Raw genomic sequence first — 95,427 nt, forward strand, 5'->3', positions numbered from 1 at the left:
CCGCGAACCGGCGAAGGCCATACGCGCAGTTCCCCGCGCCCCTGCGTCCGCCTTCGCCTTCGCCCGCAGCGCCATCGTGGTTGCTCGCGCAGTTCCCCGCGCCCCTGGGTGGTCCTCCTCGCCCCCCACCCGAAGGCACCGCCCAAGGGGCGCGAGGAACTGCGCGCCCAGCCACCGCGCACCCGCACGGGAAAAACAGCGAGGGAGCCCCCAGGGGCGCGGGGAACTGCGCGGTCTTTTCAGGGGCGCGGGGAACTGCGCGACCAGCCACGACGGGCCCGCACAGGGAAACGACGAGGAGGAACCCTTAAGGGGCGCGGGGAACTGCGCGAGAAACCCCCACCGGCCCGCAGGCACAAGCGCACCCCCTCCCGCCCAGGGCCCCACGACCTGAGCGCCCGCTTAGAAATGCGTCCTGAGTCACACCCCCCACCCCATGACCCACCCCATTACGTGCAGGTAACTTCCCAGTGAGTCCTGCCCCTTCGCCCCTGGAGCGCCCTGATGCCCGAAGCCGTGATCGTTTCTGCCGCACGCACCCCGATCGGCCGCGCCTTCAAGGGCTCGCTGAAGGATCTGCGTCCGGACGACCTGACCGCCACGGTCATCGAGGCCGCCCTCGCCAAGGTCCCGGAGCTCGACCCGAAGCTCATCGACGACCTGATGCTCGGCTGTGGCCTGCCGGGCGGCGAGCAGGGGCACAACCTCGGCCGCATCGTCGCCGTGCAGATGGGCATGGACCACCTGCCGGGCTGCACCATCACCCGGTACTGCTCATCCTCCCTGCAGACCAGCCGCATGGCCCTGCACGCCATCAAGGCGGGCGAGGGCGACGTCTTCATCTCCGCCGGCGTCGAGATGGTGTCGCGCAGCAAGAACGGGACCAGCGACCACCCCGACACCCACAACCCCCTCTTCGCCGACGCCGAGGCCCGCACCGCGGCCGTCGCCCAGAGCGAGGGCTCCACGTGGCACGACCCGCGCGAGGACGGCCTGGTCCCGGACGCGTACATCGCGATGGGCCAGACCGCCGAGAACCTGGCCCGCGCCAAGGGCGTCACCCGCAAGGACATGGACGAGTTCGGGGTCAGGTCCCAGAACCTCGCCGAGGAAGCGCTCAAGAACGGCTTCTGGGAGCGCGAGATCACCCCCGTCACGACCCCCGACGGCACCGTCGTCAGCAAGGACGACGGGCCCCGCGCCGGTGTCACCCTCGAAGGCGTCCAGGGCCTCAAGCCCGTCTTCCGCCCCGACGGGCTCGTCACCGCGGGCAACTGCTGCCCGCTGAACGACGGCGCCGCCGCCCTCGTGATCATGAGCGACACGAAGGCCCGCGAGCTGGGCCTGACCCCGCTCGCCCGCATCGTCTCCACCGGTGTCACCGGCCTCTCGCCCGAGATCATGGGCCTGGGCCCGGTCGAGGCCAGCAAGCAGGCCCTGAAGCGCGCCGGGCTCACCGTCGACGACATCGACCTCTTCGAGATCAACGAGGCCTTCGCCGCCCAGGTGATCCCCTCTTACCGCGACCTGAACATCCCGCTCGACAAGCTCAACGTCAACGGCGGCGCCATCGCGGTGGGCCACCCCTTCGGCATGACGGGCGCCCGCATCACGGGCACGCTCATCAACTCCCTCCAGTTCCACGACAAGCAGTTCGGCCTGGAGACGATGTGCGTGGGCGGCGGCCAGGGCATGGCGATGGTCATCGAGCGCCTCAGCTAGTCGCCGGGGCACCGCGGCACCGGGCGAGCAGCCCTCTTTTCGATGACGCACAGTTCGCGGGGCTGACGCTCCGTCTCTGCACCACTTCGTGACCCAATCTCCCCCAGGATGTGACCTATCTCCTGGGGGAGAGGCATATGCCCAGCTCAAGCCCCACCCGGGGGTACACCCCGGGTCCAAAGACCTGTCCAATTCGTGACGTAATGCACTGACAGGTGGATCGTGCAGGCTTCAAGCTGATGTAGGAAGTCGGGGGTCGACTTGAAACCGGGAGTACGTCAGTGAGCGCCTTGCCTCTTGCCCTGCTGCTCTCCACGGCCGCTGCCACGGCCGTGGGTGCCGCTGCCCTGCACGCGGTGCACGGTCTGCGGAAACAGCTCGCCGAGATCACAGCCCTGCACACCGAACTGGCCGAAAGCCGCGCCACGGGCGGCCCGCACCCCACGGTGCCGGGTGCCCGCGCCTCGGTCGACACCGACGAGATACGCGCGGCCGTGACCGAGGCCCTCGCCGAGGAACGTGAGCGCGAGCTCGCCGAGGCGCGCGCCTTCTGGGCCGCCCAGGAGGCCCGTGAGGGCGCCGACGGGCCGACGCTGCTCAGCGGCCTCTCCGGCCTGCCCGACGGCATCGCCGACGAGCTGTTCCTGCCGCGCCAGGCCGATTTCATGGGCCTGGAGTCGGACAGCCTGGAGCCGGTCACCGAACCCTTCGCCGACCCGGCGGGCACCGACGAATTCGCCGGGGACTCCCCGGAGTTGGCCGCCGCCCGGCGCCGTCACCCCTCGCACCCGGACTTCGTGCCGGTGCAGACGCCGACGCCCGAGGGGCACGGCGACCACGAGCGCACGGTCGCGTGTCTGGAGGAGCTGGCCGACGCCCGCACCGCCCTCGCCGACGTCCGCCCGGGCCCGCTCGGCACCCTGGATGTGTACGTCTTCGCGGACGGTACGACGCTGTGCATGACCCCCGGGCACCGCGAGACCGCGGAACTCCTGGCCAGGGCCCTGAGCGAGGGCCGGACCCCGGTCCTGCTCGGCGGCTCCGGCATCTCCGGCGCGTACGCCCTGACCTTCGAGTGCGGCGCCGAGAACATCTACATCCTGGCCGACCGGGTCATCGCCTCGGTCTGAGAGTCCGGGGCAGCGGGGCCGGTGTCACACTCCGGCCCTTTTCTGCGCCTGCGCCACCAGTTCCAGCGCCCGCGCCAGTTCCTGGGGGTCCGTCAGGACGAGGGCGAGATCGCGCCCCGCGACGGTGATCTGGTCGGCCGCGGCGAACATCCCCGCGTCCGGCATCTCCCGCGGCTCCGCGTCCGGCTCCTCGATGCGCTGTGCGGACAGCGCCAACTCCCTGGCCAGAGCCAGTGCTTCGGTCGCCGCTCCGCGCTGCAGGCGGCTCTGCGGCGCGGCCCGCAGGCGGTCGGCGAAATGGTCCACTGCGGCCGTCAAAGGCGTCGTATCGAGCACCCCGCGACCTTATGCGCCTTCCCGGGACTGTTGCCAACGCCCGAACGCTCAGGCACGGTGTCGTGAAGGACGGAACACATCGCGACGCGTCCGGAGGCGCCGATGTCCCAAGTCTTCTCCGAGGAGACCCACCGCAATCTGCTCGCCCGAATCCCCCAATGCACCGGTCGTGAAGTGTCCGACTGGCTCCGCGCCGTGGACGACGGCCCCTCTCTCTTCCGCTTCGAGGAGAAGGTGAGCTGGCTCCGCACCGAACACAACCTGGCCTACGGCCACGCGAAGGCGATCATCCACGAGTACGACCTCAGGCGGGCCGCCCGCAAACTCCTCTGACCCGCTCCAGCGCACCCCCGCTCCATCGCACGGCGAAGGGCCCGCGGACCGTCTCCGGTCCGCGGGCCCTTCGGTCGTTCGGGGTACCCCGATCAGTCTCAGTCGTTGCCCGAGAAGATCGCGATCAGACGCAGGAACTCCATGTAGATCCAGACGAGGGTCATCGTCAGACCGAACGCGGCGAGCCAGGCCTCTTCCTTCGGCGCGCCGTACGCGATGCCGTCCTCGACCTGCTTGAAGTCCAGGGCCAGGAAGCAGGCGCCGAGCAGGATGCCCACGATGCCGAAGACGATGCCGAGGCCGCCGCTGCGGAAGCCCAGACCGTCACCGCCGCCGAAGACCATGAACAGCAGGTTCACGGCGGTCAGCAGCAGGAAGCCCATCGCGGCGGCCATCACGAAGCCGTAGAAGCGACGGTTGACGCGGATCCAGCCCGCCTTGTACGCCACGAGGACGCCGATGAAGACGGCCATCGTGCCGAGCACGGCCTGCATGGCCGCGCCGCTCGCGATGCGATTGTCGACGACGCTGGAGACGACGCCGAGGAAGACGCCCTCCAGGGCGGCATACGTCAGGATCAGCGCGGGCGAGGCCTTGCGCTTGAAGGCCTGGACGAGGCCGAGCACCATCGCGACGAGGCCGGCGCCGATCGCGATGCCGTACGACTTGCTGATGTTGGCGTCGTCCACCGGCAGCAGCGCCCAGGCGAGCGCGGCCGTGACCACGAGCGTGCCGAGCGTGGTCGCCGTGCGCATGACGACGTCGTCCATCGTCATGCGGCCGGACGTGGTCACGGGCGCCTGGGGCGCTCCGTACTGCGCGTCCTGCTGGGCGTACGGATTGGTGGCGTACGGGTTGCCCGAGGGGGCCTGCTGGCCACCGGCGTACGGGTTGCCCTGGTGGGTCTGGGTCGCGGCTGCGGGTCCCCCGGCCTGCGGCTGCGCGCCGAAGCCGGCGTAGCCGTTGTCGCGGCTGAACCCCCGTCGCGAGAAGACCGGGTTACTGCTCCTCATTTCACTCCTCCATGGCCACCGGGTGTGGCTTTGCTCCAAGAGTAATGCGTAGGCAAAAGGATGAGCCTAGTGCTTGGGGAGGATCTTTCCCTCACTGTGACCGAGAACGCGTGGGACTGCCCTGACTGTTCCCGGATCGGAACCCTTCCCCCGCACGAGTGGCACCAGCGAGACGGCGACGGCGCCGAGCACCGCGGCCACCGCGAAGGTGGTGAAGCCGAGCGACGCGTTGCCGCCCGCGACCACCGCCCCGCCCAGCCACGGCCCGACGACCGCCCCGGTGCGCCCGACGCCGGTGACCCAGCCGAGCCCGGTGGCGCGCTGCGCGGGCGGATAGACCGTGGGAGTGGCCGCGTAGACCATGACCTGCGCGGAGAAGAGCCAGATGCCGGTGACGAAGACGACGGCGTAGGCGACGCCGAGCGGCAGCTGGGCCCTGAGCAGGAAGGCGCCGCACGCGGTCAGCAGGAACCAGACGGCGGAGACCCGGACCGCGCCGAAGCGGTCCGCGGTGCGCCCCGCGGCCAGCATGCCGACGATGCCGCCCGCGTTGATGACCATGAGGAAGGTGACGGAGGAGGAGAGCGAGTAGCCGGAGGCCCGCATGAGCTCGGGGAGCCAGGTGGAGACGCCGTAGACGAGGAGCAGCCCGGCGAAGGAGGCGAGCCACAGGAGCGGGGTCGCCAGGCGCCGCCCCGGGGCGAAGAGCGCGGCGACGGCGGCGAAGCGGCCCCTCGCCCCGGTCTCGGGGGCCTCGGCGGGGGTCGGGGCCAGCAGCAGGTAGCGGGCGGCGACCGCCTCGGCCTCCCGGGCGCGCCCCTTGGCGAGCAGCACGCCCGGCGACTCCGGCAGCCACTTCCACACCAGCGGCACGGCGACCGCCGCGGGGAGCACGCCCGTCCAGAAGACGAGGCGCCAGCCGGGGCCGGGGCCGAGCGCGAGGCCGAGGCCCGTCGCCGCCATGCCGCCCGCGTGGTACGAGGTCATCATGAGGCCGGTGGCGAGCGCGGCGCGGCGCGGCGGCGCGAACTCGGCGACGATCGCGAGCCCGATCGGCATGAGCCCGCCGAGCCCGAGCCCGGAGACGAACCGCCCCGCTCCGAAGAAGACGGCACCCGGCGCGAGCGCGCAGAGCGCGGAGCCCAGCGAGAAGAGGACGACGCTGCCGGTCACCATCGGCCTGCGTCCGGCCCAGTCGGTGAGGGTGCCGCAGCCGAGGGCGCCGACGAGCATGCCGAAGGTGGTCCAGGAGCCGATGGTGCCCGCGGTGGACGGGGTGAAGCCGAGGTCGGGGTCGTCGACGAGGTGCGGGAGGACGGCGCCGTAGAGGTTGACGTCCATCCCGTCGAAGAAGACGACGAGCCAGCACAGGGCGATGACGGGGGCGACGGATCGGAAGGTGCGCTCGGGGGGCGGCGCTTGAGGGGTCACGGGTTCTTCCTTCTGGCCGGTCCTGCCGGTCCTCGGCGGCCGGGCCCTCAGTGGTCCAGGGGGAATCCGGTGTAGGCCTGTGCGAGGTCGGCATCGGCGGCACGCGCGGTGGTGATCCGGTCGAGCCGGGCCAGCTGGACGCGGTCCTCGAAGGGGGTGGCGCCGGGCGCGCGGTGGAGCAGGGTCGTCATCTCGCACGAGAAGCGCTCGGCCTGCCAGACGCGGCGCAGGCAGGTCCGGGAGTACGCGTCGAGGCGGCTCGGGTCGCCCTTCTCGCGGTACCGGATCAACGCGCGGGCGAAGGTGACGACGTCGCCGACCGCGAGGTTGAGGCCCTTGGCGCCGGTCGGCGGGACGATGTGCGCGGCGTCCCCGGCGAGGAAGAGGCGGCCGTGCCGCATGGGCTCGTGGACGTAGCCGCGCATGGGTGTGACGGACTTGGCGACGACGGGTCCGCGCCGCAGCGCCCAGGCCGGGTCGTCGGTCTCCAGGCGGCGGTCGAGCTCGTCCCAGATCGCCTCGTCGGTCCAGTCGCCGGGGTCGGTGCCGTCGGGGACTTGCAGGTACGCGCGCGTGACGGTCGGCGACCGCATGGAGAGGAGGGCGAAGCCCCGGTCGTGGCGGGCGTAGACCAGCTCGTCGTGGGAGGGCGGGACGTCGGCGAGGATGCCGAGCCAGCCGTAGGGGTACGTGCGCTCGAACGTCCGGGCGAGCCCCCGCGGTACGGCCTTGCGGGCCACGCCCCAGAAGCCGTCGCAGCCCACTACGTAGTCGCACGCCAGGCTCTCCTCGTGCCCCTCGTGCCGGAAGCGGACGCGCGGGTTCTCGGTCTCCGCGCCCGTCACCTCCAGTGCCTCCGCCCCGAAGAGCAGCGGGCCGCCGTCCGCCGACTGGAGGGCGATGAGGTCCTTGCAGACCTCGGTCTGGGCGTAGACCATCACGGATCTGCCGCCGGTCAGCGCGGGGAAGTCGACGCGGTGCCTGCGGCGGTCGAAGCGCAGTTCGATGCCGTCGTGCGGGAGCCCCTCGCGGTCCATGCGGGCCCCCGCCCCCGCCTCGCGCAGCACGTCGACGGTGCCCTGTTCCAGGATTCCGGCGCGCTGGCGCTGTTCCACGTACGCGCGGTCGCGGCTCTCCAGGACGACGGACGCGATGCCCGCGTTGTGCAGGAGGCGGGCGAGGAGCAGCCCGGCCGGTCCCGCTCCGATGATTCCGACGGTGGTGCGCACGCCGATCCCCTCACCTGGACAGCCCACTCTTGTTCGCCTGGTGAACTTTCGTTCATAATGTGCTGACGGGAGTCTCCGGTCGCGGCTGTGCGCTGTCAACGGTCGTGCGGCGCCCGTTTTCGCGAGACGAGGAGCGCCCGAGTGCCGGAAGAGTCCGTACGTCCCCTGGAGCGCGGCCTCGCCGTCCTGCGGGCGCTCACGGTGGCGGACGGGGCCCGCGCGAGCGACCTCGTACGCGCCACGGGGCTGGCCCGCTCCACGGTCGACCGGGTCGTGGCGACCCTGAACCACCTCGGCTACGTCCGCGTACGCGGCCAGGAACTGCGCCTCACCCCTCGCCTCATGGAGTTCGGCAACGCCTACCTCGCGGCCAGCGGCCTGACCGGCGAGGTGGCGGCGCGCGCCGCGCGGCTCGCGGACGAGCTCGACGAGTCGGTCTCGCTCGCCGTGCCCGACGGCGACGGGGTGCGCTTCGTGGCACAGGCCGCGCGGCGCCGCGCGATGTCGGTCGCCTTCCGCATCGGCGACCTGCTGCCGCCCGAACGGTGCGCGCCGGGCGCGCTGTTCGCTGCCGCGTGGGACGAGGAGCGGTGGGCGGCGTGGCGGGCCCGCGTCGCCGCCGGGCCCGCGGCGGCCGCCTTCCCCGCCCTGCCGCCGGGCCCCGCACCGGCGGACCTGCCGGACCTCGCGTCCCGCGTGGCCCGCTCCCGCGAGACGGGCTGGGCCCTGGACGACCAGCTGATCGAGCCGGGCCTGATCGCGGTGGCGGTCCCGGTGCGCGACGGCTCGGGCGACATCCGGTGCGCCCTCTCGGTGGTGAGCCACACCAGCAGACACACGGCGACGGCCCTGGCCGACGCGATGCTCCCGCGCCTGCACACGGAGGCGGAACACTTGGCGTCCCTTTGGACCGCGGGTGCGGGCGCGGGCGCGGGACCGGCTGAGGTAGGGGGGTTGGTTTCACCGGGAGGGTCGGGGGTGGCGGCCGTGGAGGGGGCCCCGGGCGCACCGGATGCGTCGGCCACACCGGATGCGTCGACCGCACGAGAGAGGTCGGCCACACCGGGCGCCTCAGCCGTACCGGACGCACCCTACGCACCGGACGCGGCCGACCCCCTCGCCGCCAAGGCCGACCTCGGCGCCGGGTTCCTGCAGTCGCTGGCCCGCGGCCTCACCGTGTTGCGGGCCCTCGGCGAGGCCCGCGGGGACGGGCTGCCGCTCACCGCGCTCGCCGCGGCCACCGGGCTGCCGAGGGCCACCGCGCGGCGCTGCCTGCGCACCCTGGAGCTCGCCGGGTACGCGGCCCACGACGGCCGGCTGTACCGCCCGCTCCCCCGCATCCTGGAGCTCGGCCACGCCGCCCTGTCCCGGCTCACCTTCGCCGAGCTGGCCGAGCCGCACCTGCGCGACCTGACGGACCGGGTGCACCAGTCGGCGTCCGTGACGGTCCTGGACGGCACGGACATCCTGTACGTCGCGCGGGCGGCGACGGTACGCGTCATGAGCGTGCGTATCACGGTCGGCACCCGCTTCCCCGCGTACGCCACCGCCATGGGACGGGTCCTGCTCGCCGGGCTGCCGGACGCGGAGCGCGCCCGCCTCCTGCGGGCCGCGCCGCCGCGCGCCCTCACCCCGCACACCGTGACCGACCCCGGCGAGCTCGCCCGGCTCGTGGACCGGGTCGCCGCCGACGGCCACGCGGTCGCCGACCAGGAGCTGGAGGAGGGCCTGCGCTCGGTCGCCGTGCCGGTCAGGGACGCGCGGGGCAGGGTCGTCGCGGCGCTGAACGTGGCGCGGCACGCCGGTTCGGGCCCGGCGTCCGCGACCCGCGACGCCCTGCTCCCCGTACTGCGCGAGACCGCGGCGGCGATCGAGACCGACCTGCACACCGCGGCCCGCTTCAACAGGGATGTGGAGAAGGTGATCTGACGGGGGGTCAGGGTAAAGGGGGGCGGCCCTGGGGCGTCGCACCACGCGCGCACGAGCCGCACACGAGGGCGGCGGAGTGCAGCGGAAGTGCCCGGAGCCGGACTCGAACCGGCACGCCCCCGAGGGGCAGCGAGGTTTAAGCTCGCCGTGTCTGCATTCCACCATCCGGGCAGGCCATGGGCTCCGCGTCGAGGCTTCGACCCTATCGGGAGGCATCCCCCGAACAGCGGAGAGAGAGCCCGATGTTGTCTTATTTTATTGACGTCTGAGGGTGCATCAGTCCACGGCTCACTCCATCGGCACATGCCGGAGGCCTTTCCCCGGCCCCGGCCGGTCTCGTGGGCCTCTGCACGGAATGACGGAATTTAGCCGCCCTGACGGCCCCGTCCCCCCTTTCTCCCCCTTTCCGCATCAGGGATACGTGTCATCCCCAGGTATGACAGGGCAGCCTCAAGTCCGACTGGAGAGGGCCCCCGGAACCGGATCAGGGGGTGACTCCAGGGCGCTGATCGGCCAGGACGATGGAATACGTCCCCACACGTCGTCCCGACAGGAGCTCGTCCCGTGACCACCACCCCCTTCGCCACCCGCGCCACCGCCGTGGCGGCGCGCGCCACGGAACTCTCCAAGGTGTACGGACAGGGTGAGACCCAGGTGGTCGCCCTGGACCGCGTCTCCGTCGACTTCGGGCAGGGCGAGTTCACCGCGATCATGGGCCCCTCGGGCTCCGGCAAGTCCACCCTGATGCACTGCGTCGCGGGCCTGGACAGCTTCAGCTCCGGCTCCGTGCGCATCGGCGAGACCGAGCTGTCCACGCTCAAGGACAAGCAGCTCACCAAGCTCCGCCGGGACAAGATCGGCTTCATCTTCCAGGCGTTCAACCTGCTGCCGACCCTGACCGCCCTGGAGAACATCACGCTGCCGATGGACATCGCGGGCCGCAAGCCGAACCGGGAGTGGCTGGAGCAGGTCATCGAGATGGTCGGTCTCTCCGGGCGCCTCAAGCACCGCCCCACCGAGCTCTCCGGCGGCCAGCAGCAGCGCGTCGCCGTGGCCCGTGCGCTCGCCTCCCAGCCGGAGATCATCTTCGGTGACGAGCCGACCGGAAACCTCGACTCGCGCTCGGGCGCCGAGGTCCTGGGCTTCCTGCGCAACTCGGTGCGCGACCTGGGGCAGACCGTCGTGATGGTCACCCACGACCCGGTGGCCGCGTCGTACGCGGACCGCGTGATCTTCCTCGCCGACGGGCGGGTCGTCGACGAGATGCACCGGCCGACGGCGGACGGGGTGCTCGACCGGATGAAGCACTTCGACGCGAAGGGCCGCACGAGCTAGTGGCCGCTCGGCCTCGAGCGGGCGTTCCGTCCGCCGCCCCGGCCGAGCTCCCTCCGGGACTGCGGGCCGTTCGTGGCTGAGCGCGCAGTTCCCCGCGCCCCTGGGAAAGCCCCTGCGGGGCATTTCCCCTCTCACCTCCCCCCTGGACTCACACCCATGTTCCGTACCGCCCTGCGCAACGTGCTCGCGCACAAGGCCAGGCTGCTGATGACCGTGCTCGCCGTCATGCTCGGCGTCGCCTTCGTCTCCGGCACCCTCGTCTTCACCGACACCTTCGGCAACGCCTACAAGAACAAGTCGGCGAAGAGCTTCGACCACGTCTCCGTGGCCGTCCTGTCCGACGGCAGCTCCGACAGCGATTCCTCCGACGGCGGCGAGCGGCGCTCCAAACTCACCGACGCCCTCCTGAAGAAGACCCGGGCCCTGCCCGGCGCGGACTCCGCCATCGGGTCCGTCAGCGGCTTCACCGCGCTCGCCGACAAGAACGGCAAGCTGGTCGGCGGCGAGTGGGGTACCACCGGGACCAACTACTACCCGGGCAAGGGCGGCAAGGACCCGCGCTACGACTTCACCGCGGGCACCGCCCCGAAGTCCGTCGCCGCCATCGCCCTCGACAGCCGTACCGCCGAGCGCACCGGCTACAAGGTGGGCGACACCGTCCGCTACTCCACCGACGGCCCGGTGCGGACCGCGAAGGTCAGCGGCATCTTCGACACCGACGACGGCAGCGTGGTCGCGGGCGGCAGCCTGGTGGTCTTCGACAACAAGACCGCGCTCAAGGAGCTCAACAAGACCGGCTACGACGAGATCGACGTCAAGGCGGCCTCCGGCACGTCCGAGGCGGCCCTGAAGAGCTCGGTCGAGAAGCTCCTGCCCAAGGACGCCTCGCTGATGACGGGCGGCGAGCTCAAGAGCCAGCAGGACGACATGATCGAGCGCGGCACCAGCTCGATGAGCCAGGTCCTGCTGATCTTCGCCGGTATCGCCCTCTTCGTCGGCATCTTCATCATCGCCAACACGTTCACCATGCTGGTCGCCCAGCGCACCAAGGAACTCGCCCTGATGCGGGCGGTCGGTGCCTCGCGCCGCCAGGTGACGCGCTCCGTGCTCATCGAGGCGTTCCTCGTCGGCCTGGTCGCCGCCGTCGCGGGCTTCGCGCTCGGCATCGGCGTGGCCGTGGGCCTGGAGACCCTGATGAACTCCGGCGGTGCCGCGCTGCCCGAAGGCCCCCTCGTCATCGGCCCGACCACCGTGCTCGCCGCGCTCCTGATCGGCGTGGTCGTCACCATGCTGGCCGCCTGGCTGCCGGGCCGCCGCGCCGCCAGGATCCCGCCGGTCGCCGCCATGAACAGCGTCCACGCGACGCCCACGACGCGCGGCCTGATCGTCCGCAACACCATCGGCTCGATCGTCGTCGCCCTCGGCACGCTGCTGCTCTTCAACGACGACAACTACGTGATGGCGGGCGGCGCGGCGGTCATCCTCGTCGGCGTCATCGTCCTCACGCCGCTGCTGTCCCGCCCGTTCATCGCCGCCTCCGCGCCGCTCCTGAAGACGTTCGGCGTCACCGGCAAGCTGTCCCGCCTCAACTCGGTCCGCAACCCGCGCCGCACCGCCTCCACCGCCTCGGCCCTGATGATCGGCCTCACCCTGATCACGGCGATGACGGTCGTCGCGATGTCCATGGGCAGCGCCATCGACAAGATGGCGGCCGGTTCCCTGAAGGCCGACTACAGCGTCTCGATGGCGAACTTCCAGCCGCTGACCCCCGAGGTCCGCGGCAAGCTGGACAAGCTCCCCGAGGTCGAGGCGACCAGCCCGCTGCGCACCGCGTACGGCGAGGCCGACGGCAGCTGGTCCACCATCTCCGGCGTCGACCCGAAGACCTTCGGCAAGCTGATCGGCATGGACTTCACCAGCGGCTCGCTCGACGGCCTCGCGTCCGGCGGCGCGCTCATCGACGAGGACACCGCCAAGGACACGGACCTGAAGGCGGGCGACACCTTCCCGCTGAAGTTCGACGACGACGACAAGACGGTCCGGCTGAAGGTCGCCGGAGTCTACGAGCGCAACGAGATGCTCAGCGGCGTCTTCGCTCCCACCTCCGTCGTCGACCCGCACCTCGACAAGCTCGTCGACAAGCAGGTGCTCGTGAAGATGAAGGACGGCACCTCCGACAAGGCCGAGAACGCCATCATCGACGCCCTGGGCGACAACCCCGCCATCACCGTCCGGGACAAGGCCGCGATCAGCAACCAGGTCGCGGGCGGCATCAACATGATCCTCAACATGCTGTACGGCCTCCTGGGGATGGCCATCCTGATCGCGGTGCTCGGTGTCATCAACACCCTGGCCATGTCGGTCTTCGAGCGGAAGCACGAGATCGGCATGTTGCGGGCCATCGGCCTCGACCGTGCGAAGGTCAAGCAGATGGTGCGCCTCGAAGCGGTCATCATCTCGCTGTTCGGCGCGGTGCTCGGCATCGGTCTCGGGCTCTTCATGGCCTGGGCGATGGGCAGCAGCATCAGCGACGCGATGACGACGTACACGATGGAGATCCCGTTCGGCCGCATCGCGGTCTTCCTGGGGATCGCGGCCCTGGTCGGCGTCCTCGCGGCGATGTGGCCGGCCCGCAGCGCGGCGCGGCTGAATCCGCTGCTCGCCATCAAGAGCGAGTAGCGCTCCCGCGGGGGGGGACCGTTCAAAGGGCCCTGGGTGAGGTTTCCTCGTCCAGGGCCCTTCGGGTGTTCGGTGTATCGCCGCTTCGCGGCTCGTCCTCAAACGCCGGACGGGCTGGAACCACGCCCCGGACAGGCTGGGCCTATCGCCACGCTCTGGCGCGCAGCGGCATCCCTGAAGAGCCCGTCTCCGGGGTCTTCACCGCCAGGACCTGGTTCACGCCGATGCGGTTGCGTTCGAAGGCCAGGGCGGAGGCGGCCATGTAGAGGCGCCAGACGCGGGCCCGGCCCGGCGAGGTGAGGCGCTGGCCTTCGGCCCAGTGCGCCTCCAGGTTCGCGACCCAGCGGCGCAGCGTGAGGGCGTAGTGCTCGCGGATCGCCTCCAGGTCGCGGACCTCGAATCCGGCCCGCTCCAGGAGCGCGACCGTGCTGCCCACAGGCGCCAGCTCCCCGTCGGGGAAGACGTACGCGTCGATGAACTCGTCCACGCTGTACGCCGATTCGTCGGCCTGCGGACGCCGCGCGATCTGGTGGTTGAGCAGCCGTCCGCCGGGGCGCAGCAGGGCGTACAGGTCGTGCGCGTACTCCAGGTAGCGCTCGGCGCCGACGTGTTCGGCCATGCCGATGGAGCTGATGGCGTCGTAGGGCCCGTCGCGTACGTCGCGGTAGTCCTGGACGCGGATCTCGATGCGGTCCGTCAGCCCCTCCTCGGCGATCCGCTTCCTGGCGTAGGCGGCCTGTTCCTGCGAGAGGGTGACGCCCACGACGCTCACGCCGTACTCGCGGGCCGCGTGGATCGCCATGGAACCCCAGCCGCAGCCGACGTCGAGCAGGCGCATGCCGGGCCGCAGGCCGAGCTTGCGCGCGACGATGTCCAGCTTGTCGCGCTGGGCGTCCTCCAGGGTGGAGCCGGGCGACTCCCAGTACGCGCACGAGTAGACCATCGAGGGGCCGAGGACCAGCTCGTAGAAGTCGTTGCCGACGTCGTAGTGGTGGCTGATGGCCTGCCGGTCGCTGCCCTTGGTGTGGCGGTGGAGGCGGCCGCGTCTGCGCATCTCCTCGGGCGGCGGGGAGGGCGGCAGGAAGGGCGCCGAGAGGGCGAGCAGCGAGCGGGCGGCGGCGCGGACCTCGGGGTCGTGCAGGGCTTCCCGCAGGCCCCCGGCGTCCTCGTCGCGCTCCCAGATGTACTCCGCGAGCCGGTCGAGGACCTCGTACAGGTCGCCGTCGACGTCCAGGTCCCCGGCCACCCAGGCGCGGGCGAGGCCCAGCTCGCCCGGCTTCCACAGCAGGTGGCGCAGGGCCCGGCGGTTGCGCACGACGACGACGGGGGCGCCCGGCGGGCCCGCCTCCGACCGGTCCCAGGCGCGGACGCGCACGGGAAGCGGGGCTCCGATGAGCCGCTCGGCGAGATTCTGCAGCCGCAGTGCGGCGTCGTGCATGACGCACCTCCGAATGGGCCTCCCCGCCCGGCTGGAATCGGGGCTCGGGGGAGGCGGGTCCCGGGACGGTCCAACACCACGTAAACACCGGAACCCCCCGGGCGCAGTCCCGTTGCGGCGTCACGGAAGGGCAAAATAGATGGCTATCGCATCTACTTGTTCACGGGGAGGCCGAAGAGGTCATGTACCCGGGACCCGGGTGCGCCGAAGGGGGCCGCCCGCACCACGGATGGCGGGCGGCCCCCTTCGGGGTGGATCAGCGACGCGAGGTCAGGAGGCCTTCGCCCGCTCCTCGGTCTTCGCCGCGGGGGCCGGCTCGGCCGCCACCGCGGGCTTCGGGGCGGGCTTGGCCGCCTCGTAGAACTCCTCGCGCGGCGTCTCCATGGCGCCGAGCGAGACGACCTCGCGCTTGAGGAACATGCCGAGGGTCCAGTCCGCGAAGACGCGGATCTTGCGGTTGAACGTCGGCATCGCCATGCCGTGGTACGCGCGGTGCATGTACCAGGCGAGACGGCCCTTGAGCTTGATCTTCATCTTGCCCATGACGATCATCGCGACGCCCTTGTGCAGGCCGAGACCGGCGACCGCACCCTTGTTGGCGTGGCTGTACTCCTTCTGCGGGAAGCCCCGCATGCCGGAGATCACGTTGTCGCCGAGGACCTTCGCCTGACGCAGCGCGTGCTGGGCGTTCGGCGGGCACCAGGCGTTCTCGTTGCCGGCCTTGCGGCCGACCACGTCCGGCACCTGGGCGTTGTCGCCCGCGGCCCAGATGTAGTCCGTGCCCTGCACCTGGAGCGTCGTCTGGGTGTCCACGTGGCCGCGCGGGCCGAGCGGCAGACCGAAGCGGGACAGCGCCGGGTTCGGCTTGACGCCCGCGGTCCACACGATGGTGTTGGAGTCGACCTCGAGGCCGTTGTTCAGGACCACGTGGCCGTCCACGCAGGAGTCCATGCCGGTCTTCAGGTAGACCTCGACACCGCGGCCTTCCAGGTGCTCCTTGCCGTACTGGCCGAGCTTCGGGCCGACCTCGGGGAGGATCTTGTCCGCGACGTCGACGAGCACGAAGCGCATGTCCTCGCGCTTGACGTTGCTGTAGTACTTGGCCGCGTCGCGGGCCATGTCCTCGACCTCGCCGATGGTCTCCGCGCCCGCGAAGCCACCGCCGACGAAGACGAAGGTCAACGCCTTGCGGCGGACCTCCTCGTCCGTCGTGGAGTCAGCCTTGTCGAGCTGCTCCAGGACGTGGTTGCGCAGGCCGATGGCCTCCTCGATGCCCTTCATGCCGATGCCCTGCTCGGCGAGGCCGGGGATCGGGAAGGTGCGGGAGACCGCGCCCATCGCGATGACGAGGTAGTCGAAGGGCAGCTCGTAGGCCTCGCCGACGAGCGGCGCGATCGTGGCCACCTTGCGGTCCTGGTCGATGGTGGTGACCCGGCCGGTGAGGACCTCGGCCCTCGGCAGTACGCGTCGCAGCGGTACGACGACGTGCCGGGGCGAGATGCTGCCTGCGGCGGCTTCGGGGAGGAAGGGCTGGTAGGTCATGTACGAACGGGGGTCGACGACCGTGACGGTCGCCTCTCCGAAGCGCATCTTCTTGAGAATGCGCCGAGCTGCGTACAGGCCTACGTACCCACCGCCTACTACGAGGATCCTGGGACGCTCCGTGGTGCTCATGCCATCGAGTATCCACCCGCCCGACGGGGGTCGCTCGTGCGCCCCTTCACAAGCATGCGGAGGGCCTCTGCTACACTTCGCCGCCCACGTGACGGAGGTCATGGCGCCGCAGGGGAACCACGGTGCCACACGAGTCGTTGTTCACCCCTTGTGAGCTGCACTCCGAGGCCTCGTACGGAGTGGACCACTGGAGCGCGAGGCGTCCCGTCCGGACCCGTGCACCGCTCCGATCCCACGGCGCGCGCCCGGCGCGGGCCCCGTTCGGACGCCGGGGACCCCCTCACCTCGCCCATCAGGGCCGTTTTCCTTGTGAAGAACTTCACGAAGTTTCCCGACGCGCTGTCGCCGGAGGCCCTCCAGACCCCCCTGGCGACCGCTCAGACGGTACAGGACGCGCTCAGGCGTACCCCTGCCGGACCCGCTCCGCGACCTGTTCGGGCCCGTCCCCCGTTCGGCCCAGCCCTCCGCGCCGCGGCCCGGCGCCGCGCGGAGAGTGGGGGCAAGCCGACAAGGGAGGTTTCCCATGCGGAAAGCAGACCTGTACGCCCTGGATCTGACCGGGGCGAAGTGGCACAAGAGCAGCTACAGCGGGCCCGACGGCAACTGCGTCGAGGTGGCGGTGCTGCCGCACGGCGCCGTGGCCCTGCGCGACTCGCGCAACCCCGGCCGCGGGGACCTGCGCTTCACCCGGGACGAGTGGTCCGCCTTCCGGGACGGCACACGGGACGGCGAGTTCGGCTGACCGGCGGCGGCCGACCGGCACCGACACACCGCCCCGCCCCCGACTTCAGGCTCAGGCTTCAGGAGAGGTCGGGGGCGGCCTGCGCCTGGTCCTCGATCTCCTGCGCCACCTTGTACGCGATGCCGTCGAGGATGTCGTGCTCCGAGACGACGACCTCGCGGGCGCCCACCCTGTCCATGATCGCGAGCAGCACGAGGGCGCCCGACGCAATGACGTCGACACGGCCCGCGTGCATCACCGGGATCGCTGCGCGCTCGTCGTGCGTGGCGCGGATCAGCCGCTCCACGATGGCGCTGACCTGCTCGTAGGGAATCCGGGAGTGGTGGATCGCCCGCCAGTCGTACGTGTCGAGACCCAGGGCGATCGCGGCGACGGTGGTCACCGAGCCCGCCAGGCCCACGAGCGTGCGGGCCTCCTTGAGCGGGACCGTCCGCTCGGCGAGGTCGAGCGCCGCCTCGATGTCGGCGCGGATGGCGTCGAGCTGTCCCGACTCCGGCGGGTCGGTGACGACCCCGTCGCGTACGAGATGGCGCTCGGTCATGCGCACGCAGCCGACGTCGACCGAGCGGGCCGCCTGCACCTCGTCGGTGCCGACCACGAACTCGGTGGAGCCGCCGCCGATGTCCACGACCAGGTAGGGCGTGGCGAGGTCGTCCCGCCCCGTCAGCTCCTTGGTCGCGCCGGTGAAGGAGAACTCCGCCTCCTGGTCGCCGCTGATGACCTCCGGCTCGACGCCGAGGATGTCCAGGACGCCGCTGACGAACGCGTCGCGGTTCTCCGCGTCGCGGGACGCGGAGGTGGCGACGAAGCGGACGCGCTCGGCGCCGTGCTCCTTGATGACGGCGGCGTACTCGCGGCACGCCGCGAAGGTGCGCTCCAGGGCGTCGGGGGCGAGGCGGCCCGTCCGGTCGACGTCCTGGCCCAGCCGGACGATCGTCATCCGCCGGTCCAGGTCAACCAGTTCGCCCGTGACGGGGTCGGCGTCCGCGACGAGCAGGCGGATCGAGTTGGTGCCGCAGTCGATGGCGGCGACGCGGGTCACTCGCTCTCCTCGGCGGCGCACGGCGTGACGCAGGGGCCCTTGGCCCACCACTCGGGAAGCATCGCGATGGCCTCGTCGCCCAGCGGGTTCACGCCGGGGCCCGCGGCCAGCGAGTGGCCGACCAGGACGTGCAGGCACTTCACGCGGTCCGGCATGCCGCCCGCGCTCGGGAAGCCCTCCAGGACCTCGATGGCGTCACGGCGCGCGATGTAGTCCTCGTGCGCCTTGCGGTAGGCGGCGGCCAGTTCGGGGTCCGTCCGCAGCCGCTCCGACATCTCCCTCATCACGCCGTTGGCTTCGAGGGTGCCGATCGCGGACGCGGCCCGCGGGCACGTCAGGTAGTACGTCGTGGGGAACGGCGTACCGTCCGGGAGGCGCGGCGCCGTCTCGACGACGTCCGGCTGGCCGCAGGGGCAGCGGTGCGCGATGGCCCGCAGGCCGCGCGGCGGGCGGCCGAGCTGCTGCTTGAAGGCCTCGACGTCGGCGTCGGTCGGCTCGGTGCGCGAGGTGGTCGGCGGAGGCGTGTGCATGCCTGTCTTTCCATGTCCGTGGGTCAGTCGTCGGGGCGGTCGGCCTTGTCGACGCCGTCCCAGACGTTCGAGTACCAGGGGCGCGAGGCCGCCCCCTGGTCCGTGCGCCGGCTCCTGGCCGCCGCGGGGTCGATCACCGTGAAGCCGGTCTCGCCGGGCATCACGTAGTGCAGGCGGTCCCGGATGCGCTGCTCCGCGTACGCGTCGTCCTGCCAGCGGGCCTTCTCGTCGCGGAGCTTCTCGACGTCCGCCTGGTGCTCGGCCTGCTGCCGGCGCAGGTCGTCGATCTCGGCGCGCTGCGAGACGTACTGCCGCATCGGGTACGCGAGCGCGACGACCAGCGAGCAGAGCACGAGCGCGAGGAGGGCCGCGCGGCCGGTGAGCCGGGAGCGGCGGGCCTGCCTCTTGGTCTGGGAGCGGTAGACGCGCTCGGCGGTCTGCTCGCCGAGCAGCCGCAGGCGGGTCGCGGTGGAGAACCGGTCCTTGGTCCCGGCCTTGGCCATGGTTCCGTCTCCCCAGAGCAGCGCCTCAACGTACCTACGTCCCCGCACACGGTACGGGACCGGGTGCGGGGACGTAGGTAACTACGTGGCGTCGAGCGCTGCTCGGGCCGTGCTTCGGCTGCTGCGCCGGGTCCGCTACTCGGCGGAGCGGAAGCGCGGGAACGCGCTGCGCCCGGCGTAGACCGCGGCGTCGTCGAGGATCTCCTCGATGCGCAGCAGCTGGTTGTACTTGGCGACGCGCTCGGAGCGGGCCGGGGCGCCGGTCTTGATCTGGCCGCAGTTGGTGGCGACGGCGAGGTCGGCGATGGTGACGTCCTCGGTCTCGCCGGAGCGGTGCGACATCATGCACTTGAAGCCGCTGCGCTGGGCCATCTCGACGGCGTCCAGGGTCTCGGTCAGCGAACCGATCTGGTTGACCTTGACGAGCAGGGCGTTGGCCGAGTTCTCCTCGATGCCGCGGGCCAGGCGCTCGGGGTTGGTGACGAACAGGTCGTCGCCGACGAGCTGCACCTTGTCGCCGAGCTTCTCGGTGATGGTGTTCCAGCCGGCCCAGTCGTCCTCGAACAGCGGGTCCTCGATGGAGACCAGCGGGTAGGAGGCGACGAGCTCCGCGTAGTACTCGGTCATCTCGGCGGCCGAGCGGGACTTGCCCTCGAACTCGTAGCTGCCGTCCTTGTAGAACTCGGACGCGGCGACGTCGAGCGCGAGCGCGACCTGCTCGCCGGGGACGTAACCGGCCTGCTTGATGGCCTCAAGGATGAGGTCGAGCGCGGCGCGGTTGGAGTCCAGGTTCGGGGCGAAGCCGCCCTCGTCGCCGAGGCCGGTGGAGAGGCCCTTCTCCTTCAGCACCTTCTTGAGGGTGTGGTAGACCTCGGTGCCCCAGCGCAGGGCCTCGGAGAAGGACTCCGCGCCGATCGGGGCGATCATGAATTCCTGGATGTCGACGTTCGAGTCGGCGTGCGACCCGCCGTTCAGGATGTTCATCATCGGGACGGGCAGCAGATGCGCGTTCGGGCCGCCGAGGTAGCGGAACAGCGGCAGGTCGCTGGCCTCGGAGGCGGCGTGCGCGACGGCGAGCGAGACGCCGAGGATGGCGTTGGCGCCGAGCGAGCCCTTGTTGTCGGTGGCGTCCAGGTCGAACATGGCCTGGTCGATCAGGCGCTGCTCGGTGGCGTCGTAGCCGACGAGCTCCGGGCCGATCTGCTCGATGACGGCGAGGACGGCCTTCTCGACGCCCTTGCCCTGGTAACGGTTGGGGTCACCGTCACGGAGTTCGATGGCCTCGAAGGCACCGGTGGAGGCACCGGACGGAACGGCGGCACGACCGGTGCTGCCGTCGTCGAGGCCGACCTCGACCTCGACCGTGGGGTTGCCTCGGGAGTCCAGGATTTCCCGGGCTACGACGACGTCGATGGACGGCACGAGCATCTCCTTCTGGGAGTGTGACGCGTATACGCAATGACGCGGACCGTTTCGGCCCTGCGTCTCCCGAGCCTAACCGGCTCCGGGGCTTCAGCCAGCCGACCGCCCGTCCCGTGGGACGAACAAGAGGCCAAATCCCCTGGAAACAGGACGATGGACCGCGTTTCTACTCGCTAGTAGCGAACAAGCCGGGCGGCCCGGGCAGGGGCGGACATGGCCCCGCCCCGGTGCGTACGGGGGATACGCGCACCGGGGCGGGGAGCCCGTGGGGACGGGGGTACGGCCGTGCGTCCGCCGAGGCACGGCCGTGACCGGGCGGGTCAGCTCAGGTGCAGCTGCTGGCCCGGGTAGATCATGTCGGCGTTGTCGATGATGTCACCGTTGAGCTTGTACACCTTGTGCCAGCCGCCCTTGACGTGCTCCGCCTGGGCGATCTTGGACAGGGTGTCGCCCGTCTTGACCTTGTACTCGCCGTCGCCCTTCTTGACCGTCTTGCCGGTCGGGGTCTCGACGGTCTTCTTGCTCTCGGTCTGCGGCGCGGGCTGCGGCTTCGGGGCGGCCTGCTGCTGCTTCGGAGCGGCCTGCTGCTGCGTCTGCTGCGGCTGGGGCTTGGACTCCTGCTGCTGCGGGGCCTGCTGCTGCGAGCCGCCGCCGCTGTTGTTCGAGGCGCCCGAGAGGCCGACGCCACAGCTCGGCCAGGCACCCTTGCCCTGACCCGCGAGGACCTTCTCGCCGATCTCGATCTGCTGGGCCTTGGTCGCCTTGTCGGCGGAGGGCGCGTACTTGGTGCCGCCGTACGCGGCCCAGGTGGACGGCGAGAACTGCAGGCCGCCCTGGTAGCCGTTGCCGGTGTTGATCGACCAGTTGCCGCCGGCCTCGCACTGGGCGACGCGGTCCCACTCGGAGTCGGTGGCGGCGGAGGCCGAACCGGCGGCCATCAGCGGGGCAGCGACCGCGACACCGGTGACGCCGGCGAGCGTGGCGACACGGGTGGCCTTGGACGGACGACGGTGCTTGCCCTTGCTGGAAAACAGCATGAGTGATCCCCTCACCGACGCCTGCGAGGTGAGCTGTCGGGTTCGGGCCGATGTGGTTGCCCGGCCGCGCTCACAGAGCGCGGCTTCACCCCTAGCCGTTCCCGTCCGTCTCGCGGCGCCCAGCCCTACGGCTGTGCGTCCCCTCAACGGACGGACCCGGCGCAAACCTTGGGTCCCCCGCTCCTGCCTACGGCGCTCGAAGCGACGACTGTTCCCGTCCGGCCGTTGGCAGGATTCGGCGTACCGACCGGCGGGGCCCACCAATGGCGAGCGGTGACGACGGTAATCACGTCTTCCACACAATTTCAAAGACGATCAGGGCTTCTGAGACCCATGTCTCACTCGCGCCAAAGCGGACATACGACGCGAAGGCCCCGTCCGACTCTTCGTCAACTACCGTTACTTTTCGCCCAGATCGAGGCTCTGACCGGGGAGAATGAGGTCCGGGTCGCCGCCGACGGTCTTCTTGTTCTCGGTGTAGAGCTCGTGCCAGCCGCCCTCGACGTCGAGGTCGTCCGCGATGACCGAGAGGTTGTCCCCGGAGCGCACCGTGTACGTCCCGTCGGCGACCGCTCCGGTGCGCTCCTCGCCGCGCGAGGCGTGCCGTCCGGGACGCCCGCCCGCACCCTCGCTCTCGTCCGCGCGGTCGCCCCGGTGGCGCCCCGCGGAGGAGCCCGAACCCTCGGAGGGGGCCGTCGCGTCCTCGGCGTCCGGCGAAGTGCCGTCCTTCTCCCCGGACTTGCCCGTGCCGGACGCGTCATCGGCGCCGTCCGCCTCGCCCTTGTGACCCTTGTCGCCCTTTTCGCCGGACTCGTCGTGATTCTTGTCTCGCGCGTCGCCCGCGTCACCGGAGGGCTTCTCCGGGTCCGCGGACGGGTCGTCGGAGGGATCGGCGGAGTCGGCCGGGTCGGCGGACGACTCACCCTTCTCCGCGCCCTTGTCCTTGCCCTTGTCCTTGCCGTCGGAGCTGCCGGAGTCATCGGCGGAGCCGGAGTCCTTGGCACCCTCGGGCCCGTCGGCGCCGGTCCGGCCCGACGGGTCGGACGGCTCCCCGGTGACGGGCGCGCCCGGGTCCACGTCGGCCGCGGCGCCGCCGTCGGTGAGCCCGGCGATCGGCGCGCAGCTCGGCCAGGCGGCGGTGCCCCGGTCGCCAAGGACCTTCTCGGCGACGGAGATCTGCTGGGACTTGGAGGCCTGGTCGGCGCTCGGCGCGTAGTCGAGGCCGCCGTGGCTCTCCCAGGTGTCCTGGGAGAGCTGGAGCCCTCCGTAATAACCGTTGCCGGGGTTCGCGCTCCACGCGCCGCCGCTCTCGCACTGGGCGAGCTTGTCCCACGTGTCGGTGGAGGCGGCGCTCGCGCTGGTGGCGGCGAGCAGCGGGATGGCGATGGCTGATCCGGTGACGCCTGCCGCGACGATGAGAGCCGGGGCCTGGCGGGGGCGTCGGTGACGACCTTGACCGGAGAGCATGCGGTTGCCTTTCAGGAGACTGCAGCGACGGCTGGGGCGCCCGGGGGCGCCCAAGTCGTCGTGAACGTAGCCGCAGTCGAACGCTTGTCACAAGTCGGTGCAGCGGAGATCACGTGAACATCACAGTCGTGACGGCCCGTCAGCCCCGGGTCGGCGGCTGTGCGTTTGTGAACTTCACCGGCAGCGTGCGCAGTCCCCGCATGATCAGCCCGCCACGCCACCGCAAATCGGCGGGATCCGACGCGAGTTGCAGGTCGGGGAGGCGTCTGAGCAGCGTCGCGAGGGCGGTCTGCCCCTCCAGCCTGGCGAGCGGAGCACCGAGGCAGTAGTGGATTCCGTGCCCGTATCCGAGGTGCTGGTTGTCGCGGCGGGAAAGGTCCAGGGTGTCGGGCGAGTCGAAGCGGGCCGGGTCGCGGTCGGCGGCGGCGAGCACGACGAGGACGGGGTCTCCCGCGGCGATGTCCTGCCCGCCGACGCGGACCGCCTCGGTCGCGAACCGCCAGGTGGCGAGCTCGACGGGCCCGTCGAAGCGGAGGAGTTCCTCGACGCCGGTCTCCAGGAGCCCGGTGTCGCCCTCGGCCAGCGCCCGCTGCAGCCGCTCGCGCTGTTCGGGGTGGGTGAGCAGCGCGTACAGGCCGTTGCCGATGAGGTTGACGGTGGTCTCGAAGCCGGCGAAGAGAAGGATGAAGGCCATGGCGGCCGCCTCGTTCTCGGTGAGGTGCTCGCCGTGGTCGGAGGCCTTGATGAGGCCGGAGATGAGGTCGTCGCCCGGATCGAGGCGCTTTCGGTGGATGAGCTCGGCGAGGTAGCCGCGCATCTTCTTCACCGACCGGGCCACACCGCCCCGCGGCCCGCCCCCGTGGCGGATCATCATGCCCGCCCAGTCGCGGAAGTCGTCCTGGTCCTCGCGGGGGACGCCGAGCAGGTCGCAGATGGCGTAGATGGGGAGCGGGAAGGCGAACTCGTGGATGAGGTCGGCCGCGCCCTCCGCCCCGCCGTGCTTGTCGGCGAGCGTGTCGATGAGGGAGTCCGTCAACTCCTGCACGCGCGGCGCGAACTCGGCCACCCGGCGCGGTGTGAACGCCTTCGCGACGAGCCGGCGCAGGCGGGTGTGGTCCGGCGGGTCGATGTTGAGCAGATGCGTCATCAGCTCGGCCTTGCGCTCGCCGGGGATGCCGGTCTTGCCCTTGGCGTGGGCGGGCTCGTCGTGGTGGGCCGGGTTCTTGCTGAGCCGCTGGTCCGCGAGGGCCTGCCGCGCGTCCGCGTACCGGGTGACGAGCCAGGCCTCCACGCCGCTGGGCAGGGTGGTGCGGTGCACGGGGGAGTTCTCGCGCAGCCAGGCGTACGCCGGGTAGGGGTCGGTGGCGAACTCCCAGGTGAAGAGTTCCGGCTGCGGGGGCGGGGGCGTCCCGGGGGCGGAGGTGGCTCCTGCGGGGCAGGTCGCGGGCGGCTGGTCGTGCATGCCGTCGACGGTATCCCCAGGGCGAGCGCCGTACGGACCTGACCGGGGCCCGTACTCAACCGGGGTCCATGCTGGAGTCCAGGCCCGCGTCCCGGATCGGGTCCCGGCCGGGTTCCTTGCCGGTCGGGCGGAGCAGGCCCTTGAGGCGCCGGGTGGCGGAGGCGTCGCCCTCGGCCTCGGCGATGCGGAAGTAGTGGACGGCGAGGTGCTGGTGGACCTGGCCGAGCAGCGCCGCCGCCCCGGCCTCGCCCGCGTCGGCGGCGACCGTCAGGTGGGGGACCGCTTCCGTGTACGCGACGCGGATGGCCAGGAGGTGGCCGAGGTGGCCCGCGGCGCGGGCGTTCCCCCGGTCCGCGGCCTTGCGGAACCAGTCCTCGGCGACCTCCGTGTCCCCCGTGTCCTGGGCGAGGAGGCCGAGCCACATCATGGCCCGGGAGTCCCCGCTCGCGGCGCGGGGCGTGAAGGCCAGCCGAAAGGCGGCCACCAGGCCGTTCAGCTCGTCCCCGTCGTGCGGGGCCAGGTCCTCGATCGCGCGGATCCACACGCGGTCCGGGACCGCCGGTTCCGTGCGGGCCGCGTCCGCGACCAGGGAGCCGTACGCCCGCCACGTGCCGGGCCACTCCCCCGGTACGAGCAGACCCGTCACGCCGTGCCGGGGCGCGGTGGCCCAGGCGAGCGCCTCCTCGAAGGGCTCCCCGGCCGTGTCGGCCGCCACCGGCTCGTACTCCTCCCTGATCTGCCTCAGCAGCTCGGGCGTGACGCCGCGGGTGAGCCCGCACCGCGCGAGGTCGATCGCGGCGCGCACCAGGAGGTGTCCGAGCAGCCGCCCGCCCGCGCGGCGCGCCCTGCGCCACTCCTCCCACAGGTCGGGGCCGAGCGCGAGGAACTCCGTGATGCCCAGGTCCCCGCGCCACCGGACGGCGTCCGTGAAGCGCGGGTCGTCGACCGTCGCGAGCCGCGCCAGTTCCGTTTCGCTCCACTCGGCGGCGACCTCGACGGTCTGCGCGACGCTCAGCACGCGGGCGCCCGGGTGGTGCCCGAAGCGGTGTCTGTCGTACGCCTCGTCCCGCATCGTCGCCAGGACCAGGACGCGGTCGTGGGTGAGCCGGGCGAGGACGCCGGGGGTGCCGGGTTCGGCGAGGTGGCCGTCGAGGTCGTCGAGCCACACGACGTGGGTGCCCGTGGTGTCGCGGCCCCGGAGCTGGTCGGGCAGGTCGCGCAGGTCCGTACCGCCGCCCGCGACGAAGACCCGGGAGTCCTCCGGCACGCTCCCCCGCAGCGCCGCCCACGCCGTCGAGGTCTTTCCGGACAGGGGCGCGCCCGTGACGATGACGAGGCCGCCGTGGTGCGCGGCCTGCCGCAGGAGGACGGACAGCTCGTCGTCGCAGTCCCTGATGACGTACGGGGGCAGGGCCTTCGCGCCGGGGAAGCGGCGGGTGGGGCGCACGCCGAGGCCGAGGCGGCGCAGCTGGTCTACGCGGGGCCAGTTGTCGGCGGGGGCGGGGTGTGGAGACGGGGGCGGGGGTGGTGTGTTGACGGTGAGGGAGTGGATGGAAGCGGCCTGCACGACGGCGCTCTGCGTACCGCCGGTGACGGAGTTCCGCGCGGCCGGTTCGGCCGGTGCGGCGGGGTCCTCCGCGCTCGTGGTCTGAGCGGTGTACCAGGCGGGGGGCGCATAGTCGATCTCGAAGTGCTCGGTGGCGTCGGTCTCGGCCGTGCCGGGCTCGGCGTCGGCCGCCGGTGGCGCGGCACGGCCGGAGTCGAGTTCGAGGGAGTCCACGACGAGCCGGAGGCGGCCCTCCCGCGTCCGCCCGCCGCTCCGCAGGCAGTGGAGCAGTACCTCGGCCCAGACCTCCCCCAGCCGTGCCGGGGCCGCGGTCCGCCTCGTCGCGCGCATCCGGTCCACGTCGAGGTCGGTGTCCACCCCCACGACACGCGAGTGCCGGAAGAACATCACGAACGCGTCCCGGGCCGTCCGCCAGCGATCCTCGTCCCCCCGCATCGCCGCCACGAGGACGTCGGCCGCCTGGGCGGCCAGCACCTCCAACTCCTCTGCCACACAAGCCCCCACGCCCTCGAACCGCCTGAGAGGGCAACCGTACTAAGCGCCCGCCCCCTCCGCCGCCCGCACCGCGTCCCGGTAGGCGCGGGCGGCCGCGCGGAGGGCGGCCTCCGGGTCGACGCCCTCGGACTCGGCCCGCAGAGCCAGGGCGAGCAGCTCGTATCCGACGCCGTCCCCGGTGGGCACGTCGACCTCAAGTCCCGCCGTGCGCACGCGCGATGCCAGCTTCGCGGCCAGCGCCAGGCCGGGCTGGCCGAGCGGGATGCCCTCGGTGACCGAGGTGCGCCGCTTCTCCTCCGCCTTCGTGCGCAGCCAGTGCGCCTTGACGTCCTCCGGGGTCAGCGCCGTGTCGTCGCCGAAGACGTGCGGGTGGCGGTGGATGAGCTTCTCGACGAGGCCGCCCGCGACGTCGTCGACGGAGAAGGGCTCGTCGTCCTCACCGGGGCCGCCCTCCTCGGCGATCCGCGCGTGGAAGACGACCTGGAGCAGGACGTCACCGAGCTCCTCGCGCAGCTCGGTCCGGTCGCCCTCCTCGATCGCCTCGACCAGTTCGTACGCCTCCTCGATGGCGTACTTCGCCAGGCCCTTGTGCGTCTGCTGCGAGGACCACGGGCACACGGCGCGGATCCTGTCCATCACCTGGACCACGTCGAGCAGCCGGGCGCCCGGCAGGTCGTACGAGGCGGGCAGCAGCTCCAGGTCCGGCATGGTGACACGGCCCGACCCCGCGAGCCGGGCCAGGCCGTCGGTGAGGGCGCGGTCGCCCTCGGCGGTGGCCACGACGAGGACCGTGCGGCCGCCGGCGCAGGCGTCCACCAGCTCCTCGGCGGTGGGCACCGCCTCCCGCACGCGCACGCCCGCCTCGCGCAGATACGGCAGCTGGGGGTGGTCCGCGTCGGCGCACAGCACCTCGTCGGCCCCGTGCAGCGCCTGCCAGGCGGGCCAGGACAGCAGGCCGGGCGCGACGCGGTGGCTGGTGGTCAGCAGGATGACGCGGCCGACGGGCGTGTCGGGGGCATCGGGGGCGTCGGCCGGGGGCGTCGTCTCGAAGTCGTTCACCTGTCGAACGTAACCCAGTCCGCCGACAGCGCCCCGGCCCCTTCTGCCCTACATCTCGCGTCCGCTACGCGCGCCGCTCCTGCGGCGCCCCGGCGTCGGTGACCTCGCGCAGCCACGGCGTCCTGGTGTCCGTGCGCTTGTTCTTCTCGACGTCCCAGGTGCCGTAGCGCGGGTTCAGGTCGATGTCGAGCTTCTTCGAGGCGCCGGAGAGGGCCTTCCAGAAGACGGCCTGGCCCTGCGGGGAGTTCATGTCCGCGCCCAGCTCGCGGGCGAGCTTCTGCGCCTCGATCTCCGTGCGCAGGCTGTCGTCGAGGCGGTCGGGGGCGACGCTGTACTGCTGCAGCCAGCCCTGCTCCAGGGCCTTGCGGCCACCGGCCTGCTGTTCGAGGCCGGTCCGCATCGTCTGGATGTCGCGGCGCGTGACGTTCACCCCGGCGTCGGTGGCCGCGCGGTGCAGGACCCTGTCGAGGACCATCGTGTGCAGCGTGCTGCGGGTGAGGCCGCCGGACTTCGCGATGGCCTGCGAGTACTGCGCGTCGTCCGGGACGGCGGCACGCTGCGCCTCGCGCACCTCGTTCACCCGGCCCTCCAGCTGCGCGACCGTGATGCGGTCGCCGCCGACGACGGCCGCGGCACCTGGGTGGGCCTTGCTGCCGCAGGCGGTCAGGAGGGGGGCCGCGGCGATCACGGCCGCGGTGAGGGTGAGCGTGGTGCGACGACGACGGCGGTGCAAGGGGGCCTCCCGTTTGGAGATTGTGCAAATCACTGTGGCGCGCAAGCGCCTCCACCAGGGGTGGTGGTCGGGCGACGGGCGGGCGCACAAAGTCTTGCGGTGATCGATGGTAGGCAGTGGCCGACCTGTCGGCCAGCCATTCGACACCTATTCGACCAACGATTTCCCGGGAGTTGGGGCACTCATCGGGTGGCGGCGCCCCTCAGGTGGGGGCACTCCTCACACCGTGTGCCGCACCCATACGTTCGGCTCGACGTACACCCCGTAGCCGCGCGCCGGTTCGCAGTGCACCGGCACCAGCGCGCCCGGCACCTCGACCGGGCCCTCCTCGTCGAACGGCAGTCCGGTCCATTCGCGCCACTGCGCGACCGATCCTGACACCGTCATGGAGGCGTGCGCGATCTTCTCCACGACACCGCCCGCCCGTACGTGCACCCGCAGCCACGGGTCGTGCGGCAGGCCGTCCTCGCGGGTGCGGTAGGCGTACTCGTCGATGGACGTGGCCGGTTCGAGGTGCTTGGCGTTGGGACGTACGGGCGCGACGACCTCGGTGAAGCCGTGGGCGCGCGCGTTGTCCCGCATGGCCGCGAGCATCCGGCCGGAGAGGCCCGTGCCCCGCGCCGACTTGTCGACGGTTATCTCGATGGCGCTGACCGTGTCCGTCTCCTTGCCGTGCCGCAGGTCGGAGAAGGCCCACAGGAGGACCTGGTCCCAGCCGCCGTCGGGCAGGGCGCCGTCCTCGCGGTCGCGCAGCGCGAACGGCACGCTGAAGGCGCGGGCCACGACCTTGCCGCCGGCGGCCTCGTCGGTGGCGACCAGGACGTACTCGGGGAGTTCCGCGACGATCCGGCCTATCAGTGACCAGCCGACGGGGTCGTGGCGGATGAACTCCGGCCAGTCCTCTGCGAGGTGCCAGAGCGGGAGGGTGAGCTCGGGGCGGTCCGCGAGGGTGGTGATCTTCAGGGTCATGTGCCGAACGGTACGCGTCCCGCGGGGTGGGCGGTGTTCATTTTCTGCGGCGTCGCGGGGGCTGAGCGCGCCGTTCCACGCGCCCCTGGACTGGCCCCTTCGGGGCCCCCGCGGTGCGTTGTCTTCTGCGGCGTCGCGGGGGCTGGGCGCGCCGTTCCCCGCGCCCCTGGGGGCCCTTCGGGCCTCCTCAGCGGGCGTGGAAGCGGGGTGGGGCCTCGGTGGGGGTCTGGCCCTTGGGGAGGGGCTCGTTGGGGCAGGTGGTCAGGACCTTTTTCATCGCGTCGCGTTCCGCGCCGGTCACCCATACCCCGTACTTCTTCTTCACCGCGACCTGACCCGCCACGTACGCGCAGCGGTACGCCTTGTTCGGGGGGAGCCAGGTCGCCGTGTCGCCGTCGCTCTTGCCGCGGTTGGTGCCCGCGTCGACCGCGAGGAGGTTGAGCGGGTCGTTGGCGAAGGCGATGCGCTTGCCCGGCTCCCACCGGAACGCTCCCTTCTGCCAGGCGTCCGAGAGGGCCACGAGGTGGTCGATGTCGACCTGGCTGCTGCCGCGCCGGAACGTCACGTCCTTGCCCGTGTACGGGTCGGGCGCGAGCCTCCCGGACGCCACCCGGCACGCGCCGCCCTGGTACCGGACGTCCGTCAGGTCGCGCTTGAGGATGTCGTCCCGGGTCGGGCAGCGGTTGGAGTCGGTGTCGGCCCAGGGGGTGCCGAACCTGCCGCGGTCGTAACCGGTCTTCGGGGCACGGCCCTTGACGGTCAGCGTGTCGACGGCGGCCAGCGCGGAGCCCGCGCCCGCCGCGGGCCCACCCGCGCCCTTCTCGCCCGCCGGGTCGTCGGAGCCGAGCTCGCAGCCGGTGACCAGCGCGGGGACGGCGACCAGGGCGAGCAGGGCGGAAACCGTACGCCGGTTCACCGGACGACCAGCGTGTCGCCGAGGACGACGGGCGCGGGCGCCACCATGTCCGTGTGGAGCCCGATGCACATGCCGCGGACGGCGGTGAGGGTCTTGAGGACTCGGTTGTCGGTGGGCAGGCCGGGCTGGGCCTGGGTGACCATGACACAGCGCTTGACGCGCTTCAGGCCGCGCAGCCGCAGCGCGCCCGCCTCCCCGCCGCCGATGACGATCTCCCTGCCCACCCAGTCCTCCTCGATCCACGGCTCGTCGGTCTCCACGACGATGTTCTTGCGCAGCCGCCGTACGTCGACGGGGTCCGCGTCACCGAGCAGGTCGCCGAGCGCGCGGAGCGAGGCGGTGCCGATGACGGAGACGGCGGAGACGTCCTTGTGGCTCGTCCCGCCCTCCCTGACCAGCTCGACGCCGGCGCCGAAGCGCTCGGGGATCCGCGGGTCGCCGGGCCGCAGCGTGGCGCCGTCCGGCGCGGTGACGACGGGCAGCCCGTCCTCGTCGTACGTGGCGTAGTGCTCCAGGAGCCCGGGGACGCGGCGGAAGCGGGCGTGGTTCTTGCCGCTGCCCAGCTTGCCGTCGGCGTGGCGCAGGGCCCACTCCCGGTCCCCGACGGCGCCGCGCGGCCCGAAGGCGAGCCGCTCGTGCGCCTCGCCCAGCATCGATTTCACCGGAAACCGGTACAGACCCACGACCTTGAGCGACACGGCGCTCTCCCCTCCCCTGGGCGGACTCTCGCGGCCCACGGTAGCGGCCCGGCTCCCGCGCCCCCGCGACGCGCTCCCTTACCTCCGCGGTAATCGACCCGCTCACCGCCCCCGGGCAGGATCGGGCCCATCGACCGCACCAGCCCGCACCGGACCGAGGAGAACCCCATGACCACCGACACCGCCGCACGGACCCGCGCCGTCGTGGAAGAGTTCCTCGCCGCCCGACTGGCCGGGGACACCCGCCGGATGGCGGAGATCTTCGCCGACGACGTCGACTGGCTGCTCGCCGAGAACCCCGCCGTGCCGTGGATCCGCCCCCGCTCCACCGGCGCCGAATGCGCCGCCCAGTCCGCGGAGTTGGCGCGGTACACGGTCGCCGAGGACGCCCGCGCCCGTGTCGACGCCTTTCTGGTCGACGGCGCCGACGCCGTCCTGACGGGGCACCTCTCGGGCCGGGTGCGCGCCACCGGCAAGACCTTCGAGGGCCCCTTCGCGCTGCGCCTCACCGTCGAGGACGGCCGGATCACCCGGCACCACCTCTACGAGAACAGCCTGTCGATAGCGGCGGCCTGCACGCCCACGGACTGATCCGGACTCAGCACCCTACGAGCCCAGGATCGACGCCAGGAACTCCCCGACCCAGCCCAGCAGTTCGCGCCCGACCAGCGGCTTGCCGCCGACCTTCGCGGTCTTCGGGCGCGGCACGAGGACCTGGTGCGCGGCCGCCTTGATGACCGTTCCCGGGTAGAGCCGCTTCAGCCTGAGCTCCTGCGACTCGCGCAGGTCCACCGGCGCGAAGCGGATGTTGTTGCCCTGCAGGACGATCTCGCCGACCTCGCAGGCCCGGGCGAGCATCCGCAGGCCCGCGACCAGGAGGAGGTTCTCGACCGGCTCGGGCAGCTTGCCGTAGCGGTCGGTGAGTTCCTCGCGGACGGCCTTGACGTCCTCCTCCGTGGTGGCGGAGGCGATGGCGCGGTAGGCCTGCAGGCGCAGGCGCTCGCCGGGCGCGTAGTCGTGCGGGACGTGGGCGTCGACCGGGAGCTCGATCTTGACCTCCAGTGGCGGCTCCTCCTCCACCCCGCCCTCCAGGGACGCCCGGTAGTCGGCCACCGCCTCGCCGACCATGCGGACGTAGAGGTCGAAGCCGACGCCCGCGATGTGGCCGGACTGCTCGCCGCCGAGCAGGTTTCCGGCGCCGCGGATCTCCAGGTCCTTCATCGCCACGTACATGCCCGCGCCCATCTCCGTGTGCTGGGCGATGGTGGCGAGGCGCTCGTGGGCGGTCTCGGTGAGGGGCTTCTCCGGGGGGTAGAGGAAGTACGCGTAGCCGCGCTCGCGGCCACGGCCGACACGGCCGCGCAGCTGGTGGAGCTGGGACAGGCCGAAGTTGTCGCCGCGCTCCACGATCAGGGTGTTGGCGTTGGAGATGTCGATGCCGGACTCGACGATCGTCGTGGAGACGAGCACGTCGAACTTCTTCTCCCAGAAGTCCACCACGACCTGCTCCAGGGCCTGTTCGGACATCTGGCCGTGGGCGGTGGCGATGCGGGCCTCGGGGACGATGTCCCGGAGCCGGGCCGCCGCGCGGTCGATGGACTCCACCCGGTTGTGGATGTAGAAGACCTGGCCCTCGCGCAGGAGTTCGCGGCGCACGGCCGCGCCGATCTGCTTCTCCTCGTACGGCCCGACGAAGGTGAGGACGGGGTGGCGCTCCTCGGGCGGGGTGGTGATCGTCGACATCTCGCGGATGCCGGTGACGGCCATTTCGAGCGTACGGGGAATGGGGGTGGCCGACATCGTCAGGACGTCGACGTTGGCGCGGAGCTTCTTCAGCTGCTCCTTGTGCTCGACGCCGAAGCGCTGCTCCTCGTCGACGATGACCAGGCCCAGGTCCTTGAACCTGGTCTCGGAGGAGAAGAGGCGGTGCGTGCCGATGACGATGTCCACGGAGCCCTCGCGCAGGCCTTCCAGGGTGGCCTTGGACTCCGTCTCCGTCTGGAAGCGGCTGAGCGCCTTCACGCTGACCGGGAACTGCGAGTACCGCTCGGAGAAGGTGCCGAAGTGCTGCTGCACCAGGAGCGTCGTGGGGACGAGGACCGCGACCTGCTTGCCGTCCTGCACCGCCTTGAACGCCGCGCGGACCGCGATCTCCGTCTTGCCGTAGCCGACGTCGCCGCAGATCAGGCGGTCCATCGGGACCGTCTTCTCCATGTCCTCCTTGACCTCGGCGATCGTGGTCAGCTGGTCGGGCGTCTCCACATACGGGAAGGCGTCCTCCAGCTCGCGCTGCCAGGGCGTGTCGGGGCCGAAGGCGTGGCCTGGAGCCGCCATGCGCGCCGAGTACAGCTTGATGAGGTCGGCGGCGATCTCCTTGACCGCCTTCTTCGCCCGCGCCTTCGTCTTCGTCCAGTCCGCGCCGCCCAGGCGGTGCAGGGTCGGGGCCTCGCCGCCGACGTACTTGGTGATCTGCTCCAGCTGGTCGGTGGGGATGTAGAGCCGGTCGCCGGGCTGGCCGCGCTTGGCCGGGGCGTACTCCACGACGAGGTACTCGCGGGTGGCGCCCTGGACGGTGCGCTGCACCATCTCGATGTAGCGGCCGACGCCGTGCTGCTCGTGGACGATGTAGTCGCCGGCCTCCAGGGTCAGCGGGTCGATCGTCTTCCTGCGGCGCGCGGGCATGCGCTGGCCGTCCTTGCCGGCCGCCTTCTGGCCCGACAGGTCGGTCTCGGTGAGGACGGCGAGCTTCAGGGCCGGGTCGATGAAGCCGTAGTCGATGGAGCCGCAGGAGACGTGCACGACGGAGGGCGTCAACTCGCCGAGGTCGCCGTCCAGACGGGCCGCGATGCCCTCGCCGCCGAGGACCTCCACGGTGCGGGCGGCGGGGCCGTGGCCCTCGGTGACGTAGACGGTACGCCAGCCGTCGGCGAGCCAGCCCTTGGTGTCCGCGAGGGCTTTCGCGGTGTCGCCCCGGTACGTCTCCGGGGCGTGCATGCCGAGCTTGAGCGTGTGGTCGTCCCCCGACGCGTCAGCGTCATGTGTCAGGGCCTCGTCGGCGGCGAAGGGGCTCACCGACCACCACATCATGCCGAGGTCGCGGGCGTGGTCCCGGACGTCCGCGATGCCCCACAGCGAGGCCGCGCCCACGTCGATCGGGGCGTCGCCGCCGCCCGCCGTCGCCGCCCAGCTGGCCTGCAGGAACTCCTGCGAGGTCGCCACCAGGTCGGCCGCGCGCGTGCGCGCCCGCTCCGGGTCGCAGACCACGGCCATGGAGCCCTCCGGCAGGACGTCGAGCAGCAGCTCCATGTCGTCCACGAGGACCGGGGCGAGCGACTCCATGCCCTCGACCGCGATGCCCTCGGCGATCTTCCCGAGCAGCTCGCCCAGCTCCGGGTGGAGCTCGGCGAGCGCCGCGGCCCTCTCGCGCACGTCGTCGGTGAGCAGCAGCTCACGGCAGGGCGGCGCCCACAGGCCGTGCTCGGCGACTTCGAGGGAGCGCTGGTCTGCGACCTTGAAGTACCGGATCTCCTCGACGTCGTCGCCCCAGAACTCCACGCGCAGCGGGTGCTCCTCGGTGGGCGGGAAGACGTCGAGGATGCCACCCCGTACGGCGAACTCGCCGCGCTTCTCGACCAGCTCGACGCGGGCGTACGCCGCTGCCGCGAGCGCCTCGACGATCTCGTTCAGGTCGGTGGTCTGCCCGCTGCGCAGCGCCACGGGCTCCAGCTCGCCCAACCCCTTGACCTGCGGCTGGAGCACCGAGCGGACCGGCGCGACGATCACCGAGACCGGGCCGGTCTCCGGGTCGTCCGTACGGGGGTGGGCGAGGCGGCGCAGCACCGCGAGGCGGCGGCCGACCGTGTCGGAGCGGGGCGAGAGCCGCTCGTGCGGGAGCGTCTCCCACGAGGGGTACTCCGCGATGCCATCCGGCGGCAGGATGGTGCGCAGCGCGGCGGCCAGATCCTCGGCCTCCCGGCCGGTGGCCGTCACGGCGAGGACGGTGCGGCCGGACTCGCGGGCCAGCGCCGCCACCGCGAAGGGCCGGGCCGCGGGCGGGCCGACCAGGTCGACGTGCATGCGGTGACCGTCGGTCGCGGCCTTGGCCGCTTCGGCGAGTGCCGAGTCCTTGACGACAGCGTCGAGCAGACCGTGCAGGCTCATTGAAGGCTTTCCGTCCAGATAACCGGAGTGGGTGGGGCAACGCGAACCGCCCGGCACGTCACACGGGCCGGGGGTCTCCAGCGTACGACTCCGGGCCGATCGGCGCGGCCCGGCCGGGCGCCGGGTCGCGACGGGTCGGAGGGCCGGGCCGCCCGCGCACCCGCACCGTGGCCGCGCGCACCTCCCGCACAATGTCCGGAAACCGCCTGTCCGGAAATTCTCGGCGCGCCGTGTAAACCGGACGTGTGCCCCAGGCGTACTGCTTTCGAAAGCCCCGGCCGCACCGCACACGCCGCACGTATCAGGAGCCCCCTTGACCGACGAGGAGTTCGAGGCGTTCTACGCGCACTCCGTGAGACCGCTGGTCGGGCAGGTGTATCTGATGACGGGCGACCTCCACGAGGCGCAGGACGTGGTGCAGGAGGCCTTCGTCCGGGCCTGGTCCCGCCGGTCCCGGCTCGAACGCGACGCCGGGCCCGAGGCGTGGGTCAGGACCGTCGCCTGGCGGCTCGCCGTCAGCAGGTGGCGGCGGCACGGGCGGGCCGCGGACGCCTGGCGGTTGCATCACGGGGAGCGCGCGGACACCGTGCCCGCGCCCGAGCCGGGCACCGTCGCGCTGGTCGCCGCGCTGCGCAGGCTCTCCGAGCGGCAGCGCCGGGTGGCCGTTCTGCACTACGTGTGCGACCTGTCCGTGCAGCAGGTCGCCGCGGAGACCGGGATCGCGGCCGGGACCGTGAAGTCCCATCTGTCCCGTGCCAGGGCGGCGCTCGCGCCGCACCTCGACGACGCGCCCACCTCGGAGGAGCACCGTGACTGAGTCCCCGTCCCCGGCCGACGACAGCCTCGCCGTCGCGCTCAAGCGGGCCGCGGAGTCGGGCGGCCTGCTCGCCTCGCCGGTGTCGTCCGGGCAGGTGGCCGCGCGCGGCGCCCGCCGCAGGCGCCGGACGTACGCGGCGGCCGCGGCGCTCGCCGTCTGCCTGGTCTCCGGCGGCGCGGCCCTCGCCGCGCTGCACGTGGGCAAGGGCGGGGCGCCGGTGGGCCCCGCGGTGCCGCCGAGCCCCACGGGACCGGCCTCCCTCCCGGAGTCCTCCGCGCGCACCGACGGGTCACCGTCCGGCCACCGGTCGCCGTCCGGGCACCGGTCACCGCCGCCGACCGGATCACCCTCGACCACGGTGCCCTCCACATCGGCGCCCCCGACGAACAGCCCGTCCCCCTCTCCGTAGATCCTCGTAGAGGTCGGCAGATCCTCGTAGGGGTCCGCAGATCCTCGTACAAGCCCGCAGATTCTCGCCGCCCGTCCGCCCTCCCACCAGAAAGCCACCCCATGCCAGGAGCCAAGACCGACGCCACCGCCCCGGAGCGTGCCGACGAGCTCATACCGGCGCGGGACCGGGCGGCGGACGGCGCGCCCGCTCCCGCGCCCGACCCGCGCGCCGGTGCCGGGGCCACCCTCTGGGACCGCGCGCCCCTCCTCCTCGCGGCCGCGCTGGCCGTCGCCTACGCCGTGGTGTCCATCTGCCGCTACCGGCGCCTGGAGAGCCGCTCCTGGGACCTCGGGATCTTCGAGCAGGCCGTGCGCGCGTACGCCCACCTCCAGGCCCCGGTCGCCGACCTCAAGGGGCCGGGGGCGAACATCCTCGGCGACCACTTCAGCCCCGTCACCGCCCTCCTCGCGCCGTTCTACCGGGTCTTCCCCTCACCGTTCACGCTGCTCGTCGCGCAGGCGCTGCTGATCGCCGTCTCCGTCGTGCCCGTCACGCGCGCCGCGACCCGGCTCCTGGGGCGGACGTCGGGGCTCGCCGTAGGGGTCGCGTACGGACTGTCGTGGGGCATCCAGCGCGCCGTCGACTTCGACTTCCACGAGATCTGCTTCGCCGTGCCGCTGATCGCCTTCTCCCTGGAGGCGATCCTCGTCCGGCGCTGGCGGGCCGCCCTCATCTGGGCGCTGCCCCTCGTCCTCGTCAAGGAGGACCTGGGGCTGACCCTCGCGGCCATCGCCGCGGTGGTGGCGATCCGGTGCCGCCGCACCGAACCGAAGGCCTTCCCCTACGCCCTCGGGGTCGCCGCCTTCGGCGCGGTCGCCACCCTGGTCACCCTCACCCTCGTCATCCCCGCCTTCAACTCGGTCGGCGGGTACGACTACTGGGACAAGGTCGGGGACGCGGGCGGCGCCGCCGGGGTGTTCGACGGCTCGGGGACCAAACTGCGCACGCTGCTCTGGCTGCTCCTGCCCACCACCGGGCTGCTCGCCCTGCGCTCGCCGCTGCTCCTGGTCGCGCTCCCCACCCTCGGCTGGCGCTTCGTCTCCGCCGACGACCACTACTGGGGCACGGACTGGCACTACAGCGCCGTCCTGATGCCGGTCGTCCTGCTCGCCCTCGTCGACGCCGCCGACTCCGCGCGCCGCAGCGGCAGGCCGTGGCTGCGCCGGTACGCGCAGCGGCTCCCGGCCCTCGTCGCCGTCGCCGCGCTCGCCCTCACCACGTCGCTGCCGCTCGCGGGCCTCACGGAGTCGGCGACGTACGAGAAGAGCAAGCAGGTCACCGCCGTGGAGCGGATGCTGGAGCGCGTCCCCGACGGTGCCACGGTGGAGGCGAACATCGGGCCGATCAGCAGGCTGACCTCCCGGGCCCGGGTGTTCTGGACGGGCGCGGCCCGCCCGGTCGTCCCCGCCTACGTCGCCCTCGACGTCCGGGACGGCTGGACGAAGGACCCGGTCGGGTACGCGAACAAGCTGCACCCGGGCGCCCGTTACGTCCTGGAGGACACCGCCTACGGATACGTGCTGCTGCGCAGGGACTGACGGGCTCCGACGGGGCGGGCCACGCGCGGGGCCCGGACAGCGGTCGGCCCCGGCAGGCGCTCCGCGCGCCCGCCGGGGCCGTTTCCCCCGCTCCCCCGTGGCGGTGGCTACTCGGTGGCGATGGCGTTGAGTACGTTCATGCGGCCCGCCCGGAAGGCCGGGACCAGCGCCGCGAACAGGCCCACGAACGCCGACCCGACGAAGACCGCGATGATCGTCGGCCACGGGATCTCCAGGACCTTCAGGCCCTCCAGGGCCAGGAGCTTCTGCGCGGTCGCTCCCCAGCCCATCCCGAGGCCGAGCCCGAGCAGCGCGCCGAAGAGGGCGATGACCACCGACTCCATGCGGATCATGCGGCGCAGCTGGCGGCGCGAGAGGCCGATGGCCCGCATCAGGCCGATCTCCCGGGTGCGCTCCACCACCGAGAGGGCCAGGGTGTTCACCACGCCGAGGACGGCGACGATGATGGCGAGGCCGAGCAGGCCGTAGACCATGTTCAGGAGCTGTCCGACCTGGTCCTTCAGCGTCTGCTTGAAGTCGGTCTGGTCCATCACCTTGTACTGCGGGTACGCGTCCAGGGACTTCTTCAGGGAGGCGTACGCGGCATCCTCCTGGCCCTTGGCGGCCGTCGCGAACATCATGTCGTTCTGCGGGAGCCGGTCCGCGGGGACGTACTTCTCCATCGTGGTGATGTTGAGGTACATCGCGCCCTTGTCGAAGCTGGTGTCGTCGGAGGTGATCGCGGCGAGCGTCAGCTTCGCGGTCCTGCCGTGCTCGAAGGCGATCGTCAGCTCGTCGCCGACCTTCAGGCCGTGCTTCTTCGCGAACTCGTCGCCGACCGACATCGCGTTCTTCCCGTACGCGGCGGGCAGTTCGCCGGAGACCGTCTCACGGCGCAGGTCCGTGGCGTACGTCGGGTCGGCGGCGCTCAGACCGACGCCGTCCACCTTCTTGCCCGCGGGCGTGGTCAGGTCCGCGTCGATCTGCTTCAGGCGGGTGATGTGGCCGATGTGCTCGGCGCGCTCCAGCGACTTCTCGGCCTTCGCGGTGAACGAGATGCCGGGCTGGGTGGGCTGGACGATGAAGTCCGCGCCGACGGACTTGTCGAGCTCGTCGGTGGCCGATGCGACCATCGAGGAGCCGACGACGGAGAGGCAGGCGACCAGCGCGAGGCCGATCATCAGGGCCGCGCCCGTGGCGCCGGTGCGGCGCGGGTTGCGCAGGGCGTTGCGCTCGGCCATCCGGCCGACCGGGCCGAACGCCCGCAGCAGCACCGCGCTGATGACGCGGACCACGCCGGAGGCGAGGACCGGGCCGACGACGACGAAGCCGATGAGGGTGAGGACGACGCCGACGCCGAGGAGGAGCGAGCCCTGCGACGCCTTGTCGGCCTGCGACGCGGCGTAGAGGGCGGCACCGCCCGCGCCGGTCAGGACCAGGCCGAGGACGGCGCGCAGCGCGCTCGCCCGGCCGTCGGCCGGAGTGCCCGCGTCGCGCAGTGCGGCCATCGGCGAGACCTTGCCGGCCCGCCGTGCGGGGAGGTAGGCGGCGAGGACGGTGACGACGATGCCGAGGACCATGCCGACCACGGGGGTCGTCCAGCTGACGGTGAGGTCGCCGGTGGAGAGCTCCATGCCGACGCCGGCCATCAGCTTCATCAGGCCGACGGCGAGACCGATGCCCGCGCCGACGCCGAGGACCGAGCCGAACACGCCGAGCAGCAGCGCCTCGACGAGCACGGAGCGGTTGACCTGCTTGCGGCTGGAGCCGATGGCGCGCATCAGGCCGATCTCGCGGGTGCGCTGGGCGACCAGCATCGAGAAGGTGTTGATGATGAGGAAGATGCCGACGAGGAAGGCGATCCCGGCGAAGCCGAGCATCGCGTACTTCATGATGTCGAGGAAGCTGCCGACGGACTCGCGGTTCTCGTCCGCGGTCTCCTTCTGCGTCCTGACGTCGTACGCGCCCTTGTGCAGGGCCGTCGTGACGTCGGCCTTCAGCCGGGTGTCGCTGACGCCCTCGGCCGCCGTCAGGTTGATGTGCGTGAACCGCCCTGTGGAGCCCAGGAGTTCGCGCTGCGAGGTCGCGGTGTCGAAGTAGAAGATCGCGGCGCCGGGGTTGGTCACCTTGAAGGTGGCGATGCCGGAGATCCTCGCGGTGTGGTCGCCGCTCGCGGCGATGGTGCGGAGCTCGTCACCGATCTTCAGGTGGTGCTTGTCCGCGGTGTCGGCGTCGACCATCACGTCGGTGGGCCCGCGCGGGGCGTGGCCGGAGGTGATGTCCATCGACCGCAGGTCGTTGTGCGTCCAGTTGCCGGCGATCGTCGGGCCGCCGCTGGTGGGGCCCATGTTCTTGTTCTTCGCGTCGACGACGGTGACGCTCTGGCTGCTGACGGCGCCCTCGGCGGACTTGACGCCCTCGGCCTTCTTCGCCTGCTCCACGACGGAGGCGGGCAGCGACTCGGGCCTGCCGCTGCGCGGGGTGTCCCCCGCGTCCTCGGCGGACTTGGGGGTGACCGTCACATCGGCGGAGGTGGCCGCGAAGAGCTTGTCGAAGGTGGTGCTCATGGTGTCGGAGAAGACGAGCGTGCCGCAGACGAACGCCACCGACAGGACGACGGCCACTGCGGAGAGCGCCATGCGCCCCTTGTGCGCGAAGAAGTTGCGCATCGATGTCTTGAGGACGGTCATGACGTACGGCCCCGGGCGTCGAAGGACTTCATTCGGTCGAGGACCTGGTCGGCGGTCGGGTGGTGCATCTCGTCGACGATCCGGCCGTCGGCGAGGTACAGGACGCGGTCCGCGTACGAGGCGGCCACCGGGTCGTGCGTCACCATCACGATGGTCTGGCCGAGCTCGGTCACCGAGCGGCGCAGGAAGCCCAACACCTCAGCCCCGGCGCGGGAGTCGAGGTTTCCGGTCGGCTCGTCGCCGAAGATGATCTCGGGCCGCGAGGCGAGCGCGCGGGCCACGGCGACGCGCTGCTGCTGACCGCCGGAGAGCTCGGTCGGGCGGTGCTTGAGGCGCCCCGCCAGGCCCACGGTCTCCACGACCTGGTCGAGCCAGGCCCGGTCGGGCTTGCGGCCCGCTATGTCCATCGGGAGCGTGATGTTCTCGATGGCGTTCAGGGTCGGCAGCAGGTTGAACGCCTGGAAGATGAAGCCGATCCGGTCCCGGCGCAGCTTCGTCAGCTTCTTGTCCTTGAGGCCGGTGATCTCGGTCTCGTCGAGGTGGATCTGCCCGCTGCTGACGGTGTCGAGGCCCGCGAGGCAGTGCATCAGCGTGGACTTGCCGGAGCCCGAGGGGCCCATGATCGCGGTGAACTGGCCGCGGGCGATGTCCACGTCGATGTGGTCGAGCGCGACGACGCGGGTCTCCCCGGAGCCGTACGCCTTCACGACCTGGCGCGCCCGCGCCGCCACGGCCGTGCGCCCTCCAGTGCCCCCGTGCCTGGGTGTTGTCACAGCCGTTGTCACGGTAAGTCTCCTATGTCGGTCATCCGGCGAGCCGAGTCGGTACGCGGCGCGCTCTCGCGCTTCAGTCTGGTGCGAGGACAGGCCCCGGCGCGCTGGTGCTCAGCGCAGTCTTGTGCGGGGGAAAACCCCACCCTCGCCGGTGTGGTTCTCCGTTCCGGCGGGGCGGGTCGTCCGAGCCGGCTCCCCCGTGCCCGGCTCGTAAAGCAAATCTAAGGAACGTCCCGGCCCGCCTCATCCTCCGGCGGGACGACCGCTCCCCAGTCCGTTGTACGGAGGTTCCCCTAGGGGATCTCCACCCGCCGGTGGAGCCCGGCTCGGGGTTGTCTCCACCCGGTCGTCCACCTGCCCTGGGGCTCCCCCGGGTGAGAAGGTGACCCGCAGCAACCAGTTGCAGGGGGAAGGAAGTTCCGTGGGTACCCAGGACGCGATACGCGGCAGGGGCGCGGTCGTCGCCGCGCTGATGCTCGCCATGGCGCTGGCCGCCGTCGACTCCACCATCGTGTCGACCGCGGTCCCGCAGATCGTGGGCGCGCTCGGCGGCTTCTCGATCTTCTCCTGGCTCTTCTCCGGCTACCTCCTCGCGGCCACCGTCACCCTGCCCGTCTACGGCAAGCTCTCCGACACCTTCGGCCGCAAGCCCGTCCTCATCGCGGGCTGCGTCCTGTTCCTGCTCGGCTCCACGCTCTGCGCCCTCGCCTGGAACATGGAGTCGCTCATCGCCTTCCGCGTCGTCCAGGGGCTCGGCGGCGGCGCCGTCCAGGGCACCGTGCAGACGCTCGCCGCCGACCTGTACCCCCTCAAGGAACGCCCCAAGATCCAGGCCAAGTTGTCGACGGTGTGGGCCACCTCGTCCGTCGCGGGCCCCGCGCTCGGCGGCCTCATCGCCTCGTACGCGGACTGGCGCTGGATCTTCCTGATCAACCTGCCCATCGGGGCGGTCGCGCTCTGGCTCATCGTGCGCCACCTGCACGAACCCGCGCGCGAGAGCGTCCCGCGCGGCCCGGTCGACTGGCCGGGGGCGCTGACCGTCTTCGCCTGCGGCGGCACGCTCCTGACCGCCCTCGTCCAGGGCGGCGTCGCCTGGGACTGGCTGTCGGCGCCCTCCCTCGGCCTGTTCGCCACCGGGCTCGCGCTGGTCGCGCTGGTGGTCCTCGTCGAACGCCGGGCCGCCGAACCGATCATCCCCGGCTGGGTCTGGCGCAGGCCCACCATCGCCGCCGTCAACCTCGCCCTCGGCGCGCTCGGCCTGCTGATGGTCGCGCCCACCGTCTTCCTGCCCACGTACGCCCAGTCCGTCCTCGGACTCGCCCCGGTCGCCGCCGGGTTCGTGCTCTCCGTGATGACGCTGAGCTGGCCGGTGTCGGCGGCGCTCAGCCAGCACGTGTACCGGAGGATCGGCTTCCGCAACACCGCCGTCACCGGCATCTCCGCCGCCGCCCTGCTCCTCTTCGCCTTCCCGCTGCTGCCCTACCCCGGCACCGCCTGGCAGCCCGCCCTGCTCATGCTGCTGCTCGGCGCGGCCCTCGGCCTCTTCCAGCTGCCGCTGATCGTCGGCGTCCAGTCCACCGTCGGCTGGGCCGAGCGCGGCACGGCCACCGCCTCCGTCCTGTTCTGCCGGCAGATCGGCCAGACGCTGGGCGCCGCCCTGTTCGGCGCGGTCGCCAACGGCGTGCTGAGCGCGCGGCTCGGCGGGTCGGGGTCCCTCGACTCGGTGGCGCGCGTCCTGGACGATCCCGGGTCGGTGGCCGATCCGGAGCGGCTGCGGCGGGCCGTGGACTCGGCGGTCGACTCCGTGTACCTGGGGGCGGGGTGCGCCGCGCTGGTGGCCCTGGGGGTGCTGCTCCTCCTGGCGCCGCGGCGCTTCCCGGTCCTCACGGAATCGCAACTCACGTCCCAGCAGGACCGGTTGTCACCCACGCAACCGTCCGACTGAGCGGTTTGCCGAAAACTCCCCGCGCCGCCCTTACTTGCGAGTAACGTCTCGGCTCCTCTCGCTCCCTGCGGTCCCCACCCGGACCGGAAGCCGCGCAAGGAGAACCGGGATGCCCCACCCGCCGTACGACACCCCCGCCCCGCCACCGCCGCATGAGCCTCGTGAGCCGCACGGGCCCTACGAGTTGCACGAGCGGCACGAGCGGCACGAGCGGCACGAGCCGTACGTGCCCGGCGTGCTCTACGAGCCCTACGAGCCCTACGAGCCGCACGAGTTGCCCGAGCCGCCCGACCCACGTCTCACCTACCCCTGGCAGCCGCCGCCCCCGCCCCCACCGGCCCCCGCTCCCCGCCTCCCCCGCCACCCGGCGCCCGGCCGCCACAGCGACCTGCGCAAGCTGCGCGGCGCCTACCGCCGTCAGCGCCGGGTCGCCACCCTCACCGCGCTCGGCTACTTCACGCTCTTCCTCGTCCTGTCCGCCCTCGCGCCGTCCTTCATGACCGGCACCTTCTCCGGCGGCCTCTCCACCGGCCTGCTGCTCGGCCTCTGCCAGCTGCCCGTCACCTGCCTCGCCCTCGTCCTGTACGAGTGCACGGCCCGCCGCCGCCTCGACCCGCTCTCCCAACGGCTGCGCGGACAGTCGGGCCCCGCCGCCGACCGCGCGGAAGCGGACGGGGACCGGCCATGAGCGACGAGGCGCAGACCATGTCCGTGGTGGCCTTCACCGCCGTGGTCACGCTCACGCTGCTGCTGTGCGTGCTGACCGGGCCCGACCGGGAGGACCTCGACGAGTTCTACACCGGCTACGGCACCCTCTCGCCGATGCGCAACGGCCTCGCCATCGCGGGCGACTACATCTCGGCGGCCACCGTCCTCGGCACCGGCGGCGTGATCGCCCTCCTCGGGTACGACGGCGTCGTCCTCGCCCTGAGCACGGTGCTCTCCCTGACGCTCCTGATGTTCCTGCTGGCCGAACCCCTGCGCAACGCGGGCCGGTTCACCATGGGCGACGTCATGGCGCGCCGCATGCCGGGCCGCGCCGTCCGGGTCGCCGCGTGCACGGCGACCATCGCCGCCCTGCTCCCGCTGATGCTGGTCCAGCTGGCGGGCGCGGGCGACCTGCTCGCGTTCGTCCTCGGCTTCACCGACGACGGTCCGAAGACCGGCTGCGTCGTCGCGCTCGGCGCGCTGATGATCAGCTACGCGGCGATCGGCGGCATGAAGGGCACCGCGCTCATCCAGATCCTGAAGATCGTGATGCTGCTCGGCTCCGGCGCGGTGGTCGCCGTACTGATCCTGCGGCGCTTCGACTGGGACCCGGGCGCCCTCCTCGCGGCCGCTCAGGACGGCAGCGGGGCGGGTCCCGCCTTCCTCCGCTCCGGGCTGCAGTTCGCGGACAGCCCCCACCCCCGTCTGGACATGATCAGCTCGGAGCTGACGGTGGTGCTCGGTGGCGCGGCGCTCCCCCACGTCACCATGCGGATGTACACGGCGCGCAGCGCCCGCGAGATCCGCCGCTCCATGTCCTGGGCCGTCTCGTCGGTGTCCCTGTTCGTCCTGGTCGTCACCGTCGTGGGGTTCGGCGCGACCGCGCTGGTCGGCCGGGCGGCGATCGCGCGGGACGACGCGCAGGGCAACACCGCCTATCTGCTCGGTTCCCGCGCGGCGTTCGGCGCCCACGCCTCGACCGCCGAGACGCTGCTCTTCACGACGGTCACCACGGCCCTGTTCCTCACCCTGCTCGCCTCGGTGGCCGGCATGATTCTCGCCTGCGCCAACTCCCTGGCCCACGACGTCTTCGCGCACGGCCGCCGTACGCCGTCGCCCCGCCGCGAGATGACGCTGGCCCGCGCCTCCGCACTGGCCACAGGGGTGCCGGCGATCCTCCTCGCGGTCCTGGTCGAGGACCACAACCTCCAGCCCCTGGCCACCCTCTCGTTCTGCCTGGGCGCGTCGGCCCTGGCCCCCGCCCTGGTCTACAGCCTCTTCTGGCGCCGCTACACGCGCACGGGCCTGCTCTGCACCCTGCTCGGCGGCACGCTCGGCTCGGTGGTCCTGATGACGGGCACGAACCTGGTCTCCGGCAGCCCCGGTGCCGCCTTCCCCCACCACGACTTCACCTGGTTCCCCTTCACCACCACGGGCCTCGCCTCGATCCCGCTCGGCTTCCTCCTCGGCTGGCTGGGCACGCGCCTCTCGGACCGCGGCGAGGCGGCGGAGCAGCGCAGGCGGTACGAGGCGGTGGAGGGTTCGATCCTGGCGGGGGCCGCGCGCCGGGGGAAGTAAGGATTTGTTGAGGGAAAGTCAGACATTCCAGGATGTCGTGGTGTTACCGTACTTGTCGGTAACTCTGACGGGGACCCGTCAGGAATGACTCGGGGGGTCACATCGTCATGGGCGCCGTGCCCCCATGACCAAGGAACACATGCACCACAGAACCACCACCCGGCTCGTCACGACCGCGGCCGCCCTGTCCCTCTCCTTCACCTCGGCCGTCGCGGCGGGCGCACCGGCGGCCGCCGCCGAGAAGAAGCCGCCGAGCCTCCTGGAGATCGCCGAGCGGGTCTCGCACTACGCGCACTGCGACGATCTCGGCCTCCTGGAGAAGGCCTCCTGCCTGCGGGAGTTCAGCCGCAAGGCCCTGATCGCCGGGGCGGGCACCGTCCTGTTCCTGTACGGGACGCAGTCGGTGATGAGGGACCACGGCGCCCGCTTCAAGACGCTCGACACGGAGCTGGAGGCGCTGGGGAAGCTGAAGCTCGCCGAGCTCAAGGACCCCTCGTCGACCAACGACCCGAAGGAGCAGGAGAAGATCCTGACCCAGGCGGTCAAGACCGCCAAGGCCGCGAAGCCGCACCTGGTCAAGCTCGCCTCGAACGTCGTCGAGGCCGACCGGATGATGGGCACGACGAGCGACTCGCTCTACGCCCTCAGCATCCTCACCGTCGTCGTCGGCGACTACGGCTTCCCGCCGTCGCGGGACGTCGAGCCCGTCAAGGACACCACCGACTGGGGCAAGGAGCTCAGGGAGCTCAACGCGGCGTTCGACCAGATGAACAAGGGCTTCGCCCAGATGGACCGCGGCCTCAAGACGATGAACGAGGGCGTCGACGAGGTCAACAAGGGCCTGGCCAAGGCCAACAAGGGAATCTCCAAGGCCAACAAGGGCATGAAGGAGATGAACGACGGCATCGCCCAGGCCAACCGCGGCATGAAGACCGCCAACAAGCACGTCCCCGGCATCAAGAAGGGCGCCCAGCGGCTCAGCGAACTCCCCGACCTGGACTTCGACTTCTCCCACGTCGGCGACTCCTGGGGGTCGGGCTCCTCCGGTCTCGACGAGGCCACCCAGCAGCGCCGGATGTCCCTCTTCCTCGACCTGCTGCCGGGCATCGGCGACGGCAAGGGCATCGTGGAGGCCCTGACCGGCAAGGACCTGGCCACCGGCGAGCAGCTCAGCGGGGCGGAGCGGGCAGCCGGCTCCCTCGCCGTCCTGCGCTGGCTCAAGGTCGGCGCCAAGGTCGGCGCGAAGGCCCTGACCGCCGACGACGTCCGCAAGGCCCGCAAGGGCGGGACGACCGCCGTCACCTGCGCGAGCAACAGCTTCCTGCCCGGCACGCCGGTGCTCATGGCCGACGGTTCCGCCGTCCCCATCGAGCAGGTGCACGAGGGCGACCGGGTCCTGGCCACCGACCCGGGCACCGGCACGACCCAGGGACAGCCCGTCACGGACCTCATCGTCGGCGACGGCGAGAAGAACCTCGTCAAGGTCGGCGTGGACGTCGACGGCGACGGCGGGGACCGCACCGCCTCCCTCACCGCGACGGACCTGCACCCGTTCTGGACCGGCGACGAGCAGTGGACCAACGCGGCCGACCTGACGCCCGGGACAACGCTGCGGACCGCCTCGGGCGCACCCGCCCGGGTCGACTCGGTCACCTCGTGGACCGTCCCGGCCCAGGAGGTCCGCAACCTCACCGTGGCCGGCACGCACACGTACTACGTGCTGGCGGGCGACACCCCGGTCCTGGTGCACAACGCGTCCCCCTGCAAGCTCATCACCTCCGCCATCGGCAAGGACGCCCAGCTGTCGAAGGCCGCGCAGCAGGCGGGCAGGAACCAGGCCGTCCAGCGCGACCTCGACGGCCTCTTCGAGCAGCTGTCCCGTGGAAACATGAACCCGGGACTCGGCAGCAAGGCGCTGGCGGGCACCGACATCACGTACGCCCGCGGCCGCAACGGCGGACGCCTCTTCTTCCGGAACGTGGACGGCGGCATCGAGATCGTCGGCAAGTCCGACAAGGGCAACGAGCCCAAGGTGATCGCGAGGCTGAAGCAGCTCTATGGAAAGTGACCAGCTCTGTGGAAAGTGACCTCTACCACGTCGTCACGGACGACCGGTTCACCGCCCTGTTCATGCTGGGAGCGGACGACCGCGCCGAGGACGTCGAGAACGCCGACGCCGAACTCCGGCTCCCCGACGGCACGAGGTGGAGCGCCACCTTCATGACGCTCCGCGAGATCGCCGCCGTCATGGACCGCTGGAAGCGGACGGGCGAATGCGCGGGCGGCGCCTTCTTCCAGTGCGCCGACCTCGTCGTCGTCCCCACCGGAGGGGTCGACGCGATGACGACGGCCTTCCGCGCCCTCCTCGACGAGGGCGGCCCCGAGGGAGTCCTGCCCGAACTGCCCGCACTGGACTGACCCGGCCGGGGCACCGGCGGAGCACCGGGCTCTAGGGAGCCTCCTCCGCCGGTGCCCGGCCCGTCAGCGTGGCGAGGCTGCTGCGTACGTGGTCCATGTGCGCCCGCACCTCGTCCCACTGCTCGCCGTGCTCGCGCAGCACCCGCTCCGTCTCGCGTGCCACCCGCTCCTCGCGCACCCCGGCCTCCGCGAGCAGCTCCGCGGCCCGCGCCTCCGCGTCCTCCTGCCGGTGCCGCGCGGACTCCTCCGCCTCGGCGAAGGCCCGCTTGGCCTCGGAGAGGCGGGCCTCGGCGGCGGCCACCCGCTCCGCGACGCGCGCGTCCGCCTCCGCCTCGCGTTCGGCCGCCTCCCGCTCGGCGGCCTCCCACCGCTCGCCCTGCTCCTTCTCCTGGTCGGCGAGCATGTCCTCGCACCGCTGCCGCATCTCACGCAGCGCGGCCAGCGCCTCGCCGCGCCACGCCTTGACGTCGCGCCGCGCGGAGACACGCGCCTCGTCGGCCGTCGCCCGGTCCGCGAGGAGACGCTGCCGCGCCCGCTCCTCCGCGTCCGCGCCGACCTCGTCGGCGTAGGCACGCGCGGCCTCCCGCACCTCCCGCACCCCGGCCTCGGTCTCCTCCGTCAGCCGCTGCACGTCCGCCCGCGCGGCCTCCCGCACGGCCGTGGCCTCGGCCTCGGCGAGCGCCAGGATCTGCCGGGCCCGCTCGCTGAGCGTCTCGTACGTCTGGGGAGCGAGCCGCGACACCACGTCCCGCAGCCGCTCGGCCTCCGCCTCCATGTCCTTGGCCAGGACGGTGAGCCGGGCCGCCCGCTCCCACGCCCCGTCCCGCTCCGCGGACAGACCGGCGGCGTACGCCTCGACCTGGGCCGGACGGTAGCCGCGCCCCCGCACGGTGAAGAAGCCGTGCGGCGACGGCGGTGCACCGCTGCTGCTCATCCTTGGATCCCCTCTCCGACGTACCACGCACGTACTGCACGATTGGCGCACATCTTGATGGATCAAGCGGAAGCGCTCATAACGCGACACTCCGCCCACTCCACCCGGTCAAGGATGCGTCAATTGGCGGCGGAAGTCGGAATCGGGGCGACATTCGTCCGGTCCCACGCCCCGTATGGGCCAGCGCGCAGGAGGCGCCCGACCCGTATCCCCGGGTCGGACGCCTCGTTCCACACCTACGGCCGCGGGCTACAGAAGCCCGTCCCACATCTGCTCCAGAAGCACCGACCACCAGCTCTCCGGCGACGCGAGCGCCGCCGGGTCGAGCGCGGCCAGCTGGTTCTGGAAGTCCACCGTCCAGCGGCCCGCCTGCTCCTGGTTGAGCCCGAAGCGCAGCCGCCACATCCGGCCGAGCAGCGCCATGCAGCGTGCGAACTCCGGCAGCCCCGTGTTCACGAACTGCGGCGGCACGGGCGCACCGCCCGGACCCGCCTCCACCGGCACGGCCACGATGTTCGCCGTGCCGTACTGGACGCAGAGCGCCCGGCCGAAGTCGCTGCCCATCACCAGGTACGACCCCGCGTCGGAGGCCGGCTGCACGCCCCGCTCCTGCGCAAGCTCCGCCAGCGTCGGCACCGGACGCCCCGGCTGGGCCTGCGCCCAGAAGAACGGCCCGAAATCGACGGGCAGCCCCGCCACCACGAGGGTGTGCGCCACGATGTCCGGCACGCCCTGCCGCGACACCGCCCGCTGATCGAACCGGAAGATGCCGGGACCGAAGGCGGCGGCCAGCTCCTGCGCGACGCCCTCCGGGGGGATCGGCGGGGCGGGCGGCAGCTGCTGCAGCGGGGCGCGCACCGGCGCGGGCCGGGCGGGGCCGTCCGCGACCTGGTGCAACTCCCCCTGGTGCGCGAGGAGTTGCTGCATGCCCTGCTGGCGCGACGCGTGGTCCCTGCCGTACGGGGCGATCGACGTGATCCGCGCCTGCGGCCAGGTCTCGCGGATCATGCGGGCGCAGTACGCGCCCGGCAGCTCGCAGGACTCCAGCTCCGTGTGGAGTTCGAGCACCTGCTGCGGCGGCACGTTCATGGCGCGCAGCTCGTGCAGGATCTGCCACTCCGGGTGCGGGGTGCCGGGCGCCGAGCGGCGGATGAGCTGCTGCTCGGAGCCGTCGGCCGCGCGGAAGCGCAGCACGGCCTGGTAACCGGGGCCGACGGTGGGCTGACCGGTCGGCTGCTGCGGATAGCCGTACGGCTGGCCGCCGGGCATGCCGGGGCCGCCGGGCGGCATGGCGGGTCCGCCGGGGCCGGGCTGTCCCGGCGCGGGCGGCGGCGGCATGCCGGGCGCGCCCGGACCGCCGACGGCCGGTCCGGCCAGCATCGTCGCGGCGTGGTGGACGCCGCCGCCGGGGGGCGGCGGGGTGCCGGGCGGGCCGGGCGGCTGCGGAGCACCCGCGCCGGGCGCACCGGGAGGACCGGGCGGGCCGGGAGGCTGAGGCGCGGCGGGCGCACCCGGCGGCTTCGGACCACCGACGCCACCCAGACTCGGATCGGCCAGCATCGTCGCGGCATGGTGCACCCCACCGGGAGGCGTACCGGGAGCACCGGGAGCACCGGGCGGGCCAGGAGGCTGAGGCGCACCCGCGCCGGGCGCACCGGGCGGGCCAGGAGGTTGGGGCGCGGCGGGCGCACCCGGCGGCTTCGGACCACCGACGCCACCCAGACTCGGATCGGCCAGCATCGTCGCCGCGTGGTGCACCCCACCGGGAGGCGTACCGGGCGCACCGGGCGGCTGCGGTCCGACAGGCGGCTGGGGTCCGGCGGGCGGCTGGGGTCCGGCGGGCGGCTGGGGTCCCGCGGGAGGCTGCGGTGCCGTGGGCGGTTGAGGTCCGGCAGGAGGCTGCGGGCCGTCCGGGCCCAGGGACGAGACGAGCTGCGTCGGGACGTACCCACCGGCGGGGGTGCCGGGCGCACCGGGCCCGGACGGCGGCGGCGTCGCCCCGGCGGGAGCGACGGGCGGGCCGGGCGGCGGGGGCGTACCGGCACCGCTGCCGCGCGGCCCGTGCGGCGGGCCGTCCGCCTTGCTGGTGGCGGCGTCCGCGATGTCTCCGGCACCGGGGGCGGGGGCGGCGGCCGCGGGAGGCCGCGGGTACCCGTACGCGTCGGCGGACGCGGACGCGGCAGGCGGCGGAGGCGTCGGCGAACCCGCGGGCGGCCGCGGCGCGTTCGGCGGCGGACCGGCGGGCGCGGCGGGAGCCTCGGGCGCGCCCGGCGCCGGGGTGTCCAGGGCCGGGGCGAGGGTCGTCCGCGGCAGCTGGCTGCCCCCGTGCATCAGCGCCGTCTTGGCCTCCGGCGCGGCGCCGGGCGACGGAGCGTCCTCGTCGTCCAGACCGGTCAGCGGCGGCGCGTACACCGTGGCGGGCAGCGGCACCGAGTGGTCGTCGCCCCCGTCCGCGTTGGTGTCCGTACCGGCCCACGGAGTCGCCCCGGCGGGCTCGCCCTGCGAGGCCTCGGGCAGGCCGTCCGCACCCTCGGACGTGTCGTCGGCATCGGAGGCGGCCGCGGGCCACGGCGTACCGCCGCCCGGAGCGGCAGGCGCCGCGGGAGCCTCGGGGGTCAGGGGAGTCGCGGGAGTTACGGGAGCTGCAGGCGTCTCGGCGACCGGAGGAGCGGCCGGAGAAGCGGACGAGGCACCCGACGAGGCACCCGACGGAGCGCCGGACGACGAAGCCGCCCCCTCGGAACGCTGGTCCGGAATCCCCATCTTGTCCGCCGCCTCCTGGAGCCACTCCGGAGGAGTCAGCAGGAACGACGTCTGATTCAGGTCGACCCGCTCCGGAGGCGCCGCGGGCGTGTCGTGCGGCGCCGCCTCCGGCAGGCCGTACTCCTCCTCGTACCGGCGGATCACCTCACCCACGGGCAGCCCCGGCCAGAGCGTGGCCTCACCGCTGTCCCGCGCGATGACCAGCCGCTGCGCGCCGCCGTCGGAGACCGGACCGTTCTCCCGGTCCTCGGCCCAGACGACGAAACCCAGGTCGAACTCCCGGACCCGCACCTCACGGTGCTGATAGCCCGGCACATCGCCGTTGATCCACTCCTCGGCGCGGTCCTGCGCCTGCGCGAACGTCACCATCGTTACGTCACTCCCCACCCGAGGACACGGGGACGGCCTGCGCGAAGCCGCCGTCCACCATCAGGTTCGCCACGGTCTCCAGCTCCGGCGGATTGCCCGCGAGCCGGGACAGGAACGCGTCGAAGTCGTCACCGCACGGCAGCAGCAACCGCCGCACGCGCTCGGCCGGCGGCCACGCGTCCTGGTCACGCACGTCGTCGTACGCGCAGAACCACACCGAACCGATCCGGTCACCCTTGACCTTCACCGCGAGCAGACCGCCCTGGACGAAACCGACGCCCAGGTAGTCCTTGGTGAGGTGGTCGCGCAGACACTTGTTGACGTACACCAGGTCGTTGACCGCGGCCTCGTCCCGCACCGTGAAGAACGGCTGGTCCACGAGGAGCCCCAACTCGGCGTCCAGCGCGGCACCGACCGGCGCGCAGCCGCCCGCGGCCTTCAGGAACGACCGGTAGGCGCCCGGCAGGCGGTAGCCCAGGTCCTCCTCCACGCCCTGCACCTGCTGCTCCGTCACCGCGACCGCCGCCTTCGGCAGCCCGAAGTGCGCGGGCCGCGTCTCCTGCAACGGGCGCGTGCCCCGCTTGTCCTGGTCCACCGACGTCGTCGCGATCCCGCCGTGGTGGCGCAGCAACGCCTTCACCTCGACAGGCACCAGTTCGAGACGGCGGCTGCCGCGCACGTGGTGCCACGTCCAGCCGTGCGGGGTCGCCACCGCGGGAATCGTGTCCCACAGCTCGTGACCCGCCGCCGCGAGCACCGCGTTCGCCGACACGTAGTCCGTCAGGCGCAGTTCGTCGACGCCGAAACCCTCCGGCGGCTCGGCGATCTCGGCGGCGGCGCGCGCATAGGCGGAGAAGTCCGGATAGCCGTGCTCGTCCACCCGCACCCCTCTGGGATGGCGCGCGGCCCGGACCGGGTCCGGGAAGTGCACGACCTGCCCCGCGTAAGCCGCGTTCGGCGGCGCGGACTGCTGCCCCAGCCGACCTGTCGTCATGGCGGTTGCCCCCTGCGGCACTGTGGAAGGTTCTGAATTCTTTCGTGTGAACCGAGCCGCGGAACCGGCCCGCGCATGGACGTCCGGTTCCACATCTCGTTCTGCGATGCCGACACAGCCTATGCGCAAGGACGACACCGGTCACCGGGCCTCCGGTTCCATGACCACCAGCCACCGGACGGTCACCGTGCGGCGAAAACCGACGCGAAGCCAGGCGTGTCGCAGTGCCCCAGCTTCCGCACCACCCGCCCCATTTGGCAGGCTGTCCCCGCGACGCGGGGGCGTGGCACACGCGGTGACGGCCGCGAGCAGGGGGAGGGAAGAGCGCAATGCAGACGGCACAGAGCGGCATGCCCGGCCACACGCTGCCCACGACGGCGGCCACCACGGGCGACGACGGCACCACCCGGCCACCCGGCCACGGCCCGGCCACGATCCCCACCGCGGGGGACCCGCGCGCGAGCGCCGGGGACCCACGGGCGGGCGACCCACGCGTCGGCTGGAGCGCCACCGCCGCCCACGCGCCCATCCTCCGCCAGCGCCGCGACGGCATCCTGCCGACCGTCGCCGCGGCCCTCTCCGTACGCGGCCAGACCACCCTCACCTGCACCGCGGGACGCGGCGAGGAACCCCCCGCCCTCCACCCGCTCGTCCAGGACTTCCTCGACGCCCTCACCAGCGGCCAGCGCGAACGCTTCACCGGTCGCTGCGCCGAGGCCATCCTCATCTCCCGCCACCTCACGGCGGCCGACGCGGGCCGCTCCAAGCGCGCCGCCCGCAAACCCATGACCAACGGCGAGGCCCGCAAGGCCCTCAAGCACGCCAAACTCACCACCCGCCGCATCCGCGAGGACGGCGACCCCCTGCACGGCGGCTTCGCCCAGCCCTGCCGGTCCTGCACCGCCCTCACGGCCCACTTCGGCGTACGGATCGTCGACCCCACCGCCACCGACGCCTGACCCTCGCCCGGACACCCGCCGGACCGGCGCCCCACCGTCCATCCGACCGTCCCCACGACCGCCCGAACGACCGAACGAGGGCCACCCGATGCACCCCGAACACCCCGCCCCCACCGCCGCACCGGCCGCCGGCGGCAGCACCCGCTTCCCCGTCCCCGTCGACGCCGCCCTGCGCGCCGCCGGCTGGCGCCCCGGCCACTGGGACATAAAGCAGGCAGAGATCTGGGCCGACGCCCTGCGCCGCCACACCTCCCCCGCCGGGCACCGCCACACCGTCTTCCCCGCGGCGGTCGAGGCCTGGGCCGAGTTCGGCGGCCTGCACATCACCCCGCAGGGACCCGGCCGCCAGATAGCGCCCGCCACGGTGCACCTCGACCCCATGTACGGCCTGCACCTCGCCCGCACCCTCGGCGACCTCGGCCGCGCCCTCGGCACCGAGGTCTGCCCCATCGGCGAGGAACCCGACAACCAGGCGCTCCTGGCCATCGACACCGAGGGCCGCGTCTACAGCCTCGACCACAGCGGCGACTGGTTCCTCGGCGCCCACATCGACCAGGCCCTCGCCACCCTCGTCACGGGCGCCCAGCCGACCCGCCTCTCGGCGAGCACGGGAATCTAGCGCTCGACCAGCCCTAGCCCATCGCGACGGCCGCCGCCGGAAGCACCGCCGACACCCGGAAGCCCCCGCCGTCCGTCGGCCCCGACACGAACACCCCACCCAGGCCCGTGACCCGCTCCTTCATCCCCACGAGGCCGTTGCCGCCGCTCGGCAGCCGCGCGTCCTGCGCGTCACCGCCCGCTTCCGGCGGCGGCTCGTTCTCCACCTGCATGGCGATCTCCGCCCCGCGGTACGCGAGGCGGACGTACGTCTTCGCGCCCGCCGCGTGCTTGTGCACGTTCGTCAGCGCCTCCTGCACCACCCGGTAGGCGGTCTGCTCCACCTCCGCCGAACAGTCCCGCGGCTCCCCCTGCACCGACAGGTCCACCGCCATGCCCGCCGTACGCGACTGCCCCACCAACTCGTCCAGCTCCGCCAGACACGGGCCGTCCTCGTCCACCACGCGCGACGCCGCCGCGGCCGCCGCGAACCCCACCGCGGCCAGCGGCAACGGCTCGGCCGGCTTCTCCTTCTTCGCCCCGTCGCCCGCCCGCAGCACCCCGAGCATCTCCCGCAGCTCGGTCAGCGCCTGCCGGCCCATGTCCCCCACCAGCGCGGCGTTCCTGACCGCCTTCTCCGGGTCCTTCCGCGCCACCGCCTGCAGCGCCGCCGCGTGCACCACCATCAGGCTCACCCGGTGCGCCACCACGTCGTGCATCTCGCGGGCGATCCGCGTGCGCTCCTCGTTCCGCGCCCACTCCGCCCGCTCCTCGGCGCGCTCGGCGAGCAGCTGAAGCTCCCGCTCCAGGCTGTCCGCACGCTCCCGCATCCCCTCCACGAGGCGGCGCCGCGCGCCCACGTACAAGCCGAGGAGGACGGGTGGCGCGGTCACGCCGATCGCGGCGGTGACCGCGAAGAAGGGGATGAACTCGCTGCCGATCGACGGACTGCCCTCCGCCATGTCCTGGTTGGCCCGCACCAGCGCGACGACCAGCGTGCCCGCCATCGACATCCCGGCGAGGGCGCCGGTGATGCGGCGCGGCAGTTCGGAGGCGGCCAGGGTGTAGAGGCCCACGACCGTGAGCAGCACGCCCATCCGCGCGGGCGTGATCGCGATCGATATCAGCACGACGGCGACGGGCCAGCGCCGCCGGATCAGCAGGGCGGCGCCCGCGAGGACGCCGAAGCCGATGCCCACCGGCGCCGGCAGCCCGGAGTCCCGCGCGAAACTCACGCCCTCCGCTCCGCACTCCGCCGCGGACAGCGCGGCGAGCCCCACATCCAGCGCGGCACCGCGCCACCGCTCCCACCACCACGGCCCGGTCATGGCCGTGGTGCGGTCGTCCCCCGTCGTGGTCATGTCTTCCAGCGTACGGGCGTTCCGCCCCGGTTTTCCGGTGAGTTTCCGGCTCGGTGATCGACCCCACGCCGTGTTCGACCGGAAGCGAAACCTGCCGGTATCCCTCGAACTGTTGAACCGCGTGGGCTTCCGCCCCGGAACCTCCCATTCCGGACGAGGGTCGACCCATGACGGAGATCACGCCCGCGGGGCGCGCGGTGAGCAAGTACGAAGACGGCACACGGGACCGAGCTCGCGAGTTGCGTCGCCAGGGTTGGACCTACAACGAGATCCAGGCCGAACTGGGCTGCTCGAAGAGCTCCGTCTCCCTCTGGGTGCGCGACCTGCCGTCGCCCGCACCACGTCGCACCCCCGAGGAACAGCGGGCCCGGATGAACGCCGGGCTCGCCGAGCTGCGCGCCGCTCAGGACCGCGAACGGCAGGCGACCAAGCGATCGGCGGCGGCCGCGGTCGGCAAGCTCTCCGACCGCGAGCTGTTCCTGGTGGGAGTCGGTCTCTACTGGTCCGAAGGCACCAAGGACAAGCCCTACCGCCGCACCGAGGTGCTGCAGTTCATCAACAGTGACACGACCATGATCCAGCTCTACCTGCGCTGGCTGGAGCTGCTCGGGGTCGGCGCCGATCGGCTGACCTTGCGCGTCAGCATCCATGAATCCGCGGACGTGGAAGCCGCGGAGCACCACTGGGCCCGCGTGGTGGGCGTCGACGTGTCCGCCTTCAGCAAGCCGACCCTGAAGAGACACAACCCCCGCACCACGCGCAAGAACACGGCGGACGCCTACCACGGGTGCCTCATGATCTACGTGAAGCAAAGTGCCGATCTCTACCGTCGCGTCGAAGGCGCTTGGTACGGCATAGTGTTGGGTGCCGATTCGGCGGCCTGACCAAATGTCCGGTTTAGCCGTTCCATTCCCCCGTGGTGTAATTGGCAGCACTGTGGCTTTTGGTGCCATCTGTCCGGGTTCGAGTCCTGGCGGGGGAGCAAGCGGTTCCGGGCCCCGACCTCCAAGGTCGGGGCCCGCCCTCATTTCCGCTTCTCTACGCCCCGGTATCCTGCGAATGTCCACCCCACCAGGCACCCCAAGCCATCCGAAGCCGAAGGGCACCCCCGTGAGCGCAACCCTTCCCCAAGCAGTCGGCTCCGCTCCTGCAGGGGAGACCCCGCTGGCAGCCGTCGTCGTCCTCGCAGCGGGTGAGGGCACCCGTATGAAGTCGGACCTTCCCAAGGTCCTGCACGAGATCTGTGGCCGCTCCCTCATCGGGCACGTGCTCCACGCCGCCTCCGCGCTCTCGCCCGAGCAGCTCGTGACCGTCGTCGGCTTCCAGAGCGAGCAGGTGCGCGAACACCTCGCGACCGTCGCCCCGCAGGTCCGCACCGCCTACCAGGCCGAGCAGAACGGCACGGGCCACGCCGTGCGCATCGGCCTGGAGGAGCTCGGCGGTTCGGTCGACGGCACGGTGGTCGTCGTCTGCGGCGACACCCCGCTGCTGACCGGCGCGACGCTCGAACAGCTCGCGGCGGTGCACGCAGGCGACGGGAACGCCGTGACCGTGCTGACCGCCGAGGTGCCGGACGCGACCGGCTACGGCCGCATCGTGCGCGACGGCGCGGGCGGCTCCGTCACCGCGATCGTCGAGCACAAGGACGCCACCGAGTCGCAGCGCGCGATCCGTGAGATCAACTCCGGTGTGTTCGCGTTCGACGGGCGACTGCTCGCCGAGGCCCTCGGCAAGGTGCGCACGGACAACAGCCAGGGCGAGGAGTACCTCACGGACGTCCTGGGGATCCTGCGCGAGGCCGGGCACCGCGTCGGTGCCGCCGTCGCCGGGGACCACCGGGAGATCGCGGGCATCAACAACCGCGTCCAACTGGCCGAGGCCCGCCGCACGTTGAACGACCGGCTGCTGACGGAGGCGATGCTCGCGGGCGTCACCGTCGTGGACCCGGCCTCGACGTGGATCGACGCGACCGTCACCTTCGAGCGGGACGCCACCGTCCAGCCGGGCACGCAGCTGCAGGGCGCCACGCACGTGGCCAAGGGCGCCGAGGTCGGCCCCAACACCCGCCTGAAGGACACCAGGGTGGGCCCCGGGGCCCGCGTCGACAACACCGTCGCCGACAGCGCGGAGATCGGGGAGCGGGCGGTCGTCGGCCCGTACACGTACCTGCGCCCCGGCACCCGGCTCGGGGTGAAGTCCAAGGCGGGCGCGTACGTGGAGATGAAGAACGCGACGATCGGCGAGGGTTCCAAGGTCCCGCACCTGTCGTACGTGGGGGACGCCACGATCGGCGACCACTCCAACATCGGTGCCGCCAGCGTCTTCGTGAACTACGACGGCGAGGCGAAGCACCACACGACGGTGGGGTCCCACTGCCGCACGGGTTCGGACAACATGTTTGTGGCTCCTGTCACGGTCGGGGACGGCGCGTACACCGCCGCCGGGTCCGTGATCACGAAGGACGTGCCGGCCGGTTCGCTGGCCGTCGCGCGGGGCCAGCAAAGGAATATCGAGGGCTGGGTGGCCCGAAAGCGTCCGGGGAGCGCGGCCGCGAAGGCGGCGGAGGCGGCGTCCCGGGAGCCGGGCGGCGAAAGCTGACCGGAAACAGGTGCGCCTGACACGGCGTACCGTGATAGTGCACATTCGGCCGACTCGACGCACCGGGACGCGTGAGTACGGCAGCGGGAAGAACTCTCTGAGGAGACAGTGCTGTGACCGGGATCAAGACGACCGGCGAGAAGAAGTTGATGCTCTTCTCCGGCCGCGCCCACCCCGAGTTGGCCGAGGAGGTCGCACACAAGCTGGGTGTCGGCATCGTGCCGACGAAGGCCTTCGATTTCGCCAACGGTGAGATCTACGTCCGCTACCAGGAGTCGGCGCGCGGCGCCGACTGCTTCCTGATCCAGAGCCACACCGCTCCGATCAACAAGTGGATCATGGAGCAGCTCATCATGATCGACGCGTTGAAGCGCGCGTCGGCCCGCTCCATCACGGTCATCGTGCCGTTCTACGGTTACGCGCGCCAGGACAAGAAGCACCGTGGACGTGAACCGATCTCGGCGCGTCTGATCGCGGACCTGATGAAGACCGCCGGAGCGGACCGCATCCTCACCGTCGATCTGCACACGGACCAGATCCAGGGCTTCTTCGACGGTCCGGTGGACCACCTCTTCGCGCTGCCGATCCTCGCGGACTACGTGGGCGCGAAGGTGGACCGTTCGAAGCTGACGGTGGTCTCCCCCGACGCCGGCCGCGTGCGCGTCGCCGACCGCTGGTGCGACCGCCTCGGCGCCCCGCTGGCGATCGTGCACAAGCGCCGCGACAAGGACGTCGCCAACCAGGTCACCGTGCACGAGGTGGTCGGTGAGGTGAAGGGCCGCGTCTGCGTCCTGGTCGACGACATGATCGACACGGGTGGCACGATCTGCGCCGCCGCCGACGCGCTGTTCGCGCACGGCGCGGAGGACGTCATCGTGACGGCCACGCACGGTGTGCTCTCGGGTCCCGCCGCGGACCGTCTGAAGAACTCGAAGGTCAGCGAGTTCGTGTTCACGGACACGCTGCCGACGCCGGGCGAGCTGGAGCTCGACAAGATCACGGTGCTCTCGATCGCGCCGACGATCGCGAACGCGGTGCGCGAGGTCTTCGAGGACGGTTCGGTGACGAGCCTCTTCGAGGAGCAGTGACCGGACGCTCGATCTGAAGATCGATTTCTGGGGCGGCCTCCCCGCCGGGTAGACTCACGGAGTTGCTCGGCGAGGGAGGCCGCACTTTTTCTGTGCGGCGGTCCGTTATCGACGCGCTCTTCGTAGCAGGCCAGTCGTTTGGCCGGGTAACCCCATCCGACACCTGTTGTACGAGGAGTGCACATGCCTGAGGTCAAGCTTTCCGCCGAGACCCGCACCGAGTTCGGCAAGGGCGCCGCCCGCCGTCTGCGCCGCGAGGACAAGGTCCCCGGCGTTCTCTACGGCCACGGTGCCGAGCCGGTCCACCTGTCGCTCCCGGGCCACGACCTGCTCCTGGCGCTGCGTACGCCGAACGTCCTGATCTCCCTGGACGTCGACGGCAAGACCCAGCTGGCCATCCCGAAGGCCGTCCAGCGTGACGCTCTGCGCATCGGCATCCTGAAGCACGTCGACCTGCTCCTCGTCCGCAGCGGCGAGAAGGTCACGGTCGAGATCCCGGTCCACACCGAGGGCGAGCTGGCGCCGGGCAGCAACCTGCTCGAGCACGTCCTGAACACCCTGCCGGTCGAGGCCGAGGCCACGCACATCCCGAGCGAGGTCACCGTCTCCATCGCGGGCCTGGAGGCCGGCGCGTCCATCCTCGCGAAGGACATCCCGCTGCCCTCCGGCTCCACGCTGGCCATCGACGAGGACGCCGTCGTCCTGCAGGTCCTGGCCGCGCAGGCCGAGGAGGCCCCGGCCGAGGGTGCCGCCGACGACGCGGCCGCCGAGGCCTGAGCCTCGCCGACCACACGCGTACCGCGACAGCCGTCGCTCCCTGACGGGGGCGGCGGCTGCCGCGTGCGCACCGGACATGGGCGTATGAAGGAGACATGCACGTGACGACGGACGCCAGCGCTCCGTGGCTGATCGCGGGCCTCGGCAATCCGGGCCCCGACTACGCCATGAACCGGCACAACGTGGGGTTCATGGTGGCCGACCTCCTCGCCCTGCGGATGGGCGCCAAGTTCAAGCGGTCCGCGAAGGCGCAGGCCCAGGTGGTCGAGGGCCGGATCGGCGCGCCGGGCCCCGCGAGCCGTCGGGTGATCCTCGTGAAGCCCATGTCGTACATGAACGTGTCGGGCGGTCCGGTGACGGCGCTGCGGGACTTCTACAAGGTGCCGACCGAGCACATCGTCGCGGTCCACGACGAGCTGGACATCGACTACGGCACGCTGCGCCTGAAGCTGGGCGGCGGCGACAACGGCCACAACGGCCTGAAGTCGATGACGAAGGCGATGGGCCCCGACTACCACCGGGTGCGGTTCGGCATCGGCCGCCCGCCGGGCCGGATGCAGGTGGCGGACTTCGTCCTGAAGGACTTCTCCGCCACGGAACGCAAGGAACTCGACTACTTCGTGGACCGCTCGGCCGACGCGGTGGAGGCCTTGATCACAGAGGGCCTGGAACGCGCCCAGAGCACGTACAACTCCTGACGACCGCAGGGAAGCAGGGAAGGCACGCGAGGAACGGCGCGACCTTCCCAGGGGCGCGGGGAACGGCGCAATCTTTTCAGGGGCGCGGGGAACTGCGCGATCTTTAGGGGCGCGAGGAACCGCGCGCCCAGCCACGACGCCCCCGCGGCCAAAGAACAACCGGGCCCCGCCCCACCGAAGTGGCGCGGGGCCCCGTCACACCGCTCAAGGCATCAGCCCGTATTCCGCAGCCCCGCAGCCACCCCGTTCACCGTGAGCAACAACGCCCTCCCGAGCAACGGATCCGGCTCCACCCCCGCCGCAGCCGCATCCCGCTGCCGCTTGAGCAGCGCGACCTGGAGGTAGGAGATCGGGTCGAGATAGGCGTCGCGGATCGCGAAGGTCTGCTGCAGCGCCGGGTGCGAGCCGAGCAGCTCGTCCCCGCCGGTGATGCGCAGGACCTCGCGGACGGTCAGCTCGTGCTCCTCCTCGATCGTGGCGAAGACGTGCTTGAGCTCGTCCGGCACGAGGGTGTCCACGTAGTGCCTGGCGATCCGCAGGTCCGTCTTCGCGAGCGTCATCTCGACGTTGGAGATGAAGTTGCGGAAGAAGTGCCAGTGCTCGTGCATCTCGTCGAGGACGGTGTCCAGACCGGCCTCGCGCAGGGCCTTGAGGCCCGAGCCGACGCCGAACCAGCCGGGCACGATCTGCCGCGACTGGGTCCAGCCGAAGACCCACGGGATGGCGCGCAGGCCGTCGAGCGAGACGCCGGAGCCGGGGCGGCGCGAGGGGCGCGAGCCCAGGTGGAGCTCGGCGAGCTGGTCCACCGGCGTCGACGCGAGGAAGTACGTCGGCAGGTCCGGGTCCTCGACGAGCTTGCGGTAGGCGGTGTGGGCCGCGTCGCTCACCACGTCCATCGCGGCGTCCCAGCGCGCGAGGGCCTCGTCGGACTGGCGGGGAGCCGTGTGCAGGGCGGAGGCCTGCAGCGTGGCGGCGACCGTCAGCTCCAGGTTCTCCCTGGCCAGGGACGGCACGAGGTACTTGTCGGAGATGACCTCGCCCTGCTCGGTCACCTTGATCTCGCCCTCCAGGGTGCCCCAGGGCTGGGCGAGGATCGCGTCGTGCGAGGGGCCGCCGCCGCGGCCGACGGTGCCGCCGCGGCCGTGGAAGAGGCGCAGGCGCACGCCGTAGCGGTGGGCGACGTCGCGGAGCCTGCGCTGCGCCCGGTGGATCTCCCACTGCGAGGTGGTGATGCCGCCGAACTTGGAGGAGTCCGAGTAGCCGAGCATGACTTCCTGGACGTCCCCGCGGAGGGCTACCAGCCTGCGGTAGGAGGGGTCGGCGAGCATCTCGTCGAGGATGACGTCGGCGGCGCGCAGCTCGTCGGTGGTCTCCAGGAGCGGCACGATGCCGATCTTGGCCCAGCCGGCGTGCAGGTCGATGAGGCCGGCCTCGCGGGCGAGGACGGCGGCGGCGAAGACGTCGTCGGCGCCCTGGCACATCGAGATGATGTACGACTCGATGACCTCGGGTCCGAAGACCTCGAGGGCCTTCTTGACGGTGAGGAAGACGCCGAGGGTCTTCTCGCCCGCGGCGTCCACGGGCGCCGGAGAGGGGCCGAGCGGGCGCCGCGACCGCAGTTCCTTGGCGAGGAGCTTCTGGCGGTATTCGCGGGGCATGTCCGCGTACCGCCAGGACTCCTCGCCGAGGCGGTCGAAGAGCTGGCCGAGCGCGTGGTGGTGGGCGTCGGCGTGCTCGCGTACGTCCATGGTGGCCAGCTGGAGGCCGAAGGCGGCGAGCGTGCGGATGGTGCGGTTCATCCGGCCGTCGGCGAAGAGGGCGCCCTTGTGCTCGCGCAGCGAGGTCTGGATGAGCGTGAGGTCGTGCAGCAGCTCGGCGGTGCCGAGGTAGTCGCGGCCCTCCTCGTGCGGGACGTTCTTGGCCAGGCGGAGCTTGGTGTTCTCCAGCTTCTGCCGGATGCAGGTGGCCTTGAGGCGGTAGGGCTCTTCGGCGTTGAGGCGCTTGTAGCGGGGGCTGATCTCGGGCAGGCGCTCCAGGTCGCACTGGAGGGAGGCGCGCAGTTCCTCGGTGGCTCCGGTGTAGCGGATGGAGTTGGAGAGGAAGCCGCGCAGCTCGTCGATCATGTCGACGGCGTCGTTGATGCCGTGCTCGTGCTGGAGGATGAGGACGTCCCAGGTGACCTGCGGGGTCACGTTGGGGTTGCCGTCGCGGTCGCCGCCGATCCAGGTGCCGAAGCTGAGGGGGCGGGTGCCTTCGGGCAGCTCGACGCCGACGCGTTCCAGTTCGGCGGTGAGGTCCTCCAGGACGTCCCCGACGGCGCCGGCGTGCAGCTCGTCGAGGTAGTAGATGGCGTTGCGGGCCTCGTCGGCGGGCTCGGGGCGCACCACGCGGAGCTCGTCGGTCTGCCAGACGAGGTCGATGTTCTCGGCCAGTCGGGTGTCGTGGCGGCGCCGGTCGGACTCGATGACCGGGGTCTCCAGGAGTTCGGCGACGCGGCGGAGCTTGTTGAGCACCGAGCGGCGGGCGGCCTCGGTGGGGTGCGCGGTGAAGACGGGGCGCACGTTGAGGTTCTGCACGGTCTGGCGCAGGTGCTCGGGGTCGGCGTCCTTGAGGCGGTCCGCGGTGCGGGAGAGCAGTCCGCCCTCCGCCGCGCGCCGGGCGCGCAGCTCGCGGCCGCGGTGGACCTGCTCGGTGACGTTCGCCAGATGGAAGTAGGTGGAGAAGGCGCGGACCAGCTTGGCCGCGGTCTCCAGTTCCGTGCCGCCGAGGAGCTTGGCGGCGGCCTCGCCGTCCTCGCGCGTCAGGCGGCGGACCTTTTCGACCAGTTCGAGGAGTTCGGGCCCCTCCTGGCGTACGAGGGTCTCGCCGAGCAGGTCGCCGAGGCGGCGGATGTCGGCGCGCAGCTCGGCGCTGGCGTTGCTGTTGGCCTGCTGGCCCTGGTCGTCGGCACTGCTCACAGGTGCGGCTCCTTGCAGTGTTGAAGCGCTTCAAGACTGGGAGGGGTCCCCGGTGGGGATATGGGTACCCGGGGGGAGATACAGAGCGGACCGCGCTGTCCGACCGATCCCAAGGATAGGTGTCACTTCGGGCCCGGAGCTCGCGACCTCTTGCCGCGGAGCTCCGCACTGCCATACTTACGTCGCCGTAGGTTACGGAACCGTAGGAAACGCGGCCTGGCAGCCGTTGCAGGAACCGTGCCCGTGCACTGATCCCACCTCGACCCTCGACCCCCCAGGGGACGTGCCCATGACGACAAGCTCCGATGCGTACTCCGACACCGATGTGATCGACGACGCTTCGCGGACGACCGGTGACCCCGGTGCCCCGCTGCCGCCCGCCACGCTGGGCGGCGAGCAGAAGCGCTCACTCGAACAGCTCACCCTTCTCCTCTTCATCGTCGTTCCCTTCATCGCCGTGCTGGGGGCCGTGCCGCTGGCCTGGGGGTGGGGGGTGAGCTGGTTGGATCTCGGCCTGCTCGTCTTCATGTACTTCCTGGGGTGCCACGGCATCACCATCGGCTTCCACCGCTACTTCACGCACGGCTCCTTCAAGGCGAAGCGGCCGCTGCGGATCGCGCTGGCGGTGGCGGGGTCGATGGCGGTGGAGGGGCCGGTGGTCCGCTGGGTGGCCGACCACCGCAAGCACCACAAGTTCTCCGACGCGGAGGGCGACCCGCACTCCCCGTGGCGGTTCGGCGAGACGGTTCCGGCGCTGATGAAGGGCCTGTGGTGGGCGCACATCGGCTGGATGTTCGACGAGGAGCGGACGTCGCAGGAGAAGTACGCCCCGGATCTGCTCAGGGACCCGGCGATCCGGCGGATCTCCCGGCAGTTCCTGTTCTGGACGATCGTGTCGCTGAGTATCCCGCCGCTGGTGGGCGGCCTGGTGACGATGTCGTGGTGGGGCGCGTTCACGGCGTTCTTCTGGGGTTCGCTGGTCCGCGTCGCGCTGCTGCACCACGTCACGTGGTCGATCAACTCGATCTGTCACGCGGTGGGCAAGCGTCCCTTCAAGTCCCGTGACCGTTCGGGCAACGTGTGGTGGCTCGCGGTGCTGTCCTGCGGCGAGTCCTGGCACAACCTCCACCACGCCGATCCGACGTCGGCGCGGCACGGTGTGATGAAGGGCCAGATCGACTCCTCCGCGCGGATCATCCGCTGGTGCGAGCAGCTGGGCTGGGCGTCCGACGTGCGGTGGCCCTCGCGCTCACGCATCGAGGCGCGCCGCAAGCCCGAGGGGGCGGCCGACGCCCGCCGCGAGGCACCCGCGTCCGACGCGGCATGATGGACGACGTGGCGACCGACTCCAGCAATTCCAGCCCTTCCAGCAAAGAGAAGCAGCCCCGGCGGGCCCGGCGGACCCGTATGACGGGTGCCGAGCGCCGGGAGCAGCTGCTGGACATCGGCCGCACGCTCTTCGCCGCCAAGGGCTTCGAGGGCACGTCGGTGGAGGAGATCGCGGCGAAGGCCGGGGTCTCCAAGCCGGTCGTGTACGAGCACTTCGGCGGCAAGGAGGGCCTGTACGCGGTGGTCGTGGACCGCGAGATGCGGGCGCTGCTCGACATGGTGACGGGGGCGCTGACGGCGGGCCACCCGCGCGAGCTCCTCGAACAGGCCGCCTTCGCCCTGCTCGACTACATCGACACGTACACGGACGGCTTCCGCATCCTGGTCCGCGATTCGCCGGTGGCGCAGTCCACCGGCACCTTCGCGTCCCTGATCTCGGACATCGCGACGCAGGTCGAGGACATCCTGGGCCAGGAGTTCAAGGGCCGCGGCTTCGACCAGAAGCTGGCGCCGCTGTACGCGCAGGCGCTGGTCGGCATGGTCGCGCTGACGGGCCAGTGGTGGCTGGACGTCCGCAGGCCGAAGAAGGCGGAGGTGGCGGCCCACCTGGTCAACCTGGCCTGGCACGGTCTGGACGGCCTGGAGCCAAAGCCGCGCCTGATAGGCCACCGCAAGAGCTGAGCTTCGCCTCAGAGCGCCTTGCGGGCCACCGCGAACACCCGCCGGAACGGGAAGACCGTGCCGTGGGGCGTGGGCGGGTAGGCCTCGCGCAGGAGGGTCCGGTACTGGGCCAGGAACGCCTCCGTGGCCGCCGGATCGTCCGCCAGGGCGGTCAGGACCGGGCGCAGGCCCGTGCCCTTGACCCAGTCGAGGACCGGGTCCGCGCCGGTGAGGAGGTGCTGGTACGTCGTCTCCCACGCGTCGACCTCGCAGTCGAGATCCGCGAGCCGCTCCAGGTACTCCCCCGGTGTGAGGACCGCGTCCGCGTGGCGCAGGGCCTCGCCGAGGCGGTCGCGCCAGCGGGGTGAGGCGGCGAGTTCCCGCATGAGGGCGTGGCTGGGGGCGTCGAAGTTGCCGGGCACCTGGAAGGCGAAGGTGCCGCCGGGCACCAGGGCGTCGGTCCAGGCGGGGAAGGAACCGGGGTGGCCGGGGACCCACTGGAGGGTCGCGTTGGAGACGATCAGGTCGTACGTGGCCGGGGCCGGAGTCCACCGCGTGGCGTCGGCGAGGGCGAAGCCGAGGTGGCCGCCGCCGGCCGTGGGGCCCGCCAGGCGCTCCGCCCTCGCGAGCATCTCCGGGGAGTTGTCGAAGCCGGTGATGTGCGCGGTGGGCCAGCGTTCGGCGAGGAGCCGGGTGACGTTGCCGGGGCCGCAGCCGAGGTCGGCGATGCGGGGCGGGCGGCCGGTGGCGGGGAGTGCGGGCACCCGGGCGAGCAGGTCGACGAAGGGGCGCGCGCGGTGGTCCGCGTGGCGGAGGTACTGGTGGGGGTCCCAGGTGGCGGCTGCTGCGGGCATGGAGGGCCTCCTCGAAGACGGTGCGGCGAACGGCTTCCGGGGCCATCTTCACCACCTAATATCTTGACGTCAAGAGACTTCATGTCGACAGACCCCCTACACTGATCGTCATGGAGGACGAGGTCGATCGGCTGGTCGCGGCGTGGCGCCGGGAGCGCCCTGACCTCGACGTGGAACCACTCGAGGTGCTCAGCCGCGTGAGCAGGCTCGCGCGGCACCTGGACCGCGCCCGGAGGCTCGCCTTCTCCGAGCACAACCTGGAGCCCTGGGAGTTCGACGTCCTGACGTCGCTGCGGCGCGCGGGCGCGCCGTACCAGCTCTCGCCCGGCCAGCTCCTGACCCAGACACTCGTGACGTCCGGCACGATGACGAACCGCATCGACCGCCTGGCGAAGAAGGGCCTCGTCGAGCGCCTGCCCGACCCGAGCGACCGGCGCGGCGTGCTGGTCCGGCTCACCGCCGAGGGCCGGGACCGCGCGGACCAGGCCCTCGCCGGCCTGCTCGAACAGGAGCGGGCCATCCTCGCCGAGCTCTCCCGCGCCCAGCGAGGCGAACTGGCGGCGCTGCTACGCCAGTTGACCGCCCCGTTCGACAACATCCCCGGCTAGGTCGGCCGGGCCGACGCCCGCGCGCCGGGCCAGCGCCACCGCGGCGAGCGTGGAGTGCACGCCCAGCTTCCCCAGCACGTTCTGCATGTGGGTGCGCACCGTGTGTGGGGAGAGGAAGAGCCGCTCGGCGACGGCCTTGCGGCCGAGGCCCGCGACCATGCAGCGCAGCACCTCGCGCTCGCGCGGGGTCAGCGACTCCACCAGGCGCTCGGACTCGGTGCGGTGCTTGCGGGCGGCGGTCAGCTCGCGCAGCACGCCGGTGAGCAGGGCGGGCGGCAGGTGCGTCTCGTCGCGCAGGACGCCCCGTATGACCGTGAGCAGCCGGGACAGCGAGCAGTCCTTGGCGACCCAGCCCGAGGCACCCGCCTGCAGGGCGAGCGCCGCCCGGCGCGGGTCGTCCTTCTCGGCGAGCACCACGGTGCGCACGGCGGGCTGGCCCGAACGGACGCCCGCCACCAGGGAGATGCCGTCGACGAGACCGTCGGCGTTGTTCTCCTGGACGGGTACGGCCGGGCGGAAGCCCTGCAGGGCGCTCGCGGTGCTGCCGAGGTCGGCGTCGACGAGCAGCACGTCGTACCTGCGCCCTTCGGTGACCGCCCGTTCCAGACAGCGCAGGGCGGCGGGACCGCTGCCCGCCGCGGACACGTCGACGTCGGGCTCGGCCGCGAGTGCGGCGGCCAGCGACTCGGCGAAGATGCGATGGTCGTCGACGACCAGGACTCGAATGCGAACCACAGAAACCCCCTTCCCCACGCTCCTGCCAAGGAGCAGGGGATACCCCATCATCGGAGAACGGTTGGTGCGGGTACAGCGCCCGGAGCGGGAGACAACGCGGTCGCACGGCCGCCGCCGTACTGTGAACGCCACCCCCACGCCGGGCGCCGTACCCGACTGTCTCGCCCCCTGATCAGTACCGGCCCCCACCGGCACTGCCCTTCAGAGTAGGGCCGGACGGCGGGAGCGGAAGGCGATTTGCAGAACTGATTGGCCAGCGCGTTTATGGTGAGCCGTATGTTTCGTATGGAGACGGGAGTCGACAAGGAGCGTCTCGCTCTGCTTCGTTCGCGGCTGAGCGAGACGAACACGGCGGCATCACCGGAGCTCCGCGCCCTGCGCGGCACCCGCGAGGACCAGGAAGTCCCGCTGGCTCTGTGGGCGTTGGACGAGGCGGGCGGCCTCGCGGCGGGCCTCGCCGCGTACACCTGGGCCCGCTGGCTGCACGTCGACCTCCTCTGGGTCGACGACCGCCACCGCGGCGCGGGCCTCGGCTCCCGCCTGCTGGCCGAGGCGGAACGGGTGGCCCGCGAGGACCGCGGCTGCCTCGGCTCCCGCGTGGAGACCTGGGACTTCCAGGCGCCGGGTTTCTACCGCAATCAGGGGTACGAGCTGGTGAGCGTGATCCCCGACTACCCCGAGGGCGTCAAGGAGTTCACGCTCACCAAGCGGCTGGGCTGAGCGCCCGCCTGCCGAGCGGGGTTCACGCCTGCCTGCGCGCCCCCGCCGACGCGACCGCCGGGAACACCCGGGGCGGCGTGTGACCCGCCGCGTCGAAGGCGTCGAGGACCGACTTGGTCACCGTGTCCGCGTCCGCCGCCTCGACCAGGACGAGCGCCGAGCCGCCGAAGCCGCCGCCGGTCATCCGCGCGCCGAGGGCGCCCGCCGCGTTCGCGGAGGACACCACGAGGTCCAGCTCGGGGCAGGAGATGCGCAGGTCGTCGCGGAGCGAGGCGTGGCCCTCGGTGAGGACGGGGCCGATCCCGCGGACGTCACCGGCGGCCAGCAGGCCGATGACCCGCTCGACGCGGTGGTCGTCCGCCACGACGTGCCGCACGTAGCGGCGGATCCTGTCGTCCGGCAGCTTCGCCAGCGCGGCGCGGAGCCCGTCGTACGGCACGTCCCGCAGGTGGGAGACGCCCAGGACGCGCGCGCCCTCCTCGCATCCGGCCCGCCGCTCCGCGTACGCGCCGTCCCCCAGCTCGTGCTTGACGCGGGTGTCGACGACGAGGAGCCGCAGGCCGTGGGTGGCGAGGTCGAAGGGCACCTGCCGTATCGCCAGGTCGCGGCAGTCCAGGTGCAGGGCGTGGCCGTCCGTGGCGCACGCGGAGGCCATCTGGTCCATCACGCCGCACGGCACGCCGACGAAGGCGTTCTCGGCGCGCTGGGCGAGGACCGCCAACTCGGGCCGGGTGAGGCCGAGTTGGTAGAGGTCGTTCAGGGCGAGTGCCGTGACGACCTCCAGGGCGGCGGACGAGGACAGGCCCGCCCCGGTCGGCACGGTCGAGGCGAGGTGGAGGTCGGCGCCGCCGGAGACGTCGTGGCCCGCGTCCCGCAGCGCCCACACCACACCGGCCGGGTAGGCGGCCCAGCCGCCCTGCCCGTACGCCGAAAGGGGCGCCAGGTCCTCGACGCGCAGTTCGGCGACGGGGGCGCCGATGTCCGCGGAGTGCAGCCGCAGGACGCCGTCGGTGCGGCGCGCCACCGCCGCCACCGCGGTGTGCGGCAGCGCGAGCGGCAGCACGAAGCCCTCATTGAAGTCCGTGTACTCACCGATGAGGTTGACCCGGCCCGGGGCCGACCAGACCCCGTCCGCCGCGTACCCGTACAGCTCGGCGAACTTCCCCGCTACGTCCATCAGTTACCCCTTGTTCCAGGTCAGCGCCGGGCGAACGCCCAGGCGTCGGCGACGATGCCCGCGAGGTCCGCGCGGGACGGCTGCCAGCCGAGCTTCTCGCGCGCGGTGGCCGCGGAGGCGACGAGGACCGCCGGGTCGCCGCCGCGGCGCGGGGCGATGACCTCGGGGATCGGGTGGCCCGTGACCTTGCGGACGGTCTCGATGACCTCGCGCACGGAGAAGCCGTTGCCGTTGCCGAGGTTGCAGATGAGGTGCTCGCCGGGGGTGGCGGCCTCGACGGCGAGGAGGTGGGCCTCGGCGAGGTCGGCGACGTGGATGTAGTCGCGGACGCAGGTCCCGTCGGGGGTCGGGTAGTCGTCGCCGAAGACGCTGATCGCCTCGCGCCTGCCCTGGGCGACCTGGAGGACGAGCGGGATGAGGTGCGATTCGGGGTCGTGGCGCTCGCCGCAGTCGCCGTACGCGCCCGCGACGTTGAAGTAGCGCAGCGAGACGGCGGCCAGGCCGTGCGCCGCGGCCTCCCCGGTGATCATGTGGTCGACGGCGAGCTTGGAGGCGCCGTAGGGGGAGGTGGGGGCGGTGGGGTCGGTCTCCGTGATGGGGGTGTTCACGGGCTCGCCGTACGTCGCGGCGGTGGAGGAGAAGACCAGCCTGCGCACGTCGGCGTCGCGCATCGCGGCGAGCAGCGCCATGGTGCCGCCGACGTTGTTGTCCCAGTACTTCTCGGGCTTCACGACGGACTCGCCGACCTGCGAGAAGGCGGCGAAGTGCAGCACGGCGTCGTAGGAGGAGTCCAGCCACTTGGCGGCATCCCTGATGTCGCCCTCGACGAACGCGGCGCCGGCGGGGACGCCTTCACGAAAGCCCGTGGAGAGGTTGTCGAGGACGGTCACCTCGTGCCCGGCCTCGATCAGATGCTGGGCCACCACACTTCCGACGTAGCCCGCACCACCGGTGACCAGGTACTTACCGCTCATGAACTCGCTACCTCTCGCAGTCGCTGGGCCGCGGTTTCCGGCGGCACGTCGTTGATGAACACACTCATGCCGGATTCGGAACCCGCGAGAAACTTCAGCTTGCCCGAAGTGCGGCGGATCGTGAAAAGTTCGAGGTGCAGGGCGACGTCGTCGCGGTGGAGCCCGTCGTGGCCCGCGAGGGGGCCGAACGGCGCCTGGTGCCAGGCGGCGATGTAGGGGGTGGGGGTCTCCCCCTCGCCGAAGATCCGGTCGAAGCGCCGCAGGAGTTCCAGGTAGACCCGGGGGAATTCCGCGCGCGCCGCCTCGTCGAGCGCGAGCAGGTCGGGCACCCGGCGCCTGGGGTAGAGGTGCACCTCGTAGGGCCAGTGCGCGGCGTACGGCACGAAGGCCACCCAGTGCTCGCCCGCCAGGACGACCCGCTCGCCCGCGCTCTCCTCGGCGACGATGTCGTCGAAGAGGTTGCGGCCGCCCGTCGACTCCTTGAACGCGGCGAGCGAGCGGAGCATCAGCTCCGTGCGCGGGGTGACGAAGGGGTACGCGTAGATCTGCCCGTGCGGGTGGCCGAGGGTCACGCCGATCTCGGCGCCGCGGTTCTCGAAGCAGAACACCTGCTCCACCGAGTCCAGCTGGGAGAGCTCGGCGGTGCGGTCGGTCCAGGCCTCCAGGACGAGCCCGGCCTGCTCGGGCGTGAGGTCCGCGAAGGACGCGTCGTGGTCGGAGGTGAAGCAGACGACCTCGCAGCGGCCCGCGTCGCCCGCGAGCGAGGGGAAGCGGTTCTCGAAGACCACGACGTCGTACGAGGAGTCGGGGATCTCGCTCAGCCTGCCCCCGGCGGAGGGGCAGAGCGGGCACTCGTCGGCCGGCGGGTGGTAGGTGCGGCCCTGACGGTGCGAGGCGATGGCGACGGAGTCGCCCAGGAGGCGGTCCCGCCGGATCTCCGACGTGGTCGAGACGGGCCCGAGCGGGCGCCGGTCGACGGCGTCGCGCACGGCGTCGTCGCGCTCGTCGTAGTAGATGAGCTCACGACCGTCGGCGAGACGGGTCGAGGTCTTCTTCACGTCCGGGGCTCCTCACCACCCACCCAACAGAACCGAACATAACAAACCACAAGCCAACAGCTCCGTCAATGCCCGCAGGTCTCGCCGGAGCGCCCGGAGCCGAAGGGTGGCTCGATCACAATCAAACAAAGAACACCAACAGAACTGTTCAGTTATTGAAGCAAGGGGCGTAGGTTCCGGTCTGATCCGTTCGCGCAACGAAGCGAGTTCACATGCAGTCCCCGACACAAACCCTGGCCGAGGGGCTTCGGCTGCCCACCAACGGCCTCGACTACGCGATCCTGGCGATCTACTTCGCCGTGGTCCTCGGCATCGGCTTCGCCGCCCGGCGCTCCGTGAAGACCAGCCTCGACTTCTTCCTCTCGGGCCGCTCCCTGCCCGCCTGGGTCACCGGTCTCGCCTTCGTCGCCGCGAACCTGGGCGCCACGGAGATCCTCGGCATGGCGGCCACCGGCGCGCAGTACGGCGTCGCGGTCGTCCACTGGTACTGGATCGGCGCCATCCCGGCCATGGTCTTCCTGGGCCTGGTCATGATGCCCTTCTACTACCGCAGCAAGGTCCGCTCCGTCCCCGAGTTCCTGCTCCAGCGCTTCGACCGGTCGGCGCACCTGCTCAGCTCGGCGCTCTTCGCGTTCGCGGCGATCCTCATCGCGGGCGTGAACCTCTACGCGCTCTCGATCGTCGTCGAGGCGCTGCTCGGCTGGCCGCAGTGGGTGGCGATCGTCGTCGCGGGCCTGTTCGTCCTCGCGTACATCACCATCGGCGGCCTCTCCTCGGCGATCTACAACGAGGTCCTGCAGTTCTTCGTGATCCTCGCCGCGCTGATACCCCTCTGCGTCATCGGCCTGAAGAAGGTCGGCGGCTGGGACGGCCTGTCCGGCTCGATCGAGAAGCAGCACGGCGACAACTTCATGACCGCCTGGGGCGGTACGGGCATCGGGGACGCCAACCCGCTCGGCGCCAACTGGCTCACGATCGTCCTCGGCCTCGGCTTCGTGCTCTCCTTCGGCTACTGGACGACGAACTTCGCCGAGGTGCAGCGCGCGCTCTCCGCGAAGAACCTGAGCGCCGCCCAGCGCACCCCGCTGATCGCCGCCTTCCCCAAGATCTTCATCGTCTTCGCGGTGATGATCCCGGGCCTGGTCGCCGCCGTCCTCGTGCCCAAGATCGGCACGGCGGGTTCGGATCTCACGTACAACGACGCGATTCCCTATCTGATGCAGGAGTTGCTGCCCAACGGCGTCCTCGGCATCGCGGTCACCGGTCTGCTCGCCGCGTTCATGGCGGGCATGGCGGCGAACGTCTCCTCCTTCAACACCGTGTTCACGTACGACATCTGGGCGAAGTACGTGAAGAGGGACCAGGAGGACGGCTACTACCTGAAGTTCGGCCGGCTCATCACCGCCCTCGGTGTGCTCGCCTCGATCGGCACGGCCTTCATCGCCTCGTCGTTCTCGAACATCATGAGCTACCTGCAGACGCTGTTCTCCTTCTTCAACGTCCCGATGTTCGTCGTCTTCATCATCGGCATGTTCTGGAAGCGGGCCTCGATGAAGTCCGGCGTCTGGGGGCTGCTCGCGGGCACCACCGCCGCGATGGTCAACTACTTCTGGATCTACAAGCAGGGCATCATCGACATCCCGTCCGACCAGGGCGCCAACTTCGTCTCGGCGATGGTCGGTTTCGCCGCCGGAGCCGTCGTGATGGTCGCCGTCACCCTGTTCACCGCGCCCAAGCCGGAGGCGGAGCTGGCCGGTCTGGTCTACGGGACGGTCTCGCCGGAGCTGGCGGACGACGGGGTCGAGGCGGGTGACGACGCCTGGTACCGCAAGCCGGCGCTGCTCGGCTGGGGCGCCGTCGTCCTCGCCGCGGCCTGCTACGTGCCGTACTCGTTCTAGCCTCGACCGGAGGACCGAAGACCATGTCTGATCTGCACAAAGAAGTCTCCGACCTGGAGCGCAAGTCGGCGACGGCCGCCCGTCTCTTCGACATCCGGCGCATCATCGGCGGCCTGTTCGTCGTCTACGGGATCATCGTGACGATCGCCGGGATCACCGCGTCCGACGCCGACCTGAAGAAGGCCGAGGACATCAACATCAACCTGTGGACGGGCCTCGCGATGCTCGCCCTCGGGCTCTTCTTCCTGGTGTGGCTGTGGCTGCGCCCGATGGTGGCGCCCGCCGAGGGGCCGGAGGACGACGAGTAACCCCGCCTCCGCCCCCGTGCGAAGGGGCCCGGGTCACCGCGGTGGCTCGGGCCCCTTCGCCGTCCCCGCGCCGTCGGGGCCGTTGCCGTTGGTCTCGTAGAGCGACGTGGGGCGCTCGGCGCGCTCCAGGAGACCCGTGCGCGCGGCGAGCGCGGCGGCCTCCAGGCGCGAGCCGACGCCCAGCTTCATCAGGACCCGCTGCACGTGCGTGCGCGCGGTGCTGGGAGCTATTCCCATGCCGGCGGCGATCAGCCGGGTGTCCTCGCCGTCCGCGACCCGCACCAGGACCTCGACCTCGCGGGGCGTCAGCATCTGCAGGAGGCGCTGCCCCTCGTCGTCGGGCTGCGCGGCCGGATTGAGCAGTTCGCTGAAGGCGCCCTGCAGCAGCTGCGGCGCGACGGCCGCCTCTCCCGCGCGCGCCTTCATGATGGCGCGCTCCACTCCCTCGATGCGCTCGTCGTGGCGCACGTAGCCGGAGGCGCCGGAGGCGAAGGCCGCGGCGATGCCGCGCGGGCTCGGCACCGGCCCGAGCACCACCACCGCCACCTGCGGGCGGTCCCGCTTGATCTTCACGACCGGGTCGAACATGCCCGGTTCGGCGGGCGTCGCCGTGCCCAGGAGGCAGACCTCCGGGGCCCTGCTGATGACCAGTTCCGCCGCTCCCGCGGCGGGCGCGGCGGCGGCGAGCACCCGGTGCCCGCGCAGTTTCAGTGCCGAGGCGAGGGCCTCGGCGAGCAGTCGATGATCGTCGACCACCATGAGCCGCACACCCATAGCAACCCCCCAATTCCCCGACTGATCCCCAGATCCACCGGTCGCCCCGCTCTCCCGCTCCCCATGGACCGCGGGCCCCCCGGCCCGCCATCCCCCGGAAGCTACACGCTTGTTCGACGTTACGCGCCCCCTACCGGCCAGAAGCGGCCCGGAATGCCTAAATCCCTGCCGTTGGGGGGCGTTGGGAAGTGCTGGGTGGTACGCGCACGGCGGCGGCCGCCCCCGGTGGTGCGTGGGGGGGGCGGCCGCCGCCGTGCGTGAATCCGTGGCCTGCGGGTGCTCGCCGGCTACTTCGCGATGAAGCCGAGTGCCACGTACTCCTTCTCGTCCTTCGAGTAGGGCCTGCTCAGGAGCTTCTTGCCGAGGAACAGGTGACCGTCGCCGTAGAGGAGTTCGTTGGACTTCGGGACCAGGCCGCTGATCGCCCCGGTGACCGACTCGGTGCCCGGGGTCTCCAGGAGCTTGGTCTCCTTCATCGTGCTGCCGTCGAGCGAGACGATCTGGGCGCCCTGCTTGTAGCTGTGCGCCTTGTACGCGATGACGTTGCCGCCGTCCATGCGGACCGGGAAGATCTCGCCGTTGTCGCCCGCGACGGCGCGGTCACTGGTCGGCTTTCCGGTGGCCAGCGAGAAGGAGACGATCTCGTTGGTCCGGTTGTAGCTCTCGCCGCTGCCGTCGTGCTGCTTGGTCGGGACGTACAGCCGGTCGTTGCCGACGGCGATCGCCGTGCAGTCGTGGACCATGTTGACGCCGCAGTCGTGCGCGTACTTCCCGTCCTCCAGCGAGATCTTCGCGCGCAGCTTGCCGTTGCTGCCGAGCGAGAAGACGTCGGTGGCGCCGGTGGCGGTGATCTCGGTGGTGTCCTGGCCGAAGACGACCGGATTCGTCGAGATGATCTTGGCGTTGTCGACGCCGGGGGCGATCGGGTACGTCCACTTCTCGTCGCCGGTCTTCGGGTCGAGGAGCTGCACCTTCAGCGTCTGGTCACCGTACGTACCGCACTTGCGGACCGCGACCAGCTGGTCGCCGCCCGCGTAGCCGACGTCCTCGCACTTGCCGACCTTCGGCTTCCACAGCTGGTTGCCCTTGACGTCCCAGGCGGCGCCGCCGCTGGAGGTGCCCGCTCCGGCGGCGATCGTGGTGCCGGAGATGGTGACTTCCTTGAACGTCGCCTTCACGCCGTTGGTGTCGACGCTCTTGGTCCAGAGCTTGTCACCGGACTTGAGGTCGATCGCGGAGACGTTGGAGCACTGCTCGTAGTCGCCCTTCTTGTTCCGCTTGGCCTCTTCGCTGACGACCGCGACGATCCCGTCGTCGGTGACCTCGGGCGACATCGCGCAGGCCATGCCGGAGAGCGGGACGGTCCACTTCTTCTTGCCGGTGTCCGGGTCGTAGCCGTTCAGCTCGTTGACGCCGGACTTGGCGTAGACGTCATCGGTCAGGACCGAGCCGGTGGCGTTCCAGATCTGGTCCTTGGGGATCTCCGGCTGGGGCAGCTGCATGAGGACCTTGGCGGAGGGGTCGGCCGGGGCCTTCTCCTTGGCCTTGCCCTGGCCGGGCAGGCTGTCGCCGCCCTTGCCCTCGCCGCCCTTGCCGTCCTTGCCCTTCTCGCCGGAGCTCTGCGCGGTGTTCTTGGAGTCGTCGTCCTTGGTCGAGGCGTAGTAGACACCGCCGCCGACGATCAGCGCGATCGCCACGACCGCCGCGCCGATGATCATCATCTGGCTGCTGATCTTCTTGCCGCCGCCGGAGCCGCCGTCGGGGCCGCTCCCGGGCTGCGGCTGCATCGGCATGGTGGGCGGCTGCTGGTACCCCTGCTGATAGCCCTGCGGGTACTGCTGCTGGTAGCCCTGCTGGTACTGCGGCGGGGCGGGCTGCGCGGGCTGGGTCGGGTACCCGTAGCTCTGCGGGGCCTGGGGTGCCTGCGGGGCCGGGGGCGCCTGCGGGTAGCCGTAGTTCGGCTGGCCCGCCGGGGGCGCCGGAGGAACCGCGGGCGGCGGCGTCTGCGGGGGCGGCGGGGTCTGCGGGGCCGGGGCCTGCGGGTAGCCGTACGAGGGCTCGGGGGCCTTGCCGAAGCCTCCGGGCGGAGGGTCCTGCGGGGCGCCGAAGCCGCCCTGCGGGGGCTGGTTCGGCGGCTGGTTCGGTGGCTGGGGCGGCTGGGTCATGACGTCGTTATTCCTTGGGGACGAGAGCGGTCGAGACGGGAGACGGGGCGGCGCGGCACGTCACTTGCCGTAGGCGAGCATGAGCTTCGACTGGCCGGAACTGTTCAGGATGTGCGTGGTGGAGAGATAGAAGCGCCCGTCCACGTAGTCGACGTCCCTCGGCAGGAAGCCGTCCTCGATCTTCGACATGCCCTTCGGATGCCGCAGAAGGGTCTTGGGCTTGTGCGAGCCGGACGTGGCGATGGAGACGACGCGGCCGCCGGAGTCGTAGGACGGGGTGACGTACGCGATCAGCTCGCCGTTCTCGGCCTTCATCGGCAGCATCGTTTCGTCCGTCGGCGACTTGGTGCGCCAGGCCTCCTTGCCGGTGGCCAGGCTCGTCGCGACGACCTCGTTCGCGCCGCCCTTCTCGTCGGTCGGCAGGTAGAGGTAGTCGTCGTCGACCGTGGCACCCAGGCAGCTGCCCAGCGACCGGCTGACGAACGAACTGTCGCACTCCGGCGCGAAGTTGTCGTCGGAGATCACCTCGGAGCGCGTCCTGTCGCTGTTCTCCTTCAGGACCGTGATGTTCCACTTCTTCTTGTCCTCATTGCTGAGGTACACGACCGTGGGACTCACGGAGTAGACCGCGTCGATGCGCCAGCCCTTGGGGAACTTCTTGGTCCACAGGGCGCGGCCGGTCCTCGGGTCGAGCTGCTGCAGCTCTTCGTGCTCGGTGGGCGTGCGCGCCCCGCAGGACAGGGCCATGATGAGCTGCTTGCCGCCGGCGAAGCCGCTGGGGAAGCAGGTGCCCTCTTCCTTCTTGTCCGCGACGTAGAGCTTCTTGCCGTCGCTCATCCGCAGCGCCGTGCCGGACTGGTCGCGGCCGACCATCAGCACGTCACCGACGAGGACCAGTTCGCTGCGCATCGCGAAGTCGAAGAGGCCCTCCTTCTTGACCGGCTTGCCCCAGCCCTTGTCGCCCGTCTTGAGGTCGACGACCTGGAGCTGGTTGCAGTCGGCGTCGCTCTTCGCGCTCTCCATGTAGGCCACGACGATCTTGCCGTCGTCGGTGGCGTCCTGGGTCGCGGAGCAGATCTTCTGCGGGAACGTGATGGCGTTCCACGCGATCTTGCCGGTCTTCACGTTGTACGCGAGGAGCTGCTTGTACGCGGCCTTGACCACGATGTCGCCGTCGACCCACATGCCGGGGGCGTCGCCGCCGGAACCGGGGACCTTCGGCGCCTCCTTGTACCAGAGGACCTTCGCCTCCCCCGCCTGACGGCCCGCGTTGAGGTCTTCCTCGCCCTCGTGGCCGTCACCGCTGCCGTTGCCCGGGTTGACCGGGGCGGACGCGGAGGGCTTGGGGTCCTGCTTCTCCTTCGCCCCGGGCTTCTTGTCGTCGTCACCACCGCCGACGACGGCCCAGGTGACCCCGCCCGCGACGAGCAGCGCGGCCACGGCCGCGGCGACGATCACCACGAGCTTGTTGCGCTTGTTCCCGCCGCCGGGCGCGCCCGGTCCCGCGGGGAACTGCGGCTGCGTCGGCGGCTGCTGGTACCCGTACTGCGGCTGCGTCCCGTACGGGCCCGCCTGGCCGGGCTGGGCGGGCTGCCCGTAGGGGCCCGGCTGCTGGGGCTGTCCGTAGGGTGCCGGCTGGGTGGGCTGTCCGTACGGACCCGGCTGCCCGTAGGGGCCGGGCTGGGCCGGGTAGCCGTAACCGGGCTGGGCCTGCGGTGGCTGCGGTGGCTGGTTCGGTGGCTGTGGCGCTCCGCCCTGCCGTGGATCCTGCGGAGCTCCGAAGCCGCCGGGCGGCGGCTGGTTGGGCGGCTGACTCATCAGCGCTTCCCCCTTCACTGACTTTCGGCACGCCAAATGGTGCTGAGGCCAGCCTTTCTATCACCCTGACGCCCTACCACACGGGCCCGGCCCTGTCGCTGTCCCCAAGGGCAGACATAGCCGTAATCCGGCCGTTATGCGTCCTCCACGGGAGCTCTACGCATCCTCCGCGAGCTCCAGCCAGCGCATCTCCAACTCCTCGCGCTCGCCGATCAGTTCACGGAGCTCGGCGTCCAGTTTGGCCACCTTTCCGAAGTCCGTGGCGTTATCGGCGATCTGGGCGTGGAGCTTGGTCTCCCGCTCGGAGACCTTGTCCAGCTGCCGCTCGACCTTCTGGAGCTCCTTCTTGGCGGCCCGGCTGTCCTTGGCCGACCCCGCGGCGGCCGGCGCGGCCACCGCACCGGCGCCCTGCCCGGACGTGCTCGCGGCCGGGGTCGCGGCGGCGCCGCTCTCCGCCATCCGCTGCCTGCGCTCCAGGTACTCGTCGATGCCGCGCGGCAGCATCCGCATGGTGGTGTCGCCGAGCAGCGCGAACACCTTGTCCGTCGTCCGCTCGACGAAGAACCGGTCGTGGGAGATCACGACCATGGAGCCGGGCCAGCCGTCGAGGACGTCCTCCAGCTGGGTCAGCGTCTCGATGTCGAGGTCGTTGGTGGGCTCGTCGAGGAAGAGGACGTTGGGCTCGTCCATGAGCAGCCGCAGCAATTGCAGCCTGCGCCGCTCACCACCGGAGAGGTCGCCGACCGGCGTCCACTGCTTCTCCTTGTTGAACCCGAACGTCTCGCAGAGCTGGCCCGCGGTCATCTCCCTGCCCTTGCCCAGGTCGACCCGCTCGCGCACCTGCTGGACGGCCTCCAGGACCCGCAGCGTCGGCTTCAGTTCGGCGACCTCCTGCGAGAGGTAGGCCAGCTTGACCGTCTTGCCGACGACGACCTTGCCCGCCGCGGGCTGCACCTCGCCCTGGCTGCGCGCGGCATCGGCCATGGCGCGCAGGAGCGAGGTCTTGCCCGCGCCGTTCACCCCGACCAGACCGATGCGGTCGCCGGGGCCGAGGTGCCAGGTCAGGTGCTTCAGGAGCAGCTTGGGCCCGGCCTGTACGGTCACGTCCTCCAGGTCGAACACGGTCCTGCCGAGCCGTGTCGTCGCGAACTTCATCAGCTCGCTGGTGTCGCGCGGCGGCGGCACGTCCGCGATCAGCTCGTTGGCTGCCTCGATGCGGAACTTCGGCTTGCTGGTGCGGGCCGGGGCGCCGCGCCGCAGCCAGGCGAGCTCCTTGCGCATCAGGTTCTTGCGCTTGGTCTCCTCGGTGGCCGCGATGCGCTCGCGTTCGGCGCGGGCGAAGACGTAGTCGGAGTAGCCGCCCTCGTACTCGAAGACCGAGCCGCTCTGGACGTCCCACATGCGCGTGCAGACCTGGTCCAGGAACCACCGGTCGTGCGTCACGCAGACGAGCGCCGAGCGCCGGGCGCGCAGGTGCCCGGCGAGCCAGGCGATGCCCTCGACGTCGAGGTGGTTGGTCGGCTCGTCGAGCACGATCAGGTCGGGCTCGCCGATGAGGAGCTTCGCCAGCGCGATGCGGCGCCGCTCGCCGCCGGAGAGCGGACCGATGACGGTGTCGAGGCCCTGCGGGAAGCCGGGCATGTCCAGGCCGCCGAACAGGCCGGTCAGCACGTCACGGATCTTGGCGTTGCCCGCCCACTCGTGGTCGGCGAGGTCGCCGATGACCTCGTGCCGGACGGTCGCCGCCGGGTCGAGCGAGTCGTGCTGGGTGAGCACGCCGAGCTGCAGCCCGCCGTTGTGCGTGACCCGCCCGGTGTCGGCCTCCTCCAGCTTGGCGAGCATCCGGATGAGGGTGGTCTTGCCGTCGCCGTTGCGCCCCACGACGCCGATCCGGTCCCCCTCGGACACGCCGAGCGAGACGCCGTCGAGCAGGGCACGGGTGCCGTACACCTTGCTGACTGCCTCGACATTGACCAGGTTGACGGCCATTAACGCTCCAGGGAAGGGGATCGATCGATCCCCCAGCCTAGTCGCCCGCGCGGGCGGACCTTCCGGCGCTCCGGCGCTGCAGCACCGTGGCGCCCGCGGCGGGCGACTGCGCCACCCGCGCCGCGCGGCAGGTGCCGGACGCCGTCAGGGCCTCGGCGATCCGCCGCGCCGCACCGGCGTCGCCCGCGAGGAACGCCGTGGTCGGCCCCGAGCCGGAGACCAGCGCGGCGAGCGCGCCGGCCGCGGTGCCCGTCGCGAGGGTGTCGCGCAGCGAGGGGAAGAGCGAGAGGGCCGCGGGCTGCAGGTCGTTGGCGACGGTGGCGGCGAGGGCCTCGGCGTCGCCGTCGCGCAGGGCCGCGAGCAGCGCCGGGGACGCCTCGGGGGCGGGCGCGGCGGGCGTGAGCCGGTCGAACTCGCGGTAGACGGCGGGCGTGGAGAGCCCGCCGTCGGCGACGGCGAACACCCAGTGGAAGGTGCCCCCGACGTCGAGGAGCTCCAGCTTCTCGCCCCGCCCGGTACCGAGCGCGGCGCCGCCGACCAGGCCGAACGGCACGTCGCTGCCCAACTCGGCGCAGATGTCGAGCAGTTCACCCCGCGAGGCGCCGGTCCCCCACAGCGCGTCGCACGCCACGAGCGCGCCCGCGCCGTCGGCGCTGCCCCCGGCCATGCCGCCCGCGACGGGGATGTCCTTGGCGATGTGGATGTGCACGTCGGGCGCGATCCCGTACCGCGCGCCGAGCAGCTCGACGGCGCGCGCGGCCAGGTTCGTGCGGTCCAGGGGGACCTGGTCGGAGCCGGGCCCCTCGCAGGTCACCCGCAGTTCGTCGGCGGCCGTGACGGTGACCTCGTCGTAGAGCCCGACGGCGAGGAAGACGTTGGCGAGGTCGTGGAAGCCGTCGGCCCGCGCGGCGCCCACCGCCAGCCCCACGTTGACCTTCGCGGGGACCCGCACCGTCACGCTCACGCGCCCGCCTCCTTGTGCTCGGCGATGCGCGCGAACTCCTCCACGGTCAGCGCCTCGCCGCGCGCCTGCGGCGAGACCCCGGCGGCGACCAGCGCGGCCTCCGCGGCGGCGGCCGATCCCGCCCACCCGGACAGGGCGGCCCGCAGCGTCTTCCTGCGCTGCGCGAAGGCGGCGTCCACGACGGCGAAGACCTCCCGCTTGGACGCACTGGTCCTGACCGGCTCGGCGCGCCGCACCAGGGACACGAGCCCGGAGTCGACGTTGGGGGCGGGCCAGAAGACGTTGCGCCCGATGGACCCCGCGCGCTTCACCTCCGCGTACCAGTTGGCCTTCACGGACGGCACTCCGTAGACCCGCGACCCCGGCCCGGCGGCGAGCCGGTCGGCGACCTCGGCCTGCACCATCACGAGCGTGCGCTCGATGGTCGGGAAGGTGTCGAGCATGTGCAGCAGGACGGGCACGGCCACGTTGTACGGGAGGTTCGCGACCAGCGCGGTCGGCGCGGGGCCCGGCAGCTCGCTCACGAGCATGGCGTCGCGGTGCACGAGCCCGAAGGAACCGGCCTTCTCCGGGAGGCGGGCCGCCACCGTCGCGGGCAGCGCCCCGGCGAGCGCGTCGTCGATCTCGACGGCGGTGACGTGCGCCGCGGTCTCGAGGAGGGCCAGGGTCAGGGACCCGAGCCCCGGCCCGACCTCGACGACCACGTCGTCCGGGCGGACCTCCGCGGTGCGGACGATGCGCCGCACGGTGTTGGCGTCGATGACGAAGTTCTGGCCGCGCTGCTTGGTCGGGCGTACGCCGAGGGCAGCCGCCAGTTCGCGGATTTCGGCGGGGCCGAGGAGGGCGCCGTGCTCTGTGCTCACCGCACCAGGTTACGGGCCCCCTGGCTACAGGCGTCGTCCGCAGTGCGGCCAGGGGCTGGCGCCCCGCTGCACGTACAGCTTCTTCGCGCGGAACGTCTGTTCCGACGCCGACGCGTCCTGCGGCCGTCCCGAGCCGCCCAGCGCCTGCCACGTCCGCGTGTCGAACTGGTACAGGCCGCCGTACGTGCCGGACGGGTCGACCGCGCCGGGCCGGCCGCCGGACTCGCAGTGCGCGAGCGAGCCCCAGTCGAGCTGGTCCGCCCCGGCCACCGACGACGGCATCTGCTTCGTGCCGACCTTCACGATCCGCTTCCGCGGCTCGCGCACCACCTCGGTCCGCACCCGGCGCGGCTTCTGCTTCACGCCGTTGACGGTCCGCACCGTGTACGTGACGCGTCTGACGCCCGCCTGTCCCGCCTGCGCCACGACCTCCGTGCCCCGGAAGAGCGAGGGGTCCTCCTTCCTCTCCACCTCGAAGGGGATCGGTTCCTCCTGGACCTCCTTGCTCCCGGTGACCCGCATGACGGTGACGGTCTGCCCGTCGCGCGGGAAGCTCTCGGGCGCCACCGACGTGGTGTCCTGACCGCGCAGCCGCACCCCGGACTCGGCGACGGCCTCGCCCACGGTCGCCGCGTTCGTCCGGATGGTCCGCTCCCGCCCGTCCGCCATGATCGTGACGGTGCGCTCGGTGAGGACGTCGAGCGCGAGCCCGTCCCGGTCGATGCGCCGGCTGCGCGAGGCCGACAGGGACGCGCCCTCCGCCCGCACCCCGAGCTGCCGCAGCGCCCCGTCGACGGTGCGCGCCGTGGTCCACACCTTGCGGCGCTCCCCGTCGAGGGTGAGGTGGACGGGTCTGCCGTAGCGGACAGCGATCTCGTCGCCGCTGGCGAGGGCGGTGCCGGACGCGGGCGCGACGATGTCGTGCGCGCCGACGGCCACGCCCTCGTCGGCGAGGAGTTCGCCGACGTCGTCCGCGAAGGTGTGCAGGGTGCGCGGCCTGCCGTCGACGATGAGCTCGACGGCCTTGTCGTTGGCGACGAACGCGGAGGTGCCGCCCGCGAGGAAGGCGACGACGAGGGCCTGCGGCAGGAGCCGCCGCATCGCGTCGGGGCGCTCGGGCCCGCCGGGGGCGCGGCCGCTGCTCTTGCGGCGCGCGGCCCGCCCGCCGCCGTCGGACGACTGCTGCCGCGGCAGGCGCCCCTCCTCGGGGGCGGGGACGGGAGCGGAGGCGGGGGCCGCGGGGGCCGCGGGAATCGCGTCGAGGAGCGTGACGCCGGCGTCGCCCTCCCCCTCGCCGTACCGGGCCCCGTCGTACGCGGCCCCGTAGGGCACGTCATGGGGCACGCCGTAGGGCGCCTCGCTCCACGTCTCGTACGACGGCTCGTACTGCTGCGGCGGCTGCGGCGGTTGTGGTTCGTAACGCGGTTCGTACGTCTCGTACGGCGAATTGCTCACGACGACGCTCCAGAGGTCCGTACCGGGCGGACAGAACCTAGCGGAGCTCTCGTCACTCTCCAAAGCAGCGCGACTACGCTGTGTCGCTGCGTTGACCTGAGCTGTCCCCCGCGGGGGCGCGTGTCGTTATCGGTCAGTAAGCAAAGGCGCGCGCCGTGTTCGCGGAGACGGCCGTGGCCATGGCGTCCTCGTCGATACCGCGGATTTCGGCCATCGCGCGCAGCGTGACCGGAATGAGATACGGGGCGTTAGGCCGTCCGCGGTACGGGGCGGGCGTGAGGAACGGCGCGTCCGTCTCGACGAGCACCAGCTCAAGGGGGGCGACGGCCAGCGCGTCGCGCAGATCCTGGGCGTTCTTGAAGGTGACGTTGCCCGCGAAGGACATGAAGTAGCCGCGCTCGGCGCAGATTTCGGCCATCGCGGCGTCGCCGGAGTAGCAGTGGAAGACGGTGCGCTCGGGGGCGCCCTCCTCCTTCAGGACGCGCAGCACATCGGCGTGCGCCTCGCGATCGTGGATGACCAGGGCCTTGCCGTGCCGCTTGGCGATCTCGATGTGGGCACGGAAGGACCGCTCCTGGGCGGCCATGCCCTCGGGGCCGGTGCGGAAGTGGTCGAGCCCGGTCTCGCCGACGCCGCGCACGTGCGCCAGCGCGGCGAGCCGGTCGATCTCGGCGAGCGCCTCGTCGAGGGCGGTGTCGCCGCCGGGCCGGCGCGCGCCCTGCCGGGACCAGCCGTCCGGGTCGCCGTGCACGATGCGGGGCGCCTCGTTGGGGTGCAGGGCGACGGCCGCGTGCACGCCGTCGTGGGCGGCGGCGGTCTCGGCCGCCCACCGGGACCCGCGCACGTCGCACCCCACCTGCACCACCGTCGTGACGCCCACGGCGGCGGCCTTGGCGAGGCCCTCCTCCACCGTGCCCGACTGCATGTCGAGGTGGGTGTGGGAATCGGCGACCGGCACCCGCAGCGGTTCGGGCGGGGGCGGCGGGACGTCGGCGTTCTTCGAAGGCATGCCCCCGATCCTACGAAGCCCGCCGCGGGAACGGCGCTCAGTGCCCCTTGCGGTGCTGGAAGGGGTGCAGCAGGTCGGACAGGTGCCAGTGGTGGTCGCTCGCGCGCCCGGCGCCCGTGGCACCGCCGGCTGCGATGACGTCGGGGTCGGCGTCGGCCGGGAGCGGGTCCACGGGGCCCGCGGGCTTGCCCACCCGGGTGCCCTCGTGCTGTCGCCGCATCATGTCGAGCACCGAGGACACCTGTCCCGCCCGCATGATCCGCACGACGTGGCCACCGCAGTTCACGCACGTGGGCCGGGTCAGCGGCGACGGCACACGCCTGCCGTCCGCCAGATACATCACGAACTCATGACCCGTGGCGTCCACGTGGTGCTCTATCTCGTACGACTGCTCCCAGCCGTGCCCGCACCGCATACAGGCGAAGGCGTACGACTCGTGAACGACGTTTGCCGCCGTGGTGGGGTGGCCGGTGTCTGCGATCTCACTCATGCCAGCTGCTCCTCTTGCCCGAGGGACAAGCACTGCCGGAGTCCCGGGAAAGCCCGGGACCGGAAGCGTGGGGACGGGTGCGTCCCTTCAACCAGTGGACGCCTTTCCCGGAGCAAGCGCATCAGACCTGTCGAGCATTGGAGCCGTTTTGGCCTTTCCATAGGAAAGAGGCCTGGTGCGCGGCCCGCGCTTTGCCATTCACGATAGTCCTTTGCCTCCCGATGGGCTGCCCCGATCCGCATTCTTTGCCGCCACGACGGCATCGAAGACGTCACGCTTGGGAACGCCCGCGTCGGCGGCGACCGCGGCGATGGCCTCCTTGCGCCGCTCGCCCGCCTCCTCGCGGACCCGCACCCGGCGCACCAGTTCCTCGGGGCCGAGTTCACCGGCGCTCTTCTCGGGGGCGCCCTCGACGACGACGGTGATCTCTCCGCGGACGCCGTCGGCCGCCCATGCGGCGAGCTCCCGCAGCGAACCGCGCTTGACCTCCTCGTACGTCTTGGTCAGCTCGCGGCAGACCGCGGCCCTGCGCTCCCGGCCGAACGCCTCGGCCATCGCGGCGAGCGTGTCGTCGATGCGGTGCGGGGCCTCGAAGTAGACGAGGGTGCGGCGGTCCTCCGCGACCTCCTTCAGGCGCGAGAGGCGTTCGCCCGCCTTGCGCGGCAGGAAGCCCTCGAAGCAGAAGCGGTCCACCGGCAGGCCGGAGAGCGCGAGCGCGGTGAGCACGGCGGAGGGTCCCGGCACGGCCGTCACCCGCACGTCCCGCTCCACGGCGGCGGCGACAAGGCGGTAGCCGGGGTCGGAGACGGACGGCATCCCCGCGTCCGTCACGAGCAGCACGCGCGCGCCGCCCACCAGCGCCTCGACCAGCTCGGGCGTGCGCGCGGTCTCGTTGCCCTCGAAGTACGAGACGACCCGCCCGCCCACCTGGACGCCGAGCGCCTGGGTGAGCCTGCGCAGGCGCCGCGTGTCCTCGGCGGCGACGACGTCGGCCGACACCAGCTCGGCGGCGAGCCGCGGCGGCGCGTCGGCGACATCGCCGATGGGCGTGCCTGCCAACACAAGGGTTCCGGGGGAATTTGCGCTTCCTGTCACTGTTCCATCCTCGCAGGGCCCACGGACGGGACTCGCACAGTCTGGTTCCCTACGATGGCGCGGTGACCAGTACCGCGTCTTCCCCGGACACCCGCGAGGGCCAGAGCGCCGCGGAGCAGCAGCCCTCGTGGCAGCGGCGGCTGCGCCGATTCGGCCATGCGGAGCGGCCCAGAGAGGACGTCGGGGCGCGCCTGGTTCCCGCGTACGCGGAGCCGAGCCCCCGCCTGTGGATGACGCTCGGCCTGTCGAAGCCGTTCGCGGAGCGGATGGCGCGCCGGTCCGGGTGGGCCGGGCCGCTGCTGATCACGCTCGTCGCCGGAATCAGCCGCTTCCTGAACCTCGGCAATCCCAAGGCCGTGATATTCGACGAGACGTATTACGCGAAGGACGCCTGGGCCCTCATCCACCGCGGCTTCGAGGTCAACTGGCCGGACAAGGTCAACGACGACGTCCTGCGGCAGGGCGGCGACATCGCGATCCCGCACGACGCGGCGTACGTGGTGCACCCGCCGGTCGGCAAGTACGTGATCGGCGCCGGGGAGTGGCTGTTCGGCTTCGACCCGTTCGGCTGGCGGTTCATGACGGCGGTGCTCGGCACCCTGTCGGTGCTGATGCTGTGCCGGATCGGGCGGCGGCTGTTCCGCTCGACGTTCCTCGGGTGCCTGGCGGGCGCGCTGCTCGCGGTGGACGGCCTGCACTTCGTGATGAGCCGCACGGCGCTGCTCGACCAGGTCCTGATGTTCTTCGTCCTGGCCGCCTTCGGCTGCTTCCTGATCGACCGGGACAAGGCGCGGGCGCGGCTCCTGGCGGCACTGCCCACCGACGAGGACGGCAGGGTGCGGCCCGACATGCGGGTCGCGGAGACGGCGCGGCTGGGGTGGCGGCCGTGGCGGTGGGCGGCCGGGCTCTGCCTGGGCCTCGCCTTCGGCACCAAGTGGAACGGCCTGTACGTGATGGTCTTCCTCTGCCTGATGACGGTCCTCTGGGACGTGGGGGCGCGCCGGGTGGCCGGGGCGGTGCGGCCCTACCGCGCGGTCCTGAGGCGGGACGTGCTGCCGGCGTTCGTGTCGACGGTGCCGGTGGCCCTCGCCACGTACGTCGTGTCCTGGCTCGGCTGGATCCTCTCCCCCGCCGACGGCTCCGGCGGCTACTACCGCAACTGGGCGGCGACCAGCGGCAAGGGCGGCGACTGGAGCTGGCTGCCGGACTGGGTGCGCAGCCTGTGGCACTACGAGCACGCGGTGTACGAGTTCCACGTGGGCCTGTCCTCGCCGCACACCTACCAGTCGAACCCGTGGAGCTGGCTCGTCGACGGCCGGCCCGTCTCGTACTTCTACGAGTCGCCGCTGCCCGGCAAGGACGGCTGCCCCGCGGACACCACCGACAAGTGCGCCCGCGAGGTCCTCGCGCTCGGCACCCCGGTGCTGTGGTGGGTGGCGGCCGTCGCGCTGCTCTACGTGCTGTGGCGGTGGGCGTTCCGGCGCGACTGGCGGGCGGGCGCGATCCTCTGCGGTGTCGTGGCGGGCTATCTGCCCTGGTTCTTCTACCAGGAGCGGACGATCTTCTACTTCTACGCCGTCGTGTTCGTGCCGTTCCTCTGTCTCGCGGTGGCGATGCTGATCGGCGCGCTGCTCGGGCCGCCGGGTTCGAGCGAACGGCGACGCATCGCGGGCGCCGCGGGATCGGGCATCATCGTCCTTCTCATCCTCTGGAACTTCATCTATTTCTGGCCCATTTACACCGGTACCGCGATTCCCATCGATTCCTGGCGGTCACGCATGTGGCTGGATACATGGGTGTAACGCACACCATGGACACCGTCGGATAACGACCGCCCCTTTCCTCGCCCCCCTCCCCTTAGGGTTCAGGACGAACGACCCTCCCGGATATGTCCGGGAGGACTCCTGGGGAGGGGAGCGCTTGATGCGCAGCGGAGCAAAGGTCGCTCTGGTCGGCGGGGTCTTCGCCGTGCTTGTGGGGGGCGCGGGGTACGGCGCGTACAACGTGGTGAACGGCGTGAGCGGGGGCAACCGTTCGCCGGGCCCCGGCGGCGGCGTGGTGAAGACGGGCCCGCTCGCGAGCGGCGAGGTGCGGGACGCCGCACGGGAGTTCCTCGCCGCGTGGGCCTCCGGCGACACCGACTCGGCGGCCACGTACACGAACGACCGCGAGGAGGCGGTGGTCGCGCTGACCGGTTACCGCGAGGACGCCCACCTCACCGAGGTCAAGCTGACCCCGAAGCGGGCGTCCGGCACCCGGGTGCCGTTCTCGGTCTCGGCGACGGTGTCGTACAAGGGGAAGAGCAAGCCCTTCCGCTACGACTCCCAGCTCACCGTCGTCCGCGGCGAGACCACCGGCCGCCCGCTCGTCGACTGGCGGGCCGCGGTCCTCCATCCCTCCCTGGAGGAGGGGGACACCCTCGTGACCGGTGAGGCCGAGGCGCCGCCCATCCAGGCGGTCGACCGGGCGGGCGTCGTCCTGCGCGCGAAGGACCACCCCTCGCTGGGGCCCGTCCTTGAGCAGCTGCGCACCAAGTACGGCGAGAGCGCGGGCGGCGAGCCGGGCCTGGAGCTGTACGTCCGGCACGCGGACGAGAACGCGGGCACCCGCACGCTCATCACCCTCGCGAAGGGCAAGCCCGGCAAGCTGCGCACCACGCTCAGCGCGGGTGTGCAGAAGGCGGCGGAGCAGGCGGTCCTGCGCAACGCCGAGTCCTCGGTGGTCGCGCTGAAGCCGAGCACCGGCGAGGTCCTCGCCGTCGCCAACCACCGCAAGGACGCGTTCAACGCGGCGTTCTCCGGCCGGGTGGCTCCGGGCTCGACGATGAAGATCCTCACCTCGGCGATGCTCATCGACAAGGGGATCGCCAAGGCGGGCGGCGCCGCGCCCTGCCCGGCCTCCGCGACCTGGCAGAGCCAGACCTTCCACAACTTGGAAGGCATGGCGCCGAACGAGTCCGCGACGTTCTCGGAGGACTTCGCGCGCTCCTGCAACACGGCATTCGTGAAGCTCATCGACGAGGACGGCATCACGGACTCCTCGCTCACCGAGGTGGCGCGGGACAACTTCGGCCTGGGCGGCGACAACTGGAAGGTCGGCATCCCCTCCTTCGACGGCTCCGTACCCGAGTCCGCGGGCTCCGACCGCGCGGCGAACGCCATAGGCCAGGGCGAGGTCCAGATGAACCCGCTCAACATGGCCTCGGTCACGGCGACGGCGATGACGGGCTCCTTCCGGCAGCCGGTGATCGTACCGCGCTCCCTCGACGACCGCGACCTGGCCACCGCGCGGGGCCTGCGCCCCGCCACCGTCCAGCAGTTGCGCCAGATGATGAACCGCACCGCGGTCAGCGGCACCGGGGCGCGCGCCATGGCGGGCCTGGGCGGCGACGTCGGCGCGAAGACCGGCTCCGCGGAGGTCGACGGCCAGGAGAAGTCGGACAGCTGGTTCACCGGCTACCGGGGAGACGTCGCGGCGGCCGCGATGTCGCAGCAGGGCGGGCACGGCGGCGACGCGGCGGGTCCCATCGTGGCGGCGGTGCTGGGGGCAGGGTAGGGGGTCGGCCGGTGCGCCGCCCGGACGGGCGGCGAAATTGGTCAAGGGCTTCTCCGTACGCCTCTAAGGTGGCCTTCCGGTGAGGAGCCGGGGGTTCCGGGGAACTGCGGAGGGTTTGTGGGCAAGCGAAGGCGCGCCGCCGAACGCAAGAGCGTCGGCGTCAGAAACATGAAGGTCCACCCGGGCGTGCTCGGCGGGGCCGCGGCCGTGGTCGTGTGCGGGGTGGGGGCCGCCGCGTTCGCGCTCTCCGCAGGCTCCGGTTCCGACGGGGACGGCTCGACCGTCGACGAGAAGCAGGTGGCCACGGGCCCGCCGACGCCGGCCGAAGTCCGCACCACCGCACGGGCGTTCCTCACCGCGTGGGCCGAGGGCGACGCGGCGCGGGCGGCCGCCCTCACGGACGACCGCGCGGCGGCGGCCGAGGCCCTGACGTCCTACCGCAAGGACGGCCACCTCACGAAGGCCCGCCTGACGCCCGGCAAGCGGTCGGGCGCCCGCGTGCCGTTCAAGGCCGCGGCCACGGTCTCGTACGAGGGAAAGACCAAGCCCCTGTCGTACGCCTCCGAGCTCACCGTCGTCCGCAGGAAGAGCGACGGCAAGGTGCTCGTCGGCTGGCGGCCCTCCGTCCTGCATCCCGAACTGAAGCGGGGCGACCGGCTGGTCACCGGCGAGGCGGGCGACCCGCCGATCAAGGCGGTGGACCGGAACGGCGCCGAACTGACGCGGGAGAAGTACCCCTCGCTCGGCACGGTCCTCGACGGGCTGCGCGAGAAGTACGGCAAGAAGGCGGGCGGCACGGCGGGCATCGAGCTGCGCGTGGTGCGGGCGGGGTCCGACGCGGCGAAGAAGGACGCGTCGGGTTCGGCGTCGGCGTCGGCGTCGGCGAAGAAGGACGACGCCGACGCGGTGCCCGACAAGACGCTCCTGACGCTCGCCCCCGGCACGCCGGGGACGCTGAAGACGACGTTCAGCGGTTCGCTGCAGTCGGCCGCCGAGAAGGCGACCGCCAAGCGGAAGCGGGCCTCCGTCGTCGTGGTGAAGCCCAGCACCGGCGAGATCCTGGCCGCCGCCAACTCCACCCCGGGCGGCTTCAACACGGCCTTCCAGGGCTCCATCGCGCCCGGTTCCACGATGAAGGTCATCAGCTCCTCGCTGCTCCTGGAGAAGAAGCTCGCGGGCGTGGACAAGAAGCACCCGTGCCCCAAGTACGAGACGTACGGCGGCTGGAAGTTCCAGAACGACGACAAGTTCGAGATCAAGAACGGCACGTTCCGGGCGAGCTTCGCCCGGTCCTGCAACACGGCCTTCATCAGCCAGGCCAAGAAGCTCCAGGACGACTCCCTGACCAAGCAGGCGCAGGAGGTCTTCGGGCTCGGCCGCGACGACTGGTCGATCGGCGTGCCCACCTTCGACGGGGCGGTCCCGGTACAGAGCGACGCCCAGATGGCGGCCTCGCTCATCGGGCAGGGCGCGGTGCGGATGAACCCGCTGAACATGGCGTCGGTGGCGGCGACGGTGAAGTCGGGCAAGTTCAAGCAGCCCTACCTCGTCTCGCCCGACCTCGACGACCGCAAGCTGGCGACCGCGTCCCGCACGATGTCGGGCTCGACGGCTTCGGCGCTGCGGGAGCTCATGCACTACACGGCGGTCGCCGGGACGGCGGTCGAGCCGATGTCGGGCCTCGGCTCCGACATGGGCGCGAAGACCGGCTCGGCGGAGGTCGACGGCCAGAAGAAGCCCAACGGCTGGTTCACCGCGTACCGGGGCGATCTGGCCGCGGCGGCGGTCGTCCAGGAGGGCGGGCACGGCGGCGACTCGGCGGGTCCTGTGGTGCGGGCGATGCTGCTGGCCGGGGGCTGAGGCGGCGGGGCGGCGGCGGGACGGCGGCGGGGCGGCACTGTACGGGTGGGACCGCATCGGCAGTCCGCGTCGGCTGCCCACGTCCGCTGTCCGCATCGGCAGTCCACGTCGGCTGTCCGCTCCGCGGATACGTGGTCGCGTGTCCCGTACATGGACCGCTAGCGTGCCGGGCATGAGCGCTACCTCACCCGTACCGTCCGACGCCCACCCCCGTTTCGCCGAAGCCCTGCAGCACCTGGGCCTCGGCGATCTGCTTCCCCGGGTCCGCCGCTTCCCCGACCACACCCGCACCGCCGCGGAGGCGGCCGCGGCCGTCGGCTGCGAGCTCAGCGAGATCTGCAAGTCCCTGATCTTCGCGGCGGACGGCGTGCCGGTCCTGGTCCTGATGGACGGCGCGTCGCGGGTGGATCTCGACCTCGTACGCCATGAGCTCGGCGCCGGGAAGGTCACCCGCGCCAAGGCGGACGTCGTCCGCGAGACCACCGGCTACGCGATCGGCGGCGTCCCGCCCTTCGGCCACGCCACGAGGACGCGTGTCCTCGCCGACCGCTCCCTCCTCCGCCACGACGTGGTGTGGGCGGCGGCCGGCACCCCCTACGCGGTCTTCCCGATCGCCCCCGAGGCCCTGGTCGCCCACGCGGGCGCCACGCTGGTGGACGTGCGCGAGACCTCCGAGTGACCCCGCTGGTCGCGGCGGCCGTCCTGCTCGCCGCCGTCACGCACGCGAGCTGGAACGCGATCGCCCACCACATCACGGACAAGCTGGTCGGCTTCACCCTGATATCCGGCGGCGGCACGCTGATCGGCCTGCTCCTGTCCCCCTTCGTCGGCCTCCCCGCCTCCGGCGCGTGGCCCTACCTCCTGCTCTCCGCGGCCCTCCACGCCGCCTACTACGCCCTGCTCATGCGGTCGTTCAAGCTCGGCGACTTCGGCCAGGCCTACCCCATCGCGCGCGGCACCGCGCCGCTGGTGGTCACCGTCCTCGCGGCGGTCTTCGCGGGCGAGGTCCCCGACGCCTGGCAGGCGGCGGGCGTCGCCGTCTCCTGCGCGGGCCTGACCTGGCTCGCCCTCTGGGGCATCCGGGGCTCGGGCCGCCGCCCCGACTGGCCGGCGATCGGCGCGGCCCTCGCGACGGGCGTCTCCATCGCGGCGTACACGGTGGTGGACGGCCTCGGCGTCCGGGCCTCCGGTTCGTCGATGTCCTACATCGCCTGGCTGATGATCCTGGAGGGCATCGCGGTCCCGCTGTACGCGGCGTACCGCTGGCGCGGCGAACTCCTCCCCCGCCTGAGCCCGTTCGCGGCGGTGGGCCTGCTCGGCGCGGCCCTCTCGGTCGCCGCGTACGGCCTGGTCCTGTGGGCCCAGACGAGGACGGAGCTGGCCCCGATCTCCGCGCTGCGGGAGTCCTCGATCATCGTCGGAGCGGCGATCGGCGCGGTCTTCTTCAAGGAACGCTTCGGGGCGCCGCGGTTGCTGGCGGCGGGGTTGATGGTGGCGGGGATCGGGTTGATGCTGCATCCGGGGTAGCCCTCCCCGGCGGGGAGCGCGGAGGGGGCGACACGCCTCCCGCCTCGGGGCGCGGTCCCATGAACGACGATCCAGACGAAGACCCTAGGCGGAGGCGGTGCCGCCCGGCGGGGCGGGCCGGTCCAGGCGCCAGACCACGACGGTCCCGCAGGCGGAGGGAGCCGCGGGCGGTGTCCCCGGTTCGCGCCGGACCTCGGTGAAGCCCAGCCGCCGGGGTATCGCGGCGCTCGCGACGTTGGCCTCGTCGTGCGTGATCTCCAGGAACTCCACGTCCGGCAGCGCGAACATCTCGCCGGCCAGGGCCGCCGTCGCCCGGGTGGCGAGACCCCGGCCGGTGGCGGCGGGGTGCAGCCAGTACCCAAGGCGGCGGCCCCGTGGGTCGGGGCCGCGGTAGCTCTGGCACATGCCGAGGGGTGCGCTGTCACCGACGACGGCGTAGTTGTACACCTCGCCGGTCGCCCACTTCGCCTCGAACGCCGCGAGGAGCCTGCGGGTGCTCTCCGCGCCGTGCTGGGCGACCCACGTCTCCCAGGGGCGCAGGTGCTCCAGCGACTCGTCGATCAGCTTGAGCGCGGGGGCGAAGTCGCTCTGCCCCCGCCACCGGCGCAGGACGAAGTCGTCGCAGTCGATCATCTGGCGTGGCCGCTCCATGTCACCATGCTGCCGTACGAGTTGAGACGGCCGGCCGAACGGCGCCCCAGGAATACGGGCTGGCGACGCGGGCGGCCCGATGCCACCCTCGGTCCGGAAACCGCACCGCACAGGAGGTACCGAGGCATGTCCGGAACCGCATCCGCGTCCGTATCCGAAGCCGCGTCCGCGTCCGTACTCACCATCGGGCTCGATCCCGTCCTCGTGGAGGACGCGGCCTCGTCGCGGGCGGCGTTCCCCGATCTCGACGTCGACGTGGTCCGGGCCGGGGTGGCCGCCGAGCGGGCCAGGCTCCAGGAGCTGGGCTTCACCGTCGACCTCTGCCTGCTCGACTACGGCCGCACGGCCGAGGCGGTCTACCGCGCCGCGCTGTCCGCGAAGGACTACGACCTGGTGGTGATCGGCGCCGGTATCCGGCTGGACCCGGCGTTGACCCCGCTCCTCGAAGTCCTGGTCGACGTCACCCGCGAACTGGCGCCCGCCGCGAAGCTCTGTTTCAACGTGAGCCCGACGACGACCGTCGAAGCCGTCCAGCGGTGGTGGCCGGACCGCAAGCCGCTGGCCTGACAGGTCATCCGGAGGCGAGCGTCCGGAACCCCGTACACAGCAGCCGCACGCTGCGCCGGAACTTCTCGTCCTGGCCGAGCCGGGGCATCTGCTCCATGACGCTACGAAGGTCGCGAGGAGCCGCTCCCTTTCCTCTGGTCCACCCGGTGATCCAAACGAAACTGCCTAGTAGTGCTTCGTTAGGTTGTGGGCTGTCTGCGGCTGCTCCGAGGGCTGGGCAGGGGGCGTCCGCAGGTGGTGCAGGTACCGGTCCAGCACC

General features: G+C 71.9%; 78 protein-coding genes, 2 tRNA genes and 1 riboswitch. Of the genes, 36 read left to right on the top strand and 44 right to left on the bottom strand.

Annotation, left to right across the window (positions count from 1 at the left end):
- Nucleotides 1-504 precede the first annotated feature (504 nt).
- Both ACZ69I_RS35820 and ACZ69I_RS35825 read left to right on the top strand, forming a co-directional pair.
- The gene (locus ACZ69I_RS35820) at nt 505-1,722 is read left to right on the top strand and encodes an acetyl-CoA C-acetyltransferase (protein ID WP_467672184.1); all 1,218 of its coding nucleotides are present in this window, start codon (nt 505-507) and stop codon (nt 1,720-1,722) included.
- A 281-nt stretch (nt 1,723-2,003) separates the two neighbouring features.
- Nucleotides 2,004-2,852, top strand: coding sequence for a hypothetical protein (locus ACZ69I_RS35825; RefSeq protein WP_467672186.1), 849 nt, complete (start codon nt 2,004-2,006; stop codon nt 2,850-2,852).
- A gap of 24 nt (nt 2,853-2,876) precedes the next feature.
- Here ACZ69I_RS35825 and ACZ69I_RS35830 read toward each other — a convergent pair whose 3' ends face one another.
- Entirely contained in the window at nt 2,877-3,188 is a 312-nt protein-coding gene (locus ACZ69I_RS35830; RefSeq protein WP_467672188.1) for a hypothetical protein, read from the bottom strand.
- A gap of 102 nt (nt 3,189-3,290) precedes the next feature.
- Between ACZ69I_RS35830 and ACZ69I_RS35835 the strand changes: the two genes are divergently transcribed.
- Complete coding sequence (locus tag ACZ69I_RS35835; RefSeq protein WP_361726387.1) at nt 3,291-3,521, top strand: DUF4287 domain-containing protein; 231 nt, start codon at nt 3,291-3,293, stop codon at nt 3,519-3,521.
- Nucleotides 3,522-3,619: 98 nt separating this feature from the next.
- Here ACZ69I_RS35835 and ACZ69I_RS35840 read toward each other — a convergent pair whose 3' ends face one another.
- From ACZ69I_RS35840 to ACZ69I_RS35850, 3 genes are all read right to left on the bottom strand, one after another.
- Nucleotides 3,620-4,534 carry a Bax inhibitor-1/YccA family protein gene (locus ACZ69I_RS35840; protein WP_470836681.1) on the bottom strand — a complete coding sequence of 305 codons (915 nt, stop codon included), beginning with the start codon at nt 4,532-4,534 and terminating at the stop codon, nt 3,620-3,622.
- Between the two features lie 66 nt (nt 4,535-4,600).
- A complete protein-coding gene (locus ACZ69I_RS35845; RefSeq protein ID WP_470836683.1) occupies nt 4,601-5,965 on the bottom strand; it encodes an MFS transporter in 1,365 nt (454 codons plus the stop codon).
- A gap of 47 nt (nt 5,966-6,012) precedes the next feature.
- Nucleotides 6,013-7,194 carry a 4-hydroxybenzoate 3-monooxygenase gene (locus ACZ69I_RS35850; protein ID WP_470836685.1) on the bottom strand — a complete coding sequence of 394 codons (1,182 nt, stop codon included), beginning with the start codon at nt 7,192-7,194 and terminating at the stop codon, nt 6,013-6,015.
- 141 nt (nt 7,195-7,335) lie between these two features.
- On the opposite strand from ACZ69I_RS35850, the gene ACZ69I_RS35855 reads away from it, so the two are divergent.
- Nucleotides 7,336-9,123, top strand: a complete 1,788-nt coding sequence (locus ACZ69I_RS35855) for an IclR family transcriptional regulator domain-containing protein (RefSeq protein ID WP_470836686.1) — start codon at nt 7,336-7,338, stop codon at nt 9,121-9,123.
- An 88-nt stretch (nt 9,124-9,211) separates the two neighbouring features.
- On the opposite strand, the gene ACZ69I_RS35860 is transcribed toward ACZ69I_RS35855, so the two are convergent.
- A tRNA-Leu gene (locus tag ACZ69I_RS35860) sits at nt 9,212-9,294 on the bottom strand.
- Nucleotides 9,295-9,687: 393 nt separating this feature from the next.
- Here ACZ69I_RS35860 and ACZ69I_RS35865 point away from each other — a divergent pair.
- Nucleotides 9,688-10,458, top strand: a complete 771-nt coding sequence (locus ACZ69I_RS35865) for an ABC transporter ATP-binding protein (protein WP_389717778.1) — start codon at nt 9,688-9,690, stop codon at nt 10,456-10,458.
- A gap of 156 nt (nt 10,459-10,614) precedes the next feature.
- Nucleotides 10,615-13,137: an ABC transporter permease gene (locus ACZ69I_RS35870; protein WP_470836687.1), complete on the top strand. Its 2,523-nt coding sequence runs from the start codon at nt 10,615-10,617 to the stop codon at nt 13,135-13,137.
- A 142-nt stretch (nt 13,138-13,279) separates the two neighbouring features.
- Here the strand turns inward: ACZ69I_RS35870 and ACZ69I_RS35875 are convergent, their stop codons facing one another.
- Together ACZ69I_RS35875 and ACZ69I_RS35880 are read right to left on the bottom strand one after the other, a co-directional pair.
- A complete protein-coding gene (locus ACZ69I_RS35875; protein WP_470836688.1) occupies nt 13,280-14,575 on the bottom strand; it encodes a class I SAM-dependent methyltransferase in 1,296 nt (431 codons plus the stop codon).
- A gap of 270 nt (nt 14,576-14,845) precedes the next feature.
- Nucleotides 14,846-16,249 carry an NAD(P)/FAD-dependent oxidoreductase gene (locus tag ACZ69I_RS35880; protein WP_470836690.1) on the bottom strand — a complete coding sequence of 468 codons (1,404 nt, stop codon included), beginning with the start codon at nt 16,247-16,249 and terminating at the stop codon, nt 14,846-14,848.
- A 523-nt stretch (nt 16,250-16,772) separates the two neighbouring features.
- Between ACZ69I_RS35880 and ACZ69I_RS35885 the strand changes: the two genes are divergently transcribed.
- Nucleotides 16,773-16,991, top strand: coding sequence for a DUF397 domain-containing protein (locus tag ACZ69I_RS35885; RefSeq protein WP_467672204.1), 219 nt, complete (start codon nt 16,773-16,775; stop codon nt 16,989-16,991).
- Nucleotides 16,992-17,049: 58 nt separating this feature from the next.
- Here ACZ69I_RS35885 and ACZ69I_RS35890 read toward each other — a convergent pair whose 3' ends face one another.
- The 13 genes from ACZ69I_RS35890 to ACZ69I_RS35950 form a co-directional block, all read right to left on the bottom strand.
- Nucleotides 17,050-18,033: a Ppx/GppA phosphatase family protein gene (locus ACZ69I_RS35890; protein WP_470836691.1), complete on the bottom strand. Its 984-nt coding sequence runs from the start codon at nt 18,031-18,033 to the stop codon at nt 17,050-17,052.
- Nucleotides 18,030-18,563 carry a DUF501 domain-containing protein gene (locus ACZ69I_RS35895; protein ID WP_470836693.1) on the bottom strand — a complete coding sequence of 178 codons (534 nt, stop codon included), beginning with the start codon at nt 18,561-18,563 and terminating at the stop codon, nt 18,030-18,032. The genes ACZ69I_RS35890 and ACZ69I_RS35895 overlap by 4 nt, the downstream gene beginning before the upstream one ends.
- Before the next feature lie 23 nt (nt 18,564-18,586).
- On the bottom strand, nt 18,587-19,066 hold the full coding sequence (locus ACZ69I_RS35900; protein ID WP_467672210.1) for an FtsB family cell division protein: 480 nt from the start codon (nt 19,064-19,066) through the stop codon (nt 18,587-18,589).
- A gap of 135 nt (nt 19,067-19,201) precedes the next feature.
- Nucleotides 19,202-20,488, bottom strand: a complete 1,287-nt coding sequence (gene eno, locus ACZ69I_RS35905; protein ID WP_389717798.1) for a phosphopyruvate hydratase — start codon at nt 20,486-20,488, stop codon at nt 19,202-19,204.
- A gap of 320 nt (nt 20,489-20,808) precedes the next feature.
- Nucleotides 20,809-21,525, bottom strand: a complete 717-nt coding sequence (locus ACZ69I_RS35910; protein WP_467672213.1) for a transglycosylase family protein — start codon at nt 21,523-21,525, stop codon at nt 20,809-20,811.
- Nucleotides 21,526-21,528: 3 nt separating this feature from the next.
- A riboswitch (cyclic di-AMP (ydaO/yuaA leader) is annotated at nt 21,529-21,730 on the bottom strand.
- A gap of 194 nt (nt 21,731-21,924) precedes the next feature.
- The gene (locus tag ACZ69I_RS35915) at nt 21,925-22,992 is read right to left on the bottom strand and encodes a LysM peptidoglycan-binding domain-containing protein (RefSeq protein WP_470836696.1); all 1,068 of its coding nucleotides are present in this window, start codon (nt 22,990-22,992) and stop codon (nt 21,925-21,927) included.
- Nucleotides 22,993-23,131: 139 nt separating this feature from the next.
- Nucleotides 23,132-24,454: a cytochrome P450 family protein gene (locus tag ACZ69I_RS35920; protein WP_470836698.1), complete on the bottom strand. Its 1,323-nt coding sequence runs from the start codon at nt 24,452-24,454 to the stop codon at nt 23,132-23,134.
- A gap of 55 nt (nt 24,455-24,509) precedes the next feature.
- Nucleotides 24,510-26,513, bottom strand: a complete 2,004-nt coding sequence (locus ACZ69I_RS35925; protein WP_470836699.1) for a sel1 repeat family protein — start codon at nt 26,511-26,513, stop codon at nt 24,510-24,512.
- 42 nt (nt 26,514-26,555) lie between these two features.
- Nucleotides 26,556-27,575, bottom strand: coding sequence for a nucleoside triphosphate pyrophosphohydrolase (locus ACZ69I_RS35930; RefSeq protein WP_470836700.1), 1,020 nt, complete (start codon nt 27,573-27,575; stop codon nt 26,556-26,558).
- 64 nt (nt 27,576-27,639) lie between these two features.
- Complete coding sequence (locus ACZ69I_RS35935; protein ID WP_470836702.1) at nt 27,640-28,308, bottom strand: SurA N-terminal domain-containing protein; 669 nt, start codon at nt 28,306-28,308, stop codon at nt 27,640-27,642.
- Nucleotides 28,309-28,527: 219 nt separating this feature from the next.
- Entirely contained in the window at nt 28,528-29,277 is a 750-nt protein-coding gene (locus tag ACZ69I_RS35940; protein ID WP_470836703.1) for an N-acetyltransferase, read from the bottom strand.
- A gap of 187 nt (nt 29,278-29,464) precedes the next feature.
- Nucleotides 29,465-30,193, bottom strand: a complete 729-nt coding sequence (locus ACZ69I_RS35945; RefSeq protein WP_467672227.1) for an HNH endonuclease family protein — start codon at nt 30,191-30,193, stop codon at nt 29,465-29,467.
- A complete protein-coding gene (locus ACZ69I_RS35950; protein WP_467672229.1) occupies nt 30,190-30,891 on the bottom strand; it encodes an MOSC domain-containing protein in 702 nt (233 codons plus the stop codon). The genes ACZ69I_RS35945 and ACZ69I_RS35950 overlap by 4 nt, the downstream gene beginning before the upstream one ends.
- Before the next feature lie 168 nt (nt 30,892-31,059).
- On the opposite strand from ACZ69I_RS35950, the gene ACZ69I_RS35955 reads away from it, so the two are divergent.
- Complete coding sequence (locus ACZ69I_RS35955; protein ID WP_470836704.1) at nt 31,060-31,482, top strand: nuclear transport factor 2 family protein; 423 nt, start codon at nt 31,060-31,062, stop codon at nt 31,480-31,482.
- A 15-nt stretch (nt 31,483-31,497) separates the two neighbouring features.
- Here the strand turns inward: ACZ69I_RS35955 and mfd are convergent, their stop codons facing one another.
- On the bottom strand, nt 31,498-35,052 hold the full coding sequence (mfd, locus tag ACZ69I_RS35960) for a transcription-repair coupling factor (protein WP_470836705.1): 3,555 nt from the start codon (nt 35,050-35,052) through the stop codon (nt 31,498-31,500).
- Nucleotides 35,053-35,365: 313 nt separating this feature from the next.
- Here mfd and ACZ69I_RS35965 point away from each other — a divergent pair, with 313 nt between their 5' ends.
- The 3 genes from ACZ69I_RS35965 (at nt 35,366) to ACZ69I_RS35975 (ending at nt 37,858) form a co-directional block, all read left to right on the top strand.
- Nucleotides 35,366-35,869: a SigE family RNA polymerase sigma factor gene (locus tag ACZ69I_RS35965; RefSeq protein ID WP_467672235.1), complete on the top strand. Its 504-nt coding sequence runs from the start codon at nt 35,366-35,368 to the stop codon at nt 35,867-35,869.
- Nucleotides 35,862-36,278 (top strand): hypothetical protein, encoded by a 417-nt coding sequence (locus ACZ69I_RS35970; RefSeq protein ID WP_470836707.1) that lies wholly within the window; start codon nt 35,862-35,864, stop codon nt 36,276-36,278. The genes ACZ69I_RS35965 and ACZ69I_RS35970 overlap by 8 nt, the downstream gene beginning before the upstream one ends.
- A 101-nt stretch (nt 36,279-36,379) precedes the next feature.
- The gene (locus ACZ69I_RS35975) at nt 36,380-37,858 is read left to right on the top strand and encodes a DUF2079 domain-containing protein (RefSeq protein WP_470836708.1); all 1,479 of its coding nucleotides are present in this window, start codon (nt 36,380-36,382) and stop codon (nt 37,856-37,858) included.
- Between the two features lie 107 nt (nt 37,859-37,965).
- Here the strand turns inward: ACZ69I_RS35975 and ACZ69I_RS35980 are convergent, their stop codons facing one another.
- Nucleotides 37,966-40,548, bottom strand: coding sequence for an ABC transporter permease (locus tag ACZ69I_RS35980; RefSeq protein WP_470836710.1), 2,583 nt, complete (start codon nt 40,546-40,548; stop codon nt 37,966-37,968).
- Nucleotides 40,545-41,333 carry an ABC transporter ATP-binding protein gene (locus tag ACZ69I_RS35985; RefSeq protein ID WP_470836712.1) on the bottom strand — a complete coding sequence of 263 codons (789 nt, stop codon included), beginning with the start codon at nt 41,331-41,333 and terminating at the stop codon, nt 40,545-40,547. Before ACZ69I_RS35985 ends, ACZ69I_RS35980 begins: the two co-directional genes overlap by 4 nt.
- Before the next feature lie 460 nt (nt 41,334-41,793).
- On the opposite strand from ACZ69I_RS35985, the gene ACZ69I_RS35990 reads away from it, so the two are divergent.
- From ACZ69I_RS35990 to ACZ69I_RS36010, 5 genes are all read left to right on the top strand, one after another.
- Entirely contained in the window at nt 41,794-43,266 is a 1,473-nt protein-coding gene (locus tag ACZ69I_RS35990; protein WP_470836750.1) for an MFS transporter, read from the top strand.
- 109 nt (nt 43,267-43,375) lie between these two features.
- Nucleotides 43,376-43,954 (top strand): DUF485 domain-containing protein, encoded by a 579-nt coding sequence (locus ACZ69I_RS35995; protein WP_470836713.1) that lies wholly within the window; start codon nt 43,376-43,378, stop codon nt 43,952-43,954.
- Nucleotides 43,951-45,552: a sodium/solute symporter gene (locus ACZ69I_RS36000; RefSeq protein WP_470836714.1), complete on the top strand. Its 1,602-nt coding sequence runs from the start codon at nt 43,951-43,953 to the stop codon at nt 45,550-45,552. Before ACZ69I_RS35995 ends, ACZ69I_RS36000 begins: the two co-directional genes overlap by 4 nt.
- Nucleotides 45,553-45,691: 139 nt before the next feature.
- Nucleotides 45,692-47,620, top strand: a complete 1,929-nt coding sequence (locus ACZ69I_RS36005; RefSeq protein WP_470836716.1) for a pre-toxin TG domain-containing protein — start codon at nt 45,692-45,694, stop codon at nt 47,618-47,620.
- Nucleotides 47,617-47,970, top strand: a complete 354-nt coding sequence (locus ACZ69I_RS36010; protein WP_470836717.1) for a hypothetical protein — start codon at nt 47,617-47,619, stop codon at nt 47,968-47,970. The genes ACZ69I_RS36005 and ACZ69I_RS36010 overlap by 4 nt, the downstream gene beginning before the upstream one ends.
- A 31-nt stretch (nt 47,971-48,001) precedes the next feature.
- Here the strand turns inward: ACZ69I_RS36010 and ACZ69I_RS36015 are convergent, their stop codons facing one another.
- From ACZ69I_RS36015 to ACZ69I_RS36025, 3 genes are all read right to left on the bottom strand, one after another.
- The gene (locus ACZ69I_RS36015; protein WP_467672253.1) at nt 48,002-48,904 is read right to left on the bottom strand and encodes a cellulose-binding protein; all 903 of its coding nucleotides are present in this window, start codon (nt 48,902-48,904) and stop codon (nt 48,002-48,004) included.
- Nucleotides 48,905-49,153: 249 nt separating this feature from the next.
- Nucleotides 49,154-52,036 (bottom strand): SUKH-4 family immunity protein, encoded by a 2,883-nt coding sequence (locus tag ACZ69I_RS36020; protein ID WP_470836718.1) that lies wholly within the window; start codon nt 52,034-52,036, stop codon nt 49,154-49,156.
- 7 nt (nt 52,037-52,043) lie between these two features.
- Nucleotides 52,044-53,030, bottom strand: a complete 987-nt coding sequence (locus ACZ69I_RS36025; protein ID WP_470836720.1) for an SMI1/KNR4 family protein — start codon at nt 53,028-53,030, stop codon at nt 52,044-52,046.
- 329 nt (nt 53,031-53,359) lie between these two features.
- Here ACZ69I_RS36025 and ACZ69I_RS36030 point away from each other — a divergent pair, with 329 nt between their 5' ends.
- Nucleotides 53,360-53,989, top strand: a complete 630-nt coding sequence (locus ACZ69I_RS36030; protein WP_467672259.1) for a YwqJ-related putative deaminase — start codon at nt 53,360-53,362, stop codon at nt 53,987-53,989.
- 88 nt (nt 53,990-54,077) lie between these two features.
- The gene (locus ACZ69I_RS36035; RefSeq protein ID WP_467672261.1) at nt 54,078-54,608 is read left to right on the top strand and encodes an SUKH-3 domain-containing protein; all 531 of its coding nucleotides are present in this window, start codon (nt 54,078-54,080) and stop codon (nt 54,606-54,608) included.
- A 13-nt stretch (nt 54,609-54,621) separates the two neighbouring features.
- On the opposite strand, the gene ACZ69I_RS36040 is transcribed toward ACZ69I_RS36035, so the two are convergent.
- Nucleotides 54,622-55,947 (bottom strand): sensor histidine kinase, encoded by a 1,326-nt coding sequence (locus tag ACZ69I_RS36040; protein ID WP_467672263.1) that lies wholly within the window; start codon nt 55,945-55,947, stop codon nt 54,622-54,624.
- Between the two features lie 167 nt (nt 55,948-56,114).
- On the opposite strand from ACZ69I_RS36040, the gene ACZ69I_RS36045 reads away from it, so the two are divergent.
- The 6 genes from ACZ69I_RS36045 to pth all read left to right on the top strand — a co-directional run bounded on the left by ACZ69I_RS36045 (nt 56,115) and on the right by pth (nt 61,108).
- The gene (locus ACZ69I_RS36045) at nt 56,115-56,831 is read left to right on the top strand and encodes a hypothetical protein (protein WP_470836721.1); all 717 of its coding nucleotides are present in this window, start codon (nt 56,115-56,117) and stop codon (nt 56,829-56,831) included.
- A gap of 26 nt (nt 56,832-56,857) precedes the next feature.
- Nucleotides 56,858-56,929: transfer RNA gene (locus ACZ69I_RS36050), tRNA-Gln, on the top strand.
- A gap of 182 nt (nt 56,930-57,111) precedes the next feature.
- On the top strand, nt 57,112-58,545 hold the full coding sequence (gene glmU / locus ACZ69I_RS36055) for a bifunctional UDP-N-acetylglucosamine diphosphorylase/glucosamine-1-phosphate N-acetyltransferase GlmU (RefSeq protein ID WP_467673026.1): 1,434 nt from the start codon (nt 57,112-57,114) through the stop codon (nt 58,543-58,545).
- Between the two features lie 113 nt (nt 58,546-58,658).
- A complete protein-coding gene (locus tag ACZ69I_RS36060) occupies nt 58,659-59,633 on the top strand; it encodes a ribose-phosphate diphosphokinase (protein WP_125513234.1) in 975 nt (324 codons plus the stop codon).
- A 183-nt stretch (nt 59,634-59,816) separates the two neighbouring features.
- Nucleotides 59,817-60,410: a 50S ribosomal protein L25/general stress protein Ctc gene (locus tag ACZ69I_RS36065; RefSeq protein ID WP_470836724.1), complete on the top strand. Its 594-nt coding sequence runs from the start codon at nt 59,817-59,819 to the stop codon at nt 60,408-60,410.
- 95 nt (nt 60,411-60,505) lie between these two features.
- Entirely contained in the window at nt 60,506-61,108 is a 603-nt protein-coding gene (gene pth, locus ACZ69I_RS36070; protein ID WP_467672269.1) for an aminoacyl-tRNA hydrolase, read from the top strand.
- A gap of 212 nt (nt 61,109-61,320) precedes the next feature.
- Here pth and ppc read toward each other — a convergent pair whose 3' ends face one another.
- The gene (gene ppc / locus ACZ69I_RS36075) at nt 61,321-64,065 is read right to left on the bottom strand and encodes a phosphoenolpyruvate carboxylase (protein ID WP_467672271.1); all 2,745 of its coding nucleotides are present in this window, start codon (nt 64,063-64,065) and stop codon (nt 61,321-61,323) included.
- Between the two features lie 289 nt (nt 64,066-64,354).
- Between ppc and ACZ69I_RS36080 the strand changes: the two genes are divergently transcribed.
- Both ACZ69I_RS36080 and ACZ69I_RS36085 read left to right on the top strand, forming a co-directional pair.
- Nucleotides 64,355-65,392 carry an acyl-CoA desaturase gene (locus ACZ69I_RS36080; RefSeq protein ID WP_470836726.1) on the top strand — a complete coding sequence of 346 codons (1,038 nt, stop codon included), beginning with the start codon at nt 64,355-64,357 and terminating at the stop codon, nt 65,390-65,392.
- Complete coding sequence (locus ACZ69I_RS36085; RefSeq protein WP_470836727.1) at nt 65,389-66,075, top strand: TetR/AcrR family transcriptional regulator; 687 nt, start codon at nt 65,389-65,391, stop codon at nt 66,073-66,075. The genes ACZ69I_RS36080 and ACZ69I_RS36085 overlap by 4 nt, the downstream gene beginning before the upstream one ends.
- A gap of 8 nt (nt 66,076-66,083) precedes the next feature.
- On the opposite strand, the gene ACZ69I_RS36090 is transcribed toward ACZ69I_RS36085, so the two are convergent.
- A complete protein-coding gene (locus ACZ69I_RS36090; protein ID WP_470836728.1) occupies nt 66,084-66,908 on the bottom strand; it encodes a trans-aconitate 2-methyltransferase in 825 nt (274 codons plus the stop codon).
- 110 nt (nt 66,909-67,018) lie between these two features.
- On the opposite strand from ACZ69I_RS36090, the gene tamR reads away from it, so the two are divergent.
- Complete coding sequence (tamR, locus tag ACZ69I_RS36095) at nt 67,019-67,516, top strand: MarR family transcriptional regulator TamR (protein ID WP_467672279.1); 498 nt, start codon at nt 67,019-67,021, stop codon at nt 67,514-67,516.
- Here tamR and ACZ69I_RS36100 read toward each other — a convergent pair.
- The gene (locus ACZ69I_RS36100; RefSeq protein ID WP_467672281.1) at nt 67,475-68,251 is read right to left on the bottom strand and encodes a LuxR C-terminal-related transcriptional regulator; all 777 of its coding nucleotides are present in this window, start codon (nt 68,249-68,251) and stop codon (nt 67,475-67,477) included. The two genes, tamR and ACZ69I_RS36100, sit on opposite strands and share 42 nt — an antisense overlap.
- A gap of 264 nt (nt 68,252-68,515) precedes the next feature.
- Between ACZ69I_RS36100 and ACZ69I_RS36105 the strand changes: the two genes are divergently transcribed.
- Nucleotides 68,516-68,971: a GNAT family N-acetyltransferase gene (locus tag ACZ69I_RS36105; RefSeq protein WP_470836729.1), complete on the top strand. Its 456-nt coding sequence runs from the start codon at nt 68,516-68,518 to the stop codon at nt 68,969-68,971.
- A 22-nt stretch (nt 68,972-68,993) separates the two neighbouring features.
- On the opposite strand, the gene galK is transcribed toward ACZ69I_RS36105, so the two are convergent.
- From galK to galT, 3 genes are read right to left on the bottom strand one after another with little or no spacing between them, the layout of a single operon-like run.
- On the bottom strand, nt 68,994-70,148 hold the full coding sequence (galK, locus tag ACZ69I_RS36110) for a galactokinase (protein ID WP_470836730.1): 1,155 nt from the start codon (nt 70,146-70,148) through the stop codon (nt 68,994-68,996).
- Nucleotides 70,149-70,168: 20 nt separating this feature from the next.
- Nucleotides 70,169-71,122: a UDP-glucose 4-epimerase GalE gene (gene galE / locus ACZ69I_RS36115; RefSeq protein WP_470836731.1), complete on the bottom strand. Its 954-nt coding sequence runs from the start codon at nt 71,120-71,122 to the stop codon at nt 70,169-70,171.
- The gene (gene galT / locus ACZ69I_RS36120; RefSeq protein WP_470836732.1) at nt 71,119-72,180 is read right to left on the bottom strand and encodes a galactose-1-phosphate uridylyltransferase; all 1,062 of its coding nucleotides are present in this window, start codon (nt 72,178-72,180) and stop codon (nt 71,119-71,121) included. The genes galE and galT overlap by 4 nt, the downstream gene beginning before the upstream one ends.
- Before the next feature lie 212 nt (nt 72,181-72,392).
- Between galT and ACZ69I_RS36125 the strand changes: the two genes are divergently transcribed.
- Nucleotides 72,393-74,078, top strand: a complete 1,686-nt coding sequence (locus ACZ69I_RS36125; protein WP_467672291.1) for a sodium:solute symporter family protein — start codon at nt 72,393-72,395, stop codon at nt 74,076-74,078.
- 23 nt (nt 74,079-74,101) lie between these two features.
- A complete protein-coding gene (locus ACZ69I_RS36130) occupies nt 74,102-74,386 on the top strand; it encodes a hypothetical protein (protein ID WP_467672293.1) in 285 nt (94 codons plus the stop codon).
- Nucleotides 74,387-74,419: 33 nt separating this feature from the next.
- On the opposite strand, the gene ACZ69I_RS36135 is transcribed toward ACZ69I_RS36130, so the two are convergent.
- The 10 genes from ACZ69I_RS36135 to rsmI form a co-directional block, all read right to left on the bottom strand.
- A complete protein-coding gene (locus tag ACZ69I_RS36135) occupies nt 74,420-75,160 on the bottom strand; it encodes a helix-turn-helix transcriptional regulator (protein WP_470836734.1) in 741 nt (246 codons plus the stop codon).
- 287 nt (nt 75,161-75,447) lie between these two features.
- Nucleotides 75,448-77,325, bottom strand: coding sequence for an outer membrane protein assembly factor BamB family protein (locus tag ACZ69I_RS36140; protein ID WP_467672297.1), 1,878 nt, complete (start codon nt 77,323-77,325; stop codon nt 75,448-75,450).
- A gap of 60 nt (nt 77,326-77,385) precedes the next feature.
- Nucleotides 77,386-79,143, bottom strand: coding sequence for an outer membrane protein assembly factor BamB family protein (locus ACZ69I_RS36145; RefSeq protein WP_467672299.1), 1,758 nt, complete (start codon nt 79,141-79,143; stop codon nt 77,386-77,388).
- A gap of 156 nt (nt 79,144-79,299) precedes the next feature.
- Nucleotides 79,300-81,132: an ABC-F family ATP-binding cassette domain-containing protein gene (locus tag ACZ69I_RS36150; RefSeq protein WP_470836735.1), complete on the bottom strand. Its 1,833-nt coding sequence runs from the start codon at nt 81,130-81,132 to the stop codon at nt 79,300-79,302.
- A 37-nt stretch (nt 81,133-81,169) separates the two neighbouring features.
- The gene (locus ACZ69I_RS36155; protein WP_470836737.1) at nt 81,170-82,096 is read right to left on the bottom strand and encodes a 4-(cytidine 5'-diphospho)-2-C-methyl-D-erythritol kinase; all 927 of its coding nucleotides are present in this window, start codon (nt 82,094-82,096) and stop codon (nt 81,170-81,172) included.
- On the bottom strand, nt 82,093-82,959 hold the full coding sequence (gene rsmA / locus ACZ69I_RS36160) for a 16S rRNA (adenine(1518)-N(6)/adenine(1519)-N(6))-dimethyltransferase RsmA (protein WP_467672306.1): 867 nt from the start codon (nt 82,957-82,959) through the stop codon (nt 82,093-82,095). Before rsmA ends, ACZ69I_RS36155 begins: the two co-directional genes overlap by 4 nt.
- Nucleotides 82,960-82,983: 24 nt before the next feature.
- A complete protein-coding gene (locus ACZ69I_RS36165) occupies nt 82,984-84,414 on the bottom strand; it encodes a ubiquitin-like domain-containing protein (RefSeq protein WP_470836738.1) in 1,431 nt (476 codons plus the stop codon).
- Between the two features lie 133 nt (nt 84,415-84,547).
- Nucleotides 84,548-85,423, bottom strand: a complete 876-nt coding sequence (locus ACZ69I_RS36170; protein WP_467672311.1) for a TatD family hydrolase — start codon at nt 85,421-85,423, stop codon at nt 84,548-84,550.
- Nucleotides 85,424-85,460: 37 nt separating this feature from the next.
- The gene (locus tag ACZ69I_RS36175; RefSeq protein ID WP_467672313.1) at nt 85,461-85,913 is read right to left on the bottom strand and encodes a hypothetical protein; all 453 of its coding nucleotides are present in this window, start codon (nt 85,911-85,913) and stop codon (nt 85,461-85,463) included.
- A 198-nt stretch (nt 85,914-86,111) separates the two neighbouring features.
- Nucleotides 86,112-86,975 (bottom strand): 16S rRNA (cytidine(1402)-2'-O)-methyltransferase, encoded by an 864-nt coding sequence (rsmI, locus tag ACZ69I_RS36180; RefSeq protein ID WP_470836740.1) that lies wholly within the window; start codon nt 86,973-86,975, stop codon nt 86,112-86,114.
- Between the two features lie 95 nt (nt 86,976-87,070).
- On the opposite strand from rsmI, the gene ACZ69I_RS36185 reads away from it, so the two are divergent.
- The 5 genes from ACZ69I_RS36185 to ACZ69I_RS36205 all read left to right on the top strand — a co-directional run bounded on the left by ACZ69I_RS36185 (nt 87,071) and on the right by ACZ69I_RS36205 (nt 93,950).
- Nucleotides 87,071-88,810 (top strand): dolichyl-phosphate-mannose--protein mannosyltransferase, encoded by a 1,740-nt coding sequence (locus tag ACZ69I_RS36185; protein WP_470836742.1) that lies wholly within the window; start codon nt 87,071-87,073, stop codon nt 88,808-88,810.
- 121 nt (nt 88,811-88,931) lie between these two features.
- Nucleotides 88,932-90,563, top strand: a complete 1,632-nt coding sequence (locus ACZ69I_RS36190; RefSeq protein WP_470836743.1) for a penicillin-binding transpeptidase domain-containing protein — start codon at nt 88,932-88,934, stop codon at nt 90,561-90,563.
- A gap of 117 nt (nt 90,564-90,680) precedes the next feature.
- Nucleotides 90,681-92,423 carry a penicillin-binding transpeptidase domain-containing protein gene (locus ACZ69I_RS36195; RefSeq protein ID WP_470836745.1) on the top strand — a complete coding sequence of 581 codons (1,743 nt, stop codon included), beginning with the start codon at nt 90,681-90,683 and terminating at the stop codon, nt 92,421-92,423.
- 172 nt (nt 92,424-92,595) lie between these two features.
- The gene (locus ACZ69I_RS36200) at nt 92,596-93,102 is read left to right on the top strand and encodes a YbaK/EbsC family protein (protein ID WP_467672321.1); all 507 of its coding nucleotides are present in this window, start codon (nt 92,596-92,598) and stop codon (nt 93,100-93,102) included.
- On the top strand, nt 93,099-93,950 hold the full coding sequence (locus ACZ69I_RS36205) for a DMT family transporter (RefSeq protein WP_470836746.1): 852 nt from the start codon (nt 93,099-93,101) through the stop codon (nt 93,948-93,950). The genes ACZ69I_RS36200 and ACZ69I_RS36205 overlap by 4 nt, the downstream gene beginning before the upstream one ends.
- A gap of 84 nt (nt 93,951-94,034) precedes the next feature.
- On the opposite strand, the gene ACZ69I_RS36210 is transcribed toward ACZ69I_RS36205, so the two are convergent.
- Entirely contained in the window at nt 94,035-94,601 is a 567-nt protein-coding gene (locus tag ACZ69I_RS36210) for a GNAT family N-acetyltransferase (protein ID WP_470836747.1), read from the bottom strand.
- A gap of 126 nt (nt 94,602-94,727) precedes the next feature.
- On the opposite strand from ACZ69I_RS36210, the gene ACZ69I_RS36215 reads away from it, so the two are divergent.
- On the top strand, nt 94,728-95,168 hold the full coding sequence (locus tag ACZ69I_RS36215) for a hypothetical protein (RefSeq protein ID WP_470836749.1): 441 nt from the start codon (nt 94,728-94,730) through the stop codon (nt 95,166-95,168).
- The last annotated feature ends 259 nt before the right edge of the window (nt 95,169-95,427 follow it).

It is taken from the genome of Streptomyces sp. NPDC036815, assembly GCF_055609205.1.

What these genes read in the sequence shown, in the direction of transcription:
- ACZ69I_RS35820 (WP_467672184.1), top strand. Translation starts at nt 505, where the DNA reads ATGCCCGAAGCCGTGATCGTTTCTGCCGCACGCACCCCGATCGGCCGC.
- ACZ69I_RS35835 (WP_361726387.1), top strand. Translation starts at nt 3,291, where the DNA reads ATGTCCCAAGTCTTCTCCGAGGAGACCCACCGCAATCTGCTCGCCCGA.
- ACZ69I_RS35840 (WP_470836681.1), bottom strand. Translation starts at nt 4,534, where the DNA reads ATGAGGAGCAGTAACCCGGTCTTCTCGCGACGGGGGTTCAGCCGCGAC.
- ACZ69I_RS35870 (WP_470836687.1), top strand. Translation starts at nt 10,615, where the DNA reads ATGTTCCGTACCGCCCTGCGCAACGTGCTCGCGCACAAGGCCAGGCTG.
- ACZ69I_RS35875 (WP_470836688.1), bottom strand. Translation starts at nt 14,575, where the DNA reads ATGCACGACGCCGCACTGCGGCTGCAGAATCTCGCCGAGCGGCTCATC.
- ACZ69I_RS35880 (WP_470836690.1), bottom strand. Translation starts at nt 16,249, where the DNA reads ATGAGCACCACGGAGCGTCCCAGGATCCTCGTAGTAGGCGGTGGGTAC.
- ACZ69I_RS35885 (WP_467672204.1), top strand. Translation starts at nt 16,773, where the DNA reads ATGCGGAAAGCAGACCTGTACGCCCTGGATCTGACCGGGGCGAAGTGG.
- ACZ69I_RS35895 (WP_470836693.1), bottom strand. Translation starts at nt 18,563, where the DNA reads ATGCACACGCCTCCGCCGACCACCTCGCGCACCGAGCCGACCGACGCC.
- ACZ69I_RS35900 (WP_467672210.1), bottom strand. Translation starts at nt 19,066, where the DNA reads ATGGCCAAGGCCGGGACCAAGGACCGGTTCTCCACCGCGACCCGCCTG.
- ACZ69I_RS35910 (WP_467672213.1), bottom strand. Translation starts at nt 21,525, where the DNA reads ATGCTGTTTTCCAGCAAGGGCAAGCACCGTCGTCCGTCCAAGGCCACC.
- ACZ69I_RS35915 (WP_470836696.1), bottom strand. Translation starts at nt 22,992, where the DNA reads ATGCTCTCCGGTCAAGGTCGTCACCGACGCCCCCGCCAGGCCCCGGCT.
- ACZ69I_RS35920 (WP_470836698.1), bottom strand. Translation starts at nt 24,454, where the DNA reads ATGCACGACCAGCCGCCCGCGACCTGCCCCGCAGGAGCCACCTCCGCC.
- ACZ69I_RS35940 (WP_470836703.1), bottom strand. Translation starts at nt 29,277, where the DNA reads ATGACCCTGAAGATCACCACCCTCGCGGACCGCCCCGAGCTCACCCTC.
- ACZ69I_RS35955 (WP_470836704.1), top strand. Translation starts at nt 31,060, where the DNA reads ATGACCACCGACACCGCCGCACGGACCCGCGCCGTCGTGGAAGAGTTC.
- mfd (WP_470836705.1), bottom strand. Translation starts at nt 35,052, where the DNA reads ATGAGCCTGCACGGTCTGCTCGACGCTGTCGTCAAGGACTCGGCACTC.
- ACZ69I_RS35975 (WP_470836708.1), top strand. Translation starts at nt 36,380, where the DNA reads ATGCCAGGAGCCAAGACCGACGCCACCGCCCCGGAGCGTGCCGACGAG.
- ACZ69I_RS35980 (WP_470836710.1), bottom strand. Translation starts at nt 40,548, where the DNA reads ATGACCGTCCTCAAGACATCGATGCGCAACTTCTTCGCGCACAAGGGG.
- ACZ69I_RS35990 (WP_470836750.1), top strand. Translation starts at nt 41,794, where the DNA reads ATGCTCGCCATGGCGCTGGCCGCCGTCGACTCCACCATCGTGTCGACC.
- ACZ69I_RS35995 (WP_470836713.1), top strand. Translation starts at nt 43,376, where the DNA reads ATGCCCCACCCGCCGTACGACACCCCCGCCCCGCCACCGCCGCATGAG.
- ACZ69I_RS36000 (WP_470836714.1), top strand. Translation starts at nt 43,951, where the DNA reads ATGAGCGACGAGGCGCAGACCATGTCCGTGGTGGCCTTCACCGCCGTG.
- ACZ69I_RS36005 (WP_470836716.1), top strand. Translation starts at nt 45,692, where the DNA reads ATGCACCACAGAACCACCACCCGGCTCGTCACGACCGCGGCCGCCCTG.
- ACZ69I_RS36015 (WP_467672253.1), bottom strand. Translation starts at nt 48,904, where the DNA reads ATGAGCAGCAGCGGTGCACCGCCGTCGCCGCACGGCTTCTTCACCGTG.
- ACZ69I_RS36020 (WP_470836718.1), bottom strand. Translation starts at nt 52,036, where the DNA reads ATGGTGACGTTCGCGCAGGCGCAGGACCGCGCCGAGGAGTGGATCAAC.
- ACZ69I_RS36025 (WP_470836720.1), bottom strand. Translation starts at nt 53,030, where the DNA reads ATGACGACAGGTCGGCTGGGGCAGCAGTCCGCGCCGCCGAACGCGGCT.
- ACZ69I_RS36030 (WP_467672259.1), top strand. Translation starts at nt 53,360, where the DNA reads ATGCAGACGGCACAGAGCGGCATGCCCGGCCACACGCTGCCCACGACG.
- ACZ69I_RS36035 (WP_467672261.1), top strand. Translation starts at nt 54,078, where the DNA reads ATGCACCCCGAACACCCCGCCCCCACCGCCGCACCGGCCGCCGGCGGC.
- ACZ69I_RS36040 (WP_467672263.1), bottom strand. Translation starts at nt 55,947, where the DNA reads ATGACCACGACGGGGGACGACCGCACCACGGCCATGACCGGGCCGTGG.
- ACZ69I_RS36045 (WP_470836721.1), top strand. Translation starts at nt 56,115, where the DNA reads ATGACGGAGATCACGCCCGCGGGGCGCGCGGTGAGCAAGTACGAAGAC.
- ACZ69I_RS36065 (WP_470836724.1), top strand. Translation starts at nt 59,817, where the DNA reads ATGCCTGAGGTCAAGCTTTCCGCCGAGACCCGCACCGAGTTCGGCAAG.
- pth (WP_467672269.1), top strand. Translation starts at nt 60,506, where the DNA reads ATGCACGTGACGACGGACGCCAGCGCTCCGTGGCTGATCGCGGGCCTC.
- ACZ69I_RS36080 (WP_470836726.1), top strand. Translation starts at nt 64,355, where the DNA reads ATGACGACAAGCTCCGATGCGTACTCCGACACCGATGTGATCGACGAC.
- ACZ69I_RS36085 (WP_470836727.1), top strand. Translation starts at nt 65,389, where the DNA reads ATGATGGACGACGTGGCGACCGACTCCAGCAATTCCAGCCCTTCCAGC.
- ACZ69I_RS36090 (WP_470836728.1), bottom strand. Translation starts at nt 66,908, where the DNA reads ATGCCCGCAGCAGCCGCCACCTGGGACCCCCACCAGTACCTCCGCCAC.
- tamR (WP_467672279.1), top strand. Translation starts at nt 67,019, where the DNA reads ATGGAGGACGAGGTCGATCGGCTGGTCGCGGCGTGGCGCCGGGAGCGC.
- ACZ69I_RS36105 (WP_470836729.1), top strand. Translation starts at nt 68,516, where the DNA reads ATGGTGAGCCGTATGTTTCGTATGGAGACGGGAGTCGACAAGGAGCGT.
- galK (WP_470836730.1), bottom strand. Translation starts at nt 70,148, where the DNA reads ATGGACGTAGCGGGGAAGTTCGCCGAGCTGTACGGGTACGCGGCGGAC.
- galE (WP_470836731.1), bottom strand. Translation starts at nt 71,122, where the DNA reads ATGAGCGGTAAGTACCTGGTCACCGGTGGTGCGGGCTACGTCGGAAGT.
- ACZ69I_RS36125 (WP_467672291.1), top strand. Translation starts at nt 72,393, where the DNA reads ATGCAGTCCCCGACACAAACCCTGGCCGAGGGGCTTCGGCTGCCCACC.
- ACZ69I_RS36130 (WP_467672293.1), top strand. Translation starts at nt 74,102, where the DNA reads ATGTCTGATCTGCACAAAGAAGTCTCCGACCTGGAGCGCAAGTCGGCG.
- ACZ69I_RS36135 (WP_470836734.1), bottom strand. Translation starts at nt 75,160, where the DNA reads ATGGGTGTGCGGCTCATGGTGGTCGACGATCATCGACTGCTCGCCGAG.
- ACZ69I_RS36140 (WP_467672297.1), bottom strand. Translation starts at nt 77,325, where the DNA reads ATGACCCAGCCGCCCCAGCCACCGAACCAGCCGCCGAACCAGCCCCCG.
- ACZ69I_RS36145 (WP_467672299.1), bottom strand. Translation starts at nt 79,143, where the DNA reads ATGAGTCAGCCGCCCAACCAGCCGCCGCCCGGCGGCTTCGGAGCTCCG.
- ACZ69I_RS36150 (WP_470836735.1), bottom strand. Translation starts at nt 81,132, where the DNA reads ATGGCCGTCAACCTGGTCAATGTCGAGGCAGTCAGCAAGGTGTACGGC.
- ACZ69I_RS36170 (WP_467672311.1), bottom strand. Translation starts at nt 85,423, where the DNA reads ATGCCTTCGAAGAACGCCGACGTCCCGCCGCCCCCGCCCGAACCGCTG.
- ACZ69I_RS36175 (WP_467672313.1), bottom strand. Translation starts at nt 85,913, where the DNA reads ATGAGTGAGATCGCAGACACCGGCCACCCCACCACGGCGGCAAACGTC.
- ACZ69I_RS36190 (WP_470836743.1), top strand. Translation starts at nt 88,932, where the DNA reads ATGCGCAGCGGAGCAAAGGTCGCTCTGGTCGGCGGGGTCTTCGCCGTG.
- ACZ69I_RS36200 (WP_467672321.1), top strand. Translation starts at nt 92,596, where the DNA reads ATGAGCGCTACCTCACCCGTACCGTCCGACGCCCACCCCCGTTTCGCC.
- ACZ69I_RS36210 (WP_470836747.1), bottom strand. Translation starts at nt 94,601, where the DNA reads ATGGAGCGGCCACGCCAGATGATCGACTGCGACGACTTCGTCCTGCGC.
- ACZ69I_RS36215 (WP_470836749.1), top strand. Translation starts at nt 94,728, where the DNA reads ATGTCCGGAACCGCATCCGCGTCCGTATCCGAAGCCGCGTCCGCGTCC.